The sequence below is a fragment of the Methanobacterium sp. genome, assembly GCA_016222945.1.
Classification (GTDB): Archaea; Methanobacteriota; Methanobacteria; order Methanobacteriales; family Methanobacteriaceae; genus Methanobacterium_D.
Map to the genome: position 1 here is coordinate 57,672 of JACRPY010000004.1, position 115,343 is coordinate 173,014.

General features: G+C 31.5%; 115 protein-coding genes, 2 tRNA genes and 1 pseudogene (1 of these 118 only partly in view). 78 read left to right on the top strand and 40 right to left on the bottom strand.

The annotated features are described in order from the left end of the window. Nucleotides 1-298, bottom strand: partial view of a GAF domain-containing protein gene (locus HZC47_06215; GenBank protein MBI5680466.1) — the 5' end (the start) only. The gene continues 2,351 nt to the left of window position 1, outside the view; only the first 298 of its 2,649 coding nucleotides appear in the window; it begins with the start codon at nt 296-298; its stop codon lies off the left edge, out of view. Nucleotides 299-366: 68 nt separating this feature from the next. Next, nucleotides 367-1,227: a ribose-phosphate diphosphokinase gene (locus HZC47_06220; GenBank protein ID MBI5680467.1), complete on the bottom strand. Its 861-nt coding sequence runs from the start codon at nt 1,225-1,227 to the stop codon at nt 367-369. A 196-nt stretch (nt 1,228-1,423) separates the two neighbouring features. Here HZC47_06220 and hypA point away from each other — a divergent pair, with 196 nt between their 5' ends. From hypA to HZC47_06235, 3 genes are all read left to right on the top strand, one after another. Further along, nucleotides 1,424-1,804, top strand: coding sequence for a hydrogenase maturation nickel metallochaperone HypA (gene hypA / locus HZC47_06225; GenBank protein ID MBI5680468.1), 381 nt, complete (start codon nt 1,424-1,426; stop codon nt 1,802-1,804). After that, nucleotides 1,797-2,450, top strand: a complete 654-nt coding sequence (gene hypB, locus HZC47_06230) for a hydrogenase nickel incorporation protein HypB (protein ID MBI5680469.1) — start codon at nt 1,797-1,799, stop codon at nt 2,448-2,450. The genes hypA and hypB overlap by 8 nt, the downstream gene beginning before the upstream one ends. A 111-nt stretch (nt 2,451-2,561) precedes the next feature. Continuing rightward, on the top strand, nt 2,562-2,912 hold the full coding sequence (locus HZC47_06235) for a VOC family protein (GenBank protein ID MBI5680470.1): 351 nt from the start codon (nt 2,562-2,564) through the stop codon (nt 2,910-2,912). Nucleotides 2,913-3,062: 150 nt separating this feature from the next. On the opposite strand, the gene HZC47_06240 is transcribed toward HZC47_06235, so the two are convergent. Further along, nucleotides 3,063-3,135 (bottom strand) — tRNA-Ala (locus tag HZC47_06240). A 322-nt stretch (nt 3,136-3,457) separates the two neighbouring features. Here HZC47_06240 and HZC47_06245 point away from each other — a divergent pair. From HZC47_06245 to HZC47_06305, 13 genes are all read left to right on the top strand, one after another. Beyond that, complete coding sequence (locus tag HZC47_06245) at nt 3,458-4,534, top strand: hypothetical protein (protein MBI5680471.1); 1,077 nt, start codon at nt 3,458-3,460, stop codon at nt 4,532-4,534. Nucleotides 4,535-4,579: 45 nt separating this feature from the next. After that, nucleotides 4,580-5,044, top strand: a complete 465-nt coding sequence (locus HZC47_06250; GenBank protein MBI5680472.1) for a DUF1890 domain-containing protein — start codon at nt 4,580-4,582, stop codon at nt 5,042-5,044. Nucleotides 5,045-5,243: 199 nt separating this feature from the next. Beyond that, on the top strand, nt 5,244-5,549 hold the full coding sequence (locus HZC47_06255) for a DUF1894 domain-containing protein (GenBank protein ID MBI5680473.1): 306 nt from the start codon (nt 5,244-5,246) through the stop codon (nt 5,547-5,549). Nucleotides 5,550-5,752: 203 nt separating this feature from the next. Further along, complete coding sequence (locus HZC47_06260; protein MBI5680474.1) at nt 5,753-6,100, top strand: hypothetical protein; 348 nt, start codon at nt 5,753-5,755, stop codon at nt 6,098-6,100. A 48-nt stretch (nt 6,101-6,148) separates the two neighbouring features. Beyond that, complete coding sequence (locus tag HZC47_06265) at nt 6,149-6,676, top strand: hypothetical protein (GenBank protein ID MBI5680475.1); 528 nt, start codon at nt 6,149-6,151, stop codon at nt 6,674-6,676. 11 nt (nt 6,677-6,687) lie between these two features. Continuing rightward, the gene (locus tag HZC47_06270) at nt 6,688-7,155 is read left to right on the top strand and encodes a hypothetical protein (protein MBI5680476.1); all 468 of its coding nucleotides are present in this window, start codon (nt 6,688-6,690) and stop codon (nt 7,153-7,155) included. Nucleotides 7,156-7,204: 49 nt separating this feature from the next. After that, complete coding sequence (locus HZC47_06275; protein MBI5680477.1) at nt 7,205-7,687, top strand: hypothetical protein; 483 nt, start codon at nt 7,205-7,207, stop codon at nt 7,685-7,687. A 30-nt stretch (nt 7,688-7,717) separates the two neighbouring features. Continuing rightward, nucleotides 7,718-8,107: a zinc ribbon domain-containing protein gene (locus tag HZC47_06280; protein MBI5680478.1), complete on the top strand. Its 390-nt coding sequence runs from the start codon at nt 7,718-7,720 to the stop codon at nt 8,105-8,107. Between the two features lie 91 nt (nt 8,108-8,198). Then, complete coding sequence (locus tag HZC47_06285) at nt 8,199-8,600, top strand: hypothetical protein (GenBank protein ID MBI5680479.1); 402 nt, start codon at nt 8,199-8,201, stop codon at nt 8,598-8,600. Nucleotides 8,601-8,817: 217 nt separating this feature from the next. After that, nucleotides 8,818-9,843 carry a helix-turn-helix transcriptional regulator gene (locus tag HZC47_06290; protein MBI5680480.1) on the top strand — a complete coding sequence of 342 codons (1,026 nt, stop codon included), beginning with the start codon at nt 8,818-8,820 and terminating at the stop codon, nt 9,841-9,843. 136 nt (nt 9,844-9,979) lie between these two features. Further along, nucleotides 9,980-10,408: a pyridoxamine 5'-phosphate oxidase family protein gene (locus tag HZC47_06295; protein MBI5680481.1), complete on the top strand. Its 429-nt coding sequence runs from the start codon at nt 9,980-9,982 to the stop codon at nt 10,406-10,408. 43 nt (nt 10,409-10,451) lie between these two features. Then, nucleotides 10,452-11,102, top strand: coding sequence for a methyltransferase domain-containing protein (locus HZC47_06300; GenBank protein MBI5680482.1), 651 nt, complete (start codon nt 10,452-10,454; stop codon nt 11,100-11,102). A gap of 131 nt (nt 11,103-11,233) precedes the next feature. Then, on the top strand, nt 11,234-12,076 hold the full coding sequence (locus HZC47_06305; protein ID MBI5680483.1) for an MBL fold metallo-hydrolase: 843 nt from the start codon (nt 11,234-11,236) through the stop codon (nt 12,074-12,076). A 26-nt stretch (nt 12,077-12,102) separates the two neighbouring features. Here HZC47_06305 and HZC47_06310 read toward each other — a convergent pair whose 3' ends face one another. Further along, nucleotides 12,103-12,714, bottom strand: a complete 612-nt coding sequence (locus tag HZC47_06310) for a DUF998 domain-containing protein (protein MBI5680484.1) — start codon at nt 12,712-12,714, stop codon at nt 12,103-12,105. A 171-nt stretch (nt 12,715-12,885) separates the two neighbouring features. Between HZC47_06310 and HZC47_06315 the strand changes: the two genes are divergently transcribed. The 5 genes from HZC47_06315 (at nt 12,886) to HZC47_06335 (ending at nt 16,944) form a co-directional block, all read left to right on the top strand. Beyond that, on the top strand, nt 12,886-13,842 hold the full coding sequence (locus HZC47_06315) for a methionine synthase (protein ID MBI5680485.1): 957 nt from the start codon (nt 12,886-12,888) through the stop codon (nt 13,840-13,842). Between the two features lie 47 nt (nt 13,843-13,889). Beyond that, nucleotides 13,890-14,567 carry a thymidylate synthase gene (locus tag HZC47_06320; GenBank protein MBI5680486.1) on the top strand — a complete coding sequence of 226 codons (678 nt, stop codon included), beginning with the start codon at nt 13,890-13,892 and terminating at the stop codon, nt 14,565-14,567. Nucleotides 14,568-14,817: 250 nt separating this feature from the next. Then, nucleotides 14,818-15,780, top strand: a complete 963-nt coding sequence (gene mch / locus HZC47_06325; protein ID MBI5680487.1) for a methenyltetrahydromethanopterin cyclohydrolase — start codon at nt 14,818-14,820, stop codon at nt 15,778-15,780. Between the two features lie 250 nt (nt 15,781-16,030). Then, nucleotides 16,031-16,390, top strand: coding sequence for a DUF5518 domain-containing protein (locus tag HZC47_06330; GenBank protein MBI5680488.1), 360 nt, complete (start codon nt 16,031-16,033; stop codon nt 16,388-16,390). A gap of 203 nt (nt 16,391-16,593) precedes the next feature. Continuing rightward, nucleotides 16,594-16,944, top strand: coding sequence for a hypothetical protein (locus tag HZC47_06335; protein ID MBI5680489.1), 351 nt, complete (start codon nt 16,594-16,596; stop codon nt 16,942-16,944). A gap of 24 nt (nt 16,945-16,968) precedes the next feature. Here HZC47_06335 and HZC47_06340 read toward each other — a convergent pair whose 3' ends face one another. Together HZC47_06340 and HZC47_06345 are read right to left on the bottom strand one after the other, a co-directional pair. Beyond that, a complete protein-coding gene (locus tag HZC47_06340) occupies nt 16,969-17,355 on the bottom strand; it encodes a 4Fe-4S binding protein (GenBank protein MBI5680490.1) in 387 nt (128 codons plus the stop codon). After that, a complete protein-coding gene (locus HZC47_06345) occupies nt 17,352-18,905 on the bottom strand; it encodes a homocysteine biosynthesis protein (protein ID MBI5680491.1) in 1,554 nt (517 codons plus the stop codon). Before HZC47_06345 ends, HZC47_06340 begins: the two co-directional genes overlap by 4 nt. 381 nt (nt 18,906-19,286) lie before the next feature. Between HZC47_06345 and HZC47_06350 the strand changes: the two genes are divergently transcribed. The 4 genes and pseudogenes from HZC47_06350 (at nt 19,287) to HZC47_06365 (ending at nt 23,035) form a co-directional block, all read left to right on the top strand. Then, nucleotides 19,287-20,660 carry a TldD/PmbA family protein gene (locus HZC47_06350; protein MBI5680492.1) on the top strand — a complete coding sequence of 458 codons (1,374 nt, stop codon included), beginning with the start codon at nt 19,287-19,289 and terminating at the stop codon, nt 20,658-20,660. A 65-nt stretch (nt 20,661-20,725) separates the two neighbouring features. Further along, a complete protein-coding gene (locus HZC47_06355; GenBank protein ID MBI5680493.1) occupies nt 20,726-21,286 on the top strand; it encodes a TIGR00296 family protein in 561 nt (186 codons plus the stop codon). Between the two features lie 313 nt (nt 21,287-21,599). Next, nucleotides 21,600-22,628: an NOG1 family protein gene (locus HZC47_06360; GenBank protein MBI5680494.1), complete on the top strand. Its 1,029-nt coding sequence runs from the start codon at nt 21,600-21,602 to the stop codon at nt 22,626-22,628. Nucleotides 22,629-22,725: 97 nt separating this feature from the next. Further along, nucleotides 22,726-23,035, top strand: a pseudogene (locus HZC47_06365) (Hsp20/alpha crystallin family protein). A gap of 93 nt (nt 23,036-23,128) precedes the next feature. On the opposite strand, the gene HZC47_06370 reads toward HZC47_06365, so the two are convergent. Together HZC47_06370 and HZC47_06375 are read right to left on the bottom strand one after the other, a co-directional pair. Then, nucleotides 23,129-24,154, bottom strand: coding sequence for an SIS domain-containing protein (locus HZC47_06370; protein MBI5680495.1), 1,026 nt, complete (start codon nt 24,152-24,154; stop codon nt 23,129-23,131). Between the two features lie 285 nt (nt 24,155-24,439). Next, nucleotides 24,440-24,988, bottom strand: coding sequence for a thiamine-phosphate synthase (locus HZC47_06375; GenBank protein MBI5680496.1), 549 nt, complete (start codon nt 24,986-24,988; stop codon nt 24,440-24,442). Between the two features lie 559 nt (nt 24,989-25,547). Between HZC47_06375 and HZC47_06380 the strand changes: the two genes are divergently transcribed. Continuing rightward, nucleotides 25,548-26,762: a hypothetical protein gene (locus HZC47_06380; protein MBI5680497.1), complete on the top strand. Its 1,215-nt coding sequence runs from the start codon at nt 25,548-25,550 to the stop codon at nt 26,760-26,762. A gap of 397 nt (nt 26,763-27,159) precedes the next feature. Continuing rightward, nucleotides 27,160-29,349: a hypothetical protein gene (locus tag HZC47_06385; protein MBI5680498.1), complete on the top strand. Its 2,190-nt coding sequence runs from the start codon at nt 27,160-27,162 to the stop codon at nt 29,347-29,349. A 53-nt stretch (nt 29,350-29,402) separates the two neighbouring features. Here the strand turns inward: HZC47_06385 and HZC47_06390 are convergent, their stop codons facing one another. Both HZC47_06390 and HZC47_06395 read right to left on the bottom strand, forming a co-directional pair. Continuing rightward, a complete protein-coding gene (locus HZC47_06390; GenBank protein MBI5680499.1) occupies nt 29,403-31,448 on the bottom strand; it encodes a PAS domain-containing protein in 2,046 nt (681 codons plus the stop codon). 113 nt (nt 31,449-31,561) lie between these two features. Then, on the bottom strand, nt 31,562-32,017 hold the full coding sequence (locus HZC47_06395) for an adenylyltransferase/cytidyltransferase family protein (GenBank protein MBI5680500.1): 456 nt from the start codon (nt 32,015-32,017) through the stop codon (nt 31,562-31,564). Between the two features lie 144 nt (nt 32,018-32,161). On the opposite strand from HZC47_06395, the gene HZC47_06400 reads away from it, so the two are divergent. Next, a complete protein-coding gene (locus tag HZC47_06400; GenBank protein ID MBI5680501.1) occupies nt 32,162-33,397 on the top strand; it encodes a phosphoenolpyruvate synthase in 1,236 nt (411 codons plus the stop codon). A gap of 97 nt (nt 33,398-33,494) precedes the next feature. Here HZC47_06400 and HZC47_06405 read toward each other — a convergent pair whose 3' ends face one another. From HZC47_06405 to HZC47_06415, 3 genes are all read right to left on the bottom strand, one after another. After that, nucleotides 33,495-34,247 (bottom strand): 1-(5-phosphoribosyl)-5-[(5-phosphoribosylamino)methylideneamino]imidazole-4-carboxamide isomerase, encoded by a 753-nt coding sequence (locus tag HZC47_06405; GenBank protein ID MBI5680502.1) that lies wholly within the window; start codon nt 34,245-34,247, stop codon nt 33,495-33,497. Nucleotides 34,248-34,349: 102 nt separating this feature from the next. After that, nucleotides 34,350-35,192 carry a PAS domain S-box protein gene (locus HZC47_06410; protein ID MBI5680503.1) on the bottom strand — a complete coding sequence of 281 codons (843 nt, stop codon included), beginning with the start codon at nt 35,190-35,192 and terminating at the stop codon, nt 34,350-34,352. Nucleotides 35,193-35,448: 256 nt separating this feature from the next. Further along, entirely contained in the window at nt 35,449-35,670 is a 222-nt protein-coding gene (locus HZC47_06415) for a hypothetical protein (GenBank protein MBI5680504.1), read from the bottom strand. Between the two features lie 296 nt (nt 35,671-35,966). On the opposite strand from HZC47_06415, the gene HZC47_06420 reads away from it, so the two are divergent. The 6 genes from HZC47_06420 (at nt 35,967) to HZC47_06445 (ending at nt 45,756) form a co-directional block, all read left to right on the top strand. Beyond that, nucleotides 35,967-36,386 (top strand): hypothetical protein, encoded by a 420-nt coding sequence (locus tag HZC47_06420; protein MBI5680505.1) that lies wholly within the window; start codon nt 35,967-35,969, stop codon nt 36,384-36,386. Between the two features lie 90 nt (nt 36,387-36,476). Continuing rightward, nucleotides 36,477-37,832, top strand: coding sequence for a chitobiase/beta-hexosaminidase C-terminal domain-containing protein (locus tag HZC47_06425; GenBank protein ID MBI5680506.1), 1,356 nt, complete (start codon nt 36,477-36,479; stop codon nt 37,830-37,832). Nucleotides 37,833-38,002: 170 nt separating this feature from the next. Then, entirely contained in the window at nt 38,003-38,806 is an 804-nt protein-coding gene (truA, locus tag HZC47_06430; protein ID MBI5680507.1) for a tRNA pseudouridine(38-40) synthase TruA, read from the top strand. A gap of 232 nt (nt 38,807-39,038) precedes the next feature. Beyond that, a complete protein-coding gene (locus HZC47_06435; protein ID MBI5680508.1) occupies nt 39,039-40,382 on the top strand; it encodes a DUF460 domain-containing protein in 1,344 nt (447 codons plus the stop codon). Between the two features lie 264 nt (nt 40,383-40,646). Next, nucleotides 40,647-43,895, top strand: coding sequence for an Eco57I restriction-modification methylase domain-containing protein (locus HZC47_06440; protein MBI5680509.1), 3,249 nt, complete (start codon nt 40,647-40,649; stop codon nt 43,893-43,895). A gap of 73 nt (nt 43,896-43,968) precedes the next feature. Further along, nucleotides 43,969-45,756, top strand: a complete 1,788-nt coding sequence (locus HZC47_06445; protein ID MBI5680510.1) for a hypothetical protein — start codon at nt 43,969-43,971, stop codon at nt 45,754-45,756. Nucleotides 45,757-46,236: 480 nt separating this feature from the next. On the opposite strand, the gene HZC47_06450 is transcribed toward HZC47_06445, so the two are convergent. From HZC47_06450 to HZC47_06465, 4 genes are all read right to left on the bottom strand, one after another. Continuing rightward, complete coding sequence (locus HZC47_06450) at nt 46,237-46,821, bottom strand: hypothetical protein (protein ID MBI5680511.1); 585 nt, start codon at nt 46,819-46,821, stop codon at nt 46,237-46,239. Between the two features lie 16 nt (nt 46,822-46,837). Further along, complete coding sequence (locus HZC47_06455) at nt 46,838-47,623, bottom strand: TIR domain-containing protein (protein MBI5680512.1); 786 nt, start codon at nt 47,621-47,623, stop codon at nt 46,838-46,840. Nucleotides 47,624-48,020: 397 nt separating this feature from the next. Further along, nucleotides 48,021-49,985, bottom strand: coding sequence for a hypothetical protein (locus HZC47_06460; protein MBI5680513.1), 1,965 nt, complete (start codon nt 49,983-49,985; stop codon nt 48,021-48,023). A 2-nt stretch (nt 49,986-49,987) separates the two neighbouring features. Further along, nucleotides 49,988-51,013: a hypothetical protein gene (locus tag HZC47_06465; GenBank protein ID MBI5680514.1), complete on the bottom strand. Its 1,026-nt coding sequence runs from the start codon at nt 51,011-51,013 to the stop codon at nt 49,988-49,990. 201 nt (nt 51,014-51,214) lie between these two features. Between HZC47_06465 and HZC47_06470 the strand changes: the two genes are divergently transcribed. Beyond that, nucleotides 51,215-51,787 carry a hypothetical protein gene (locus HZC47_06470; protein ID MBI5680515.1) on the top strand — a complete coding sequence of 191 codons (573 nt, stop codon included), beginning with the start codon at nt 51,215-51,217 and terminating at the stop codon, nt 51,785-51,787. 333 nt (nt 51,788-52,120) lie between these two features. After that, nucleotides 52,121-53,422 (top strand): site-specific integrase, encoded by a 1,302-nt coding sequence (locus HZC47_06475; GenBank protein ID MBI5680516.1) that lies wholly within the window; start codon nt 52,121-52,123, stop codon nt 53,420-53,422. 114 nt (nt 53,423-53,536) lie between these two features. Here the strand turns inward: HZC47_06475 and HZC47_06480 are convergent, their stop codons facing one another. Beyond that, on the bottom strand, nt 53,537-54,145 hold the full coding sequence (locus tag HZC47_06480; GenBank protein ID MBI5680517.1) for a zinc ribbon domain-containing protein: 609 nt from the start codon (nt 54,143-54,145) through the stop codon (nt 53,537-53,539). Nucleotides 54,146-54,496: 351 nt separating this feature from the next. On the opposite strand from HZC47_06480, the gene HZC47_06485 reads away from it, so the two are divergent. The 4 genes from HZC47_06485 (at nt 54,497) to HZC47_06500 (ending at nt 58,160) form a co-directional block, all read left to right on the top strand. After that, nucleotides 54,497-55,510, top strand: coding sequence for an ATP-grasp domain-containing protein (locus HZC47_06485; GenBank protein ID MBI5680518.1), 1,014 nt, complete (start codon nt 54,497-54,499; stop codon nt 55,508-55,510). Between the two features lie 51 nt (nt 55,511-55,561). Then, a complete protein-coding gene (locus tag HZC47_06490; GenBank protein MBI5680519.1) occupies nt 55,562-56,593 on the top strand; it encodes a H4MPT-linked C1 transfer pathway protein in 1,032 nt (343 codons plus the stop codon). 119 nt (nt 56,594-56,712) lie between these two features. Next, nucleotides 56,713-57,393 carry a hypothetical protein gene (locus HZC47_06495; GenBank protein MBI5680520.1) on the top strand — a complete coding sequence of 227 codons (681 nt, stop codon included), beginning with the start codon at nt 56,713-56,715 and terminating at the stop codon, nt 57,391-57,393. Between the two features lie 77 nt (nt 57,394-57,470). Then, nucleotides 57,471-58,160, top strand: coding sequence for a hypothetical protein (locus HZC47_06500; protein ID MBI5680521.1), 690 nt, complete (start codon nt 57,471-57,473; stop codon nt 58,158-58,160). 95 nt (nt 58,161-58,255) lie between these two features. Here the strand turns inward: HZC47_06500 and HZC47_06505 are convergent, their stop codons facing one another. Continuing rightward, nucleotides 58,256-58,774 (bottom strand): CDP-2,3-bis-(O-geranylgeranyl)-sn-glycerol synthase, encoded by a 519-nt coding sequence (locus tag HZC47_06505; GenBank protein MBI5680522.1) that lies wholly within the window; start codon nt 58,772-58,774, stop codon nt 58,256-58,258. 76 nt (nt 58,775-58,850) lie between these two features. Here HZC47_06505 and HZC47_06510 point away from each other — a divergent pair, with 76 nt between their 5' ends. The 11 genes from HZC47_06510 (at nt 58,851) to HZC47_06560 (ending at nt 69,078) form a co-directional block, all read left to right on the top strand. Further along, complete coding sequence (locus HZC47_06510) at nt 58,851-60,371, top strand: radical SAM protein (protein MBI5680523.1); 1,521 nt, start codon at nt 58,851-58,853, stop codon at nt 60,369-60,371. A 12-nt stretch (nt 60,372-60,383) separates the two neighbouring features. After that, a complete protein-coding gene (locus HZC47_06515) occupies nt 60,384-61,370 on the top strand; it encodes a hypothetical protein (GenBank protein ID MBI5680524.1) in 987 nt (328 codons plus the stop codon). A gap of 21 nt (nt 61,371-61,391) precedes the next feature. Further along, on the top strand, nt 61,392-61,880 hold the full coding sequence (locus HZC47_06520) for a 3-isopropylmalate dehydratase small subunit (GenBank protein ID MBI5680525.1): 489 nt from the start codon (nt 61,392-61,394) through the stop codon (nt 61,878-61,880). Between the two features lie 117 nt (nt 61,881-61,997). After that, nucleotides 61,998-62,618 carry a hypothetical protein gene (locus HZC47_06525; GenBank protein MBI5680526.1) on the top strand — a complete coding sequence of 207 codons (621 nt, stop codon included), beginning with the start codon at nt 61,998-62,000 and terminating at the stop codon, nt 62,616-62,618. Nucleotides 62,619-62,649: 31 nt separating this feature from the next. After that, nucleotides 62,650-63,306: a protein-L-isoaspartate O-methyltransferase gene (locus HZC47_06530; protein ID MBI5680527.1), complete on the top strand. Its 657-nt coding sequence runs from the start codon at nt 62,650-62,652 to the stop codon at nt 63,304-63,306. A 136-nt stretch (nt 63,307-63,442) separates the two neighbouring features. Further along, nucleotides 63,443-64,717, top strand: a complete 1,275-nt coding sequence (locus tag HZC47_06535; protein ID MBI5680528.1) for a tRNA (N(6)-L-threonylcarbamoyladenosine(37)-C(2))-methylthiotransferase — start codon at nt 63,443-63,445, stop codon at nt 64,715-64,717. A gap of 189 nt (nt 64,718-64,906) precedes the next feature. After that, nucleotides 64,907-65,776, top strand: a complete 870-nt coding sequence (locus tag HZC47_06540) for a hypothetical protein (GenBank protein MBI5680529.1) — start codon at nt 64,907-64,909, stop codon at nt 65,774-65,776. Between the two features lie 90 nt (nt 65,777-65,866). Next, complete coding sequence (locus HZC47_06545; protein MBI5680530.1) at nt 65,867-66,613, top strand: hypothetical protein; 747 nt, start codon at nt 65,867-65,869, stop codon at nt 66,611-66,613. 121 nt (nt 66,614-66,734) lie between these two features. Continuing rightward, nucleotides 66,735-67,478, top strand: coding sequence for a hypothetical protein (locus tag HZC47_06550; GenBank protein MBI5680531.1), 744 nt, complete (start codon nt 66,735-66,737; stop codon nt 67,476-67,478). Nucleotides 67,479-67,508: 30 nt separating this feature from the next. Further along, entirely contained in the window at nt 67,509-68,183 is a 675-nt protein-coding gene (locus tag HZC47_06555; GenBank protein ID MBI5680532.1) for a hypothetical protein, read from the top strand. Nucleotides 68,184-68,190: 7 nt separating this feature from the next. Next, on the top strand, nt 68,191-69,078 hold the full coding sequence (locus HZC47_06560; GenBank protein MBI5680533.1) for a hypothetical protein: 888 nt from the start codon (nt 68,191-68,193) through the stop codon (nt 69,076-69,078). Between the two features lie 142 nt (nt 69,079-69,220). Here HZC47_06560 and HZC47_06565 read toward each other — a convergent pair whose 3' ends face one another. Then, nucleotides 69,221-69,421 carry a hypothetical protein gene (locus HZC47_06565; protein MBI5680534.1) on the bottom strand — a complete coding sequence of 67 codons (201 nt, stop codon included), beginning with the start codon at nt 69,419-69,421 and terminating at the stop codon, nt 69,221-69,223. Between the two features lie 123 nt (nt 69,422-69,544). Then, nucleotides 69,545-69,617 (bottom strand) — tRNA-Phe (locus HZC47_06570). A 360-nt stretch (nt 69,618-69,977) separates the two neighbouring features. Between HZC47_06570 and HZC47_06575 the strand changes: the two genes are divergently transcribed. From HZC47_06575 to HZC47_06590, 4 genes are all read left to right on the top strand, one after another. Continuing rightward, nucleotides 69,978-70,394: a sporulation protein gene (locus tag HZC47_06575; protein ID MBI5680535.1), complete on the top strand. Its 417-nt coding sequence runs from the start codon at nt 69,978-69,980 to the stop codon at nt 70,392-70,394. A 49-nt stretch (nt 70,395-70,443) separates the two neighbouring features. After that, nucleotides 70,444-71,040: a DUF2953 domain-containing protein gene (locus HZC47_06580; protein ID MBI5680536.1), complete on the top strand. Its 597-nt coding sequence runs from the start codon at nt 70,444-70,446 to the stop codon at nt 71,038-71,040. A 3-nt stretch (nt 71,041-71,043) separates the two neighbouring features. Further along, the gene (locus tag HZC47_06585) at nt 71,044-71,295 is read left to right on the top strand and encodes a hypothetical protein (GenBank protein MBI5680537.1); all 252 of its coding nucleotides are present in this window, start codon (nt 71,044-71,046) and stop codon (nt 71,293-71,295) included. A gap of 362 nt (nt 71,296-71,657) precedes the next feature. After that, nucleotides 71,658-75,119 (top strand): PAS domain S-box protein, encoded by a 3,462-nt coding sequence (locus HZC47_06590; protein ID MBI5680538.1) that lies wholly within the window; start codon nt 71,658-71,660, stop codon nt 75,117-75,119. Here the strand turns inward: HZC47_06590 and HZC47_06595 are convergent, their stop codons facing one another. Beyond that, a complete protein-coding gene (locus HZC47_06595) occupies nt 75,120-75,545 on the bottom strand; it encodes a hypothetical protein (protein ID MBI5680539.1) in 426 nt (141 codons plus the stop codon). Between the two features lie 398 nt (nt 75,546-75,943). On the opposite strand from HZC47_06595, the gene HZC47_06600 reads away from it, so the two are divergent. Further along, the gene (locus HZC47_06600; protein ID MBI5680540.1) at nt 75,944-76,141 is read left to right on the top strand and encodes a hypothetical protein; all 198 of its coding nucleotides are present in this window, start codon (nt 75,944-75,946) and stop codon (nt 76,139-76,141) included. A 53-nt stretch (nt 76,142-76,194) separates the two neighbouring features. Here HZC47_06600 and HZC47_06605 read toward each other — a convergent pair whose 3' ends face one another. Then, entirely contained in the window at nt 76,195-76,743 is a 549-nt protein-coding gene (locus HZC47_06605) for an ArsR family transcriptional regulator (GenBank protein ID MBI5680541.1), read from the bottom strand. Nucleotides 76,744-76,906: 163 nt separating this feature from the next. Here HZC47_06605 and HZC47_06610 point away from each other — a divergent pair, with 163 nt between their 5' ends. Both HZC47_06610 and HZC47_06615 read left to right on the top strand, forming a co-directional pair. Next, the gene (locus tag HZC47_06610; GenBank protein MBI5680542.1) at nt 76,907-77,569 is read left to right on the top strand and encodes a tributyrin esterase; all 663 of its coding nucleotides are present in this window, start codon (nt 76,907-76,909) and stop codon (nt 77,567-77,569) included. Between the two features lie 6 nt (nt 77,570-77,575). Further along, complete coding sequence (locus HZC47_06615) at nt 77,576-79,435, top strand: 4Fe-4S binding protein (protein ID MBI5680543.1); 1,860 nt, start codon at nt 77,576-77,578, stop codon at nt 79,433-79,435. Nucleotides 79,436-79,526: 91 nt separating this feature from the next. Here HZC47_06615 and HZC47_06620 read toward each other — a convergent pair whose 3' ends face one another. Next, entirely contained in the window at nt 79,527-80,018 is a 492-nt protein-coding gene (locus HZC47_06620) for a rubrerythrin family protein (GenBank protein ID MBI5680544.1), read from the bottom strand. A 255-nt stretch (nt 80,019-80,273) separates the two neighbouring features. Further along, nucleotides 80,274-80,480, bottom strand: coding sequence for a histone family protein (locus HZC47_06625; GenBank protein ID MBI5680545.1), 207 nt, complete (start codon nt 80,478-80,480; stop codon nt 80,274-80,276). A gap of 283 nt (nt 80,481-80,763) precedes the next feature. Here HZC47_06625 and cofH point away from each other — a divergent pair, with 283 nt between their 5' ends. Together cofH and HZC47_06635 are read left to right on the top strand one after the other, a co-directional pair. Then, the gene (cofH, locus tag HZC47_06630; protein MBI5680546.1) at nt 80,764-81,879 is read left to right on the top strand and encodes a 5-amino-6-(D-ribitylamino)uracil--L-tyrosine 4-hydroxyphenyl transferase CofH; all 1,116 of its coding nucleotides are present in this window, start codon (nt 80,764-80,766) and stop codon (nt 81,877-81,879) included. Between the two features lie 32 nt (nt 81,880-81,911). Next, nucleotides 81,912-82,184: a hypothetical protein gene (locus HZC47_06635; protein MBI5680547.1), complete on the top strand. Its 273-nt coding sequence runs from the start codon at nt 81,912-81,914 to the stop codon at nt 82,182-82,184. Between the two features lie 13 nt (nt 82,185-82,197). Here the strand turns inward: HZC47_06635 and HZC47_06640 are convergent, their stop codons facing one another. Next, the gene (locus tag HZC47_06640) at nt 82,198-82,548 is read right to left on the bottom strand and encodes a hypothetical protein (GenBank protein ID MBI5680548.1); all 351 of its coding nucleotides are present in this window, start codon (nt 82,546-82,548) and stop codon (nt 82,198-82,200) included. Between the two features lie 189 nt (nt 82,549-82,737). On the opposite strand from HZC47_06640, the gene HZC47_06645 reads away from it, so the two are divergent. Next, nucleotides 82,738-83,217, top strand: a complete 480-nt coding sequence (locus HZC47_06645; GenBank protein MBI5680549.1) for a tetratricopeptide repeat protein — start codon at nt 82,738-82,740, stop codon at nt 83,215-83,217. Between the two features lie 55 nt (nt 83,218-83,272). On the opposite strand, the gene deoC is transcribed toward HZC47_06645, so the two are convergent. From deoC to HZC47_06660, 3 genes are all read right to left on the bottom strand, one after another. Then, nucleotides 83,273-83,941 carry a deoxyribose-phosphate aldolase gene (gene deoC, locus HZC47_06650; GenBank protein MBI5680550.1) on the bottom strand — a complete coding sequence of 223 codons (669 nt, stop codon included), beginning with the start codon at nt 83,939-83,941 and terminating at the stop codon, nt 83,273-83,275. A 68-nt stretch (nt 83,942-84,009) separates the two neighbouring features. Further along, nucleotides 84,010-85,659, bottom strand: coding sequence for a tRNA uridine(34) 5-carboxymethylaminomethyl modification radical SAM/GNAT enzyme Elp3 (locus HZC47_06655; GenBank protein MBI5680551.1), 1,650 nt, complete (start codon nt 85,657-85,659; stop codon nt 84,010-84,012). Between the two features lie 179 nt (nt 85,660-85,838). After that, entirely contained in the window at nt 85,839-86,915 is a 1,077-nt protein-coding gene (locus HZC47_06660; GenBank protein MBI5680552.1) for a CBS domain-containing protein, read from the bottom strand. A 264-nt stretch (nt 86,916-87,179) separates the two neighbouring features. Between HZC47_06660 and HZC47_06665 the strand changes: the two genes are divergently transcribed. The 3 genes from HZC47_06665 to HZC47_06675 all read left to right on the top strand — a co-directional run bounded on the left by HZC47_06665 (nt 87,180) and on the right by HZC47_06675 (nt 88,505). Further along, entirely contained in the window at nt 87,180-87,716 is a 537-nt protein-coding gene (locus HZC47_06665) for a hypothetical protein (GenBank protein ID MBI5680553.1), read from the top strand. A 177-nt stretch (nt 87,717-87,893) separates the two neighbouring features. Next, entirely contained in the window at nt 87,894-88,178 is a 285-nt protein-coding gene (locus tag HZC47_06670) for a PRC-barrel domain-containing protein (protein ID MBI5680554.1), read from the top strand. A 30-nt stretch (nt 88,179-88,208) separates the two neighbouring features. Continuing rightward, nucleotides 88,209-88,505, top strand: a complete 297-nt coding sequence (locus HZC47_06675) for a DUF2098 domain-containing protein (GenBank protein MBI5680555.1) — start codon at nt 88,209-88,211, stop codon at nt 88,503-88,505. Nucleotides 88,506-88,594: 89 nt separating this feature from the next. Here the strand turns inward: HZC47_06675 and HZC47_06680 are convergent, their stop codons facing one another. Further along, nucleotides 88,595-89,086, bottom strand: a complete 492-nt coding sequence (locus tag HZC47_06680; protein ID MBI5680556.1) for a hypothetical protein — start codon at nt 89,084-89,086, stop codon at nt 88,595-88,597. A 336-nt stretch (nt 89,087-89,422) separates the two neighbouring features. On the opposite strand from HZC47_06680, the gene HZC47_06685 reads away from it, so the two are divergent. Then, nucleotides 89,423-91,240, top strand: coding sequence for a glycosyltransferase (locus HZC47_06685; protein ID MBI5680557.1), 1,818 nt, complete (start codon nt 89,423-89,425; stop codon nt 91,238-91,240). Between the two features lies 1 nt (nt 91,241). On the opposite strand, the gene HZC47_06690 is transcribed toward HZC47_06685, so the two are convergent. Both HZC47_06690 and HZC47_06695 read right to left on the bottom strand, forming a co-directional pair. Further along, nucleotides 91,242-91,700, bottom strand: a complete 459-nt coding sequence (locus HZC47_06690) for a hypothetical protein (GenBank protein ID MBI5680558.1) — start codon at nt 91,698-91,700, stop codon at nt 91,242-91,244. Nucleotides 91,701-91,763: 63 nt separating this feature from the next. Continuing rightward, entirely contained in the window at nt 91,764-93,377 is a 1,614-nt protein-coding gene (locus HZC47_06695) for a B12-binding domain-containing radical SAM protein (GenBank protein MBI5680559.1), read from the bottom strand. A gap of 181 nt (nt 93,378-93,558) precedes the next feature. On the opposite strand from HZC47_06695, the gene HZC47_06700 reads away from it, so the two are divergent. From HZC47_06700 to HZC47_06715, 4 genes are all read left to right on the top strand, one after another. Then, nucleotides 93,559-94,575 carry a PAS domain-containing protein gene (locus HZC47_06700; GenBank protein MBI5680560.1) on the top strand — a complete coding sequence of 339 codons (1,017 nt, stop codon included), beginning with the start codon at nt 93,559-93,561 and terminating at the stop codon, nt 94,573-94,575. Nucleotides 94,576-94,713: 138 nt separating this feature from the next. Next, nucleotides 94,714-95,307, top strand: a complete 594-nt coding sequence (locus HZC47_06705) for a TetR/AcrR family transcriptional regulator (protein MBI5680561.1) — start codon at nt 94,714-94,716, stop codon at nt 95,305-95,307. 37 nt (nt 95,308-95,344) lie between these two features. Continuing rightward, on the top strand, nt 95,345-96,127 hold the full coding sequence (locus tag HZC47_06710) for a 4Fe-4S binding protein (protein ID MBI5680562.1): 783 nt from the start codon (nt 95,345-95,347) through the stop codon (nt 96,125-96,127). A gap of 22 nt (nt 96,128-96,149) precedes the next feature. Further along, entirely contained in the window at nt 96,150-96,938 is a 789-nt protein-coding gene (locus tag HZC47_06715; GenBank protein MBI5680563.1) for a 4Fe-4S ferredoxin, read from the top strand. 124 nt (nt 96,939-97,062) lie between these two features. Here the strand turns inward: HZC47_06715 and HZC47_06720 are convergent, their stop codons facing one another. After that, nucleotides 97,063-97,893, bottom strand: coding sequence for a peptidoglycan-binding protein (locus tag HZC47_06720; GenBank protein MBI5680564.1), 831 nt, complete (start codon nt 97,891-97,893; stop codon nt 97,063-97,065). A gap of 767 nt (nt 97,894-98,660) precedes the next feature. On the opposite strand from HZC47_06720, the gene HZC47_06725 reads away from it, so the two are divergent. Continuing rightward, a complete protein-coding gene (locus tag HZC47_06725) occupies nt 98,661-99,281 on the top strand; it encodes a hypothetical protein (GenBank protein MBI5680565.1) in 621 nt (206 codons plus the stop codon). A 26-nt stretch (nt 99,282-99,307) separates the two neighbouring features. On the opposite strand, the gene HZC47_06730 is transcribed toward HZC47_06725, so the two are convergent. From HZC47_06730 to HZC47_06740, 3 genes are all read right to left on the bottom strand, one after another. After that, complete coding sequence (locus tag HZC47_06730) at nt 99,308-99,838, bottom strand: DUF2115 domain-containing protein (GenBank protein MBI5680566.1); 531 nt, start codon at nt 99,836-99,838, stop codon at nt 99,308-99,310. A gap of 175 nt (nt 99,839-100,013) precedes the next feature. Beyond that, the gene (locus HZC47_06735) at nt 100,014-100,553 is read right to left on the bottom strand and encodes a DUF2115 domain-containing protein (GenBank protein ID MBI5680567.1); all 540 of its coding nucleotides are present in this window, start codon (nt 100,551-100,553) and stop codon (nt 100,014-100,016) included. A 42-nt stretch (nt 100,554-100,595) separates the two neighbouring features. After that, nucleotides 100,596-102,671 carry a DEAD/DEAH box helicase gene (locus tag HZC47_06740; protein ID MBI5680568.1) on the bottom strand — a complete coding sequence of 692 codons (2,076 nt, stop codon included), beginning with the start codon at nt 102,669-102,671 and terminating at the stop codon, nt 100,596-100,598. A 216-nt stretch (nt 102,672-102,887) separates the two neighbouring features. On the opposite strand from HZC47_06740, the gene HZC47_06745 reads away from it, so the two are divergent. Continuing rightward, nucleotides 102,888-104,402, top strand: a complete 1,515-nt coding sequence (locus tag HZC47_06745; GenBank protein MBI5680569.1) for an MFS transporter — start codon at nt 102,888-102,890, stop codon at nt 104,400-104,402. A gap of 130 nt (nt 104,403-104,532) precedes the next feature. Continuing rightward, nucleotides 104,533-104,889 (top strand): DUF5518 domain-containing protein, encoded by a 357-nt coding sequence (locus HZC47_06750; protein ID MBI5680570.1) that lies wholly within the window; start codon nt 104,533-104,535, stop codon nt 104,887-104,889. 43 nt (nt 104,890-104,932) lie between these two features. Here the strand turns inward: HZC47_06750 and moaC are convergent, their stop codons facing one another. Next, a complete protein-coding gene (gene moaC / locus HZC47_06755) occupies nt 104,933-105,403 on the bottom strand; it encodes a cyclic pyranopterin monophosphate synthase MoaC (protein MBI5680571.1) in 471 nt (156 codons plus the stop codon). A gap of 239 nt (nt 105,404-105,642) precedes the next feature. Between moaC and HZC47_06760 the strand changes: the two genes are divergently transcribed. Beyond that, nucleotides 105,643-106,407: a hypothetical protein gene (locus tag HZC47_06760; GenBank protein ID MBI5680572.1), complete on the top strand. Its 765-nt coding sequence runs from the start codon at nt 105,643-105,645 to the stop codon at nt 106,405-106,407. A gap of 78 nt (nt 106,408-106,485) precedes the next feature. Here the strand turns inward: HZC47_06760 and cbiD are convergent, their stop codons facing one another. The 3 genes from cbiD to sppA all read right to left on the bottom strand — a co-directional run bounded on the left by cbiD (nt 106,486) and on the right by sppA (nt 108,894). Next, the gene (gene cbiD / locus HZC47_06765; GenBank protein ID MBI5680573.1) at nt 106,486-107,541 is read right to left on the bottom strand and encodes a cobalamin biosynthesis protein CbiD; all 1,056 of its coding nucleotides are present in this window, start codon (nt 107,539-107,541) and stop codon (nt 106,486-106,488) included. Nucleotides 107,542-107,614: 73 nt separating this feature from the next. Beyond that, complete coding sequence (locus tag HZC47_06770) at nt 107,615-107,881, bottom strand: MJ0307 family thioredoxin (protein ID MBI5680574.1); 267 nt, start codon at nt 107,879-107,881, stop codon at nt 107,615-107,617. Between the two features lie 110 nt (nt 107,882-107,991). After that, nucleotides 107,992-108,894: a signal peptide peptidase SppA gene (gene sppA, locus HZC47_06775; protein ID MBI5680575.1), complete on the bottom strand. Its 903-nt coding sequence runs from the start codon at nt 108,892-108,894 to the stop codon at nt 107,992-107,994. A 1,044-nt stretch (nt 108,895-109,938) separates the two neighbouring features. On the opposite strand from sppA, the gene mcrB reads away from it, so the two are divergent. From mcrB to HZC47_06800, 5 genes are all read left to right on the top strand, one after another. Further along, the gene (mcrB, locus tag HZC47_06780) at nt 109,939-111,270 is read left to right on the top strand and encodes a coenzyme-B sulfoethylthiotransferase subunit beta (GenBank protein MBI5680576.1); all 1,332 of its coding nucleotides are present in this window, start codon (nt 109,939-109,941) and stop codon (nt 111,268-111,270) included. A gap of 25 nt (nt 111,271-111,295) precedes the next feature. Continuing rightward, nucleotides 111,296-111,784, top strand: a complete 489-nt coding sequence (gene mcrD, locus HZC47_06785; protein ID MBI5680577.1) for a methyl-coenzyme M reductase operon protein D — start codon at nt 111,296-111,298, stop codon at nt 111,782-111,784. A 2-nt stretch (nt 111,785-111,786) separates the two neighbouring features. Beyond that, nucleotides 111,787-112,581: a coenzyme-B sulfoethylthiotransferase subunit gamma gene (gene mcrG, locus HZC47_06790; protein ID MBI5680578.1), complete on the top strand. Its 795-nt coding sequence runs from the start codon at nt 111,787-111,789 to the stop codon at nt 112,579-112,581. 1 nt (nt 112,582) lies between these two features. Next, the gene (mcrA, locus tag HZC47_06795; protein ID MBI5680579.1) at nt 112,583-114,238 is read left to right on the top strand and encodes a coenzyme-B sulfoethylthiotransferase subunit alpha; all 1,656 of its coding nucleotides are present in this window, start codon (nt 112,583-112,585) and stop codon (nt 114,236-114,238) included. A gap of 259 nt (nt 114,239-114,497) precedes the next feature. Further along, nucleotides 114,498-115,196 (top strand): TetR/AcrR family transcriptional regulator, encoded by a 699-nt coding sequence (locus HZC47_06800; GenBank protein MBI5680580.1) that lies wholly within the window; start codon nt 114,498-114,500, stop codon nt 115,194-115,196. Nucleotides 115,197-115,343 lie beyond the last annotated feature (147 nt).

The following is a 115,343-nucleotide window of genomic DNA, read 5'->3' on the forward strand; positions in this document are numbered from 1 at the left end:
CAACTTCCATTATCATCCATAATATGTCACCCGCGGTAAAAGCTAGCTGAGCAAAGGCTAAAAGTGTCCATGCAAGATATGTTCGTTTTCCATATGTTTTAGAACGTTTTGCAGCATAAAAAAGACAAATTACAACTAAAATATTTATAAGTGGAGTAAAAATATCAGAAAAAACGATGCGATTGGGGTTGTTCTGTAAAATAGTTAGTATAACCATGTAAATAATTACAATAAAAGCCCCTACGATGGTTGCTGAACGGAAGGATATTATATTTCTTTTGGATGGAGTATATAACATATTCAATCTTACCTTTTTTGTAAATTAATATAATTTTAATGAACTAATTTACAAATAAAGCTTAAATTTTATTTTAACATGGCAGCAGCAACTAATGGGGCCACTGAAATAACACTTACATCAGATAGAAGTGTATCTGTGGCTATAACGTCATCTACACCTGCTGCAAATATTTTAAGCAGTGCATCTTCAACCAGTACAGGGTGGACGCATGAAACAATAACCTTTGATGCACCATGTTCCTTTAAAATTCTTGCGGCATTTACAATTGTGCCACCTGTGCTTATAATGTCATCAATTATAACTGCTTCTTTCCCTTTAACATTAACTTTTTTTGTTTTTGTTTCCACAACTTCTGGAGAAATTCGTACCTTTTCAAGGTAATCATATTCACAACCTAAAATATCGGCAATTTCTTTTGCAAAACCTAAAGCTCCTTTATCTGGCGCAATTATAACTGGATTATCAAGATTTTGTTGAATATGGCTAGCAATAAGAGTCATTGCAGATAAATTATGTGTTGGTATCTGGAAAAAATCAGTTATACTTTCTTCGTGTAGATTAATGCAGAATATTTCTGTTGCACCCGCAACTTCAATGAGTTCAGATATAATCTCTGCAGATATGGCTTCACCACTTTTAAAACGTCTTTCCTGCCGCCCATAACCAAAGTACGGAATAACAACCTTAATATTTTCAATACCCATACTTTTTAAATTTTTAAGAATTAAAAAAAGCTCCATCAAGTTTTCATCTTGAGGATAACCTGTTGATTGAACAACAATTGCTTCATTATCTAATTCTCCTTTTATTCGGATATACCGCTCGCCATCTGGAAATCTACGGGTTTCTATGGGAATTAATGGACATTTAAGTTCATTTGCAATTTTTGCTGCCAATTTTTGAGAAGCTGAGCCGCCTATTATCAATAAAATCACCTATTTTGCAATCGTTGTAAAAAAATTTTATATTTTTATTTGAAATTTACTTATTTACCATATGAATTAATATATAATAAGTTAACCTATTTAGATTAATTAATTTAATCTTATAAACTATAGCACTAAAAACAAGTATTTTATAATTTAATAACAAATAGACTCTAATTAATGAGGAGTGAATATAATGCACGAACTTTCAATGGCTGATGCCATAGTAAAAACTGCAATTGAGGTTGCAGAGAAAAATGACGCTCAACAAATCACTGAAGTAACTATAGAAATTGGAGAACTAACTTTGCTCAACCCTGAACAGCTTAAATTCATGGTGGGTGTTTTAAGTGAGAATACTCTACTTGAAGAGGCTGAAATAATCATTGAAGCAATTCCAATTCAAATAAACTGTAAATCATGTAATTATGAAGGACCAGTTCCTTCAGATGATTTAGATCATTTTGTACCTATAGTAAATTGCCCAGAATGTGAAGGGCAGGATCTTGAAATAACTAAAGGCAGAGAATGTAATGTTAAAACAATTAAGATAGAAAAGGAGGATGAAGATGCATAAAATTGCTGAAATAGAGATACAGCACGATATCATGGTTGCAAATAAGAAACTTGCCAAGAGGAATCAAAGAATATTGGACAAATCAGATGTATTTGCAGTCGACGTTTTAGGAGCAATAGGCTCTGGAAAAACATCACTTATCGAAACGCTCATAGAAAAAATGGATTATAAAATAGGTGTAATAGCAGGGGATGTAATAAGTAGATTTGATGCTGGAAGATTTGAAAATCATAATGTGCCAGTAGTAGGGCTTAACACTGGAAAGGAATGTCATTTAGATGCTCATCTTGTAGAACATGCATTTGGTGACCTTCCACTTGATGATATGGAGCTACTTTTTATAGAAAATGTCGGAAACCTCATCTGCCCAGTTGATTTTGATTTAGGATCTCATATAAGAATGGTTGTAATCAGTGTAAGTGAAGGAGACGACACTGTAGAAAAACACCCATTAATTTTTAAGGATGCAGACATTGTGGTAATTAACAAGGTTGATATCGCAGAAGCTGTTGGTGCGGATGAGAATAAGATGGTAAACGATGTTTTGATACTTAATCCAGATGTTGTGGTCATTAAAAGCAGCCTTAAAACAGGTGAAGGGATTGATGAGATCATAGGGAACATTGAAAATTTCATGAAAGAATAAAAATAACTCAATTAACCATAAGTAAAAGAATTCTACTTGTTGATAAAAAAGAATTACCAAATGCAACAATTTAATAATTAAGGATAAATAGTAGTCATATGGTGGTAAACTATGAAAATTAAATACAATACTTTTATAGTCAAGGATATGGATGAATCAATTAAATTTTATACAGAAGTTATGGGATTTAAAATAGATAGCGAACACAATCCTCATCCTGGAGCAAAAATCATATTATTGAAAGGGGAAGGAGATACTATGATAGAGCTTATACAAAATACAGAAAATGAACCTGGTCTATTCTGTATAGGGATGGATGTTGAAGACATGAACACCACACTGAAAGAACTTAAATCTAAAGGTGCCAAAATCACCATGGAACCCATAACAATAACGGTTGGGACCCTTGCTTTCTTAGAAGACCCAAATGGGGCCAAGATAGCGTTAATTCAACACCACTAATTTCTTATTTTCAATTCATTTCATTATTCTTTTAGTTTTTGGTTAACTTAGTTAAATTCTTTTATTTTTTTATAAATTAGCTAAAAACAGTTATTTTTAATATTCAAGTAAAAATATAAAAAGGCTAATACTTAATATTAAAAAAATGGATGGACTGACCGGGATTTGAACCCGGGGCCTCCGCCATGCCAAGGCGACACTCTACCAACTGAGCTACCAGCCCTTAAGATTAAATAAATGTCATATGATCAATACAATATTTGAGTAGTTTACAATTTAACATCATTATATTTAAACTAATACTATTAAATAATGATAAACACATGATTGTTATCTTTAATTTAATTAAATGATCCACAAAAACTTTTAAAAGGTTTATTATAATAGTTATTTCAATATATTGTAAAAGCAAGATTATAAAAAAAATTAAAATTATTAATATGTGTTAATGTTTTTCTATATTAAAATGAAATATTTTTATCAAATTACCATATCTGTATTCAGAATAATCTATCTAAGCCGTAGAAGGCTTTGGAGGAATAAAATTGGCTTTAATTGCTGAAAATCATCTTCAATTCATAATAGAAGTGGCTATTACAATGCAAGTAGGACTTATGTTCCTGCTTAATTTAATACCTATGTCGCTTAGTGTCGTGCTTTTCATAGCACTTATTATAAGCATAGGATTCGCTATAATGTTTGGTATAGATGCTGCATTTTTATTTTTACCCATAGCGCATTATGAATTTGCTCATCCTTATGGGCCTATTGCGCTTTTTGCTGTTGTGACTTTATTTGCATCATTACCTATGATGAAAGAGGTAGGGATAAAGATTACACACCTAAGGTTATTTATATTCCTTATAATAGCCATCATAACAATAGCTGGAGGAATAATGCACAGATCTTTTTTGATATTGTGGTTTTTAGGTCTTCTCATTGGATTTTTCATCATCTCCAAATCATTCCGTCAAAAATCAATTTTCACTGTTAAAAAGATTATTGCGGTAGCTGCTGTGGTAATTATAGGTTTTGGATCCCTTGAATTCCTTGCAAGCATTCTAAACATGTCTGTATTAAGTCCATTATTAAGAATCAACAGAATTGAGGAAAATGCACTTCCAAGCATTATCATGGTTATAAAAAATACTACATTATGGGGTCATGTTCAGGGGTCTTGTTATTGGGGAGCCGCCTGTAATATGGGATCTGAAGGTTATATAACTCTCCCAATGTCTTTAATTACATTATTTGCTTTGCCTTTTCCCTTGTTTTATGGAATTTTAGTAAGTAAAAAAGATATAATAGATTACATGCTGCCTGGCGTATTTGGCTATGCATTTGACTTTGGATACATAGCATTGATCTTTCTTTTATTATGGTGCATAGGAGTAACAGTATTAGGATTTAAAATACTTAGTGTATATCGTGAAAAAAGAGAAGAAGGAGATAAAAAATACCTTGGAAGAGAAGTATTATTAATAGGAGCTCTTACAGCATTCATATCTCAAGCAATTGTAGGATTATTCATCATGAACAGATCTATAAACGGAACAGCACTTTTAACCTTCTTGTTTTTGAGTGCAATGGTTGTAAGCCATATATTGCTTATGAAAAAATAAATAATCAATAAAATATTTCTTTAAAAATATATTGGGAGGATAAATATGAAAAAAGCCCTGATATTGTTAGGATGTCCAGAATCACCCGCTCAGACACCTATGGCAATATATGCAACAAATAAACTTAAAAAAATGGGTTATGAGGTTACAACAGCAAGCACACCTTCAGCAATGAAATTATTGGAAGTAGGGGACCCTGAAGGATTATATATTGAAAATAAAACTGATATTGAATCATGCCTTGAAAAACTGGATAAAGGCAGTTTTGATCTTCTTGTAGGGTTTGTGCACAAAGATGCGGCAGTTTCTTACTTTGTAACATTTTACAGTATTTTAAATACAACTTCCATTGCCTTAATATTTGAAAAAGACCCTGATATGCTCCAGGAGTTTGAGAAAGCAGTTTTAGAAAGTACAGATGCAGAAATTGTGTCTGCAAGGGCTTATCATAATCCAACTCCTCTTAGGGTGAAGTTCGATAAAATGTTAAAAAAGCTGGAGGTTGGATAAAAATCCTGAAGGATTTTTCTAAACTCCAAAAAAATGAATTTTTGGAGGAATCTGGTGAAATTTAAGCCTTTAATGGTTAAATTATATTGGGAGGTTGAGAAAAATACGTAGTATTTTTCGAACATTCGAAAATCACTATTTTCGATGTTCCGAACACATAGTGTTCGTAAACCACCAAAATAGAAAATTTTGGAGGAGTATTATGTTCTGCCTTGAAACATATTTACAGGAATCAGACGATTATGAAATATTATTGTCCAGAGCAGGTTTTAAAGACTGTGCTAAGGTTATTGAAGAAAACGCCCCTGAAATAATTTATATTAACCCTGGAGAAAAAGTATTAGGGGCAAGAATTATTGGAATACCTCCGATAGCTATTGGAATTAATGAAGAAAAAGGTACAATCTTGTTTCCTTACACTAAACCTTGTTATGGGACTGCTGCAGTTGAAATACCTGTAGATCAAGAAGAAATAGATAAAGTCAGGGAATTAAATATCAAATGATGTTAATTTTCTTTATTTTTTTTTAAATTACTTATTTCAATGTTTTTTGTTGTTTTTCACTTAATTTTTAATGGAAACTTTTAAATAATATTTATGACTATTAGTCATTAAAGACCATTGGACATTAATGACTTATCAATAATAATGGGATATAAAAGTCATTTATGGAAAATATTGACTTAAAATTTATTAGGGGGTTTTAAATGAGGAATAAAGATAAATTAATGACAGGATTAGTTGTTGCAATATTATTAATTGGAATTGGAGCATATTATGCCTTTCAATATTCTAGTACTCTAGCAATAACATTGACTAATCAAAGTAATATAACAGGTGATGATCAGGTTAAAGGAGATACTGGCCAGTCTGGCAATGTTAAAAAATCAAGTAATCAGACCACTGATAGCAAATATGTAACCACATACTGTAAAAGATGTGGAAAAGCTTTTAAGCAACTGAAAAATGGGCCAGGATATAATTACTGCGAAGAATGTATGAATAGTCCAGAAGTACAGAAAGAATGGGAAAAAGAAACGGAAGGAACTCCTTAATTACCTAAAATGCATTGAATTATTATTAAAATTGAAAAGGTGGTGAAAATGAGGAATAAATTTAAATTGCACATAGGATTATTAGTTGCAGTGGTTATTGTTGGCGTTAGTTTAGGATATGCATCTTTTACAACAGGAAGTTTAATGCAGGAAATACCTATTATAAAAACTTTAACAAAAATGAGTGAAAATAATGAACCATCTAATAGTTCTGGAAGTCAAAATAGTCAGGGAAATCAGGATAATCAATATCAAACTACTTCAAATAATGTTGGTGATGATAATTTTACACAAAATTCAAATCAGATCCAGATAATTGAAAAGAAACCAATTTTTACTGTTATTATGACCTGTAAAAATTGTCAAGGTATTGGTAATGTGCCTTGCACAAATCCAGAATGTGAAAATGGAATTATGAAATGGAGTTGGAGACCCGGAAGTCCAGGTCACGGAATTTCGGTACTATGTGAGGTGTGTAAAGGCTCTGGTAAATTAACGTGTCCCGTATGTAAAGGCACTGGTAAAATGGAACTTAAAGTAAGAAATATAATTGATCAGGATAAGATCAGCCGATAAGGGGGATTAAAATGCAGAATAAACATAAAATATGGATTATTTGTTTAGGTATATTTTTGTTAGCTGTTGCGATTGTGGGATTTGCAAGTACTGAGGTTCCTTCTTTAGTAATAACAGATCCTAATTCAACTTCAAATTCCAGTAATAGTGTAAGTCATAGTGTATCTACAGGTAAAGTTAACGGAACTCAAAATCTACAGCAAACTACACCACCAATTACACAACCAACTCCAATGAAACAATGTACAAAATGTGGAGGCACTGGAGAAATAACATGTACAAAGTGTAATGGAGTTTTCAAATGGAAAGAATGCCCTAATTGCCATGATATTGTTCCATACCCTTCATATTATACTGGTTGCGGGTGTACATTGAATAAATTTGGATATTATACAAATTATGTAGTAAAAACATGTGAATGTGGCGATGGGAAAGTAACTTGTCCGAAGTGTAATGGAGCAACACAAGTACCTGCATAAATAGGAGTAAATGAATTAGATAAATAAAAAAATGTAATGGGGAATCAAATTGAAGAATAAACATAAAATATGGATACTTGTGGGAGTTCTATTTTTGTTAGCTGTAGCGATTGTGGGATTTGCGAGTACTGAGGTTCCTTCTTTGGTAATAACAGACCCTAATTCAACTTCAAATTCCAGTAATGGTATAAGTCATAGTGTATCTACAGGTAAAGTTAACGGAACTCAAAATACTCAAAATCTACAGCAAACTACTCCTCAAACTCAAATGAAACAATGTACAAAATGTGGAGGTAAAGGAACAATACCATGCTCTAATTGTGGAGGTACGGATAAAATCACATGTAAAATTTGTGGTGGGGATGGTACCTATAACTATGGAGGTTGTTTTGTTGGTTGTCAATATTGTGGTGGAAGCGGTCCTGGATCTCCAAATTTCGTTCGAGGTTCTGGAAAAGTTGATTGTCCTAGATGTATTGATGGTCAAATAACTTGTCCGATGTGTAATGGAGCAAAAGAAATCCCAGCTTAAGATTATATCTCAAATAAGGAGAGTGAAATCATGTTCTGTGTTGATTGTGGATATGAATTAGGTGAAGATGCTAATTTCTGCATTAATTGTGGGCAGGATTTAACCAAACATCAGAATGTTCCTGAAGCAGTTAATGTCGGATTTGAATATAATTCAGAAATTAATGAAGCTGAAGAGGCAGAAATGGATGATAATAGTAGTGTAAAATTAGATGATAAACTAAATAATTTAACAGATATCATATCTAAACTGCAGGATGAAAACAATCAATTGAGAGAAGAGCTTGAAAAGTATAAAAATAGACCAAAATCTTCTGTTTCTAAAAGTAAATCTGAAATAATTAGAAAAAAAATGCCAAAACCAGATAGAGAGAAAAAAGTGGATCTGGTGGACCGATTTAAGAAATGGTACAATGAGTAGTAGTTATGAAATTTAATCATTGAAACAAATCTAAAAACTTATCCTCCGTAATAAGGGGCGTTATTTGGTTTTTCAAAGTAGTAGTGATAAAATGAAAAATAAACATAAGTTATTAATAGGTTTAGTTGCATTGATAATTTTAGTTATAGGAGTTGTGGGCGGATTTAGTAGTCTCCAGAATACAGAATTGCAGATACCAACTACAATTAATCAGACAGATAATAACCAAACAGACAATCAGGTTAATAAAAATACTACTAAACTTAATCAAAAATCTAAACAGCCTTCAAATACAGTTTGTACTAAATGTAATGGTAGGGGAATTGTAAAATGTTTAACATGTGGAGGTACAGGTCTTGTCACATGTACTAAATGTCATGGCTCCGGTGTTAGATATGGGAATGGTTGGTGTGAAACTTGTGACTGTCAATCTGGAAAAACAAGATGTCTTGTCTGTAATAACGGATGGATCAGTTGCAGTGCTTGGTGGTAAAGGTAAAGTTTAATTATAAATAATATAACTCCAATTTAATAGAATTAGTAGGAAAAAGAGAATAAAATGGATTTATAATGAGTAATGAACTTAAATTGAGTTCAAATAGTAGATGATACAACTAATTTTATATCCGTTAAAGGAAGTAAAATCAATTTATATTCTTTTTACAGTTTAAATGAAAAATACAAATAGAATCATATCATTAGGTCATATTATGAGCAAAAGAATGGAACGTAAGAAAGAAGAAAAGAAAAAAGTCATATTGGACGCTGCTGAGGAATTAATCGCAAAAAAAAGTATAATTTATATGACTATGGATCAAGTAGCTAAAGAAGCAGATGTAGCTAAAGGAACCCTTTATCTTTATTTTAAAAATAAGGAGAGTTTATGTGCTGCAGTCAATACCAGGCTCAACCGAGAAATAAACTGCTGTATAAAGGAAAAGATGGATTTATATGCTACTGGCTCGGAGAAAACTTTAGCTGTGGGGACTGCAATTATAGAATATTCCATTAAAAATCCACAAAAATGGAAAACAGCAACTGAACTTTATCAGATGAGTATTGACAACCCTGAAGATCCCAATGTGCAGGAATTTATGGGTGAAGTCAACAAAATGGTGCACATGCTTGCTGCAGCTTACCGTCAAGGTATTAGTGAAGGGGACATACGTAAAGATGTAGATCCAGTTCCGACGGCCATATATAACCGAATGGCATTTTCCAATGTCTTAGCTCTCACATCAGAGCAAAGCATGGTATTAAAACTTAATGATATAAGTCAAAAGCGCTATTTATCTGTGGCATGGAATTTGATTAATAGATCCACCCATATAAAACCATCTTTAAGAGAAGAGAGTGATAAATCACTGGAATATCATAGATCAGAAGAGGATATAGGGAAGGAAATTAAAACAATGGCGGATTCCATGGGATTGCAAGCTGAAGACGCAGTGCAAATCAGGGATGCTTGGTTAACATTGACTCGGATCATTATGGGAGGTGTTGAACATGAAACCATAGAAAACACCTCAAATCGTGTTATAGAAAATGTAACTTTGTGTCCGGCCTTCAATTCGCATAAAGAAACAGGTGCCACTCCTGATAAAAATATGATTGAAGGTTGTCCGAGATATTGTACTATTCTAGTCGAAACCTTAAATTCCAAATACGCCCCACGATTCACCAAAAAAATGTGTGCAGGTGATGATTTCTGTGAAGTTATTATTGAGTTAAAATAAGAAAAATACTCACTAATTTCAATCAAACACATAATAATTTTTTTATTTTTTAGCAGATAGTATATTAAATTATATTATGTAAATAGTAAAGTCTTTTAGGGAGGTTTTGAGATAAAAATAAAGGGGGAGATAATTTATGGATTTAAAAGACTGTATAAAATTTGCAAATGAAACACCTGTTTGCTATTTGGCAACAGTTGACGGAGACCAGCCAAGGGTAAGGGCGCTGGGGTTCTGGTTTGCAGATGAAAATGGATTCTATTTCCAGATAGGGTCTATAAAAGAGATGTACGGACAACTGCAAAAAAATCCTAAAGTTGAAGCATGTTTCTGGAAGCCAGACGAAACAACTGGAACAATGATGAGAGTAGCTGGAGAAATAGAGTTTTTAAATGATCCAGAACTAAAAAAGAAGGTTTTAGAAGACAGACCATTTCTTAAAGAATTTGGCATGACCTTTGACCATCCAGGACTTGTAATTTTCCGTATTGCCAATGGTGAAGCTTATTTCTGGACAATGGCAACCAATTTTGAGCCTAAAAAGTTCATAAAATTTGGAGATTAATTTTCTTTTTTTTTATTTGTTTATAACTCCTTTCGGTGATTAAATGTCTGATGAAAATATTAAATTTTGGGCAGAAATGTCAAGTAGATATGATTCAGTTATAGATGATATCTTTGGGGGAAACATAAGGCCCAAAATACTGGAAAAGTTGAATGAAGAAGAAGATATGGGAAAATTAATTGAACTTGGTTGCGGTACAGGATATTTCACAAAAACACTTGCGAATAAATCGGAAAGCATTACTTCAACTGATATTTCAGAGGAAATGCTGGAAATTGCAAAGGAACGATTAAAAGAATGTAATGAAATTAAATTTCATGTTATGGATTTTCAAGATTGCAAATTCGATGATGGAACTTTTGACACGGTATTCATGGGATTGGTTCTTCTTTTTGCTGATGATCCCCTGGAAGCTCTTAAAGAGAGCCGTCGGATTTTAAAATCTGAAGGTGCAATCATTATAGCGGATCCAGATATTTCTTTTTTATCATTTTATGGAATGTTAAAATTCAGATTTAGAGCACTTTTAAAATACCGTAGAGTTCCATCTACAGGTCATCTTTTAAACCAAAAAAAGATAGTAGATATGCTGGATAAAACAGGATTTGAAGTAGTCAAAAAGGAAATTATTCAAGATGAGTCTAACCCTTACAGTATTTCAGCTAATTATATCAAAGCAAAAATCTCCAAGTAGCGTTATTAAACTTTTAATATGTTAAATACTGGTTTAAAAAGTTTTATTTATTCTGCATGCTACATTATAATATTAAAATGATTATTTTGATAATATAAATAATTTTAAGAGATTTAAATGAGTGAATTAAAATGAAAATAACGATATTACTTGAAAATACCAAACTAAAAGACTCTAACTTTAGTGTAGAAAATGGACTTTCAATGTTAATCGAAAAAGACTCATTTAATATCCTTTTTGATACAGGGGGCCCTGAAGAAAGCGTAATTAAAAATGCAGTAGAAATTGGTATTGATCTTTCTAAAGTTGATGCAGTGGTTATATCTCATGGACATGATGACCATACTGGAGGATTACTAAAATTCTTACAAATTAACGATAAAGCTCCAGTTTATCTTAAAAAAGAAGCTTTAAATCCACATTATGCTAAATTTCCTGATGGAGAGAAACAAATCAGTATGGATGACAAAATAACCCAAAACTATGCAAATAGGCTAAAATTTGTTGATAAAATTACAGAAATTGCTCCAGGAATATTTATAATTCCCCAAATCGAGAAAAAATTTCCTATTCCTTCCAGTAATCAAGTTCTATTTGAAAAACAGAATGAAAATCTGGTTCGAGACACTTTTAAACATGAATTATTCATGGTAATTGAAAATGATAACGATTTAATTGTTTTTTCTGGTTGTGGGCATACGGGAATTAAAAATATTGTAAACACAACTAAGAATATGTTTCCAAACAAAAAATTAGATGCTGTAATCGGCGGATTCCACCTTCAAGCTGGTAGTTTAAATTATGCATTTGCAAAAGTTGAAGAAATTGAAGATATGGCGCATTGGCTGAAAGAAGAAGTTGCTGGACAGATTTACACAGGACACTGCACTGGAGAACGAGGAATGAATATAATGGAACCTATTTTAAATGATAAACTTGAAAGAATTTACACTGGAATGAAAATTGAGTTATGATGTTGTTTTCAAAAATAAAAAAGAATTTAAGATTTCTTTATAATCAAATAAGACAACACAAGGACCCAAATCATAAATGCAAAGATGGTAATCCGCTCAAAAAGTCCTCCATAAGCTGAATTACTTCCTACACTAATTGCAGCTACTCCTCCTGATACTAAAATCACAGCAAAGGAAATGAATGAATAAATAGCAAAAGATTTCATCTCTTTAACTTTTCTGAAGTTTATTCCAATTAAAAGAACTGAAATAAGTGTGAATAGTGATGTTATTCCTGCTATTGCAATATGCATGGTGCCTTGGAATGTAAAAGCTGCATTTCGTGGGTCTTGAGGGAAGAAAAGCAGTAATATGCCTAGAAAACCGACAATTGCAAGCATTAAAGTGGCAGCTTTATATTTTTTACTGTTATCAATTTCTTTATCTAAAAATGCCCCAATACCAAATATTAATATTGAAATATTATAAATACCAAATAGGATACTCATTAAAACTATATTGGAAGCATTAGCTACAGTAAGCTCGCTTATTGTATTGTAAAGAAAACTATAATCACTACGGAGCATTCCGCCCATGATTACGGCTGAAATATACACTAATGGTCCGATAATACCAAAGATAGGATAAAATTTTTTCATACAGTAACTAATATAATTTAATTGTATTATAATTTACCAATTGAAAGATATATTATCATTTCTTAAGTTAAATTTAGATAAAATTAATTAACAAAATAATGATAAAGTATTTAGAGGTTGAGAAAACCTATAGGTTTTCGAACGTTTGAAAACTTGTAATTGAGGTCAAAAATGTTAACAACAGTTGTCGGAAGTTATCCAGCATTACCCAAAGAACCATCTTCAATATCAGAAAAGATTTCTAATCTTTTTGGAACTTATGATGAATATAAACCTGCAATAGAGCTTGCAGTTCGAGATCAAATAGAAGCAGGGATTGATATTATATCTGATGGGCAGGTAAGGGAAGGAATGGTTGAAATCTTTGCAAGTGCTATTCCAGGAATGGCTGTTGAAGATAAAACACCCAAAATTGTGGGAAAAATTATGTCGCCTTATGGATCTATTGGTGCAGACGACCTTAAATTTGCAAAAAAAATTGCAGAAGGCATATCCAAAGAATATGGCCGGAATTCGAATAAAAAACTTGAAGATGGTGTTAAAGGAGTTAAAGGTATAATTACTGGTCCATCTACTCTTGTTTTCTCTTCAAGAATGGAAGGATTTTATAAAAATAAAGAAGATGCCATAATTGATTTAGCATGTGCTTTAAAGAATGAAGCAGGATATTTAGAAGAAGCAGGTGCAATATATATTCAAATAGATGAGCCTTTTATTTCAACAGGCGTAGTTGACATGGATACTGCAAAAAATGCAATAGAAATCATAAATAAAGGTTTATCTATTCCTGTTGGTTTACATGTATGTGGAGATGTGACTGCTGTATTTAATGAGCTTTTAAAATTTGATGTTGACGTAATAGATTGTGAATTTGCAGGTATTTTGAAAAATATGCAAGTTCTGGAAGATATAAACCTAAATGGTAAAAAAATAGGTTTTGGATGTTTAGATACAAAAACAGATAAAATTGAAATTAGGGAAGAAGTAGAAGAACTGATTAAAAAAGCAATAGATTTAATTGGCTTTGAAAACTTGATTATTGACCCTGACTGTGGGATGCGGATGAGATCAAGAGATGCAGCATTTGCAAAGCTCAAAGTAATGACAGAAGCTGCAAAGAATTTATGATTATAATTTAAAAACATATTGAAGATAAATTGGTGGGGAATATAAAAATGGCATTTCAAATTGAAGTCGAAGAAATAGCAGACGGCTGGGAAACCCTTGTAAGGAAAATAATGGCAGAAGGCAAAGAAATTAAAGATGAAAGAGGCTCATTAACCAAAGAAATTTTAAACACTCTTGTGACGATAACCAATCCACTGGGCAATAAAATGTCTGAAGGATTCTACTTAAACAAAATTGCCAAGGTACAGGAAATCAGAGTTCCTGAAGGATATTTTTGGAGCGGTGATAAGCTTGAAGTTTACTCTGAACAATTTTTAAGCAAAGATAAGCAAGGATTTGTATATACATATGGTAATCGTCTAAGAAAACATTTCGATGATATTGATCAAATTCAAGTAGCTATTGATAGACTTAAAAACTGCGAAGAATCAAGAAGAGCCATATCTATAACATGGGACCCGACAGTTGACACCAAAACTGAAGAAGTGCCCTGTATGATACTTGTAGACCTTAAAATAAGGGATGGAAAACTCCATACAACTGCATTATGGCGTAGTCATGATGTATATGGGGCATGGTTCCCGAATGCTGTGGGACTAACTCATTTAGCTAAATATGCTGCGGATAAGCTTAATTTGGATGTGGGAACAGTTACAATTCATTCTATAAGTGCGCATATTTATGAAGTTAATTTTGATGATGCAAAACAGATTTTAGGATTGTAATTAGTGTTCATATGGTTTAATAACATTTAATATGTATTTTCAAAAATTCAAAAAATTAAATAGTAAATTTATTAAGTTATAAAATAGCTTAAAATTCATTAACATAACATAATTTGCATTCATTTAATAATCTACATTTTTGAGGCTTAGAAAACATAGAGTTTTCAAACCACAAAAATACAAAATTTTTGAGGCTTAGAAAACATAGAGTTTTCAAACCACAAAAATACAAAATTTTTAAGGTGAAATAATGGTAAGTGTCAATCTTGAAGCAAAAAAAACAGTAGACATAATGATAAAAGACGCAGATGCATTAAACATCAGCGTAGAAAAACTTGAAAACGGTTCAACAGTAATAGATGCAGGTGTAAACGTACCTGGAAGCTTAAAAGCAGGAGAACTTTACACAAAAGTCTGTCTCGGCGGACTTGCAGAAGTGGGAATATCAATCCCTGGCGATCTTTCAGAAACATTCGCTTTACCTTCTGTAAAGATTAAAACCGATTCTCCAGCAATATCCACACTCGGAGCGCAAAAAGCAGGATGGTCTGTAAGCGTAGGTGATTTCTTTGCACTCGGTTCAGGTCCAGCAAGAGCATTAGCCCTAAAACCAGCCCATACTTACGAAGTAATAGGCTACAAAGACGATGCAGATATTGCAATCTTAACACTTGAAGCTGACAAATTACCTGGTGCAGATGTTACAGATTCAATCGCAAAAGATTGTGGTGTTTCACCAGAAAACGTATTTGTCCTTGTAGCTCCAACATCATCCATTGTAGGCTCAATACAAATCGCAGGAAGAGTTGTTGAAAACGGTACCTATAAAATGATGGAAGCTTTAGATTTTGATGTTAATAAAGTTAAATATGCTGCAGGAATTGCACCAATAGCTCCTGTTGACCCTGATGGACTTAAAGCAATGGGTAAAACAAATGATGCAGTTTTATTTGGTGGTAGAACTTATTACTACGTAGAATCTGATGAAAATGATAATTTAGAAGAAATTGCAAACAATTTACCGTCATCAGCATCTGCAGGATATGGAAAACCATTCTATGATGTGTTTAAAGAAGCTGAATACGATTTCTACAAAATAGATAAAGGAATGTTTGCACCTGCTGAAGTTGTTATAAATGATTTAAGAACTGGTGAAATGTTTAGAGCAGGATACGTAAACACAGAGCTTCTTATGAAGTCATTTGGTTTATAATTTATTAAAAGTTTGAAAAAACTTTTATTTTTTTTAATTTTAGAGTTATGGTAATTATTTTTTAAAATCTTGATTTTATAATTCCTTTTTTAATGTAATAAGTAATCATTGGGGTTTTAATTAAATCCAATGAATATGATATTTTGTAAATTTAGAAATTATCATACATATAATCAATAATTGCCAGAGCAGTTATCGTTAACTATTTAAAATGTATTCTTCTTAATATTAATTATTAGGAAGTGAAAATATGAAAGAAACGATTAAATGGAAACCTTTGATAATTGGTATAGGGATTGCTCTAATATACTATTTTATATCTGGAGATGCTCTATCAGTTTTACCATTTCTGCTTGCAGGAATAGCCGTTGGTTACATGGTTGGAATTGATATAAAAATTGGGGCCATCAACGGTGCTTTATTGGGTGCTATAGGTGGATTAATAGTAATTTTAGCATTGACAATTATGGTCTATCTCCAAACTGGTGGTTTACAAATTTTAGGATATTTAGTTAACCAATTTGTGATATATCTTATTATAGATATAGTAATGGCTGTAATTGGTGGAGTTATTGGTTCTTTAGTACGAGCAGAAGTAGAAAAGAGTTAAATGACTATAATCTATAAAAATTAACTTTTTTTATTATTTTTAGTTTCATTTAAACATTTTTTTAATTTATTTTAACAGAATAATTGATGATATAATTGTCAATATCTGATCATTTGATTATTTAATTATAGAAATATGGGAATTATTTCAAAAAACGTAAAATTAATATTAATTGGCAGATATATATGTTAGATGGTGAGAAAATGGAGAATTGTACACTCATAACAACTGCTCATGATGAAAGTATGGTTTTAAAGGCCATTATTGAAAGTGAATGTAGTAAATGTATCTTATTATATCAACACACCTATGAAAAAATCCCTGAAACATCATTTAAGGATATAGAATACATTAAAATAGAGGGAACTCCTGAAAATATTCTAAAAAGCATAACTAATGCAATAAACAGTTTTAAAGGAGTTAATTTTTATCTGGCCAATGTTCATTTAGATATTTATGTCTTATATTACCTTTTAAGTAAAAAAGAAGAATATAATATCTGGATTCTTGATAATAATCAATTTATGAAGATGCCTCAAATAAAAAAAATTTAATAAAATAAAAAAAGTATTTTTTAGCTATTCAGCAACAGCTATAGCTTTCATAGGGCATGAAGAAGTGCAGAATCCACATGCAATACATAACTGGTCATCAATTTCAATGCTCCAGTCATCTTTGATACAAATTGCTTTAACAGGACATAAAGAAACACATGCACCACAATCCACGCATTTTTCATCATCCTTCTTTAAGACTTTTTTTACAGGGTCTACGTTTATCCCATGACTTTCCATGAACTCAATTCCTTCCTCTACTTCGTCCCCTTCAAGTTCAATAAGTGCTTTACCTCCTTTTGGAGTTATATTTGCCCTTAATATGTTGAATGTCATATCATACTTCTTCATTGCATCTGAAATTATTGATTTATTGACTATATCTGGTGAAAACTTTAACCATACTCTCATACAGACACCTCATCATTATTTTTTGCACTTTCACCAATTAACCTTGAAATATCCTCTGCAGTAATCATTCCCTTCACTTTATTATCTTTATCAACAATAGGAATACCTGAAATTTCATATTTATCTATTCTTCTTGCTATAATATCCACAGGTTCATCTTCCCTTGCAATAATCACTTTTTTAGTCATAACTGCATTTAGATCATCTTTACCTTTAGCAACTGCATTTGCTATGTCCCATGATGTTACTATGCCCATAAGATAACCGTTTTTATCCACAACAGGCAGATGATTTATGTTATTTTTAACAAGTTTCCTTGCAACATCACCTATTCCATCTGTAAGATATGTAAGTATCACAGGTTTACTTTCAATATCCTTTACAAGGATAGATGGTTTTTTAATTTCAAGAGGATTAACTGTGTATCCAGAGGAAGGTAAATTATTAACAGGTTCTGTTAGATAGAACTCTCCTTTATTTATCCAGCTTTTAAGTTCATTTGCAACTTCTTCAGCCTTTTTATAAGATGAAAGAGGGGATGTTTTAATTTCAACACCATTAATTTCAATTGAACCAGTTTTAAGCTCTTTATAGTTAGTTTCCTTAATAACTGGTCTGCTTCTTCTTCCAACCCCATAATCAAAAACACGACAAGTTATATCTTCATCACTTATGGCTGTTCGCTTGGCTATTTCTTCATTTAAAATTGGAATAGGAATTCCAGCACCCACATACAATGTTGGGCCGTATTTTTGCATTGTCGCGCCTCTAACAAAGTCGCTGTTCATATTTTTCATATCACCTTTAAGCATCAGCGTTCCAGCAGGACCTACAGGCACTCCATTTCGGCGTTCAACCTCAGTAGAATGTTGTGTTCCTTCCCCAATTATATAACCTTCTCCTCCGCACATGAATATCCTTGTTCCCATGCCTATTGTTTCAAAATACGGATCATTTATAAGTGGACTAAGCTGTCCTGCACTTGAATAACTTACATTGCCGTAGTTAGGAAGAAGAGTCCCCATATATGTGTAAAGAGTTTCATCAGTCGAATTTGTAGCCACAGCATAGTTTTGGTAACAGTTTCTTGGATTTACCATTGTGGCATGATTTAGATTTTCAAGATCAATCAATGTTTCAACTTCTTTTAGTGGATAGCAATCAGTACCATATGCTTCTACAACCAGTTCAACTTCTTTTCCTTTTATAAGGTCTTCAATTAAGTGTGCACCACCATAATCCATACCTATTTGTGGGTTTTTATTTAATTGAGTGGCCCCTATATATGCATCTACAGCAGCAAGCCCTGAATAAGCCTCAACGTTATTCAGGAAAGTTCTGTTCATTTTAATTGGAGGATCGGAATGACCAAAATTCAAAAATGCTCCTGAAGAACACATAGCACCAAAAGTTCCAGTAGTTACAACATCAACTTCCTTTGCTGCAGTATCTGCGCCATTATCTTTGACATATTCAGTCATTTCGGCGGCCGTTAATACAACAGCGTCTCCATTCTTGATTTTTTGGTTAATTTCATTTATGGTCTTCATTTAAACACATCCAATACATTCAAAGTTTTTTTTTTAAATTGAAACAAATAATAAAAATTAAATTAATAATTTAATTAGTATTTATTCTGTATCTAGCATTTCGCCATGTTAATTTCAATCTGGCAGAATTTAGGGCCGAGAGAAATGATATAAATCTGTGGTATCAATTATGCTTTTATACATCCACGTGGGGGTTTTAAAGCAATAAGGTTCAATGCTTTATATAATTAAATTTTCTTTAAGTATATACTTTTACTTTAATTGGTCTATAACGATATATTAAAAGAAGATCATATTAATATAAGAATTCAGGATATAATTTCATTTTTCACTAATTAAAGTTGTTATTAAGTTAATTTAAGAGAAACGAGGGCCGATAAAATGGTAAATCAATTAAATATTGACCTATTTAAAAATATGCTTGATAAAATAGAAAGTAAAGTTGATTATGCAGATATTAGGGTTAGTGATGGTCAAAACACCTCTATTATAATGAAAGATGGTAAAATTCAAGAGATCAGATCAGGATCTGACTTTGGAAGTGCTATTAGAATACTTAAAAACGGAGCATGGGGCTCTGCATTCACAACTGACATTTCAAAAATGGATGAGATGGTAGAAACAGCATTAAAACTTTCAAATGCACTGCAAAGCGATGTTGAACTGGCAGATGTTGATCCACAAGTGGATAATATTAAATTAAAAGCTAAAATAAGACCTTCAGATGTTTCTATTGAAGATAAAAAAGAAATTATGGGCGAAGCCAATCATGCAGCAACTATAGAAAAAATTGTAAGCACAACAGTAAGTTATGTTGATGCGGAAGGCCAAAATTTATTTTTAAGCACTGAAGGAGCATCAATTACGAGTGAAGAATCAAGAGTAGGCCTATTTTTAAATGCTGTAGCTTCAAAGGATAATACAATCCAATTTGGACACACAAGCACAGGTGGAGCTCGTGGATTTGAAGTGCTTCAAAATGAAGACATAGAAAAATTTGGAAGAAATGCAGCAGATAAAGCTGTAAGACTTTTAGATGCAAATTCTCCACCTTCAGGACGATTCCCTGTAGTTATGGACAGTGAACTTTCAGGAGTATTTATCCATGAAGCTTTAGGCCATGCTTCAGAAGCTGACCTTATTTTGCAGAATGATTCAATTCTTAAAGATAAAATGGGAACTCAAATAGGATCATCTCTCGTTACAATAATTGATGACGCCAGTATGGACGCTTTTGGATATTATGCATACGATGCAGAGGGAGTAAAAACATCTAAGAATGTTCTTGTAAAAAATGGAGAACTTGTATCTCTTTTAAGCTCAAGGGAAACAGCTGCAAAACTGGGGATTTCTTCATCAGCAAATGCAAGATCAAGAGTGGGGGATCAGCCAATTGTTAGAATGAGTAACACTTACCTTAAACCTGGAGATTTAGAATTTGAAGAATTAACTGAAGATATAAAAGATGGAATATATCTGAAAGGTTCTAGAGGAGGTCAAGTGGATACAGGAAAAGGTATATTCCAATTCAATGCTGCAGAATCATTTAAAATAGAAAATGGTGAAATAACAACTCCATTAAGAGATGTTTCATTATCAGGAGATATTCTTGAAATTCTTAACAAGGTAAACGGCCTTGGAAGCGACTTTAAAATGAGCATTGGATTTTGTGGAAAAGGAGGTCAAACAGCTCCAGTTGGAGATGGAGGGCCTCATGTAAGAGTAAGTGAAGCAATGGTTGGAGGAGCAAGCTAAAATACTTGATTAAGTTTTCTATTAACATGAAATACTTCAATTTTAAAATTAAGGAGGTAAATTTAATGTTATCTGAAGAAGAAGGAAAATTTCTGCTAAAACTTGCAAGAAAATCTATAGAAACATATATAAAAGATAAAAAGATTTTACCAGTTCCTGAAAATGCTCCAGACTCTTTAAAAGAGGAAATGGGTGCATTTGTAACTTTAAATAAAGATGAACTTCTTAGAGGATGCATAGGATATTCAGAACCAGTAAAACCACTTGTAAATGCAGTAATTGAAGTTGCAATATCTGCAGCAGTAAATGATCCAAGATTTTCGCCAGTAACTGAAAATGAAATAGGTGATCTGGCAGTTGAAGTCAGTGTACTTACAAAACCAGAGCTTATTGAAGTTGAAAAGCCTGAAGAATACATGGATAAAATCAGAATAGGTGAAGATGGTTTAATAATTGAAAGAGGGCCTTACAAAGGTTTGTTGCTCCCACAAGTTGCTGTAGAATGGGGATGGAATGTGGAAGAGTTTTTATACAATACTTGTGTTAAAGCAGGTCTTACTGCAGATTGCTGGCTCTTTAATGATGTAAAAATATATAAATTTGGTTCTCAAATATTCCAGGAGTGATATAATAATAAAAAAGGTTTATTAATTCTTTTTTATCCAATAACTGCATCAACATGTTTTTATGAAATTTATAAGTTATATTCTGATTTGGAAGATAAACTCTTTAAAAATGGTATTCATAGAAATTATTGATACATAAATTTAATAAGGTTAATTTCCAAAAATGGATAAATACTTGTTTTAATAAAACATAATATAATTAATATAGAATCTAAAAGGAATTAGTTTAAGTTTAATTCTCTAAGTAAAATTGATTTTATTGTATTTTTTATAATTACTGAATTAATTATTTTAAAAAGGATAAAGTGATTAAATGTTTATACCAACGGTACCCACACCGGAAGAAATTTTAGATAAAAGCTTTAGCAGGGCAAAAAAAGCTGCAAATAAAGTAAGAACATCAACAATTCCCCGCTACAAAAAATCAAAACAAACAGAAGAAGCAAGAATAAAAACAGCTTGTCAAGTTACAAAAGACACTTTCAACAACTTGCTGGACAAAACACCACAAGTAGAAAACATGCACATGTTCTATCAAGATTATATTGATGTTATGGTAGGTGTAGATGAGCTTAAAAAGTCTCTTGGAGCTTTAAACTGGGCAGTAGGCATAATGAATAAACTTGAAAACGAATATGTATTTAAAGTAAGGAGATCAAGACCAGAAAACGCGGCAAATGTTAGAAAAGCAGCATTTGGAAGAATTTCATCTGTTGTACGCCAGATAAAAGATGAACTTGACTTTTTAGATTTTACTAAGGGTAAGCTTAGAAACATGCCCACAATCGACTTTGAAGCATTTACTCTCGTTATTGCAGGATTTCCAAATGTAGGAAAGTCCACATTGTTAAGACAGATAACTCCAGCAGAGCCTAAAGTTGCAGACTATCCCTTCACAACCCACGGGATCCAAATAGGGCATTTTGAGAAAAGATGGAAAAAATACCAGATAATAGACACTCCTGGACTACTAGACCGGCCTATAATGGATATGAATAATATTGAGCTACGTGCAATGGTAGCCCTTGAACACCTTGCAGATGTTATTTTATACATTTTCGACGCATCTGAAACCTCCGGATATCCACTTGAATCACAGATGAGACTTTATAATGAAATAAGGCATGTTTTTGACACTCAAATAATCTGTGTTTTTAACAAGATGGATTTAGTAGAAAATAATAAATATTTAGATGAATATATCAGTATGTTAGATAACCCTTTAATGATTTCAGCATCAAATGGTTCTGGTGTGGATTTAATAATTAAGGAACTGGAGGAATATAATGGTGGAAAAAAAGGAAATAAAAACGAAAAAAGAGTTGGAAATGGAGAAAGCTGAAGGAAATGATGCTCAAACAGAAGGAAATGTTTTAACTGAAACTGAAGATAAACCGCTGGAAAAAAGATTAGAACAAGGCCGAAATTCTGCACAAAAAATGTTTGAAGATATGATAAGCACATTCCGCGAAAAACAGGGAGATTTTGAAAAAGCAATGTCTGAATACACAGCCTCCACTGGAAAACTTTCAATGGACGTAATAGAAACAGATACGGATATAATTGTTAAAGCAGACATTCCTGGCGTTATTCATTAAAAAAGAGAGGAAATATGGTGAAGTAAAAAGAACCGTTAGCTTGCCACAACTCTTTAAAATAGATGAAGCCCATGCAAAATTTGATAACGGAGTTTTAACAGTAACTATTCCTAAAGAAGAGAAAAAGAAAACTCAATTAAAACTTGATTAAACATTTTAAGCTTTTTTAAAAATTAAAACAGCAATATTAAGCTGTTTAATATACTCCTTTCTTTTTATAAAGCCTTTAATTAAAAAAGGTAAATTAGTATCTTACTTTTCCTATATGCCTTGTAGCTCCAGGATCTTCGCCATTAAAGTGTGCAAGATAATAAATAAACCATTCAAGTGGAACAACAAGTGCAAACGGAGACATTAAATTATGCATGTTTGAATAATCTTTCATGTCATAAATTATTGGTTTAACACCTATTTTTTCACAAAACTCAATTGATTTTAATGTCATTTCATCTCCAGGATAATCAGCATTTAGAAATACTATGGGGACATCCTTTTCAGCTCTTTCAATTAAACCATGTCTAAATTCGCCAGAATACAATGGACAGGCATGCTTTAGGGCGCCTTCCATGAACATGGTCATTGCCAGCTTATAAGCAAGACCGTAGTTTGGCCCGCTTCCCATACAATAAAATATATCATCATCTTTAAATTTTTCTGCAAGGTCTTTGTTTTCATTCTCTGTTTTTTTAATCAGACCTTCAGTGATTGATGGAAGCTTTTCAATGTCACCAAGAACCTCTTTTTTAACAGTTCCAGCATTGCTATCGTCTTCAGGCCCTTTTATACTGAATAAAATTTCATATAAACTCATTAATTGAGTCATATAAGTTTTAGTTCCAAGAATAGCTGATTCTCTTCCTCCGCTTGTAATTACAGTGTCATTAGCCTTTTTAATCATGGTGCATTGTTTTTCATTGGTTATGGCAACTGTATAAATATTATTTTCTTCTGCTCTTTTAAGTGCAGCCACAGTATCTGCTGTTTCTCCGGATTGAGAGGTTAGGAGAGCACCTGCGTTTCCAGTTCCTATTTTTTTGTTGTAAAAAAATTCATAGCCTGTGTAAACTTCTATATGTTTATCTGATAAAAAATCAAGGGCACTTTTAGCCGAATAACATGTTGAAAGTGAACTACCACATCCTAAAAGATATATTTTATCAAACTCTTCGAATTTTTCAGCTATTTCCTTCATATGGGATTTTTCTTCTTTTAATGTATCTTTTAAGGCATTGGGCTGTTCTAAAATTTCATCATACATTGTATACTTCATTATTTTCCCCTCAAAAATATTCTATTTTTGTGGCCCTCAAAATCTATGATTTTGTGGCCCTCGAAAATTTATAAATTTTCGAAAGTTCGAAAACCTTAAGCTATCGGAAATCGAAGATTTCCGTTGCACCAAACATTTCATGTTGGAGTGTTTTTCTCAACCTCAAAATTTCAGTTTCTTGAAATATTTTTATCCTGTTTTTGTAATATCTCCAATTTTCATTAAAGTGTAAGTGTGAATATCATCTGATTTTTTTAATTTATATTTATTAACACAATCTCTAATTTAAACATTATTAAAAAGCTTGGAAATACAAACAGCCATTTTGGCAACTTCCACTGCATTTGTACCAATTAAAGCGATAGATGGCTCTTTTCCCCATGCTCCTTTGTGATATATCACATCTGGAACATCTTCTATCTGTTTAATGGCTGCTTCAACTCCCCATGGAATTGTTCCACCTTCAACACGCTTTACATCTTCTGGTTCATCATTTCTATCATAGAAAGAGACTTTAAGACCTAATTTTTTGCAAATTTCTATTATTTTAGGGTCATATTTGATATTAATAGCGCTACGTTTTGAAGGATTATGTTTCATAATATTTAAAACTAAACGGGCCATATGTGAGGATACATTGAATTCTGGATCGATAAAAGCTATGGGTTTTCCATGTACAGTTGTAATACGTCCTGGAATTCCTGCTACATCTGTAATGTCTTGTGCATTTTCTTTTGCCATTACTATATTGCTTCTTACTTCTGGAATTAATGCCGCAAATTCTTCTGAATTTTGTAGAATTTCAATAGCTTTTTCTAGATTCTCTATTTCCATAGGAATACCTCTATTTCTAATTAAATATAAAATTAACGGATTAGGTCTTTATTAACTATAATCTTTGTACAATATCCCTTACAATTTTATATAAATCCATGGGGCAATGTTTTAATTAATTTCATTAGATTTTAACATGTTATAATGCTAAAAAACCATATTTTTGGTTTTGGTGAATACTTCTTAAATTATTTAAATAACTTCAGAATATATAATTGGTTTAATGCGATTACATTTATTTAATATTCATATATAATGTATTTTAGTATATTAAAGATTAAATATCCTCTTTTTTCTTTATTAAACTGATTAAATTTGTATAACTAAGCACTGAAAAAATATTAGATATTTATGATACTAAGCAGTAACTTTAATGGATGAGATTTAACTACAATTCTATTTATAGCTCCTTTAAATCAAAAAAAGAGTTCTATAGTGGTCATTTTCTAGATTTTAAATAAAAATATTTATATATAATGCATAAATTAAATAATTATGTCTAAATTTCCATCGTGTAATAACAATCTTTGGAATAGGAGGCGGTAATATTAAACGACAAATGGCAATTGCCATATTTCTAGCATTTATGATGATTGCTGGAACTAGCGGGGCATTTGCAGTAGAAGGGGATGGAACTACTCAATCAGATGGTTCTACTGATCCAGGAAGCGCTGGAACATCTGAATCTGGTTCAACTGGTACTTGCTCAACGGATACGGGTTCAACTGGTACTTGCTCAACGGATACTTGTTCCACTGACACGCCTGAGGTATCTACAGCACCTGCAGCTGCAGGGGATGTATCTACCAATGCAATAGTTATACGTGGTATATATATATGGGCTTCGCAACTATCGACCATAAATCCGGCGGATATAGCAAGTAAATATACGGATGTATATTTTTTAACACGATCAACCAGTGGTGCTAACTATGTTCCGGAATTGATAGCTGCTATGAATGCACTCCACCCACTTAATGTTAGAGTACATGCATGGATGGTATGTTTTAAAAATGGAGGTTCTTTTGTGAATCCTTCAGGGTTTTATTCATACACAGTGCCTGTTTATCTCTATTCAACAAAACGATGGGGTAAAAAGCTCGTTGCTTACAAAGTCAAGAAACGAGGTAAATATATCATTAAGTATCGGTACAAAAAAGGGTGGATATACACACCAGTTTACGGATATAACACAGTTACGGGATATGATACATCTTATACTGACACTTTAGTCAATTACATTGGAGATGTTTCGACTGTAAAAGATGGTATGGGTAATTATGTAGATGGAATTCATCTGGATTATGTTAGATACTCAGGAGTTGGAGCTAATGCAGCTTATAACCAGCCAGGAGGAGCCATTGCAGCAAGAGATACAATAACTAATTTTGTTAAAAGAGTACATGATAAGGTAAGACCTACTGCGTGGCTTACAGCAGCAGTAATGCCAGAAACAAGCAATAACGAATTTTATTACGGGCAATGTTACTCAGCAATGGGACAATATCTTAATTATGAGGTCCCTATGATTTACAAAGGAAACTATGGACAAAGTACAGCATGGATTCAAGCAACTACACAATGGATTGCAACCCATTCTGGTGGAACTCCAATTATAGCAGGACTCCAAACATACCGTTCTGATTCACAACCAACACCAATACCATACAGTGAATTATTAAATGATGTTTGGAAATCGCAAGATGGTGGAGCATTAGGATTTGCATTTTTCAGGTATGGATTACTTAACTGGAATGGATATGTTAACCCGTAACTCAAATTCTTTTTTTTAAGAATTTGAGAAAAATCCTTTTTTTTATTTTTTTTTGAAAATTTAAATAATTCATAAAATCGTCAAAAATCAATTAATTTTAGATTACTATCTTCATATCATATGTAAATTCAATATTCTTTTTAAATTAATTTCCAGTCAATTTGAAAATACTAATTGAAAAATCAGTAATTAATAAATGTAATTTTTTAATTTAATCCCTTATTTCATGCCTTTAAATTCAAAAAGGAGTGCTATGAACATGTTTTTAAAAAGCTTAAATCAAAAGATTTATATGTTCAAAAACACCATAGTTCTTTGTCAATAACTCCAAATGGTGTTAATTGACATCTGGAAAAACTGGGAGGCAATATAAATGAAGCGACTTTTGTTGCTTACAATGTTGCTCATATTTGGTGTAGCATTGATAAATGCAACAAATATATATGCCGCCACAGAAAATTCACAGACTCCAGAAATAATCCCAAATCATAGTATAGTTCAAGAAAACTTAACAGACAACCAGAATAACGAGACTATTCAAAGTACGGCAGGATGTGCTGATGAAGGAGCATCAGAACCTGCAAGTGACACAACAGATGAAAATCTACAAACAACATCAAATTCTTCTAATTCAAGTGAAAATAGTGAAAACTCAAATAGCAGTAATATAACATACGTTCAAAATTCTAATGAAGCCGCAGGAGATGAATTTAAAAATGTTCATGGAATATGGCTAAAAGCCGAAGATGTGGGCATTTTAAATATAGATGAAATAAAAGGAGCAGGAATTACAGATATATTCATCAAATCTAACTTACTTACAACACCAACATATCAAAGCGTGTTAACAGCGCTTTTAAACAAGCTTAGTGGTACAAGCATACGAGTTCATGCATGGATAACATGCTTTAAGGACGCCAATGGAAATTGGATTGATCCTCAAGGTAAATACAGTTACACAGTAAAAGTTCCCTATGTAGTAAAAAAATACCAAACAAAGTACAAACAAAAGTACCAGTATTGGTATAAATCTAAAGGTAAATGGAAGTATAAATGGAAGTATAAATGGATTTACAAGTGGAATTACAAATACGCATACAAAGATGAAGTAAGAACAGGCTACGACACATCAAAAATCGATTCGTTAATCACTTCAATTACAGGAATTGCAAGAGATTATAATATAGATGGCATCCATCTTGACTATGTAAGATATCCTGGTACTGCATATAAAAATGCAGGAGGAACTGAAGCAGTTACTTCATTCGTAAAACGCGTTTACGATGCAGTAAAACAGGTAAAACCTAAAGCAGCTATTTCAGCGGCTTTAATGCCTGAAACATCAGTTAACGGATATTACTATGGACAAGATTACGTTAAACTAGCACCGTACCTTGATTTCCTTGTACCAATGATTTACAAAGGAAATTATAATAAGGACACAGCATGGGTTGGTTCAACTACAAAATGGATAGTGGACCATTCTGGTGGAAAGCCAGTTTTAGCAGGCCTTCAAACATACGAATCTGATAATAATCTGGGAGTAATACCAGCAAATGAGCTAAAAGAAGACGTTAATTCAGCAATAAACAACGGAGCATCTGGATATGTATTATTCAGATATGGATTAATGGACAATGATTTCTTCACAAACCCCAATGACAATTCAATTAAATTCACACTAAGCCAGATTCAAAGTGCCGCAACAAGTCTAAAATCTTTCATCGATGCTAATAGTAGACTTCCAAATTACGTGCAAATAGGTACAAAGCAGATTTCAATGCCTGAAATGCTAAGGCTAATGACTGTAAGCACATTACAGTTAAATGGAGGAATAACAACACCCGTAACATTAAAGAGTGTAAATTCCCCTGGAAGCCCAACAGGTGATCAGGTAACTGGATCAATAAATAAAGCAGAGTATTTAGATATTGCACAGAGAATCCGGTCATTTATAGATTCAAATGGTGATGCACCAAATTACATAACAAGTTCTTTGGGCGATATCCGATATGAATCAGCCATTTACATCTACTCAAAGATATTGAACTTTTACAGCGGAAACAGTAGATTACCAAGCTATGTTGAAGTAAATCCTTGGAATTCAAATCCTTCACCGGATATTCCAACTGAACTACAACAGTACCTTCAGCCAACAGCTAACTGCCAGGTAAATGACAACCGTATAAAAGCACTTGCAACATCACTTACGAATGGTATAAGTTCCACCTATGATAAAGGTGTTAAAATCTTTAACTGGGCAAGAGACAACTTAGGCTATTCATTCTATTACAATACAAAATATGGAGCAGTAGGCACATTGAATGCCAAAACAGGAAATTGTGTCGACACTTCTCATCTTGTGATAGCACTTTCAAGAGCAGCGGGAATTCCAGCAAGATACATGCATGGAACATGTACATTTACAAGTGGTAATGTATACGGACATGTCTGGGCACAGCTTTATATAAATGGTAAATGGTACAATGCAGATGCCATAAGCAGTAAAAACACGTTCGGTGTTATAAACAACTGGAACACAGGCACATACACATTAAAAGGAACATATGCCTCTTTGCCATTTTAGGCATGCGCATATATTTCTTTCCTTTTCTTTCTTTTTTTTAAATAGAATTAAAATTAATTATCACCGCTAAATTTAATGATAAATTCAGTTCCATTAGTTCTACTGATTTTAACAGCGCCTTTAAGCTGATTTACCAATGCATTGACTAATTGTAAACCTAAAGTTTTTGTATTATTGAAATCTACATCTGAAGGTAATCCAATTCCATTATCACTGATAATTAATGTGTATTTATCCTTAATTTTGAAGAATTTTATGTAAACATCTCCTTTTTTTCCTTCAATAAATGCGTGTTTAAAAATGTTGGATATAAGTTCATTTATTATCAAACCACATGGAATTGCAGTGTCAATATCTAAAAAAATGTCATTAACGTCAATATTTAATCTTATTAAACCTTTATTGGCGCGATATGAATTAAAAAGCTCATTTACTAAACTATTAATATAATCTGCAAAATTAATTTTTACAATATTATCTGATTGGTATAGTTTTTCATGAACAAGAGCCATAGCTTTAATACGTTCTTGGCTTTCCTTTAAATTGTTTAAAGTCATTTCATCATCAACATAACTCGACTGGAGGCTTAATAAGCTGGATATTATCTGCATATTGTTTTTAACCCGATGATGAATTTCTTGCAAAAGAATATTTTTTTCTTCCAATGATAGTTTAAGCTCTTCTTCAGCACGCTGTTTATCTGTTATATCTGTTATAAATCCTTCTAACGCAATTAATTCGCCATTTGGTGAGAATACTCCTATTCCCTGCTCCCAAACATGTTTTTCAGTTGAATCTGCAGTATTTATTTTATAAACATTTTCAAAGGGTAATTTTAATTTTATAGCGTTTTGTATATTGTCCCATACGTGTTTTCGATAGTCTGGATGGATTATATCTCCGTAAGATATTTTTTTATTCATAATAATGTCTTCGGGATGGTATCCAGTCAATTCAAAGCAACCTTCACTTACAAATTCCATTGTCCAGTTAGAATCATTCATGCATTTATAAGCTACGCCTGGTAAATTACTTATCAAAGTTTCAAGTGTCCGTTGATTCTCTTTTAAGGCCTCTTCAACTCTTTTATGTTTATCAATATCTGTGATTATAAACAGATGCCCATATGAAATGTTTTCCAAGTCATATAATGGAGTTTTTTGTATATTGTACCATTTCTCATTTATAAGTAAATCACGATTATTTTCAGACGATGCTTGAAAAAAAGACATTAATTGTTCCCATTTTCCAAAAATATCACTGAATGTGTTGCCAATTTCATCTGAATTTATTCTAAACATTTTCTCTGCCGTTAAATTAATTTCCAGTAACCTTTCATTGCTATCAACTACAAAAAATCCGTTGGTCATGTTGTTAAACAGTTTGTGGTGGGCAACAGGGAGAATATTCAATAAATGAAATCTGAAAACTCCTAAAGCAGCGCATAAACTTGTTATTGCAAATGCGATCGGGGTAAGATCTACTAAGACTGGTGAAATCCGTGTTAGGTAAAATATATTGATAATTAAGGGGGAAGCTATACCTACTAAAACAGCTGCAACTTGTAATTTGTAAATTTTAGGAGAATTTATAAACATATGAACCATTAATATCATTCCAATTAAAAGTAGAGGGTAGGAATAAATTAGATTGAGCCAAACAGCTGGCCCATGTTTATAAATTAGTAAGGTACCGAAGTTGGTAGAAATAGGAATGATATTTGTCCATATTAAGTGGTGCCATTCATTGCTAAATGCCAAAAAAGTTATAATTAATGGTATTATCATTAAAAGCGCGATATAAAAGTTTTTAAGGTATTTTTCATCTTTTCTGTAGCTTAAAACAAATAAAAATAAAAATGGAGAAACTGTAGTTATTCCAATCCAACAAAACTTTGACCAAAAAATTTTAGTTGAAATTTCAGGGGATATAAATTCCATTAACGAACCAAATGACCAGATGCATATAGAAAACATTACAAGAATAAAGAAGGTATGCAATTTAATGGAACGTTTTTTAAAGGCGTATAAAGCTAAGACAAGTGATATTAAAAATGTTAATGCAAATCCCGCTGCATAAGCTAAATATTCTTCATTCATATAAAAACCGCCAATTTAATTAGTATAATTATATTTGTAATGTGGTCACTAAAAAATTATGGTTTAATAAGTGTAACTGGATTTATCATCATGATATTAATTAAATTTTAAAATCAACAATTCTTAAAGATTTTTTCATCGAATTCCATGTTTTTAATCTTTTTAATTATTTTACAGGAACTGTCAAGGGGCGCGTCCTTATAATTAGTTACCTTAATAACTTCGGCGTGAATTTGTCTCTGTTTAAGATCTTCTCTGAGTTCATCCAAATCAAAATGCTGATCTGGCCCTATAGCAATTATATCTGGTTTAATTTCTTCTACAATTTTAAATATATCTCCTGTATGTCCTAAATAAGCATCATCAACTGGTTTTAACATTTTCACAACTTCTAATCTCTGTTCTTCACAAACTACTGGCACTCTTTTTTTAGCCCTTACAGTAGCATCTCTTGCAATAACTACAATCAGCTTTGCATCATTTCCACCAAGTTTTTTTGCTTCTTCGAGGTAAAATCCGTGTCCTGAATGTATTATGTCAAATGTTCCTGTTGCCATTACTGTTTTCATGTATTCACCTTGTTTATTTTTATCTAAGAGTAGATAAAAATTGTTTAATAATCCTCATTTTTTAAGTTATTTCCTATTCTAATTTGATTTTAATGTAAATAAATGTAAATATATTTCTTTAATAAGGGATATAAAGTAATTATTATGAAATTACTTACAGGGATTGGTACCAGTTCCTATGTGGGTGTAGGAAAAATAAGGAAAATAGAAGATAACGGAGATATTTTAGAAATTAAGGAAGGAGAAATAATAGTAGTTTCTAAAGCTTCCAGAGACATGCTTCTACACCTCCAAAAAGCGGGTGGAGTCATAACTGACTATGGAGGAATAACTAGCCATGTAGCTATTGTATTGAGGGAAATGAAAGTTCCCTGCATAGTTGGAACCCAAAATGGCACCGATATTCTTGAAAATGGAATGATAGTAACTGTTGATGGGAGAACAGGTAACATTTATGGAGGATTTATAGAATTTGAAAGTGAAAAAGAACTATTTGAAATTTATAATCCTGCAACAAAAATTAAAGTAAATTTAAACGTTCCAGAAATAGCTAAAAGCGCTGCACCGTATTCAGATGGAGTAGGTTCCATAAGAATTGAAAACATGGTTGTAAGAACATTAAAACACCCAAGGAAGTTATTAGAAGAAGGAAAATTAACTGAAACCATTAAAGAGGGTGTAAGGGAGATTTTGGATGCGTTTTACCCTAAACCTGTGTGGTTTAGAACATTTGATATTCCTACAGATGAATTGGTTAACTTGAAAGGTGGCGAAGATGAACCATATGAAATAAACCCTCTTTTAGGACTTAGAGGAATATACAGAGATTTAAACGATGTTGAAATACTAAAAGCAGAGTTTATGGCCATAAAATACCTTTTAGATGAAGGATATGATAATTTAGGAATTAAAATCCCATTTGTAAGAGATATAAGTGAGTATATCTTATCCAAGAAGATTCTTAAGGATGTTGGGTTAAAGCCCCATAAAGACATTGATGTTGGAGTTTCAGTGGAAACACCGTCTGTAGTTTTTACATTTGATGAATTTATAAAAGAAGGCATGGATTTTATGACACTGGGCATGAGTGATTTAGCAATGTGTGCCCTGGCAGTTGATAGAAGAGGAGTAAGAGTTGCAAAACATTTTGATCTTATGCACCCTGCAATTTTAAAGATGGTGGAACTTGTAATAAATAAATGTAACCAGAAAGGAATAGAAAGCTGCATCTGTGGCCATGCAGGAGGAGATCAAGAGATAGTAAAAAAACTGGTTGAAATGGGAATAGATTGCGTTTCAACAAATCCTGATCAAATACTTAAAATACGCAAAACGGTTTATAATAGGGAAAATGAGATTATAATGAAAAGTTTGCCCTGATTTTTTTTTAAAAATAAATCAGATTTAATTAAAGCATTCGAAAATCAAAGAGTTTCGAGGGCTTTCATAATCGAAGCTTACAAACATTAGGTTTGTACTACAAAATCGGAGATTTTGAGAGATTATGATGCTCCGAAACGATAGTTTCGAGGGCCTTTTTGAAATCTATTTTTCCTTTATACAGTGCAGAACCCACCACAACTCCATAAACGTCAGTTTCACTTAGCTTCTTAATATCATCAATAGATGTAACTCCACCAGAATAAATGATAGGTATATCCACGGTATTTAATAATTCTAGCAGGGGTGTTGTGTCAAATCCTTTAAGAAGACCTTCAAAATCAACATTTGTAAATAGAATGCTTCCTGCACCCTTTTTTTCGAACATTTTTGCAAATTCAGGGGCACTTTTAGTTGTTTTTTCGCTCCAACCTTTAACTACAACTTTAGAATCTTTACTGTCCAGTGCAACAATGATTCGTTCACTTCCAAATTCCTGGGAAAGCTCTTCAACAATTTCAGGGTTTTCTATTGCTACAGTACCTAAAATAACTTTATCAATACCTATTTCAAGCAATTTTACAGCATCTTCTTTGGTTCTTATGCCGCCACCCATTTGTACTGGAACTTTTATTTCATGGGCTATTTTTTTAATTATCTCCCTATTTTTTTCTTTATCTCCAAAAGCACCGTCTAAATCTATAATATGCAATATACTGGCACCTTTTCTTTCCCAGTCTTTTGCAACTTCCAGGGGATTTTCAATAATTACTTGCTCGCTACCAGGTATTCCTTGAACCAATTGAACGCATTTTTTATCTTTAATATCAACTGCAGGAATTATAAATATTTTATTAGTCATATAATCACCATTTAATAATTAATATAAAAATAGAACTATGTATTTAAATTTTTAGTACTTATTCTGGTTTAAAATGAATATTAGGAAGTATTAGCTTTTAATTTCAGTTAGTACTTCTCCCACTATTTTCAGGAATTTTTCAACAATTTTACGATATTTTTCTTCACTCTTCTTTAAAGCTTCTTCTGCTTTTTTACGTTCAGTTATATCATGAAGAATTCCGTAATAACCCAATACATCTTGTTTTTCGTCTTTTCTAAGGGTAAGGGAGCCAATGCAATCTATTTCTTCTTTTTGTTTATTAATTAGTTTAAATTCATAATTTTTGAGATATCCTTTTTCAGGGATAGTTTCCTGTAATTTTTCCCAATCTTCTGGATCAGCAAATAAATTGGAAAAACTGAGATTATCCATTTCTTCTTTACTATATCCAAAAAGATCAAGCATTACTGGATTAAAATCTTGGAATTTGCAATTGGTAACAGTAATAAAGATTGCATCTTGGGATTCTTCAAATAAATAACGGAACTTTTCTTCGTTTTCTTTTAGTTTGCTTTCCATTTCATGCTTGTAAAGTGCAACTTCAATTGCACTGTGCAATTCCCTATCTTCAAAAGGTTTAATAATATAACCAAAAGGCCCAGTAATTTTAGCTCTTTCAAGGGTATTTTCATCAGAATAAGCTGTTAAATACACAACAGGAATATCAAGAGTATTTTTAATTATTTGTGCTGCGTCAATACCATCCATTTCGCCTTTAAGTACGATGTCCATTAATATTAAGTCAGGTTTGGCTTCTGCAGCTTTTTTTACAGCTTCTTCTCCTGAGGATATTATTCCAGGCACAATATAATTCATACTTTCTAACCTGTTTTTAATATCCATGGCCACTATGCTTTCATCCTCAACAACAAGAATTTTAATGCTGGACATATTGTTCTCCTATGGATCATTTAAAGTCAATTATTTTGAATACTACATATAAATAATATTAAATTGTTTTAAATAAGTTTTTCGCTTTGAAAATTAGAGTACAATGAAAAAATAGTGGCCACATTTCTAAAATAAGAACTATATGGGCGTGATGTGGATTATAAAAGGTTAATCATAGCTAAGTAATGAATTTCATAAGAAAATATCATTTTAGATGGTCAAGGCATGTTTATTTCCTTGAATTAGAAGTTTATATTTATTTTGAACTGTTTTTTAATGCAATTTTGCTTGTGACCATTGTTTTTGCAGATAAAAGAAGCTTATCTTTTTTTCCTTTTTTTTCCAGTTCTGATTCTATTTTTTGAAGTATAGCTTCTAAATCTTCACTTTTACAATTATTAATTTCTGTTATGAGATCAGGATATATATTGGTTTTTTCATCAGCAATTTTGTTTTTAAATAACCCCATTTGTTTCATACCTCTTTATTTTTTTTATATTTTTCATTTGTTCCATTTACTATTTATCTTTTTTGTATATGGTCATTAAATTTAATGTAAAACCATTGATGAAAAATAAATGATGAAATAATCTAAAATAAGTTGACTATGTGATTGTTTTGATTTATCAAAATAATTTAATTAGTTTTTTAAAAAATGTTAAGTAATAAATAGTAAATTTTTTTAATTAGTTATATTCATAATATAATATTAATATCTTAAAAAAAGGGCATTTTACAAATCGGGGATTTTCGAGTGATTTGGAGAGTGGAAAGTTGAAATCTGTAGAAATAAAGGGAAATATGGATTCTAAAAGGAAATTATTAATGAGCTTGTTTTGGACAAATAGAAAGGCCGTGAGAACTGAAGGATGCGCTCAATTTGTAATAGAAAAAATAACTACAAACGATAATCTATACGAATCAGAAGGAGATAAATACCTTAAATTATCTGATGATATATTAAATGATATTTTAGAGAATATAGAAAGCAATAATGTAGTAGAATTTGATATTAAACTGGGGGAAGAGGATATAAAAGCAATTTTTGAAGGTGATGTTTTTTCTGTGTCAACAACCAAAACAAAAGAGCTTGAAGATGAAATAATTGAAAAATTAGAGGAAGAATCTAAAAGAAAATATCCAAACATCTGTTTTTCATTTCCTCCACGTGTTGGAATACATAAATATCCTTAAAAAAAAGCGGTTATGGGTTAATAAACATAGTATATTCCATAGCATTGTTTTTATAAATCAATATCATGTATTTAAATTCAAGGTGATAAAATGAAACCAATAATAAATTTTGCAGTATTTTGGGGCATATTGGCAATATTTATTGTATCCTGTGGCGCTGCAGCAGCTACTGAAACTTCTGAAACGAGTATTGTAACTTCAACTGTAACTACTTGTGAAACTTCGACTCAAGAAGTTCAAAATTTAGCTGCTGATTCTGCTGCACCACCAGCAACACCCACAAGGCTGATTTTTATCCATCATTCAGTTGGTGGAAACTGGCTGGCTGAGGGGAATGGTAATTTAGGAAATGCTTTAAATACCAACAATTACTATGTTAGTGAAACTAATTATGGATGGGATGCTCAACCTGGTGATAATTTAGGGGATCGTACAAACACAGATAATTGGCCAGAGTGGTTTACTGACAGTAAAATGCCTTATGTTTATGGCAGTGATTACCATTCAGCTTATTCTAATAACATTGCAAATCCTGGTGGAGAAAACGAAATCATAATGTTTAAGTCATGTTATCCTCAAAGTGAAGTTGGAACAAGCATTGATGATGAAAAAACTATTTATAACAGTTTATTACCTTATTTTGCGGCCCATCAAGACAAACTATTTGTTTTAATCACTCCTCCTGGCGAAACTGATGTAAGCAGCTATCAATTAACACGTGATCTCTGTAACTGGTTAACTGACACAGATAACGGATGGCTTAAGGGATATACTGGTAAAAACGTTTTTGCATTTGATTTTTATGGTGTTTTGTCTGAAACAGACTCTCATCACAGATGGACTGGTGATCATATAGAACATGTTTATGCGGCCGATTATGATGGAAAATCTCCATATCACAATGGCGATGACCATCCTAATTCTATAGGGGGCCAAAAAGCTACACTTGAATTTTTACCTCTCTTAAATGTTGCATACAACCGATGGAAAGGAAATGAAGCCCTTACAGCAACTGCAACACCAGCAGGAGGATCATACTACAATCCAGTAGATGTGGTTTTAAATTCAAATAAAGTGGCAGATATCTACTACACAATGGATGGAACAGACCCTACAAAATCCAGCAGCAAATACAGCTCTTTTATACACATTGCAACTTCAAAAATTCTAAAATTCATAGCTTTCGATGTTTCAGACAATAATTCAGGCATAAACTCACAATACTATGCTATTTATGCTTTGATGCCCTACAGTTATCAAGTAGCAGTTCAAGATAGGCTAAGTAACAAGAAATACAGGGTAAAATATGCAGTGCGGTACCTTGCTAAAGTAGGAAAAGGTAAAAAGAAAAGATATGTATGGAAAACTAAATGGAAATACAAAAGGGATTACCTGTATGGATATCGGTATGAAACAAGGTATGGGAACAGTTATCAACTTACATAACTAACTATTTATTTCCATTTTCTATTTTTTTTTATGTTTATTCAATGTAATTTCCAATTTCAGGTTCATTAATCTGAATAATATTTAAAAAATTTTTTTATATTAAATATAACAAAGTTATATAAAATGTTCATTAAAATGGAGAATCTTTAAAATAATAGGGTGAATCAATGAGAAAAGTGGCTTTAAAAGTAGCATACATAGGAACAGACTTCCATGGGTTTCAAAGACAACCAGATGTAAACACAGTGGAAAATGAACTTATAAACGCATTAAAATCAGCTGATTTAATAGATAATTTAAAAGATTCAGGATATGCAATAGCTGGTAGAACTGACAGGGGAGTGCATGCCCTTGGAAATGTTATTTCATTTAGAACCCCTGAAGACGTTGTTATAAATCAAATAAATGATCAATTACCTCAAAGTATACGAATATTGGCTAAAGCAGGAGTTCCATTTGGGTTTAAACCCAGATATGCAAAAAGCAGGCATTATAGATATGTGATTGCAGGTAAAGAAGATTTAGATTTAGATAAGATGGAAGAAGCGTCTAAAATACTGGAAGGAACTCATGATTATTCTAATTTCTCAAAAAGAAGCGAAAGAAACCCTATAAGAACCATCGATGAGATTAAAGTTTCAAAGAAGGACAATATATTAATTATAGATGTTATTGGAGAAAGTTTCCTGTGGAACATGGTTAGAAAGATTGCATCTGTGTTATTTTTGGCTGGAAATGATGATATGAGTATTGATGACGTTCGTAAGTTTTTAGGCCCTTCAGGTAACGCTTCTATAACTCCAATGCCTCCAGAAGGGCTTATTTTGATGGATACCGTTTATCAAGATGTAAAATTTAAATACGATGATTATGCGCGGGAGAAGTTTTTAAAGGCTTTAGGTGAAGAATATTTGTATAATGGGACTATTGCAAGTGTAGAAAAGGTTATGATGGATGGATTAGGGGAATAGAGAAATTTATAAGTTGAATTAGAGGGTATTAATTCTTAGTGACATTAAATATTCTAATTTTTAATTGTTTAATAAATAAATATAAATTATATTAATCTCAATTATTATACAGAGAAATATAGTTTTAAACAACTTAATTTCTATTTATCTGTCTTTCTGCTAAAATAATATGCATTTAGGAGGAAATTCACTGTTATACAAAAACATGGGTAAAACAGAAGAAAATAACAAGATGGATTTATTTTTAGGCTCAAAAAATCGGATTGAAAAACAAAAACTAATTATCGTAGGATTCGATCCAGGATTAACTGCAGGAATCGCCATTTTAGACCTTTCAGGTAATTTAATAGCGGTTAAAAGCTGTAAAGAAATTTCTAAAGCTGAAATAATAAAATATATTATAGGTTATGGAAAAACAATTTTAGTTGCAACAGATGTTTACCCCCCGCCAAAAATGGTTAAAAAACTTGCAACAACTCTTAATTCTAAAATATTTTCTCCAGATAAAACATTCACAGTCAGCTCAAAAATAGAGCTTGTGGAAAGCTATTTAAATGAAATATCGGCCACTAAATATCCTGAAAATGCCCATGAAAGAGATGCACTTGCAGCTGCAATTAAAACTTATAAACACTATCAAAATAAGCTCAGGCAAATTGAAAAACGTGCAGAAAAACTTGAATTATCTTTCGGGGAAGTTGATGAAGTTAAAAGAATGGTTATTTTGGGAACTCCCATTAGTAAAGCGATAAATAGCATTTTAAAAGTTCCTGATGAAAAAGATGATTTGGAAACACAAATTGAAGAAGTAGAACAAGAAATTGATTCTGCAGATGAAATGGAAATAAACAAGATTAAAGAATCTTTAAAAAGACTTAAACTGAAAGTGAAATCTCAAGAAAGGCAGATTCAAAGTTTAAAGCTTAAAAATAGAAATTTAAAGGAAGATGCCAGTAAATATAAAGATGAGGTATCCTCTCTTGAAGAAAAAATAGAGAAATTACATTACAACTATTCTAAGGATATTTTACTTAAAAAGAAGATATCTTCAAAGATTGCAATCATAAAGGGACTTCAAGAAAAATATACTAAAGAAAAAAATAACCGAGAACAGCTTGAAGAGAATTTACGTTCCATAAAAAAAGTTAGGGCAATGGAATTATCTAAAAAGGCAGTGCCTGTAAAAATTATTGAATATTTCACTAAAGAAGGAATAAGGGAAGCAGATGAGTATTGGAAGATAAAAAAAGGAGATACAGTTCTTTTATCAACTACTGAAGGTGGAGGATCCCAAACAGCATCATTATTAATTAAATTGGCTGTAAAAGCAGTTATAGCTGCCGATAAAATGTCTCATCTTGCAGAAGAAGAATTTGAGAAAAATATGGTGCCAGTACTCGATGCAGATGAATTAGAAATGGAAATTATCGATGAATTTGCAGTTATTGACAGAGATGTTTTAGAAAAGGAAATAGAAAAGTGGAAAACTAAAACTGAAGAAAAAGAACGTAAGGAAGAGGAAAAAAAGCTCTTTAAAGTGATGGATGAATATAGGGCTCAAAGGAAAAGGCCATAGGAGCTTAAATAATTAATTTTATTTTTTTTTACATAATTGTAATGACTTTATTTGTGAATTTTTTTAGAATTAACTTTATTAATTCTTTAGCTTTTATAAAGATTATATGAATATTCACAATTTAATAACTCTTTTAGGGTAAATTCCATTTATTATGCTTGTTTTCTGCATTAAATCATTAATTAGTTAAAGTAAAAAAATTAAAAATAGAATCATATCAATAGGTTTAAAAAATAGGATGGTAATAATATATTTTAGATTCTCATGATAATCAATAATCTTTTCAATCAAACTTTGATGCGGAAGTATTCAAAGAACTTCAAATTAAATCCTTCAAAGCATGAACTTATTTTAAAGCATATTGAAAAGATAGAAGAGGGTCAGTTTGAAGCAGAAACTAAGAATTATATTTATTTTTATGAAGTATGGTTGAAAGGTATTTTAGGTTATGATCTCGATGAAAACATCCTTATAGATGAGAAAGAAGAGGAAGGGCGAGGTAAAAGCGAGTTTATACTGAAATCTGATGATAAGAAGTTTATGGTGGTTGAGCTCAAGGACCAGAAAACGGACTTGGACAAACCACAAAACCGGGTCAATGATAAGCGAACACCTGTTGACCAGGCTTTTGATTATGCCCAACATACAGGAGATATTGACTGGATACTTGTATCCAATTATAATGAATTCAGATTATACAATTGGCATAAGAAAGGCCATTACATATCATTTAATGCAGCTGAACTTTTAGATAAAACAATCTTCTCCTATTTCATGTTATCATTCTCCAAGAAGAGCTACATCGAAACTGGTTTTATTGATAAATTAATGGATAAAACAATTGTTGTGGAAAGAGAACTGGAAAAAGAATTTTATAAACTATATAATGAAACTCGGTTAATGCTTATAAAAGAATTTGAAGAAATCAATGAGTTATCCCGACTTGACGCCATCCACTATGCTCAGATGATAATGAACAGATACATGTTTATATGTTTCGCAGAAGACATAGAACTTCTACCTCCTCAGATTTCCACAGACACTATCCAAACGCCTATACTTAAAGGAAACCTAAGACATGGAAGCATCTGGCAAAGATTAAACGAATTATTTTTAGATATTAACGAAGGAAACGAATACAAAAAGATATCCCAATACAATGGAGGCATATTCAAAGAAGACTTAGATCATATAAAGATTAGGGATATTGTGGAAGATCAAAAGTTCTTCAATGATGTTTACCAGAATTGGAAATTTGAAGAATATGAAAAAGAAGCAAATATTGACCTTGGACCATACGGCCCGAAAGTAAACCCCATATACCGAAACATGCTCACAATATCCACATTCGACTTCTCAACAGAATTAGATGTAAATATCCTTGGTCACATCTTCGAAAACTCAATTGGAGACATAGAAGAACTCAAAGAAGACAGTAAAGGAAGACGAAAAAAAGAAGGCATATTCTACACACCAGACTACATCACAGACTACATCTGCAGAAACACAATCATACCCTACCTAAGCAAAAATGGAAAATCAGAAACCGTGGCTGAGCTCATCCAAGAATATTCAACAGGACAAGAAATTGAAACACTTGAATCTGAAGTAATGAACATTAAAATAGTTGATCCTGCATGTGGATCGGGAGCTTTCCTTAACAAAGCATCAGATATTCTATTAGAAATTCACAAATCTATCTACGCTTTTAAAAAGGGTAAATACACCACCACGATCAAAACCAAAGGTGGAAAGGGTAAAGATAAAGTAAAAAGCACCGCAAAACATATCAAGCTTGATTCATTTTTTGATGAAATATCAGCAAGAAGAGAAATATTAATCCATAACATCTATGGAGTAGACCTAAACGAAGAATCTGTGGATATAACCAAATTAGCATTATTTTTAAAAGTCTGCCAGGAAGACAGGAAACTTCCAGACCTTGAAAACAACATAAAATGCGGTAACTCACTGATTGATGATCCTGAATTTAATGATAAGCCATTCCGCTGGGAAGATGAATTTAAGGCCATATTTGATGAGGGGGGTTTTGATGTGGTGGTGGGTAATCCTCCCTATGTTAGACAGGAGAAAATAAAAGAGATAAAACCATATTTAAAGGAAAATTATGAAATTTTTGATGGTGTTGCCGATCTTTATGTATATTTCTTTGAAAAAGGTATGAAAATCTTGAAGAATGGTGGTTATTTCTCTTTTATAAGTTCAAATATGTTTATTAGAGCAAAATACGGATTTAAACTTAGAAAATTCATTTTAAATAATAAATTAATGAAATATTTTGATTATACTTCTGGAAGTATCTTTGAAGAGGCAAAAGTAGACCCTTGTATAATTGTTTTGAAAAAAGAAATACCTAATGATAATAGTAAAATATGTGTTAACGAAGAATTTGAGATAAATCAGAATAGGTTTAATTATGAAGATTGGGTTTTTGAAACCCCCGAAATTTTGAGCTTAATTGATAAAATAAATTCTAAAGGCATTAAATTTAAAGAAATTAAAGATTTAAATATATATAGAGGAATATTAACTGGTTTAAATATAGCATTTAATATTGATAAATTAATGAAAGAAAAACTAATTAGTAACGATAAAAGTAGTAATAGATTAATTAAACCTTTGATAAGAGGACAGGATATTAAAAAGTGGAAAACAGACTTTAAAGATTTATATTTAATTTTTACAAAAAGAGGCATTGAAATTAATGAATATCCTGCAATTAAATCGCATTTAAGTCATTATAAAAAACAATTAATACCTAAAAACAGTGGACAAAGAATAGGTAGGAAAGCAGGAAATTATGAATGGTATGAGATACAAGATACAGTTGATTATCACAAAGAATTGGATAAAGAAAAATTGATTTTTCCAGGTATTTCTACAAATCTTTTTGCCACATATGATGATCAAAGAATTTATCCTAACAATTCTGCTTATATAATTACTTCAGATAAAATCGATCTAAAATATTTAAGTGCAATAATATCTTCTAAAACTTTAAATTTTGTTTTTAAACATTCTGGCGTTCCACTTGCTCGAACAACATCTAATCCTTTGGAAAGACCTCGATATCATCTTTATAAAAATTACATTGAAAAACTTCCAATAATCGTAAATTTTGAGAATAAACAAATCACTAAAAAAGCCGATCAAATGCTTAAACTCAACAAAGACTTAATGAATGAAATTAATTCTTTTAAAGACTGGCTAAAACACACATTTAACATTGAAAAATTCTCACAAAAACTTGATAAATACTATAAATTAACCTTTGATGACTTTTTAACGGAATTAAAGAAAAAAAAGGTAGATATCACATCAAGAAAGAACTATAATCTTCTTAAAAAAGAATTTGAAGAAAGTATAAGTAAAATTAATCCATTACTTCAAGAAATTGAAATAACTGATAAAGAAATTGATCAGATGGTTTATGAGTTATATGGGCTTACTGAGGATGAGATTAAGATTATTGAGGAGAGTTTAAGCAAATAATCATTAAATTTGGATTTAAATGACTTTAAAGCTAAAAAATACAAAAAATTAGATAAAAACTTGGAGATACATAATGTTAAGAATATCAAAAAGTAAAGGTAAAGAAAATATCAAAAATAAACCTAAAGATGATTCATCTGCAAAAACCACATCAATACACTCTAAACCTAAGATATTACTTATTGATTTACCTAAAGAAGTATCTGATGGTTTAGAATCTAATGGTTTCAATGTAACCAATGGAACTTTCGGATCTCCATATAATATAAAAGTTAGCAATAACCTTACACCCATTATAGAGCGTCCTAATTTACCAAATATTTCTGAACAAGAAGTGATATTCATAGATTTAACTTCTCCAGCTACCTTAAATGAGTCAGATATTAAGGATTATGTTGAAACTAAAGAAAATCAATGGTGGGCTAATTGTAGATCGGGTGTTATTGATCCAAGGCCCGTATTCATGTATTATCTAAAGAAAAATTTTGACCGTATTTTGGCTCATGGTGGATTTATTGTTATATTTGCCCAACCACGGTTTAAAAAAGAGTATATTTGGGGTAAAAATCAGCCTGGCTACGGTTTGGTAGGGGATACAGAAAAACATGATAATTGGTCATTTCTTTCTATTTTAAATGATAGTGATCTTAAAGTTGATTTTCTTTCTGGTGAAGAGATTAATGTAAAAGGGAATGAAAATGAAATTTTTAACTTTTTAAAAAGAAATATTAAAGGAACATTCTTTAGAGCTATTTTTAATGCTCGCTTTGGTTTAAAAGATAAATGGTTTACTCTTTTAACAAACAAATTTGGAAATCCAGTTAGTGGTTTGATTTTATCTGATGATTTTAATGGTGGTGGGGTTCTTATTTTGCCGCAGATACCTAAGACTCCTGATGTAATTTCTGCTTTATTAACTGAGGTAATTGCAGATTTATCTCCACACCTTTTTCCAGATTTAGAAGGAGCTAAATGGGTTCAAAAAGATGATTATGAGCTGGAAGCTGTTAAGAAGTTTGAAAAGGAGAAAATACAAGTTAAAGCTGAAGCTGAAAAACAATTAGCTTTACTTGACGAAAAAATTGACCAAGAAAGGGAAGAATTTGGATTTTTACATGGAATTCTAACCAAGACTGGGGATGAACTCGTAGAAGATGTTAAAAAATGTCTCGATTTTATAGGTTTTAAACAGGTTGTAGATGTTGATAAGACTATTGAGGAGGGTAAGAAGCGAGAAGAAGATTTACAGATACTTGACGGATCTCCTACTCTTTTAGTAGAAATTAAAGGAAAATCGGGTTTTCCAACGGATGAAGACATTTTACAGGTTCATAAATATATTCCAAGGCGGATAAAAGAATGGAAGAGATTTGATGTTAATGGTATATCCATAATTAATTATCGGAGAAATATTCCTGCATTTGAAAGAGAGCCGTTTTTAGAAGATCAGATTGAAACTGTTAAATCTCATGATATTGGTATTGTATCCACAGTAGATTTATTTGTTTTAATTAGAGGCATGATCAAATGGGGATGGGATCCAAAAGTTATAAGGGATTTATTTTATGAAATTGGTAAAATACCTGATTTTCCGGCGAATTATGAACATATAGGAGAAATATTCACCTATATAAAAAATGATAACATTATAGGGATTAATATTGAATCTGGAAAGTTATATAAAGGTCAAAGAATTGGTTACAAGATTAATAATGAATTTTTGGAAGAAAATATAACTTCTTTACAAATCAATAAGCAGGATGTTGAGGAGGCCCCTACAGGACAATCTGCAGGTATCAAAACTATCTATTCTGAAAAAGAATTAAAAGAAGGTATAAAGGTATATGAAGTTACTAAATAAGATTATTCTTCAAATAATTAATTGGGCGTGTTAAATTCATCTTTCACTTTCTTTTTCATTCCATTGTTTGATGAATATTCCTGTTGGTTCTTTTGGTGTTTTTTGTTATGATATCTCCTTGCTTTTATGAAATATGCTTTGCTTCATATTCTAATTAAATCTTTAAATTTACTTGTATTATATTTACTCTTTGATTCATTATTCAATGATTTTTCCAGTGAACCTATATAATTCCGTTGCGTTTCTAATAGTATTGTAAGTTCGCTAATTTTTTTCATTAATTGTTGTCGTTTGGTCTTGACTTTAACACATTCCCTATTTTTTTAAATGATTTTTATTTTGTTTTTCTGTACGAATTACGGATTTAACAGGTGTGCTGAATACATCATTCGTATAATCTTTAGTTACTTCAAAATATGTCAACTTGAACTCGATCGTAGATTTCATCAATCTTTTGTGACATCAATCTCACATTTCAAACTATAATCCTATTTTCTTACGGAAATGGTCATGTAAAATAATATAAATTACTATTCCAGCAATTAAAACAATTATTAGGCCATATATAAAGTCATATAAAGAAGCTACATTAATTAAAATAAACGCTGCACCAGATACTATGGCAAATATAAGAAAGTACATTGAAGAATTAACGAGTACTGCTCTCTCATGCAAAATTTTCTTATTTATTTTCATATCCTCAACTTTTTCTTTAGATATTATTTTTAAAAGCTCACTTTTAGACTTATTAATATATTCTGGCTCTAAATATTTCTCTGATTTTAGTGTCTGAAATAATGCTTGACGATATGCTAAACCCGACATTATTAACGAAGCAATTGCAAAAATGCTTGATATGACTAAAATAATAATAAATTGAACAACAATTTTTGCGTTTAATATTTGCAATATTGCTAATAATTCTAAATTTAAAATTATGCCAACAAAACCAATAAGTTGACCTGCCCTCTCTCTAATAGTCTTATAAGTTCTAAAAGCACCTTGAAATTGATAAGATACCTCTCCATATATTATTTCAAGAGCTTCTTTATCTTCAGATTCCATAACTTAACCCCTTTAATCAAACATCTTCTACAGCTATTAATTCTTTTAGCTTTTTAAGCTTAGTTTTATCAATTTTATTCTCGTTAATCTCTATAAACTTAGGTAAATATACTCTTTTACATTTACCTGCATCCCAAATTTGATTATTTGCAATAGAAACATCAACTACTCTATTTATTTCATTAACACTTAACTTATCGAAATAAGGCAACAAATTACCCATGAATTGCTCTGCTTTACGATAACCTTTAACTCCATTTAATTCACTAATTAAATTGCCAAAAATATTTATTTCAGGGAAATTATCAATTATTGGATTTATTAAATAATTTAACGGAATATTATGTTGTTTTATGGATTTTCCTTGGCGGTGACTCATAAAACCATAAGGCCTAACGCTATCAAGGCTTAACGGAATAATCAAAACATTCCTAAAACAAGCAATACCTGCTTCTTGAGAGCACCAATCAGAATTCCTAAAATTATCGCTTAAAATAGGAATAAAAATATCAGCTTCATCCAATTCTTTAAGAATACGGTGTTTCCATTCTTCAGATATTCCAATATCCTCATGTGCCATGAAGCTTTCAATCCCCAAATAAGCAAGTAACTCTTTTATTTCAGCCCCAACATGTCTATCTTCAACAGAATAACTTATAAATGCGTTTAATTTCTCTTTTTTATGAATAATTTTTTCTTTTTCTAATGACTTTCCTAAATTAACACTTCTAATCTCATTTATTCTGGGAGTACCTGCATTTTTTATTATTCTTCCAATTGGAGCAATTGGTAATTCAGCCATAATTTCACCTCCTCTCTAAAAGTATTATACATTCCTAATTTTCATTTGGCACATGAAAATAAAAACTTATCATATTAGTTGCTATGGAAAATATGCTATTAATTATCTGAAGCTGAGATTCATTCCATGGGAAATTATTGAAAATATGCCGAAACCCAATTTTCTATATGATTAAATAAATAGTGAAATATTTATTTATATATAATATAGCGAAACCATTTTTCTGAAAATTGATTAAAATCATTATTATCAGATTTATCTCTCTTAAACTCCTTATTTTAAGAAGGTGAAAAATACATTTTATAAGATTTGAAAAATATAGTTAAAAGATAAACAATATAATACCTTATTTACTTAATTGAAGTGTTAATATAGTTTAGTTTTTTGATAAGATTTTCTATAAAAAATCGCCTTCTTCAGCATAATAAATAAAATCTTCTATAAACTCTTTGAATGAATAATTTTTTTGAGTATCAACTTTATTAAAATCTGAAGGATTTCTAAACCCTTTTTTAATTCCTGCATCGATTTTTTTAATATCTTTTTCAAGGGTATTTCTTATAGCTGTGATAAATTTAGTATTAGGATTCTTTGAACCTTTTTTATAAATCTTTAATTCATTAGCGACCTCTAATACTTCAACATATCCTTTTTGATCGTAAAAATCATTTATCATATCGTTAATTGCTACAGGATACATGCCCCATTTAGATGTAAAGTTATCTGTTTCCTCATTGGGCAAATGATAGATCTTAAACTCTATAATGTCCTCTGGAATGTAGCCAGCTATAAATGTACTTACATTATCATTTATTAAAGGTCTAGCTCTGTGAATGCACTGATAAATCTCAGAATCCCTCTTTTCAGCACCATAATCTTGAGGAGTATAATTATTTGTTTCAATTTCCAGTTTCTCTTTTATTATAGGTTCTAAAAACAAGGGCATTTTCCTTTCGAATTCTTCCAAAATAATTTCGTGTTCTATTATTTCTCCTGTTTCTTCATTTTTCATTTTAATTTTCAATATTTTATTGCCATTTGCATCGAATAATATTTGAGATCCGTAGCCTTTTTCAAATTTAGGTCTCCAAAAATCATCAATTAAACTGTAATTTGTCCGGAAAATATTATTATAATCATCCAAAACACCTTCTTCATTAATAGAGGATGTTCCCAATAATAAGAGAGCATCTCTATTTTTAAATGTGTTCAATCCCCTTGTATCATAAAAATGAGCTGTTTCCTTAATGTATTTAAGTCCCTCGAAAATATCCTCATAATCTTTGTATGTTATCAGGCCCATATTGGTGTATTTACGAGAAATTCGACTGACAAATTCTTTTAGTTTAAATATTTCAGATCCAAAATAGCTTTTATAGAATAGATTATTCTCATAAATTTTCCAAATTTCCTTATCTTTTCTTTTGATAGAGCTTTTGTAGCCATAAAAGTTTATATTCTCTTTTTCTATATCATTTTCAGAACAGAACTGTTCAAAAACTTTAGTAAAAAACTTTTCAGGGAACGTAGCATCCGAAATAACAACAGGTATACCTTCTAATGCATATTTAAATGCATAATATAAATAAGGTTCATAATAATCTCTTTTCTCACTATAAATTTTATAATATTTCATCCATTTTTCAAATCCATAAGGATTAAATTGTATTAAAACTTTAATTATATCCTCATTTTCATTATATACGGCTTCTTTTAAGGCATCACGGTAATCATTAATTAAATAATTGATAAATCTTTCATCACCATCCAACAATTGCATTATATCACAAATGGGGATAATTTCCAGAACTTCAGATAGTACATCCTCATTAAATAGTAGTTTATCACTTCTATCAAATGTTTCATCAAAAAAAACCATATCAAAATTATAATCCTCTTTTCTATCAAAAATAAGGTTTAAAAATTCAGGAACAGTTGTCAAATGCTTTTCTTTAGGCTCAAACTGCTTTTTATAATTACATTTCTTTTTTTCAGACTTAGAACAGAGTTTATTACAGATATATTGGGGAGTAATTTTATTTTCTTCATTTTTGCCGCGAAAATTGAAAATGGGATCGCTACTATTCTTTTTTTTACATAGATAATCAAATCCTTTCCAATGTTCAATTAGCCTCTTATTTTTAATAATTTCTTTATATTCAGTTTCAATGAGCTTGTGGGTTGGAACTATAATCAATACTTTCTTATCATATGCGTTTTCTAAATATTCTTTAATTAAAGTTGTTTTTCCAGCTCCAGGCTGTAAAGCTAAAATATTAATTCCTTCTTCAAAATTAATTTCTCTTTTATTTTTCCAGACGGTATCAATGTCACTTCCAAGATCTACCCAGTTTAATTCCATTTTTACACCAATTTATTCCCAGATACTTCAGAAATTAAATTTTCTAAGGATTTATCTGCATCTTTTCTTTCACTAAGCCCATGTACAAACCTTTCAGTTAATGCATCTCTAATTTGATTTTGAGATTTAATGTATGATATAATGTCTTCGAATAACTCATTAATTTCATTTGAAGTTCTTATTCCGGGTTTTGAATAACCTAATTTCATTTTAATGAATTCATCATCTTTAAGTGGTTTATTATATGTAAATAAAGCATCGATTAGTTTCTCATCTTGCCCTTCTAAGCCTTGTTCTTTAATCTGCCAACCTCTAATTTGTTTCTCATCTTCTGAATTATACATTAAATTGTACCTAATGAATCTTTCAGCGCCATATAACTCTTTTATTGGCATTGAATGTTCTTCACCAGCTAAGTATCTGATATTTAAGTATTCATACTTTTCACGTAATTGTGGAAGCTTTTTTTTACTCATTTCCATTTCATATCCTATTGATTCAGAATATTCTTTAATAGATTCAGTAGGATTATTTAGATTGTAGAAGTGTATTATCCAATATGCATCAATCCATGCTAGCTCATCATCATTTAAATCTCTAATTTTCAATATATCTTCTGTTATATTCCATTTTTCCAACTTTTTAGACTCAATATTTTGTATTCTACCAGAAAATAATTTTTTAAGCTCATTTTTAGCTATTTTAGCATTTTCTAAATTGTCACTACTCATTTTATTAAAAATATGCAGTATTTCAAGAGGATCTGTTTTCATTAAGCTAAAAATTAGATAATCTGACTTTAAATTCTGTCTTCTCGTGCCTTTAGGTTTAGGTTCGTAGCCTATAATATGAACTTTATCCTTATCCATAAGTCGCATTATAGATTCATCAAAAGTCTTTTTTTTATCCTCAGGCCTTTTTATATTGGGTAATTTATTTATAGCTTCTTTTTTTAGCTCTTTTCCCGTAAGTGCCCCTTTTTCTAATACTTTTAGAATTGGTTCATCCAACTCAGGTTTTTTTGGCATATAATTTTCTCCAAAATTCATATATGTGCTAATAGCACTTAAAACTACCTAAATTTACATTTGATTGTGCATTTAGAATAGCTTTTGAAGCTACATTAAAAGAAAGTAGCTTTCAAAAAAAGAAAAAGAGGCTGATAAAATGGAAAATGGTTTAGAAAGTTTTAGAAATGAATTAAAAACTATTGAAGGAGGTGAAAAAAGATGTTAATAGATTATTTTAAGGGACCTGCTGAAGAATATGTATTAGGAAAAACTCCTATAAATCTCTTAAACGCAATAATGCGGATAAATAATGAGCTTGAAAGCCAATCACAAATTATAAAATGGACAAAAACTGAAAATAAAATGATTACTGGTGGATTTCCTGTTGAAATTCATAGTAAAGATAGTAAAAATCAATCCAATCTGTATATTAATGAAGAGTATTCAAAATATGTTGCTGAAACACTCTGTTTACAGAAACCAGAATGGGAAGAAGGGAAATATAATAGTGAAATTGTTGAATTAATGCTTCATAATTTTACAATATCTGATATCATTCAAATAGAAAAGTTGATTAAACATCTATTGTATGAAAGATCTAAAATCAATTCTATGGATTATAAAGAGGGTATACCCAGTGTTATGGAACTTCCTCTAAATCCTTGTGATCAAAATGAATTGGAAGATATTGTGAACAATTTCTTTAAGAATAACAATGTAACTGATAGTTTAAAAAATTATTTAGGCCGTTTGTTAATTAAATATTGTTTATACTATGCATTTTATTTCTAAAATAACAAAAATTAAATCTCTTCTTTCATTTTTTTTAACCACTGAAATTAACATCAGGGTTTGGAGGATGAGAGACCATTATTTTACAGAAAATAATTTACAGAATAATTGGAGATAACAAGTATTATTTTGTTAAATGGGTTAATATAAAGTATTTATGTAAAATCAATTACCTAATGAAACTCTAAAATTAAAAAATAATTATCGTAGTTAGTATAATAGTAAATGGGGCCTTAATAAAGACAGTAGATTTATATACAATATGAGGTATATAATAATTAGTAATATGTAATGGTTATGGATTTTAATATTTAATAAACGGCTGTGGAAAGAATGGTAGCCTTAAAAAACGTTGTGAAAGAAATTGAGACTATAAGTGTAGTTAACTCATGGTTAAAGGATTTAAGTCACAACACTAAAAAGAGTTATTTGAATGCCTTAGCTGAATTTTGTATTGCTAATAGTTTAAATCCTGAAGAAATGTTGAAAATCATTTATATGGAAGAAGAGGAAAGATTACCGGCATGGGAGCGTTCAGTAAATAAATGGTTTGAAAATTTTGATGAACATTGTAAAAAACAGAATCGTACCAAAAAAACCAGGGATAATAGAAGAGGCATTGTAAATGCGTTTATTTGTTTCAATGAATTACCAGCTTATGTAGAAAGAGGTAAAAGAAGAAAATCTAATGATTTCAAAGAACCTAATAAAAGAAAAGCCTTAACTAAAGATAATATTAGAAATCTTTTAGATGCTTGTAAAACTTGGAAAATGAAAGCGGTAATTTTAACTCAAGTATCATCAGGACTATCAGCAGCAGATATCTTAAAATTGAAAGTTAAAGATATTAAAACGGGAATTATTGAAGTTCACGACAAAAATGCAGGGAAAAATAGGAGAATATGTAAATTACATTTGTCAAGAAAGAAAACTAATAAAGAGTTTATAACTTTTATTAGTGAAGAAGCTCTTGGAGCTATTGAAAAATATCTTAAACTTGAAAGAATTAATCCAGATTTTGATGGTGCATTATTTCCTTCTTCTAAATCTTCAAATAAACCAATGAAAATAAATACGCTTCAAATGGCCTATATATCTCTTAATAATTATCTTGGATGGGAAAATGAGGAAAAGGGCAGGTTTAGAAAAGCTACAAGTCATATGATGAGGAAGTTTTTCAATACACAATTAGTTTATGCTGGAATGCCTGAAGAGATAAGGGAACATTTTATGGGTCATGTATTGAAAAGTAAAGTTAGGGATGCTTATTTTTTAAATAATGATGAAGAATTACAGAAAGTTTATCTAAAATATATGCATAAAGTTACAATACAACCCAAAGAGTCCCCCGTGAGTATGTTTGAATTTAATGAAGTTATAACAAATCATGAAAAGCTTAAAAAAGAAAATAAACAATTAAAAATAGATTTAAACGAATTTAGGGAATTAATTGCTAATTATAATGTTGCTCTTGATGAGCCAAATAAAGAATTAAAGGAAGAAAATATGCAATTAGGTGAAGCGTTATCTGGTGTAATGTATGATAATCAAATGCAACAGTCTGAGATAATGGAATTGAGTCAAATTGTGCAAGAAATGAAGCAAGAAATAAAGAAGATAAAAAATAATGCTTAGTTTTTATATTTCAGTGCATATTGTTTAATTAAATTTTAAAGCTTTGATATTCCTTTTAATTTATAATGAAATTAATTTTTTTGTCATGTTAACTAACAAAATTATTGTTAAACTCTATATGAGTAATAGGAGATATGTTATGAACCATAATATAAATCCTGCTAATGCAAGTAAACCGGATTGTTCGGCTTTTTTAGGTTTACTATCGTGCCACACAATATAACCAATAATACCAGCCAATGGTGAAAAAAGAAATATTATAATACCCATACCGATACCTAAACCCTTTTTACTTATTATTTCAGTGGATTGGGGCTTATTTTTTAGGTCATGGCCACATTTATAACAAAATTCAGCATCTTTTGGATTTTCAATTTCACATTTTGGACAAATATTAGCTCCTATTTTTGCTCCACATTTAATACAAAATTCAGCTTCTTCAATATTTTTATAACCACAATGCCTACATATATCTAATTCGTTACGTTTTTCCTCAAGTTTTTTCCTAATATCTTCAGCAGACATATGTTTATTAGTTATTTCTTTCGTATCTAATTTGGAATTTTCTTTTGTATCTAATTTGGAATTTTCAAGATCTTCAATTTCATATTCTTTAGCTTCTCTGTAGTCCCCACCGCAGTCACAGCCATAAAAATCACCTAATGATTCACCTTCTTGCAGTTTGTAATAGCCCCCACATTTTTCGCATATTAAATATTTCATTAAAATTTCTCCTTTTGTAATAATTAAAATTAGATTAATTCTTATTAGTATTTATACTTAATATTACAATTTTCAAAAATAAGCAATTATATATAATTTTGGGATATAAAGATGAGTCACATATCCTCGTTTTTAAAATAAGGTTAGGAACGTAGAAATTTCTTTGTAATCTTTAGGAATTTCAAATAATTAACTTTATTAATCTTGAGATATTAAATTCCAACAATAATTATACAAGCTATGATAATTTGATAAATGATTATAAATGACTTATAAATATGATTAAAACTTTTAAAATTGATTGATACAAAATCTGGGCTTAAAGGAGTTTAATTTTTTGGAGCTGATTATTTGAATATCCTTATTATTGAATATGCTACAGCATTAGGAATAGATGATCCGTCAATTAGTGCTGAAGGCCATGCCATGATTAAAGGACTTTTAAAAGACTTTAAAAACAAAAATACTGATTATTTAATATCCAAAAAAATCCAAAATTTTAATAGCAGTTACTGCAACCCTGTTGAACTTGAAGAAGATTTAATGGAATGGATAAATAAAAATATATCAAATTATGACGCCTGCCTGGTTATAGCTCCTGAAGAAGATTTTATTTTATATGAAATAACCTATTTGATTGAAAAAAAAGGTGTTTGCATCATTGGTTCAAGTTCAAATGCAGTAAAGGTTTGTTCTGATAAATATGTTATGTATGAAGCACTAAAAGACCACGTGCCAATTATAAAGACTGAAAAAGTTTATTTCAATGATATAAACAAATACATAGTCTTTAATAATAAAAAAAAAGTTGTAAAACCTGCAGATGGTGTTTCATGTTCTGGAGTACAGATCATAAACAATTCAAAAGAATTAAAAAAAGCAGCTTCTATGCTTGAAAATAATCTCCCCTACTTTATAATTCAAGATTTTGTGGAAGGGACCTCAGCAAGCGTTAGTTTAATAAGCAATGGTAAAGAAGCAATTCCATTAAGCTTAAATCTACAGGATATTGAACTTACAGGGGATGGAATAAATTATAATGGAGGTAAAGTTCCTTTAAACCATGAACTTGCAGATGAAGCCAAAGAAATTGCTAAAAAAGCTGCTGAATCAATTAATGGCCTTAAAGGGTATGTTGGTGTGGACATGATTTTAGGGGATGAAGTTCATTTAGTGGAGATAAATTCCAGAATTACAACTCCTTATGTTGCTTTAAGGGATATTTTAGATTTTAACATTGGTGATGCAATTTTAGATTCTATTTATGGGATATTACCTTCAAAAATTCAATTAAATGGAGAAATATCATTTTTTAAACAAAATAATACATTAAACTTTAAAAAATTAGACATAAATCAAAAATGATAACTTCTTTAAAACTAACTAATAAAATTAAAATAAATAACGAGTGATTTTATGAAAATTGCAGGATTTGACATTGGTGGGGCAAATACAGACTTAGCTGTGGTTGAATTTAACGATCACGGTGATATAATAGATATTAAAACTGATTTTAAATATTTTCCAATGTGGCTTGAAAAAGATAAACTTGGAAATGCTCTTATAGATTTAATTGGCGATGATATAAACGATTTAGATGCAGTGGGAATTTGCATGACAGCTGAGCTTGTGGATGCATATAAAACAAAAAAAGAAGGAGTATTGGATATTTCCAGGAAATCTAATGAATCATTCAATGTTCCTGTTGGCTTTATTGGTCTTAATGGTGTTTTAAAATATAAAGATGTCATTAAAAATCCAGAGGATGTTGCTGCAGCAAACTGGATTGCAACATCCAAAATAGCATCCAAAATGGAACCTAATTCAATAATGATAGATACAGGAAGTACAACAACAGATATAATTCCAATAAAAAACGGATCAGAATGTACTAAAGGGCGATCTGACCTTGAAAGATTAAAAACCGGAGAATTAGTTTACAGTGGAACTTTAAGAACAAATGTGGCCACTATAGTCCGAAAAGTACCCCTTGGTGATGAATTTATCAGAGTGTCCTCAGAACTTTTTGCAATCACTGCAGACATACACATGGTCCTGGGAAACATAAAAAAAGAGGAATATACTTGTAGCACACCTGACGGGGCAGGAAAATCAAAAGAAGAGTGTATGCGAAGAATAGCGAGAGTTATATGTGGAGACATGGACATGTTAACTCCAGATAATATATGTGAAATTGCTGCATTTATCTACCAAAAACAGATTGAGAGAATTGCAGAAGCGCTTATAGAAGTTTCAAAAAGAGAAAAAATAGAAAAAGTTGTAACCACAGGGTTAGGTATGGATATAATTGGTGCAAAAGCTGCTGAAATGGCAGAAATCAATTTTGAAGGAATGGATAAAATTATTACAAAAGAAGAATGTGTTGTTGCACCAGCTATTGGAACTGCATTAATGATGGAACAATTTATGAGAAAGGATGAAATTTAAACTAATCAGTTTGTTTAATAAGTTAGGACTAATTCTAATTCTTTTAAGAGAAAAGTATAAAAATATATAAATCAGAATATTCAAGTTCTAATTAAATTTAAGGGAGTAAAAGTAATTTCATGAATAAAAAAGCAACAACAATGGTTATTTTGCTGTTAATTTTAGCAGCCATAGGATTATATATATTTTATAATTCTGGGGAAAAAACGACTTTAGGATACAATAGTAATGGATATATTACTAAAGAAGTATATAATCATTATGGTGCTTCAAAACAAAAAATAGCAGTTATTACTGGAATGCACCCTCGTGAAGACTTATCAAAATCAGTTGTTCCATCATCTGTAAAATATTATGCACTTACACATAATATTGAAATTGTAAATTACCAGGTATCAGTTACAAATCAGCCTGAGGTCTTTACAGCAAGTAGAAGTAATGGTGAAGGGCTTGTAGCTCAATATATAGTTCCGGATATTCAAAAATCAGATTATAGTCTTGTTATAATCTGTCATGACCATGAAAAAGGATATGGTACTGGTTATTACATTGCAACACCAAGTATGGATTCAAAATCGGTGTCATTAGCTGGAGCAGTGCATAATCTTCTCCCAAATTTCAATTATTATCAACGGGCTACTGATGAAAAACCGAAAAGCTCATCTATTATGAATGTAGACAATCCAATAACATCTACTGGAACCCCTGTATTTGTTTACGAAATTCCAGAATGGTACGGAAGCTTTGATGCATTTTTTAAATCTAACAGTTTGATAGATGCTTCTTTTAAGGTATTATAACATTATAAAATGAAAATTTCAATAGATCTCAAATTGAGCATTAATAACACGAATAATCTTTAAACGAGTGAAAAATAATGATAAAAAGAACAATAGTCATAGCAATCATATCAGCGGTTATCATTATTATGGCCACTGCTGGATCATTGAGTTCTACTAAGTCTGTTGAACATTCAACATTAGGCTCTGATAATCGTGGAACTGTAACAAAAGATGTTTATAACCCGCAATCTGAAACTAAATTTAAAATAGCAATTATTACTGGAATGCATCCTCGAGAAAAGGTTTCGATGAACGTTACTTCAGACGCTATAAAAAATTATGCTCAATCCAACAAAGTTGAAATAGTACATTATAAAATAGCAGTAAATGCAAATCTGGATTATGTAAGGCTTGGAAGGTTGAATGGAGAGGGACTTGTTACAGATTATGTTACTCCAGATATTTCAAAATCTGGCTATGACCTTGTTATAATATGTCATGACCATAAAAAAGGTTATGGAGATGGATATTATGTTGCAACTCCTACAATGGACGCTAAATCATTAGCATTGGCTGAAAAATTCCGTGCAATTAGTCCAGAGTATAAATATTACCAGAGAGACCCTGAAAAGAAAGCTAAAAGCAAATCAATATCAAGGGTCGATGCTCCAATAGCTGCATCAGGAACTCCTTTATTTATTTATGAAATTCCGGAGTGGAGTGGGTACCAAGAAGCTTATGATATAACCTATAAATTAATAGATACAGGTTATAAGCTTGCCTAAGATTTTTAGTTATTAAAGATATAACATTCTTAATTTATTTTTAGTTTTATTAAATTTAAAACTCTTATGGATCGTTTTTGGGAAAATGGATGATTTTAATACCATACTTCTTTCATCCCAAGTAAGTATGATATTATGTTTGCTGAAAGGTGTAAAATAATACTAATTATAAATGTTAAAATTATCATATAAAATGGTAAAATTACAACAATTGAAGCGAATACTAATGCACCAATAACAAAATCAAGTTGATCTAAAAATGGCGTAGGTCTACCTCTTTCAATCTTCAACCTTCTTTTTACAAAGCTTCCACAGGCATCACCTATTAATGCACCGGCACCTAAGCAAAAACCTAATAAAATTCCTTGTAAAATATTTCCAGATATTAATCCTTGAATTAGACCAATTAATGTTCCAATTCCGGCGCCAATAATGGTACCGCGCCATGTTACTCCATCACCAAATATTCTACGTCCATCACTGAATTTTCTACTGAAATCTAATGGTTTGCCGCCGCCAAATGTCAAAGCTGCAGCGTTAGCAATGTATGCTGGTAACATAAAGTATATTACATAGGCTGACATATTCAAAACACTGATAATACTTGTATCCATAGTTAACCTCCTTAATTAAAAACAAGATAATATTCATGTTATATATCAAACTAATAAATAACTATATGGTGAGATGATGGTTATAAAGAAAACCAAAAGTTTATGCCCTGAGTGTCTTGAAGTTATAGACGCTGAGGTTTACGAAAATAAAGATAAAATAATGATAAAAAAATATTGCAAAGAGCACGGTAATTTTGATAGTACTTATTGGGGCAGTGATAAACTTTACAGAGAAGCATCTGAATCCGATTTTAAAGGAGAAGGGATAGAAAATCCTCAAACATCTTCTAAAAATGATTGCCCATTAAATTGTGGTATCTGCCCTGATCATGAGAGTCAAACCATCCTTGGACTTATTGATGTAACAAACAGATGTAATTTAAAATGCCCAATTTGTTTTGCTAATGCCGCAGCTTCTAAAAGTTTATATGAACCTACTTATGAAGAAATAAGGCAAATGCTTATAACTTTACGCTCTAATGAGCCTGTAGCCGCGCCTGCAATTCAATATGCTGGTGGAGAACCTACAGTACGTAAAGATATTGTTGATCTAATCAAATTAGCAAAGGAAGAAGGGTTTTCCCATACTCAAATAGCTACAAATGGTTTAAGACTTGCTAGAAACCCGGAACTTGCCCGTGAATTAAAAGAAGCAGGATTAAACACAATTTATCTTCAATTTGATGGAATTAATGAAGATCCATATATTAAAATAAGAGGAAAAAATCTGCTTCCAACTAAGATTAAAGCCATTGAAAATTGTAGGAAAGTAGACTTAAATATAGTTCTTGTCCCTACAGTTGTTAAAGGGATAAATGATAGCCAAGTTGGAGATATAATAAGATTTGCAGTTGATAACATTGATATAATAAGGGGAGTGAACTTCCAGCCAGTTTCATTTGCAGGAAGAACTCCTTCTGATGAAGTAGAAGGACAACGTATAACTATCCCTGATTTCCAAAAATTAGTTGAAAAACAAATGGAATCTAAGATTAAAGTGGAAGATTTTTATCCAGCATCATCTGTTTTCCCAATTTCTGAGTTTATTGAAGCCATAGAAGGCGAAAAACAAGTTACATTTACTTGTCACCCTCACTGTGGTGCAGCAACATATGTTTTTGTTGATGGTGATGAAATCATTCCAATTACACAGTTTGTTGATGTAGAAAGATTCTTTAACCTCCTTTCTAAAACTGCTGGAGATATAAAAGATGGAGGAATAACAGGGAAAGCAAAAACTGTAGCAAGAGCAACTCTTGAACTTCCAAGGACCATAGATAGGTCAAAAGCACCAGAATCTGTGGACATTAAAAATATATTAACCTCTGTCTTTAAAGAAAGGTCTTACAGCGCCCTTGGAGATTTCCACCACAGTACTTTGCTTATAGCATGTATGCACTTCATGGATCCTTGGAATTTTGACCAGGATAGAGTTAGAAGGTGTGTAATACATTATGCTACTCCAGATGGCAGGATAATACCATTCTGTTCTATGAATGCCCTCTACAGAGAAGAAATCGAGAAGAAATTTGCTGTTCCTCTTAAAAAGGAAAAAATTTCCCAAAAAAATCCAGTTCCATCTTCTAACAAAACATAATGGGTCATTAAATTGCTTATTGAAACTCCATCAAGGCTCCATTTAACTTTAATAGACCTTAATGGATCCATTGGCAGGGTAGATGGCGGAGTTGGGCTCACCATTCAAAAACCACAGTTAATTATTGAAGCTGAGTCTGAAAATGAAGGTTTTAAAATAAAATTTGAAGAATCTAATTTAAGCCAAAAATTAATGGATGATTACAAGGATAAAATTAATAATTCAGCACTTAAAATGTCTGAATTTCTAAATATTGATTCTGGATTTAGATTCAAGGTTAAAAAAACATATCCTGCCCATTCAGGACTTGGATCAGGTACTCAGCTATCTCTTGCTGTAGCAAAACTAATATTAAAACTTCATGATAAGGACATGAATGCTCCACAAATAGCTAAAATTGTGGGAAGAGGTGGAACTTCAGGTATTGGAGTTAGAGCATTTGATTATGGAGGATTCATAATAGATGGCGGCCATAATCTGTCTGAAAAACCAGATTTTTTACCTTCATCAGCTTCAAACGCATCACCTGCACCATTAATAGCAAAATACAACTTTCCTGAGGAGTGGGATATTATCATGGCGATACCTAATGTTCCTGCAGGCGCATCTGGCCAAAAGGAAATAAATATTTTTCAAGAACACTGTCCAATTCCTATAGAAGAAGTACAGAAATTATCCCATGTTTTATTAATGAAAATGATGCCTGCAGTTGTTGAAAAAGATATCCATTCATTTGGTTGGGCAGTTAATAAAATTCAAGACATTGGATTTAAAAAAATAGAATTAGACTTTCAAGATCCCATAATTAATGAAATAATTGAAAATATGAGGTCTGAAGGAGCAGCAGGAGTAGGTATGAGTTCATTTGGACCAACAGTTTATGCAATAACAGATAACAATACAAAAAACATTTCTAAAGCAGCCCAAAATACTATGAAAGACGTTGGTGGCAAAGTAATTATCACTAAAGCCCAAAATAATGGGGTTAAACTTAAATAAATTAATTTAATGATTTATATGATGGAAAAAATACAAGGAAAAGTTTGGAAATTCGGAGACAACATAGATACTGATGTCATAATTCCTGGAAGATATCTAAGAACTTTCAGTTTAGATGACCTTGCAGCACATGTAATGGAAGGAATTGACCCTAATTTTTCTAAAAATGTTAAAAAAGGAGATATAATAGTAGCTGACTGGAATTTTGGATGCGGGTCATCAAGAGAACAAGCTCCAGTAGCTTTAAAACATGCAGGAGTTTCTGCGATTGTTGCAAAATCATTTGCCAGAATATTTTACAGAAATGCAATAAATATAGGATTACCTGTTATTGTTGCAGATATAGAATCCAATAATAATGATATTTTAAATATTGACTTGGAAGAAGGCATAATTAGAAATTTAAACTCAAAAAAAACAGTTAATATTCAACCATTTAAAGAATTCATGCTTGAAATTTTAAAAGATGAAGGATTAGTAAACCATTATCTCAAATCAAAAGATAAATAACTTTTTAGCCTAAATTACGCATTTTATCAAATTAATTTTAATTTAAATAGGTTAAAAGATGAATACATAATAAACTAGAATTTATATTAATTTATTAATTATTTAGGGGAAAATAAAATGAAATGTCCACAATGTAGTTGTGAAAACTACGAAATTTTAAAATCAAAGGGTAAACATTCAAAAGAACTTCTTTTGAAATGTGAAGAATGTGGTAATATCTACAGAGAAGTTATAACCCGAGAAAAACCGATAGAAATCAGAATTGTTATAAGTGAATTTGAATCTTCTAAAAAAGATTTTATAAAGCTCTATCCCGACGAAGAACTCCAGGTTGATGATATACTGGAAATTGAAGGGAAAGAAGTGGTAATTACATCAGTTGAAACAAAAAGAGGATCAAGAATCTATAGAAGTTTAGTATCTGATATAGAGACAATATGGGCCTCCTCACTTGATATTCCGGCAAGAGTCGGGATTTCAGTGGATTTTGGGGGAAGAGTTCTCTCAAAAAAGGTTGATGTAGACAGAGACTTTGAATTTAACATTGGAGATGTAATTAAACTTGGAAATCTTCTTTTAAAAATAAATTCATTAAAAACAATTGAAAGAAAGCTTAGAAGAGGATTTGCAAGGGCATCGGTAACTAAAAGAGTTTATGGAAAACCATTAGAAAGTGGAGTAAGATATAATTATGATTTAAGCTCTAAAATAGTACAAAGCCCTGAGAAGGAAGAGTAAGATATAATTATAATTTAAGTTCTAAAATAATATAATGGAAAAAAGAAAAAAGCTTGTTCAAACACTTTCAGATTATGGTTATATAAAAACAGAGAAAGTAATGAAAGCTATGATATCAGTTCCAAGAGAAGAGTTTTTACCAGCCTCAAACAGGTCTTATGCTTATGTAGATCAGCCGTTACCAATAGGTGAAGGCCAAACAATTTCAGCACCCCATATGGTGGCAATAATTTGCGAACAGCTAAAACTTGAAGAGAAAATGGAAGTTTTAGAAATTGGAACAGGTTATGGATACAATGCAGCAGTGGTTGCAGAGATTTTAGGGCCAAATGGACATGTTTATAGCATAGAACGTATCAGTTCACTTGCAAAAACTGCAAAAGAAAATCTTGAAAGAACAGGCTATGCTGATAGAGTAACAGTAATTTTAGGAGATGGAACTAAAGGATATAAAGAAAAAGCTCCCTTTGATAGGATATATGGGACTGCAAGTGCACCATCGGTACCAGAACCATTAAAAGAGCAACTTAAAATTGGTGGAATACTCTTAATTCCTGTAGGAACACAAGCATACTTTCAAGAACTTGTTTGTATTGTTAGGGAGTCAGAGAATAGATATAAAGAGAAAAATAAGGGCAGTGTTGCATTTGTTCCAATGATTGGTAAACATGGCTGGCCAGAAAAATAGGTTTATAATTTAAATAAATCTTATTTATAAATTAATTTTAGATATAATATTTTTATATAAAACTAATTTTATGATATATAACTCATTTAATTAATTTAACATTAAAATAACATTTTAAATTAAGGATTTAGATAAAATGAAGGTTTACATAGAAACATTTGGCTGCACATTTAACCAGGGAGATTCACAGATAATGGCAGGACTATTACAAGAAAAAAATGCCCAAATAGTGGAGAAACCAGAGAATGCAGATATAATAATAGTAAACACATGCTATGTTAAACATCCCACTGAACAAAAAGTTCTAAACAGGATAAAAAAGGTTCAAGAACAGTTTCCAAACAAAAAACTTATTATTTCAGGATGCATGGTGGAGATTGATCAAGATAAGTTGGAGAAGGCTGCACCAACTGCAGGATGGATTGGACCACGTCAAATTAAATCAACTGTGGATGTTGTAGAATCATGTTTTGAAGGGGAAAGTGCAAGGATCACTGGTCATGGAAATGATATAAAAGCAGGCCTCCCAAAAACACGTTTCGATCAAATGGTACATATATCGCAAATATGTGAAGGGTGCAATGGTAGATGTACCTACTGCTGTACGAGGTTTGCACGGGGAAAATTACAAAGCTACTTTTCAAATACAATAAAAAATGAAATTGAAGAAGCAATAAATGAGGGGTGTGTTGAAATCCAACTTACAGCCCAGGATACCGCTGCTTATGGAAAAGATACAGGGGAAACATTAGCTGAATTAATAAACAAAATTACATCTATTTCAGGTGATTTCAGATTAAGAATAGGGATGATGCACCCAAAAAGCATGATTGGCCATTTAGAAGAATTAATAGATGCTTTTAAACATAAAAACGTTTATAAATTTTTACACATCCCTATTCAAAGTGGTAATGACCAGGTATTAAATGATATGAACCGTGAACACACTGTAAATGAATTCAAAGATATAATTTCTAAATTCAAAAAAGAAATTCCTGAAATTTCCATAGCCACTGATGTTATAGTGGGTTATCCTACAGAAACTGATGAATCATTTGAAGATACATTAAATCTAATAAATGATATTAAACCAAATTTTATCCATATTTCAAAATACAGGCACAGGCCAATGACAATATCATCAACACTACCTGAAATCTCTTATGATGTGATGAAAAAGCGTTCTAAAGCGTTAAATGATTTAAAATCAAAAATATTGTATGAAAATAATTTGAGTGAAATTAGCAAAATTTATGAGATATTAATTACTGGAAAAGGTAGTAAAGGCGGTTATATTGGAAGAACAAACTTTTACAAGCCAGTAATAGTTGAAAATGCTCGAATTGGTAGTTTTGTAAATGTTAAAATAGAAAAAGCCACTTCTACATACTTAAAAGGCTCTATTTTGTAATTTAATTTATAAATATTCTTAATTTACTCTTTTTTTATCAATTATCTCTTGTCTTTAAAAGAGGGGACTTAATGTCAATTAAATGATATAACTTACTACTTTTTCTTAAAGGGTTAATATAAACTTTTTGATTTTTTTCTAATAGTAAAAGTAATAATATATGTAAATACTATCAGAATTAGTGATGTTATGCCGTACATTATCTGTGAAAGTTGTGGTGGATATTATAAACTACAGGAAAACGAATCATTAGATGAATTTGAACAATGTCAATGTGGAGGATCCTTGAGCTATGCAGAATCCGCCCATGAATTGTTAAATAAGAATAAAAGCACAATTAAATGTCCAGGATGTGGTAGGGAATCTGATGAAGGAGTATTTTGCCCATATTGTGGAAATATATTGGATAAAAAAGAAAGCACAAGATACAATGAGAATTTCTTATTCCACAAAATAGAAGCTAAATCACCAAAAACACTTTTTGGAGGCAGGAAAGTAACCAGTACCGATCCAAAAGACTGGTTTATTAGGGACCGACTTAGAGTGAATACTAATGGTAATTATTTTAGGGAAGAAGTACATTCTTCATTTGATCGTCATGAAAATGGAGGTCCAGGTATAATCCATTCATGGAATCCTGTTATTTTAATTCAAGATATAGCAAGCGGCCATGAAAACAGCTTTATAAATTTATTAAAAACTAAAATTAACATCATAGCGGGATATCTATTTTATTTATTTTCAGCAGTGTCAGCATACATCCTTTTTGGAAATGATGGATTCCAATTAACAGTAGCGTCTGCGCTTATTGCAGGTATAATAACATCATTTTTTGCAAATAATAGAGAAATTTCAGATATATTCTTTGACGTGATGGTTTTAGCAGGACTTTGCATTTTAACTCCAATTATAGTAACATTCATAGCATTAAGATATTCAATAACCAATGTTCCTGGCAGTGACTTAACATCGATTAGATTAATCTTAATATTGCTATTTTACGGTGGAACAGCAATTATTGGAGGAATTATAGGGAATTTTATCAGAAAAAATGAATAAAAAACAGCTTAAATTATTTAATTAGTTATATTCTCTTTAATAAAAATCAGAAAATATTATTTACAAAAATTAGGGAGCAGTGCGTAAAATATGTCGATTATTGGATGCGATAGATGCGGCGGACACTATGAACTGGAAGAAGGGGAATCACTGGAAGATTTTGAAAGTTGTCAGTGTGGCGGAAACTTAAATTATGTAGATTTTAAAAGACAGACTTTTAAAGGGAAAAAACAAATCCAATGTCATGTATGTGGATTATCACATGAAAAGAGGGCAGTGATATGTTCTAAATGTGGCACTATCCTAAGAAGAGGATCAAATCATTATTCACGTGGAAGACATGATTATACTCATGTTTTAGAGCAAGGTGGACAAAAAGGTCTTTATGACCGAGTAGAATTTTGGGGAATTGCATCAGGCGTTATATTTTTTATAGTTACCCAAATACTGAGCAATATATTCATTTTTGGAGGACTATTAAGACTGGCAACTCAAAATTCAAATGAATCAGCCATATTTGCATTTTTTAGTGGATCTCTATTAGTATCTGTTAGTATAATGATATTATCTGGATTTATAGCTGTAACTACAATAAAAACTGATGATTACATATCTGGAGTAATAAACGGAGGCCTTGTAGGAGCTTTTATAGGGCTTTTTGCTGGAACGCTGGCTTTAGTCTTCATAACATTCTTTGCAGGAATATTAGGCTATGAAAATGCAGGAATTATAATGGGATTAATAGGATTAGTGGGAGACATAGTAATTTACGGGGCCTTAACGGCTTTTGGAGGAGTAGCTGCTACTTATGTGAGGCGACACACTTCACTAATCTAAATTTTAAAAATAGATCTATTAATGAAGTCTTATTATTGATTTTCATTAAAAATAAATCTTTTTATTTTTTTCTAATAGTAAATAACATTATTATTTTAAAAGAATATTAAATCGTGATTATATGTCTTATGTAGTATGTGAAAAATGCGGTGGTTACTACGAATTAGAGGAAGGGGAATCTCCTCATGATTTTGATCTATGTCAATGTGGTGGTAACTTAGAATATATGGATGGAATACATCAAGAAAGCGAAAAAGAAGATAAACCTAAACTCCTCTGTTCAAATTGTCTTGAAGAAAACTTTGATGGTATATATTGTTCTAAATGTGGTGGAAAATTAATTGCAGTAAAAAATGGTAAAGCAATAAGTAATATTAATTTTGATGAATCGAAAGAGTTAGAAAAATTATCTAGAAATGCTTCTAAGAAAGATAAAAAGGACGTTACTGTTTATAAAGAATCTGCTGATATATTTGAAAGGATAAACTGGTTAGGAGTTCTGGCAGGGGTTGGATTTTTCATTATTAGCGTATTTCTATCTGCGTTCATTTTAGTGTTTTCTTCTTTTAGTAGCAGTTCTTATGGATATCCTGACTATTCTGAATTTATATTTGCATTTATGGCCCTTATTCTACTGGGATTATTTTTAGCAATAATTTCTGGTGGTTTAGCAGCTTACATAAGTAAAAGTAGAGATTATGTTGATGGATTAATAAACGGATTTTTAGTAGGTCTAATTTTTTCAGTCATTTTAGGGATTTTTGGAGGAATTCTATCCATATTTGTAGGAATTGTTGTATATGGGGCATTAACGGCAGTTGGTGGAGCAATAGGGATATTTTTAAGGAATAAATTTGTTGATTAGAACTTTTCAGTTTAATTTAAAAGTGATTTTATGAGTTATATTATCTGTGATAAATGTGGAGGATATTATGAATTAAAGGAAGGGGAGTCTCCTGATGAATTTGATTCATGCCAGTGCGGCGGAAAACTAAGATATGCCAATTATTTATATGGGAAATCTTATGATTCTAACGAATCAGAAAATAAAATAAAAGAAAAGATTTCGGGTTTTTGGAATAAACAAAATAGAAATGGTAAAATTGTACTTATTCTTTTGGGATTATTTTTAGTAGTTTCATCTACATTAGGGGTTTTAGGTAAAATTTACCCAGATACGTCTACTGCACAGGGTTATTTAGATTATCATAATGAAAAAATTAGTGAATCTACAGAAATATTGAAGGATATACTTCAAAACCAAAAAGATTATGCTTCGTATCAAATTTCTGAAGATGAAGTAGTGCAGCGCCTAAATATCGATAAGCAAAAGACAGATGTTTTAGTACATGATTTAGAAACTATTAAAGTTCCTTTACAATATAAAAAGCATCGAAATCTTGTAGTTTCATCCCTAAAAGATGATTCTGCAGCCACAGCAACATTAATTGATGCAATTAAGAATCACGATCCTGTGGCTTATGATACATCAGTTTCATTAAGGAGAAGCGCTCTGGATAAGATGGAACAGGCAGTAGCTGAACTTAAAAGGATAAACAACATAAAATAGTGATAAAATGCCTTATTTAATCTGTGAAAAATGCAGTGGATGTTACGAGCTTCAAAAAGGAGAATCTCCTGATGATCATCAAAACCTATCAAAATCTTCGATTTTGATGCAGCAAAAACAAAGTTTTTGCAAGCTTCGATTTTGGGACCCCGGAAACGGAGTTTCCGAGGGTTTTGAAGTATGTCAATGCGGTGGAAAATTAAAATATTATGAAACTATGTATGATTATGTTAATTTTGATATTTATCACCGAAAAAACCCAGTATCACATAAAGAAGAATTAAATCAGGAATTAAATATGTATGGTGCATGGAAAAAAAGTGAAAGAGAATATAAGCACCAACAATATGAGATAAACAGGCATAACTTCTTTTCTGAAAATTTTGTTACTAACTCAGGTTTCATTACGCTAACGTTTGCTATAGTTCCTCTTTTTTTTGGAACATGTTATTCTAACTGGATTTTCTATTTAATTTCAGGAATTTTCTTTATTATGAGTCTAACCTACTTTTTTCTTAATAATATAGAAGATAAACTTCGAAACAGTTATTTTCAAAAAATATTTATATTTACGGGCATCATTTTTGGTTTAACTGCATTATATTTGTTAACACTCCTATTAAATAAAGAATTTATCTATGATTTATTTGAACCTGCTGTATATAATAGGGGAGGTTTTATAATGGCCTACATTTCTTCTCTTGCATTTTCGTCATATTTAAGCTATTTATTTTTCAAGAATTCTCTAATGGAGGAACGCATCGATTTACTGAATTCAGAGGACAGAGAAACCTTATACCTAGGTTATTATCCTTTGATTTTCATGTTTTTCCTTATTATGATAGTGGGAATGGGACTTACTATTTGGAGTAAATACACTCATCACATTGGCTAATTAAAATTTAAGTCAGTTATTACTGTATTTATTTGTGAAAAATGTTTGAAACGCTACAAAATCAACTTATGAATTTAAAAAAATCTTTTTAAAAAATTGTTCGTAAAGATAATCAAAACGTTGGAATTTGAAAATATTTAACTTATCTTCTCCAAGAAATCTTTTTACTCAATTTATCCATTTTTCGAGCTTCTCTAATGTTTTTTTCAATGTTACCATCTTCTAGAATTATAGAACCTTCATATCCACAGTTCTTACATTTCCATGTACCACTGCCTTCATAAATTTGTTCATATTTTATTCTATTGGATTTACATTGAGGACAGAAATTTTTTTTCGCCATGATTTTTCTCCAAAATAATATTACCATTCATGTAATAAATCTTTTTATCATAGCTTAAAAACAGTTATTTTTGGGGAAAATATAATTAATTGATTTAAAAAAGAGTTATTCTAGAAAAGTAAGTGCCGTGGGCCGGACTTGAACCAGCGACATCCAGATCTTCAGTCTGGCGTTCTCCCAACTGAACTACCACGGCAAATGGGCCGGACGAGATTCGAACTCGTGATCACCTCCGTGTCAGGGAGGTATCATACCCCTAGCTTAATTTTTTTTGAAAAATACTAAAATAACAGAAATGTTTCTGATTTTTAAGTATTGGAGTTTAATTTGTATAAATTGTGCCATGTACTTTAATTTATAAATTTTTAGCACTAAAATGTATATTAATTTAAAATTGATAATTAATAAATTTAAAATAGATATTAGGTAATTTTTGCTCATTTTAGAGATATTTGGAGTATGTTTGGCGATAATTCAACTAAAAATTGTGTCATAAATTTTATATAGTATCAAAATAACTTATTAAGTGGATAGAATGCACTTAGGAGGTTTCAATATGGATACAGAACCGATAAAAACAACAGTAAGTGAGCTTTTGAAGGTCTTAGCTACTGAAAATGTAATAGGTGAGACAATAGAAACTGAGGACAAACTTCTCATTCCTATTACAAAATTTGGAATGGCATTTGGAGCTGGAAGTGGTGAAGGCCAGGGGCCGGCAAATCAAGGCGGAGGTCAAGGAAGTGCTGCTGGAGGGGGTGCAGGTATGGAGCCAATAGCCATGGTAGCAGTATTTAAAGGAGTAAAAGGTCCAGAAGGAGTCAGAATAATGCACTTAACTCCGCCAAATCCGATTGGAAGGGCTGTAGCTGAAGTAATGCCTGCAGTAATTGATCTAATGAAAGAAGGTAAAGAAACAGTTAAAGATCTGAGGGAAGAAAAAGAGCCAGAAGAAACAAAAAAAGTAAAATAGTTAATTGATTAATTACAGGAATATTTGAAAAAATTCAGAGTGGATCTAATTGCTCATAGTGACCACCATAATTCTTATTTTTTTGTTAATTGTACTTTGTATTTTGGTGGCTCCCTTCCATATACATCTAAATCTATATAACAATGGCTTTAAGATTCATGGAACTGTAAAATTAAAATGGCTTAAACTTAAATTGATTCAAAGGAAGATACCTCCTAAAAAAAAGGGCAAAGAAAAGAGAAAATCTAAGAAGAAAACAGAAGAAAAAACTAAGTTTGATATCAAAAGTATTCCTAAACTCTTTTCACTTTTTATAGAAGCATGGCCTCATATAAAACGTGTTTTAAGTGCATTTTTAAAATCAACTTCTTTTGAAAAACTTAATTTAAATTTAATTATGGGAACAGGGGATCCTTTCCATACGGCAATAATAAGTGGTTATTTGTATGCATTCGCTCCAATGGTAAATATTATCCCAAAAGCACACTTTTTTTTAGAAACTGATTTTATAAAACCGCGATTTGATGGACATATTGAAATTGAAATAAAAATAAGACTTTTAAGAATTGTTTTTGAAGTTGTGAGGGCTTATACCAAAAAACCGGTAAGACAACTTATTAAATCTCTTAATGAGATGAGGAGTTAAATAATGGGAGAAAATGGAATTTTTCAAAAGATTGAAAGAAGCAGAGTATTAGGTAAAGCTATCAAAACTCATGACAGAATATTTTATCCTGTAATTCAAATTTCAATTGTAAAAATTAATGAAAATGATATTAAAGGGTTAGAAATAGTTCCTGTTGCTTTTGTTGTTGAAGAAGACTCAAAAAAACGTGTTATTTCTTTAACTGATGATGAAATTGATTTTGAAGATATTGCGGAATTAATAACTGAATATTGATATTTCTTTGAGTTTATTTTGAATGTACTCAATGAATTAAATTTAGTTAAATATTAATATTATTTTTAATATAATCATAATAGTAATGATTTTTAAATTGTATTAGTAGTTATGAGCTAACAAGAAGGCTAATAATGGATTTCAATATTCGATCAGAAAGAAATTTTTATGAAATCATATTAATGATATTTCTTTTAGTAATTTGTTGTTTATTAACATATTATTTTCATTTTATACTTAAAACAAGCATTATTTTTACTCATTTTTTCTATATTCCCATTATTTTAGCTACAGTCTGGTGGAAATATCGAGGTTTGATTATCCCTGCTTTTTTAGCAGTAATTCTGATTTTTAGTCATTTTATGTCAGGGGGAGGGCAAGTTTCCTTAAATGAGGATTACATCAGAGTAGTAATGTTCATGATTATAGGAACTGTAGTTGCTTATTTAAGTGAAAGAATTGCAAAAACAGAAAAAACACTTTCTGATAGTGAAGAAAAATTCCGAGGAGTATTTAATCAAGTTAATGATATTATTACATTAATTGAATTAAAGGAAGACGGTCAGGCGGGCAATTATGTAGAGGTCAATGATGTGGCTTTGAAGACTTTAGGTTACAGTCTTGATGAATTTCTTCAAATGACTCCAGCAGATATTGGTAAGAAAGGCGAATTTACTCGAGATAAAGTAAATACTCTTTTAAATGAGGGTAAGGTAACATTTGAAAGGACTTATATAACTAAAGATGGTCATGAAATTCCTGTTGAAGTAAATTCTCATATTTTCACTTTTAAAGGTAAAAAAATGGCTCTTTCTGTAGCTAGAGATATAAGTGAAAGAAAAAAAGCAGAAGAAGAATTAAAAAGCTCTAAAAAACGTTTTGAAATACTATTTGAATATGCTCCTGATGCATATTATCTCAATGATATTAAAGGCAATTTTGTTGATGGAAATAAAGCTGCAGAAAAACTTACTGGATTTTCTAAGGAAGAATTAATTGGAAAAAATTTACTCGAATTGAAATTATTAGCTGGTGAAGAATTATCCAGAGCAGCTAAAATGCTGGAAAAAAGTGTTCAAGGAATTTCTATGGGTCCTGCTGAATTTATTTTCTACAATAAGTCCGGTAAAGAGATAAATGTGGAAATTATTGTATCTCCTGTGGAAATTGAAGGGCAAAAATTATTTTTAGTTTTGGCCAGGGACATTACTGATCGTAAACATGCAGAAGAATCATTTAAAAAGATTAGCTATCAAAATAAACTTGTTTTAGACTCTGTTGGTGAGGGAATATATGGTGTTGATAAAACGGGTATTATTACATTTTTCAATTCATTTGCAGAAAAAACCACAGGATTCTCTTTGGATGAAGCTATTGGAAAAAATTCGCATGATTTAATGCATCACACAAAATCAGATGGAACTCCATTTCCTTTAGAAGAATGTACAGTACATAATTTAAGCCTTTTAAAAGGCGAGAGTAAAATGGTAACAAATGAACTGTTCTGGAGAAAAGATGGATCCAGTTTCCCTGTAGAGTATATTACCACACCAATTATTGAATCGGGAGAAATTCAAGGCGCAGTAGTGATATTCCATGATATTTCTGATAGAATAGAAATGGAAAGTGCCCTAAAAGATAGTGAGGAAAGGTTCAGGGAAGTATTTAATGAAGTAAATGATATTATTACTTTAATTGAGTTGGAGAAAGATGGTAGGGCTGGTAATTATATTGAGGTCAATGATGTGGCTTTGAAGACTTTAGGTTACAGTCTTGATGAGTTTCTTCAAATGACTCCAGCAGATATTGGTAAAAAAGGAGAAGTTACTCGAGATAAAGTAAATACTCTTTTAAATGAGGGTAAGGTAACATTTGAGAGGACTTATATAACTAAAGATGGTCATGAAGTTCCTGTTGAAATAAATTCTCATATATTCACCTTTAAAGGTAAAAAGGTGGCATTATCTGTAGCTAGAGATATAAGTGAAAGAAAAAAAGCAGAAGACCAAACAAGAATTGAGCATCAAAAGCTTTTAGATATAATTGAGTTTTTACCAGATGCTACATTTGTAATCGATAATGATAAAAAAGTAATTGCATGGAATAAAGCAATTGAAGATATGACTGGTGTTTCTAAGGATAAAATTATGGGTAAAGGTAATTATGAGTATTCATTACCTTTCTATGGTTATAGAAGACCAATTCTGATTGATCTAATTTTTTCAGATGCAACAGAAGTAGAACTCAAATATGATTACATAAAAAGAAAAGAAGATACTTTATATACTGAAATCTTTGTAAATAATCTGTTTGATGGAAAAGGTGCTTATCTATTTGGAAAAGCTTCCCCACTTTATGATGGTAAATGGAACATTATTGGTGCTATTGAAACAATTCGTGATATATCAGAGAATAAAAAAGCTGAAGATGCATTAAAAGAAAGTGAAGAGAAGTTTCGTGAGCTATTTAACAGTGCAAATGATATGATCAGCTTAAATTATATGGAAAAGGATGGTTCACCTGGTAAATTTATTGAAATAAACGATGCAGGATGCGAGAGGTTAGATTATACAAAGGATGAATTTTTAAATATGACTCCAAAGGACATAGTTGCTCCTGAAAAACTTGCAGAAATGCCCCAAAATGCTGAAAAACTTAGAAAAAAAGGATATGCAGAATATGAGATGGTTCATTTAACTAAAGATGGAAGAAAAATCCCGGTAGAAGTTAATAATCACCTTTTTAAATTTAAAGAAAAAACAGTTGCGCTTGCGATCTCCCGTGACATTACTGATAGAAAAGAAGCTGAAAAAGTAATAATTGCCAGTGAAAATAGATATAGGACTTTATTTGAAATATCTCCAGAATATATTGTTTTATTATCTGCAGAAGGTATGGTTTTAGATATAAATAATACTGTACAGGAGTTAACTGGATTTAAAAAAGATGAAATTATTGGAATGCCATTTATGGAATTGGATACAACCTATAAAGACGATGTTTCATTTTACAATCAATTAATAGTTGATTTAATGAGTGGAAAAGAAGTTGATCCATTTGAAACCAAAATGATTGATAAAGAAGGTAAAACACATATTTTAAAAGTCTATGCCAAAAAGTTCAAATTGGAAGATCATGAAGGAATTTTAACTGTGGCAGATGATATAACCACCATAAAAGAGGTGGAAAATGAACTTAAACTATCACTCAAAGAAAAAGAAATGCTTTTAAAGGAAATCCATCATCGAGTAAAAAATAATTTAATGGTTATTTCCAGTCTTTTAAACCTCCAATCTCAATATATAAAAGATAAAGAAGCTCTTGGCATTTTCAAGGAAAGCCAAAGCCGTGCAAAGTCTATGGCTCTTATTCATGAACGTTTATATCGGTCAACGGATTTAAAACGGATAGACTTTGGAGAGTATATTAGAACATTGACAACAGATCTTTTCAGGACATATGTGCCAGATGCTAGTCTTATAAAACTTATTATGGACGTTGAAAATATAATGCTAGATATAAATACGTCAGTTCCTCTTGGTTTAATAGTTAATGAGCTTGTATCAAATTCTATGAAGCATGCATTCCCGGATAAGATGAAAGGAGAGATTGAAGTTGATTTTAAACTTCAAGGAGACAATTTCATGCTTTCTGTAGCTGATAATGGAGTAGGTTTCCCTGAAAATATTGATTTTAAAAACACAGATTCATTAGGTTTACAGTTAGTAAATAGCTTAGTTAGTCAAATAGATGGTGAAATTAATCTTGATAAAGAAAATGGAAGTAAATTCACCGTGTTATTTAAAGAATATAAAAATAAATAATCATTTTGATAATTTCCTATTAAATTCAAGTGTATCAGGCCAGGTGTTAATACAATGGATTTTAACAGGAATATTTTTTATTCTGCTTTTAATCTGAGCTTTTTCCACGCAATTGTGGGGGACTATAATATGGAAATCCAAACCTGGTTTTGAAGATAAAATTTTCCATTTCTGTTCATTTCTAGAAGATAGAATATTAGCACTGTTTTCAAATTCAATAAGAACAATCTTGTTTATTTCCTTAAATGCAAATATATTTGGAGCATAACTTCTATATTTTGTAGGTATTCTGTTTGAACTTCTATTTTGATGAGGTTTAAAGTTTGTTTTTACACAATAACCTTCTTTTTGGAGTTTATTTACAATGGATGTAACTACATTTCTTGGAATAGCTTCTGTTTTATTATTGTTAATATATGCAACCATTTAACATCCCTTGCCCTTTTTATATATTTTTTACTTTGAAGAAATTTATTTTTATCACATAGTTTTATTTTATAAACATTGTATATAAATATTTAGATTTTACTGTTAATAATTTCTTTTTTTTCGATTATTATAGAACAATATATGGAAAATATTTCTTTTTGATAACATAATGATAATTTATAAAAATCTGGTATATTTTTATTAAAAAGTTATATATTATTTGATTATATTTAATATTACTGAACATTGTTCATATATATTTGGGATATTTACAATTAATCAATCATTTTTGGCAATAATATTGAAAATGTTTATATACTTGTATTGACAATTTATTATTATAATTAGATAATGCACAAAAATTATGGACATATTTTAATAAATGGGATGATATGATGGAAAAACTAAAGGATGAAATTGTAAAAATGCGATATATGATCCTTGTAAAAAAGGGTTTGATTGAAAATAAATATGAAAACCGAAGTAACATGTCAAAAATCGTTGAAGAATACGAAAATCAGTTTATTCCTGGAACTGTTCTATTAAGTGATAAAGCTGGATATAAATTAAGGATTGAATATCCTATGGAATAGAATTATTATATCAAAATAGTGTTTTTAATGACTAAGTTGAATTTATCTATCCGTTATATGATAACCAGCCTTCCAGCCCGTGTTATAGCATATTTTTCAAAAAATCGTGATTTTTCTACCAATCCCATATCCATGAGTCCTGCTAAATGTTTATATACCATTGCACGAGATATATCTGCATTTTTTCCAATTTCAGCTGCACTTAAATCTTCATAAGATAAAAATTCCAGAATTTTTTGTCTTGTATTTGATATATCTAATTTTAAAACAGGAATTCTTATGATTTTATCATTATAACAGCTGAAAATAGCATTTACACTTTCTTTATTTGCAACAAAATTAAGTAAAGAACCTAAACTCTCTCCGCCATAAGCAATAAAGATTTCGCCATGTTTTTTAGCACCCTTTATAATTTCTGATATTCTTTTACATATTTCTATCGGATCTTCTGTCTCTATTATAATTTCTCCACCCTTAATGAATTTATCTAGCTCTGTTTTTCTATGATGTTTTCCACTTAGTATAATAACACCTTCAGCTTGGGTTTCCATTGATGCATTGAACAAGCATTGGCCTTTTAGGTTGGTAATTAGGGTTCTCATTCTTTTCACCGTTAAATAATTACTAATTTCATTATTTAGATCATATTTATTATAGTCTCACTTAAGTATTGATCGTTCAACTATGAATGTTGCATAGATAAAAAAGTTTATTTAGGCAAGAAATTTATCTTAAAATAAAAATGAATAATTGGAGGACAAATTAATGGCTGATGCAGTAATATCAAATGAAGAATTGTCTACACGTCAGGTGAATACTGGAATTAAAAATGAAATAACTAACGAAAACCATCATTTAGAGATAGAAGTACCTACAAAACTGAATTCTATAGCGGTTGGACTTAAAGATGGAATAAAAATAACTTTAAAAGGAGATGTCGGTGATTTTGTAGGAGCATTAAATGATGGTGCAACAATAGAAATCGAAGGCAATGCTGGAAGATATGTGGGTAACAATATGACTGCCGGAGAAATCGTTGTTAATGGTTCAGCAGAAGATGGTGTGGGTTTTGGAATTTACGAAGGAACTGTTGTTGTTCATGGAAATGCAGGTAATGGAATAGCACAGTTAAATAAAGGAGGATTAATTGTTATTGATGGAGATATTGGGAATTTAGCGGGTCTTTACATGTTAAGCGGAGATATTATTGTTACAGGTAACACTGGTATTGATACTGGAGATTGGATGATTGGTGGTACCATTTATGTTGGAGGGGCCTATAAAATAGGAACTAACGCTGAAATTCGCGAAATGGGCGCCGAAGATAAGCAAAAACTCAAAAAAATATTTGATATGTATAAAATAGAAGCAGATATTAATGATTTTACTAAAATAGAACCTAACAAATTAAGACCATTCTACGGGTGATGAAAAATGAAACAAATTCTTTTAACAAATCCAGAAGATTGTGATGGATGTAACGAGTGTATAGATGCTTGCAGTAAAGTTAATGGCGATAGCGGATTATTTTTACATAAAATGACCAAGGGATACCAGGCAACTGTCTGTCAGCAGTGCATTAATCCATCATGTATTAAAGGATGCTTCAGAGATGCAATCTACCGTGAAAATGGTGTTGTAAAAATCAATGATGATCTATGTATAGGCTGCAGATTATGTGTCTTAATGTGCCCTATTGGAAGTATAACTTATACTGAGGACATAATGCTAAAATGTGAGCAACAATGTGCTGAATCCAATGGAGGAAAGCTTGCATGTGTTGATGTATGCGAACCTAAATGCTTAAAAGCAGTAGATGTAAAAGATATAGCTACAGGAATCCAGCAGGGATTTGAAATGAACGGATCATCAGCTGAATCATCATTAGCTCCTCGTGCGGCTTCAGACCTTGCAAATGCCACACAGGGGCTTTGTGTATTTTGTGGAACATGTGAAATTGTCTGTCCAACAGATGCAATTGAAATAGTGGATAATCATGCAGAAATAGATAAATCAAGATGTATAATGTGCGGTTCATGTTTTGCTGCATGTCCTGTGTTAATACCTAGTGGTGCAGGAAGTATCTGGGATCCAAGGACCATTGCAGATATAAGATACACATCAAAAGCCGGAAAATATGTGCTTAGAGGTTTTGGAACAGAAAGACGCCTTCCAAGTTTTGATGATATTATAATTTTACCTGCTCAAGCTTCAGTTGCTCCTGTAGATAAATATAGGGAGGCATGTAACACAGGAGTTACTCTTGGAACTCGGTATGCGAAAGAACCACTGGTTTTAGATACTCCTGTTTTAATTGCAGGAATGTCATTTGGTGCATTAAGTAAGGAATGTAAAGTAGCATTTGCTAAAGGTACATCACTTGTGGGATCAGCTGCAAACACAGGTGAAGGTGGAATGCTTCCTGAAGAGAGAGAAGAAGCAGATAAATTGGTTGTACAATATTCATCAGGTAGATTTGGAGTTTCAGCTGATTATTTAAACGCTGGAGATGCTATTGAAGTAAAAATAGGACAGGGAGCGAAACCAGGTATGGGAGGACACCTTCTTGCAGAGAAAGTCAGCCCTGAAGTAGCTCAAATAAGAGGTATACCTATTGGTACTGATGCATTAAGCCCCTGTAGATTCTTAGATGCAACCAAGGAGGGAGACTTAGCCAAGCACATTGAACTAATAAGAGAAGTAACTAACTGGCGTGTTCCAATAATAGTTAAGTTAGGGCCTGGAAGAGTTGATGAAGATGTCAAAATCGCTGCAGAAGTAGGGGCGGACATAATTTCAGTTGACGGAATGGAAGGTGGAACCGGAGCAGCTCCTGAAGTAGTTATAGAACATACAGGAGTCCCAACACTTGCTTCACTTGTTCAGGCGGTAAATGGTCTAGAAGAAATCGGAATGAAGGATAAAGTAGACCTTATAATTACTGGAGGAATAAGAAGCGGTGCAGATGTGGCTAAAGCTATGGCTATGGGTGCTGATGCGGCATACATAGGTACGGGAGCAATGATAGCAGCAGGATGTCGTGCCTGTCGTATGTGCTACACAGGTAAATGTCCAGTAGGTGTTGCTACTCAAGATCCAGTTTTAAGAGAAAGATGTAATGTAGACATAGCTGCTGAAAGGGTTGGAAATTATATCAAGTCCATGACGGAAGAAACTAAGATGCTTGCACAACTTGCTGGACACAATGATATACGTAACTTCTCGCCAGAAGATTTAAGGGCGCTTGACACTAACACCGAAGCAATAACAGGACTTAGGCTTATAGGTAAATAAAATAAATTATTTTTTATTTTTCCCTCTTTTTAAGGGATAATCTGAATCACGGATAAAAATAAAAAAAATAGTTTTAGAATAGTTTATTTACTTATTCTATTTTTTTAAACTCTGTTTTAGGTGCACCGCATATTTCACAAATTTCTGGCGCTTCTTTTGCAACTGTATTTCCACAGAAGTTGCATACATAATAAACAGATTCTACATTGTTCCCAATATTTTCTAAAGCTTCTTTATAAAGTCCTGCGTGAATTTCTTCTACTTTATTTGCAACATCAAAGCTCCATAAAGCTCCTTGTTCTTTTTCTGCTTTGGCTTGTTCTATAAATGCAGGATACATTTCTGTAAATTCTTCAACTTCTCCAGCTATTGCTTCTTTGAGATTTTCTTCTGTACTGTTTATTCCTTTAAGGAATTTAAGATGGTTATGCGCATGGACTGTTTCAGCATAAGCTGCAGCTCTAAATAGTCTTGCAATCTGTAAAAATCCTTCTTCTTCTGCTTTCTTAGCAAATGCTAAATATTTTCTATTTGCCTGTGATTCACCGGCGAAAGCTTCTTTTAAATTATCTGTTGTGCTCATTTAAATGGCCTCCATGATCAGTTAATTATCATATTTATTTAAATACAATTTTTCTATTTATTTTTTACTATTTTAAAAATATAATTTAATTCAGTTTTTATTTGATGTTTAAAAATTCAAAATATGAAATTTACAATTTAAGAAGATAAAATTCGAACAAATAAAATTAATCATTTTTAAATTAAAAACAATAAGATATCTACTTAAATGAGAAAAAAATATATACTAATTTTTATAAACAAAAAAAGGAAAAAATTAGGCTGTTTTAACAGCCATTTCGATGTCTTCAGCTTTGACAGTTTTCCTACCGGCGTGTTTTGCAAGCTCTACAGCTTTCTTTGCAATTTCATCACCTTTTTCTTCTAAGGATTTTGCTAAAGCTTCCTTTGCATCGTCACTTATTCTTTGAGCACCAGCATTTTTTATGATTCTTCCAACTGGAGCAATTGGTAATTCAGCCATAATTTCACCTCCTAATTTAGCTTTGCATCTATAATATTTAAACTTATCGATTTTCATAGTGTGTTGAGCTATGGTCAACTCCTTGCAGTTTCATTAAATGAGCATATGATTTATATGAATATTTCAAGATGACAGAACAATATTGGAATATTGTGATCACTGAACTTTGAAAATATGCTTTGACTTTTATCGGGATATAATATTGAAGACAGCTTGTAGTAGTGAAATCAGTTATGGTCAAATACCAAAACTTTTAAGGTATTGAAATTTTATATGAATTCGCATGTTTGACAAGATGAGCATCGATCCTCAAATAAGAGAAATACTCAAAAAAGCCATGGACGAAGAAATTTCCACTGAAGAAGCAGGAAAATTAATGGAAACACAGGGAAAAGACTTTCAGGCACTAATCCTAACTGCAGATTTGCTAAGAGAAAAATTGGTTGGAAATAAGATTACATACATCCCTAACTGGAACATTAATTTCACAGATATCTGTACTGGAACGTGTGGCTTTTGTGCATTTAAAAAGAACACTAATGATGAAGGTGCATATTTTTTGGATATTGATGAAATAGTAAGAAGGGCAAAAAAAGCTGCTGATGAAGGAGCAGTGGAGGTTTGTATCCAGGGAGGGCTTCATGAAGATATTGATGCTTATTTTTATAGAGACATTCTTCTAAATGTCAAAAAAGAAGTTCCAGACATTCATATTCACGCATTTTCTCCAATGGAAATATTTTATGGAGCTTCAAAGGCAGATCTGGAAATAGAAGAGACGCTTAAAATGTTAAAAGATGCAGGGTTAGGATCCATGCCAGGAACTGCTGCTGAAATTTTAAATGATGATATAAGAAAAATTATATGTCCTGGGAAGCTTTCCACCTCTCAATGGATTGATGTTATTGAAACAGCACATAAAACAGGAGTTCCAACAACATGCACTATGATGTATGGGCATGTGGAAAATATAAGTCATAGGGTGGAACATCTGGAGATTTTAAGGAATATACAGAAAAAAACAGGAGGATTTACAGAATTTGTGCCATTGTCATTCATGCATAAAAATGCTCCAATTTTTAAAGAAGGTATTTCAAATCCCGGAACAACAGGAACAGAAGATTTGAAACTTTACGCAGTTTCAAGATTAATGTTTAGGGATTTAATAAAAAATATACAGGTTTCGTGGGTTAAATTAGGATTTAAATTTGCCCAAATATGTCTTATGGCAGGTACCAATGATTTAGGTGGTACTTTGGGAGAAGAGAATATATCTCGATCTGCTGGAGCATCATACGGTGTTTATACACCTCCTAGTGAGTTAGAAAGAGTGATAAAGGATATTGGAAGAGTACCTGCCTGTAGAAATACTTTGTATACTGAAATTAATTCATTATGATCATTTAAATTATATTCGGGGGAATTATATTAATGGTAGAAGTAAAAGGAAAAAATAAGAAATCAGTTGGAATTTTAACCTTTGATGGTAATGTACTTGAAATTTTTGGTTTTGCACATAAACATGCATCACGTAGAATTCATGTAGATCAAATTGTGGGTTTAATAAAAGAAAATAATGGCTTGACAATTGGATTTGGAGAGGGAATCATATCAATTTTTTATACTGAAGGCTGTGAAAATATAGATGAATTGATTAACGCTATTATATCTGCTTCCAATAATCATGATTTAATTGTTAAATAAGTATATATAATATTTATAATTTTTTTATTATTATTTTATCTCCATCTCGAGCTGCTTTAATAACTTCTAAATTGTCTTTAATCTCGCCAATATGGTTTACATCTGATGCAGGCTGTGAATCACCATAAAAAACACAGAAAGCATTTCCTGGTGGCCAGTAAGAGATATCACCACATTTAGATTCTCCTGATGGATTTTCATAATCTAAATCTATTGGAATGTTAAAATAAATTTCTTCTAAGTAAATATTTACATTTCCTTCAAGGGGTAACTGTTCATAAATTTTTGCAGATGTTTCTGGATTTCTGTTATCTAATTCTCCAGTTGCTTTTCCTTTACCTACTACTTCTATTTCAATTTTCATTTAGTTCACCTCAAAAATATAATTAAATATATTTATACATTGAAAAATAATTATTTCTGTTTATAAATCTGAATAAAAAATATAGAAAGTGTAAATACTCTTTTTTACAAATAAACAGATAATCAATGAATTGAATATTATTGGTAATTAAAAGTATTTTTCATATTATAAATGTTAAGAGGCGATTTAATGACCAACAAAGAAACTGAAATGTTCCATAAACAAGGTATGGTATTTTTAGGGCAAGGTGAAGTCCAAAAATCCGTGGAATTTTTTGATAAGGCATTGAAATTTGACGATGAATATTTTCCAGCGTGGAATAATAAAGGAATAGCATATTTAGAACTTAAAGAGTACCGTAAAGCTTTAGAGTGTTTTGAACAAGTAGCACGCTTAAACCCTGCTGATAAAATGGCATTGTATAATAGAGGGTATGTTTTTTTAATGTTAGAAGAATATGGTGAATCTGTAAAAATATTTGATTATTTCCTTTCTACATGTTCTAGAAAGAATGATTTTTTTAAATTTGGATTATATCTACAAGCTAAGGGATTTTACGGCCTAAAAGAATATGATAAAACTATTTCATTATTAAATGATGCTATTAAAATGGATAAAAAGTTTAAAGAAGCTCAAGAGCTCCGTTCTTTAGTTTTAAAAGAGATATAAAACAAGAAATAAAAAAATAGGACTGATAATGATTATTTTTATTTTTTATATACTTTCACAATCTTTGATTGTGATGCCCTAAATAGTCATATTTGAGGGTTTCTTCCATAATTTTAACACCTGAAGAAGTTCCAATTCTTGTTGCACCAGCATCTATCAGATTTAAAGCAGTTTTTAAATCTTTAATGCCGCCGGAAGCTTTAATTCCCATATCTTGACCTACAGTTTCTTTTATAAGCATAATATCTTCTACTGTAGCGCCAGGAACACTAAAACCCGTCGATGTTTTAATAAAATCTGCTCCTGATTCTTTAGCTACATTACATGCATTTATTTTTTCATCATCATCAAGCAAAGCTGTTTCTATGATTACTTTTACAGTTTTACCTCTTGAAGCAGCAACAACTCCAGATATATCATTTTTTACTTCATCATACAAACCAGATTTAAGAGTGCCAATGTTTATGACCATGTCAATTTCATCTGCACCATTTTCAACAGCATCTTTAGCTTCAAAAAATTTTATTTTAGACGTATTTGCACCAAAAGGGAATCCTATGACTGTACAGACATTCACATTAGTTTCTTTCAATAAATTTTTAGAAAGCAGAACATAAGATGGATTAACACAGACACAACCAAAGCTGTATTTTATTGCTCCATCACAAAGCCTTTTAATGTCTGTTTTTGTTGCATCTGGCTTTAAATTAGTGTGATCTATCATTTCTGCAATTTTTTTAGGGTATTTGATTAAATCCATAAATAAATACTTCCTTTAATTTCATAAATAATTTATATTGATTTGGCCATGTAAGGACCTAATTTTTCATATCCGAATTTTCTGTAGTAATTTTTGGCCCCTATTCCACTTGTAACAACTATTTTTTCCATATCGTAGTCTTCTGAAGCAATTCTTTGAGCTTCACTAATTAATTTTTCTCCATAACCCATATGCTGCCATGAATTTTCATCTTTTTCGCCCAATGGAGTCATTGAACCATAAACATGCAATTCACGAATAAGAGCTGTTTTACTATCTACTTCAGCCCTATGTGCTTTTTTAGATGGTATTCTAAGCCTTAAAAATCCAATTAAAATATCTTTATTAATATCTTCAAAGGATAAAAATAGTTCTTCTCCTTCTCCTGCATTGTATTTCTCTTTTAAAAATTCCACATTATCAATATCTGGTTCAATACCATAAGATGCTTTATGTCCCACTTCTCTGCAGCGGATACACTTGCAGTTAATCTTTTGCGCATGGAGTTTATTGTATACAAGCTCTCCCAGATTTGATTTTTTAACTCCGGCTTCAATTAAAGGAGAAGGAATGTCTCTTTGAATTCTCATAGTCCTAACCCATTTTGGAAGCATTTTTTTAATTTCAACAATTAAATCAACAGCTTCTTTGCTGGTATAAGGTTTATAATCTCCTTTTTCCCACATTTCATGAAGTTTTGAACCTTTGGTAACTAAACAAGGATATATTTTAAGCATATCTGGTTTAAACCTTTCATCACTAAACAATCGTTTAAATATCCGTAAATCTCTTTTTGAATCTGCAAAAAGACCAGGCATCATGTGCATAGCTACTTTAATCCCAGAATCCCTAAGTATCCGCGATGACTCAACAGTGTCTTCTACAGTGTGCCCCCGTTCAATCCTCTTGTAAATATAATTATATATAGTTTGAACCCCTAATTCAACCCTTGTAACACCCATATTCAGCATACGATCCACATCATCAATTTTACAGTAGTCTGGACGGGTTTCAAAGGTCATACCTACACAACGAACATTTGAATTTTCATTAGTATTTTGAACATCTTTTAGGTAAGCAAAACCATTAGGAGATGTTATATCATCTACTGAAATAGATTTTCTGAAATTTTCAGCTGAATTACTCTGATTTAATACTTCTTTTACTCCAAAATCATTCATAGCCTGCAAGCATTTGCTTATAAACCATTCCTGGTAACATAAGAAGTAGGAAGGGAATGTTCCACCCATTATAATTAATTCAACCTTATCTAAATTATGGCCAATACTTTCCAGTTGAAGAAGACGATTGTAAACCTGTAAATAGGGGTCAAATTTAAACATTCTTGCCCGTAATGCTGCTGGTTCTTCTCCAGTATAACTGGGAGGGGCGATTTCACTTTCTGGGCAGTAAAGACATCTTCCATGAGGGCATTTATGTGGTTTGCACATTACAGCAACTATGGCCACACCAGATATTGTTCGGGTAGGCTTCTTTTTAAGTATACTGGCTACTTTTTTCTTCTCTTCAGGAGTTGCATATTTCAGTATTAGGGAGTTACTCATAAATTTTTCAAGTTTGTAATCTCTACAAGCTTTTAATTTTGCATTCTCCAGATCTTTTTTTGTTTTAATGTTTCCATTTATTATTTCATTAATTATGAGTTTACATGCATTTTTCATGCCTATTTTCTCCAAAAATCAATATTTAATTAGTTATAACTTAATTTAAGATTATTTTAATTATCATTATCAAATAAAACTCTTTAGTCTTTATAAAATTATTGATAGTTGGTACAATTAATAGTTTTTGTATAAAAATATTTAAAAAAGAAATATAAAAATAGAGTTTAATTATTTTATTACACTGACTTAGAGTCTAAAACCCTTATTATGTCTGTTTTTGACACAATTCCAATTAATTTCCCATTTCGAGTTACTGGAAGTCTTCCAATATTATTTTTCTGGATTTTTTCTAATGCACTAAGTGCAGGTTCGTCTGGACTAGCTAAAATAAGATTTTTTGTCATTATATTTTTAATAGGAACAGTATGACGTTCTTCAGGAAGTTTAGAGATATCTTCGAATGTTACAATTCCAATAAGGTTTTCATTATCCATTACAGGATATCCCATATGTCTTTGTTTAAACATGGTGCTTAAAGCCTCAAAAACAGGGGTTTCTGGGCTTAAAGTGTCCACATTTTTGGCCATAATGTCTTTAACATAAATTCCTTCAAGCATTGATGAAATCAAAGTGGCTTTGTACTCTTGATCTGCCCCTATGTAAATGAAGATGGCTATTAATATCAAAAAAATGTTGAAGAATATACCTAAAATAGCTATTAATACTGCAAACTGAATTCCCACAGATGCAGCTATTTTGGTGGCCTTAACATAGTCCATTTTTCTTGCAAGGAATGCCCTTAAAACTCGTCCACCATCCATTGGAAAGGCTGGAAGAAGGTTAAAAATTCCTAAAAGCAAATTCACTCCTAAAAAATTAGAAAGAAACAATGTTAAATCTGCTGAAGGAGTATTGGTTATAAATAAAGATGAAAAACTTAGAGAACCTAAACCTCCTATAATCCCAAGGCAAATAAAACAGAATAATGCAATGATTATATTTGCAGATGGTCCTGCAATTGCTATTTTTAATTCTTGATTTGGATCTTTAGGTATTTTTCCCATTGAAGCTATTCCGCCAATAGGTAGAAGTATAATTCTATCAACAGGGATTCCATACCTTTTCGCCATATATGAATGGCTTAATTCATGTATAATAACTGTTGAAAAGAGCAATATGATTAGAAACGCTATATAAAAAGAGATAAACCCGAAAAAAGCCATGCTAAATATTAAAATTATCAATAAAAGAAAGGATATATGTAATTCTACAGGAATTCCAAATATGCTGAATATTTTGATTGAAGATTTCATGAACGTACCAAACTTAATTTTCTGCTTATCTATTCAGTAATTTATTATTTAGTTATTATTATAATATTCTTTTTAAGTTTAAAACTAATTTATGGGTCTCCTATTAACTCAATGGAGAATTAAATGTTTTAAAAAAAATTATTTTTTTATAGAATGAAATAAATGAAAAAACATATATTTTAAGTTATTAGCTTACTAATATTATTTTAGTTTTAAAGAGGGGATAACTTTATGAGAAATATAACTATATCGGGCTTAATTGTTATGTTAATTTTGTCAGTTTTAACCATTTCGGGGTGTAGTTCTTCAGATGATAAATTTTCGAAAGATAGATCATCACCAGATTTTATTGATCAATTAGTACCAATAGCCTTAGAATATAATAAATCGAAAGGTCCAGATAATAGTAATATTCCAATTAAAGGAAAGCTTTACTTTTGGGATATGACTAATAATGGTCCATTTACTCCTAATAACTTTGATAAAATAGAAAATACAGTTACGTATAACATAAACGAAAGCGATCAGATAACTGTTTTTATGATAGTAAATGTCAAGAAAAAGTCTTTAGGGAATTACCAAAGTTATATTAAAGGTGTTCCGGAAACTTCCAAAACAGTTACGGGATATAGATATTACACAGATATAATCGTGATGTATTGGCCTGAAAAAACCGTAGTTGGTTGGCATAGAGTTACTGGGGCAGATCCAACTGGAGAAAACTATATTCAAGGTGATGCAGGGATTGTATATGGATATGATTTAATATATGAATGGATATCTAGTTTGCCAAGAACTTGATTTGATATTATGAAATTCTAATGAACATCTCTTTTTTTTATGGGCTGAAAATATGCCATAATATATTACAAGTGTTTCTTTTTCATAGACTGAAAAAAAGGAAATTTGAGGATATTTTAATTAGAATAAAAGACAAAATTATTTTAGACAAAGACATGAAATGGAGGGAAAAAGGTAATGCAAGTCAGCGAATTTTTAGGTAAAAAAGTTCTTGATAAAAATGCTGTAGAAATAGGTAAAGTATCAGATGTTGATTTAATGCCCAAAGAAGGGGTGATAAACAGTATAATGATATCTACTGGAGAATTACTGAGAAATAAAACATTTGAAATTAAATCTGACGATATAGCTCAAATAGGAGATTATTTGCTTTTAAAACTTGAAGAAGAAGAAATAGAAGAACTGATCCAAGAAGAAAAGGAAGAAAACAATAAAAAAACAAGATTAACACTAACTAAATAATAATTTAAAAATGTTAGTGGAGGCAAATAAATGGAAGCTGTAGATTCAAATGGAAAATCTATAGGTAAAGATTCATATGTAATATATAACGGAACCGGAACTATTGGTAAGATTTTAGAGCTTAAAACTCAAGATAAAAGTGTTTGGGTTAAAACTGATGCCAACGATTTGTGGTATAACTCCATTTACCTTCAGGCAATCGACAAAATTGAAGAAAAAAAGCTAAAGCGTAAATCTGAAGATATAGATGGAAAAATAAAAAAGAGCCATAAAATTGTGGGCGACGATATTGACATGAGTTCAGAGCTTTGTGATGGCGGCGGATAATTCTTTTTAGAATTATATATTATAAAATGCCATTACAGGGCATATTTGTCCTTTTTTGAGCCCTAAAAATATCAATAATATTTTTAAAATTAAACTAACCTTAATTTGTAATTTTTATATACTAATGACTTTAAATACACCATTTTTCTTTCAATATTATGTCTTTCTTCCCTTGCTTTGGTGTATAAATCCACATATTTATCGTGATCTTCATTTACTTTCTTATGATTATTTTTCATTTCAGAATGCAGTTTCATAAGACATTTCTTGATTATTTCATCTTTCTCTTCATTTAACTCATTGATATCATCATTTTTTTGTGATATCTGATTTTCAAGATCATCTAACATGTTTTCAGTATCAGCGATGTTCTTTTTAATAGAAGAATCTTTACCATTGTTAGAATCTTCTTCAAGGTTGATAAGTTCCTTTTCGGCAGCTAAAATATTATTATTGAATATTATTTTTTCTTTCTCTAAATCCATTAATTTATTTTTATTAAATTCTATTTTTTGGTCTATTTTATTAATTTCGTCAGTTTTACCTGCAGACTCTAAAAATTCATTTAAATAATCATTCATAGCGCTTATGCTAACATCTCCATTTCACAATTAAAAATTAAAAATAAAATAAGTCTAAAGTCAACATATAAACTTAATTTATAATAATTATCTACAATGTTATATTGTACTTGATAGATATTATACTTACCTATAGATATTCTAAATTAGAATAAAATCCTATTTTTTATCAGTTAATGCTTTAAAACTGCGTATAAATAAGAATTCCAAATAATTAACTAATATTTTCTAAAAATAAATGAAATTCTATTTATTTAAATATTGGTTTCATACTAAATACAATTTTTTAATTTTGAGGGTAATCTTTAAAAGTATATCCAGATATAACTTAAGCCTGTGAAACTTAGTATAATAATTCCAACATATAATGAGGAAAGTTACCTTCCTGAATTACTTCAAAGCATAAAAGATCAAAAATATTCTGATTATGAGATAATTGTAGCTGACGCAGGATCAACAGATAAAACAAGAGAAATCGCAGAATCATTTGGGTCGATGGTTTTAGATGGCGGACATCCTGCTGTTGGAAGGAACAGCGGAGCTAAAATGGCAAAAGGGGAATATTTACTATTTCTCGATGCTGATGTCATATTAACTGAAGATTATCTTGAAACAGCATTAAATGAATTCGCTGAAAACGATCTGGGTATTGGTATAACTCAACTTATCCCCATAAGTGATAGTAAAAAAGATAAATTACTGCATGATTTTGCAAACCTATTTATGAGGAGTGTTGAATCCATAAAACCTCATGGCGCAGGGTGCTATGGAATATTAACCACTAAAAAACTTCATGAAAAAGTTAATGGATTTGATGAATCATTTGATTTTGGTGAAGACAGTGATTACATCGAAAGAATGGGAAAAATAAGCTCTTTTAAAGTTTTAAGAGAACCAAGACTTCTTATATCCACAAGAAGGCTTGAAAAAGAAGGAATTAAAAGCCTGGCACTTATATATGCAAAAAGTACGTTATATGACTTTTTAGGTAAGAAAATAACTGCTGGAGAACTAAATTATACTTTCGGCCACGATGACGATAAAAAAAATAGAATAATATATTCTGTCTGTGGAGAAGGAATGGGCCACGCAATAAGAAGCGCTGTAATGATTGAACACCTTCTAACGGAAAATGAAGTTATAATTTTTGCAAGCGACAGAGCTTACAGTTACCTATCCCAAAAATTTGACAACGTGTATTATATAGATGGATTTAACACAGTATATGATGAAAACACGGCAAAATACACTCATACGTTCATAAAAGGAATGAAAAATCTTCCAAAAGATTTTAGAAAGAATATTAAGTTAATGTATGCACTTTCTAAGGAATTCCGGCCTAATATAATAATATCTGATTTTGAAATTTATGCCAATATTTTAAGTAAATTAACAAGAACACCTCTTTTAAGCGTAGATAACATACATATCATTACTCAATGTAAAATAGACGTTCCTGACAAGTATTTAAGTGAAAGAATAGCTGCTGAGGGAGTAATCCGTTCATTTATTGTGAGACCTAAAGAATATTTAATAACCACATTTTTCTATCCTGAAATTAAAAATGAAAAAAAAGTGTCATTATACCCTCCAGTGCTCAGGGAAGAAATTTTTAATCTTAAACCTGTAAATAGGGAGCATATACTTGTTTATCAGACAAGTGATTCTAATTTAGAGCTTATTCCCATACTAAAAGAGATTGATGAAAAATTTGTTATTTATGGTTTTAATATGGATAAAGAAGAAGGAAATCTTCTTTTTAGAAAATTCAATGAAAATCAATTCTTTAAAGACTTTGAATCATGTAAAGCAGTGGTATCTAACGGGGGCTTCACATTAATAGGGGAAGCAATTTATTTAAAAAAGCCAGTATTTTGTATTCCTGTTAAAAAGCAATTTGAACAGACCATAAATGCAATATACATTGAAAAATTATTTTATGGTGAATTCCATGAATCACTAACCAGAGAAAACCTTGAAAAATTCTTGTCAAAGTTAGATACATACCGAAACTCATTAAACAAGTTTGAACATAACGGTAATCATGAAATAATTGAATCATTAGATAAAGCAATAGAAAAACATGCTAAAAGTAGTAAAAACACTTCAGATTACAGTGTTACCAACTCTGTGGAATCTAATAGGACTCAATAGTTTATTTATAAATATTTTCAAGACAATGGGCTAATGAATCTTTAACTGCATTTTTATCAACTTTAATCTCATTTAAAAGATTCAAGTTATAACTTTCTGTAGTGTTAGGTCTATGGACTGGATCGCATATAACTGGTTCGCTTAAAAGTCTAAACATTAAATAAATAGAAATAATAGACATAAACCCTAAAACAATTGTAATCAATGTCTTGAGATTTTTATCATCTATGTAATGATCCATAAATGCCCCAATAAAATAGCTTATAACTAAAATAATTATTAATAACCACCATATGTTGTTTAAAACCAAAATAAGGTTATTTAATATGCCTGGTTTGTAATAGAAAAGGTAATCTGGACTTGAAATTGCTACAGCCCAAACAGAAAATAGAATGAATAATAATATAGTTAAAATAATTTTAAATCCATTAGGTTCTAGTAATTCCTTAACATTCACCATACACAATAATTTTTGTTCTTTTTATTATTTAAATAGGCATGATTTTAAGGGGATAAAGACTGGCTAAAAAAATCTTTTAACCATTTTGGGACTGATTCCAATATCTTTAAACTTTCTTTGAAGCATTTGAAACTTACCCATTTTTCGAGATAAATCATTGATCTCTCCTGTAAAATGTGCACATATCTCTTCTATGTTCATATAAAGATTATTTAGCTCCTGATCAGATTCCATTTCTCCTGTTAACCTGTATGTTTCAAGTAAATTCTCCAAAACAAATTCATTGAACTTAATTACAAGTTTATTTACATTTCCTGAAAGTTCTTGAGACTTTTTGCCAGGATAAAATCTTTTTATCATTTCTGCCCTGTAGTAAAGCGCTATCATCTCTTGAGATATATTAGGGTATGGTGAGTTTTTTTTGTAAAAAGTAAGGGCATTTATACGAAACATTTTCTCCACAGAGCTATCTTCAATTTTATAATCATAAGAAGGCCATTCACCTCTTAAAAGCCCTTTTTTTCTAACTAATCTATCAAGGGGAGATCCAGCCACAATTTCGGCCCTTCCAAAACCAAAAGCGTGGTCTGCATGTTCTTTCATAAAATAAATATTTTCATTAATTTCACAGAGACTGGCTTTGGGATGGAAAAACAATAAATTGAATGTTACAGCAATTTCGTGCTTTTTAAGTATTTCCATTGAATTTGTAATATCTTCAATAGTTGAACCTCGAGCTAAAGATTTAAGACCACTTTCACTGGCATTTTCAACACCCATAAAAGCTCCAACAGTTCCTATATCTTTTAAAACAAATGCAACTTCTTCATCTATTGATTCTGGCCGGGTTTTTATTAAAAGAGCTATTTCATCTATATTGATATTTTTATCTAAAGCAGATTTCAATGATTCAATCCGCTCTAGAGAAAGTTTTTTTGAAGGTAAAAGAAAATTATCGTCATGGAACTGAAATAAACGTACTTTATTAGTGTTATGAAGCTCTGCTATCTCCTGTGCAACATTTTCTGGAGATCTCATGGCGTGTTTATTTTCTTTTTTGAGATGGAAGGCACCAATACAACAATAAATGCATTTAGAATGAAAACAGCCTCTGCTTGTAACAAGAGTTGCGAAATTTTCTCCAAGCCTCATCTGTGGAGTTTTGTCTCTTAAAGGGAATGAAAGTGTATCAAGATCAGGAAATTCATGAATACATTGATTTTCTATCAGTTCTCCTGTTGAATTTACTTTATAAACTAAATTAGGGACATCTGAAAGTTTATCACCATTCATCAAGGCATCTACTAACATTGAAATTGGTTTTTCACCTTCAAATCGAATAACAGAATTAATATGCTCATAGACCAATATTTTTTCATATTGAAAGGTTGGAAAATGACCGCCCACAGTGACATGGACTTCAGGCTTAATATCTTTTATTTTACGGATAATTTCAAAGAACATTAATGCAAGGGACTGGAATGCAATAGAAACTCCTAAAATATGTGGATTAAAATCTTTAAATTCTTTTAATACTCTTGGAAAATCTTCATTTCTGGAGCAAGGAATAATTTTAACGTCATGGTTGTTTTCTTTTAATGCTGCGGCAAGATATCTGATTGAAAGATTTTCTTCATCTTCAGCACCAATTAAAATGACTCTTCCTTTTTTATTCATTGAATTCGCCTTTCAATTTATATTGATGAAACGTCTAAATGATTTTTTTTATTATATAGGATATTTATCAAAGAAAATCGTGATTGGAGGGTTCTTCACTTTTTTGATAAAATATTTATATAAAGTTATACCATGTTTATATATATATTAATCTTAATTTAACTAATTGAAGTGATTTTACTTGCCAGAATATGATATTAGTATTTTAAAGTCTCCAGATATATGGAAATATGTTTTTGACGCTTTACCAGATCTTATTGCTATTCTTGACCGTGATCATATGGTTATAAAGATTAATAAAGCTATGGCTGACCGCTTGGGGGTTTCTCCTGATCAAGGAGTAGGATTACATTGTTTTGAGGTCGTTCATCATACAGATGCTCCAATAATCGGGTGTCCTCACCATGAATTGTTGCAAGACGGACTTGAACATACTTCTGAAGTCCATGAGGAGAATATTGGCGGTTATTTCATAGTAACAGCTTCTCCCATAAGGAATTCTAAAGGGGAAGTTTTAGGAAGTGTGCATATTGCGAGGGATATAACTGAACGCAAACTAATGGAAGAAAAACTCAAAAAAACATTGAATGAAAAAGAAATGTTGATAAAAGAAGTTCATCACAGGGTTAAAAACAATCTAATGATGATTTCAAGTCTCTTGAACATCCAATCAAGTTATATTAAAGATAAAGATGTTAAGGAGCTTTTCAAGGAAAGTCAGAATCGAGCTAAATCCATGGCTCTTATTCACCAGAAATTATATCAGACTGGAAATGTTAAAGAGATTGAATTTTCTGAGTTTTTACGGTCTTTATCCACTGAAATTTTGCACAGTTTCAATACAAAAAAACAAATTAATTTAATACTTGATCTTCATGAAGCTACTATTGATGTTGATAGAGCTATTCCTTTGGGCTTGATTGCCACAGAAATTATTATAAATAGTTTTAAGCATGCTTTTCCTGATGGAACTGGCGAAATAAAGGTTGAATTTTCAAAAAATGGAGATTTGTTTCAACTAACAATTTCTGATAATGGTATTGGTTTTCCTGAGGATTTTGATTTTAGAACTCAAGGAGATATGGGTATGACTTTAATTAATGGATTAACCAGCCAAATTGATGGTTCTATTGATATGAAAAGAGAAAATGGGACTAAATTCATTATTAAATTTACTGATGAGAAACCAGATTATTAGATGATTCATTTTAAATTTAGTTTTTTCTTATTTTTCATAAAAAATAGCTGCTTTATCTTTTTTCATTACAAAAAAATTTATATACCAAAAAAGAACACTAATTATAAATACCGACGGTCGGTATTTTGGGGGAGTGTAATGGCTGAGAGAAAATCCAAAGAAGAACGTATTAATGACATAACCAATGCTGCAATGGATGTTTTTTTGGAAAAAGGATATGAGAATACTACAATGGAAGCTATTGCCCAAAAAGCAGGAGTTAGCAAAGGCGGACTTTACCATCATTTCCAAAGTAAAGACATGATTTTACTGGTTGTAAATCAAAAAATCAGCGAAAAAGTGGGAGGATTATTATCTAAAGCAAGTGAATGCTCTTCTATAAAGGAAGGCATACTATTTTACATTGAAAATTATTTAAAATACTGGCTGGATCATCCTAAGGATACTAGCTTCCTTTTCTTGTCTATAGCTAAAATTTTAGATAATCAGGAGCTTTTAAAATATTATCAGCAATTTACTGTTGATTATATGAAATATTTTGAAGAAGCATTTGCTATGGGGGTTGAATTAGGTGAATTTATCCCCCATAATGTTAAAGCAAGTGCAATAACATTAGTGGCGGCCATGGACGGAATTTTAAGTTATATGCTTCTGGATGAGCAGTTAAATCTTGAAGAAGTAGTAAAACATTTTGAAGAAAAATTCATTAAACCTATTGAAAGGAAAAAGTAGATTAATTGAGATTAAAGAGGGTAGGGATGTTATAAATATGGAAATAAAAACAATAGATTTCTATTATTTTTCAGGAACTGGAAATACTCTGTTAGTAGTAAACAAAATGGTGGAAACATTTGAAAAAAGAGGCATTAGTGTTGATCTATGTAAACTTGAAGAATCTAATCCAGAAGATATTAATTTAAATAAAACTATAGGATTAGCTTTCCCTGTGGCGGGACTTTCTACATATCCTTTTGTATGGCAGTTTTTAGACTCTCTTCCTCCTGCAAATGGCACGTCAGTTTTTATGGTTGATACTCTTGGAGAGTATTCTGGAGGTATTGTAGGTCCATTACATAATAAACTGAAAAAGAAGGGTTATAATCCAATTGGTGCTTGTGAAATCATAATGCCTTGGAATATATTTTACATCCAAAATAAAAAAGCTAAAAGAAAAAGGATAGATAAGGGACTTAAAAAAGCCGAAAAATTTGCTTTTGGATTAACTGAAGGAAAATCAAATTGGGGAAATTTCCCTATACTTCCTTTTATCATTTATAAAATTGGTCTTTTTATTATGGGTTTGTGGGAATTAAAATCACAGCAAAAATGGTTTGGATTTAAAGCTAAAAAATCCAAATGCAACCAATGCGGAATATGTGCTGAAATATGTCCCATAAACAACATTGAAATAGATGAATATCCTGTTTATAAATGTAAATGTCAATTTTGCATGCGTTGTGTGTCATTCTGCCCCCAAAAGGCAATTCCATGCAAAATAAATTATAAAGGAAAAACACATCGTGCAGTTAAAGTAAAAGAATTCATTAAATAAAACACAAAAAGGAGAAAATAGGATGGTAAATGATGCAATAGATTTCTATTACTTCTCAGGAACCGGAAATACACTTTTAGTTGTAAAGAAAATGATAGATACCTTTAAAGAGAAGGGAATTGAGGTAAATCTACATAAAATTGAAGAATCAAATCCAGAAGATGTAAATTTAGGGCATACAATTGGAATTGCCTTTCCAGTAGCTGTTCTTTCAACATACCCTTTTGTTTGGGAATTTATACGCTCTTTGCCACATGCGGATGGCACAGAAATCTTTATGGTTGATACATTAGGTGGTTTTTCTGGAGGAATAGTTGGCCCGCTTCGAGAAATAGTTAAAAAGAAAGGATACACTCCTATTGGGGCCAAAGAGATCCAAATGCCTCTAAACATCTTTTATATACAAGATAAAGAAACTAACGAAACTAAAGTTGAAAAAGGAATGGAATCAGCAGAAAAATATGCAACAGATATCATAAATGGAAAAACTGAATGGGGTAGAGTCCCAATTTTATCAGATGCCATGCATTTACTTTCTATAGGATCTTTAAAGCTTACTGGAGTTGATTTACACCAGAAACTATTCCTTTTCGATGCTAAAGAAGAGGAATGCAGAAGATGTGGAATATGCGTTAAACTATGTCCTATTGGAAATATAACAATGGAAGAAGGCGAATACCCAAAACATGGCTTAAACTGTGAATACTGTTTAAGATGTGTTTCTTTCTGCCCACGACAAGCCATGCCTGCTAAATTTAATTATAAAGGAAAGACATACAGGGCAGTTAAGGCTAAAGAATTTTTAAAATAGATAAAAATCAAAGAATGTTTAAATATTTATTAATAAGTCGAATATTTACAAAAAATAAATAAAGAAGAGTAATTTAAAGTTAAAAAACTATAAAAACTCTTCTTTAAATTTCCAGAAGCTAATTTTAGTTTAGTACAGTTATCCCTGGTTTGCTTTTAGTTGCGTAGTACCTTTTAGCGTATCCATTTGCTTTATAGTTGTAATCAACCCATGCACCATTCTGGTAAACCTGAACAGACCGATGTCTTGATGAAAGACTTGTGCCGTACTGTATTATTCTGGCTTTAGTACCAGAACTTGTAAGCTGGCTGTATAGATTTGCGCTGTTAACCCAACAATCTCCTGTTCCTCTCCCACTGCTATAGCTTGTTGATGTGTATTTTTTAGTGCTTTTAGTTTTACTTGTTGTGGAACTGGTTTTTGAAGTAGTAGTCAATGTTTTGATTGAACTACTTTTTTGGGAGCTTGTTTTGGTAGTTTCTTGTTTGGATGTTTTTTCAAAGCTTTGCATTGCCTGTAAAGTTTCTACTCCAACCCAACCATCTTCTTGAATCCCTGCAGTTTTCTGGAACAGGTAAACAGCCTGCTGTGTGTCATTACCAAATTGACCGTCAATTTCGCCTGCATAGAAATTGTGCTCTTTGAGCCATTTCTGTAGAATGATAACATCCTCACCAGATGAACCAATGGTTAAATTGATATCATTAATGCTGGTGTTGAAGTTCTTTTCTTTAAGCCAATTCTTTAAACTGGTAACTTGTTCTTCAGTTAGTCCTGCTAAGATTTTAGTATTAACTGCGCTGTTAATAACTGTATTTTGGCCTGTTGTTTGATCTATTTCACTATTTACAAAATTTGTATTGTCTGCAGCCCCTGCAAATGGCAGAAAGCTGAGTACTACGCAAAGAGCGATAGCTGTCGCTCGGGTAGTACGCTGTATTTTCTTCGTAATTATACCGCCTCCGTGTCCAGTACCCTAATCCACCTACAAATTAGGGCCCTTTAGGACAGATCTACTATAACCATAACTTCCTATATAAAAGTTTCGATATATTTTTGAAAAATAGGTGCAATTAAAGCTTATTTAAGGAAAAAAGGCCTAATTAAAGGGTTTTGTTTCAACTGTTATTGGATTTGCTTTATTTATCCTTATTTTTGCCAAAATCTTTCAAATTAAAAGTTAATTAAAAAAATTAAATCAGATAAGGTCTATTTTAAAAACTAATAAGATGTGCCCTATGAAATTAGGGATAATATCTGCTTTTATCACCTATAAAAACATTAATGCTCCTATTATATTAATTATCGCTATAATATTCCAATTTGAATCATAAATAAATATATTTGTGCTTTTTAAAGTAAATATAGAAAGGATAAAAGGTTTAGTCATGGATTTTAAATATGTAGCATTATCTGCTTTAAACATGGCCAATTTATGTGTTTAGAAGATGTATTTAACGTAATATAACTCCTTAAATTTTAAAACATAGGATTTTAATTTAATTTTAAAATTCAGTTCGTATTAATGGGAATTATTGAAATTTTAATAAATATATGTACTTACTCACCTAACTGCATTTGTTTAAACTTATTTTCATTTTTTTAAATAAATCAAATAGGTTTCAAATGATAATGTTTCACAAATGAACTCATTAAACATAATAAGCACATTAACATTATTATATTTACAATAACTTTTAAAATATCATTTGGAGACTTTCCATGAAATCCAAGTATGAATTAGACCAGAAAGACATAAACATTGAAGAACTGGCCAAAAAAGCATTATCTGATGATAAATTACCCAAAGAGTTAATGGATGGAATTTTATCTAAAGATAACACCACCAGAAAGAACTGCTTTGAAACATTGCAGATTATAAGCAATGAAAAACCAGAAATTCTCTATCCTAAATGGGATCACTTCCATAAAATGTTTAAAAGCAAAAATAATTACCATAAATACATAGCAGTTTATATACTGGCCGATTTAACAAAAATAGACAAAGATAACAAGTTTAATGATATGTTTGAAGATTATTACAGAATACTTGCTGGAGATAAGGTGATGACGGCATCTCATGTTGCATTAAATTCCAGTAAAATCGCCATAAACAAGCCAGAACTGCAAGAAGAGATAATTGAAAGGCTGATAAACATTGAGAATATCCATCAAGGTAAACAAAAGGAATTACTTAAAGCTTATGCCATAGAATCCTTGAGAGAGATATATCCTGAGATTAAGGATAAAGAAAAAGTGATGAAGTTTATTGAAGAGCAGCTTGAAAGTTCTAGCCCTAAAACAAGGGATTTAGCTGCTTGTTTTATTGAAAGATGTGAATAAGAGTTATTTTAATGAGTAAAGTAAAGTCAGACACTTTTATCTTGCTTTGAAACACAAAAACGACATAAAGCACCAGGAGTATCCAATTGTTTATCCTTCACCGGGCATAAATACTCACCATTTTCATATTTAAGTTTGAATCCTCCTGGAAACGAAGTTCCAACAGGATGAATTGAAGCCTCTAAAATAAAAGTGGTGTAAATAGAAACAATTTTTGCTAAACGCAGAAAATAAAGCTCCTGTCTAATTTTTGATTCTTCAATCTGCTTATTTAATACTTTTAAAAATTCTTGAAGATTACTATTATCTATAAAACCTTTATACTCTTTTTTATCTTCCCTTATATCTTTAAAACGAGTTATAAATGCTTTGGTGAACGTTTCAACAAATTCTTCCCTGTAACCGGCTTGCATGTACTTTGCATCTTCTTGAATGTATGATGAAGCCAACATTATATCGTGCATGTGAATTGTGGATGCTTCTTTTTTTAAAACATGTAGAAGTTCCATCTTTGAAATTTTAGATGAAAAATCCAGTTCTTCAATAGTTTCAACCATATAAAACCTCAAAAATTTTCTATTTTTGTGGTTCAGGAAATAATGGAATTTTTCCTTCAACCTCAAAATTTTTTTAAAATTTTAGAAAATGTGCAGCATTTTTCTCAATCTTTGATTTCGAAAGTTCGGAAAATCAAATGATTTCCTCAACCTCGATAAATTTAATAAATATCACTTAAAGCATATCTTCATCCTGCTCTGCAATGCAAAATCCGCATACTGCACCAGGATTATTCTTCTGATTTTCTTTTACAGGGCATAAATATTTTCCGTCTTTATATTTAACTTTAAATCCGCCAGGAAAAGGAGTTCCAGGAGGATGCACAGCCTCTTCAAGAATAAAAGTTGTATAAATAGACATAATTTTGTATATTTTAAAAAAATGAGGGTCAAAACCTTCCCCTGCTTCAATTTGGGATTCCTGCTCATTTAAAAGGTCAACTGCTTCTTTAAGTTCATCGCAATCAACATGGTCCTCATAATTTTCATTATTATCTTTTAAAACCTTTAAGCGAGTTATAAAAGCTTCATTATAAGATTTAAGATACTCTTTCTTGTAACTGGACTGCACATACTTAGCATCTTCTATTAAAAAATTGCACGCGTTCATAATATCCATTATGGAAATATTTGAAGCCTCTTTTTTTAATATAATTAAAAGTTCTGTCTTTTTGATTTTAGTGGAAAAATCAATGTTTTCAATTCCTCTAACCATTAAAACCACAACCCGATAAATTATGGTGCAAATTCTCCATAGCTATTCATCACTAAACTTATTCTTTATTGCTTCTGCAATTTTAGGACCAATACCATCTATCTTGGTCAGTTCATTCTGTGAAACCCATCTTAAGTCAGTTCCAAATGCTTTTACAAGTGCACGTGCACGTTTTCGCCCGAGACGCTTAACACTGATAACAAGAGGGATAATATCTTCACGAACACCATAATAAAGGCGTGCAGATAATTTGTCAAGGTCATCAGAATAGGAATAAATGTTTAGAACGTGACATATCTCTTTAAAGAATTTAACCATGCGTGATGCTTCATATGCTGCCCTTCTTGTTGTTGCAGCATAAACATTGAATGCATTTTCGATTCCATACTCACTTCTTTCATCCATCCATTCCATTAAAGCTGCTGCTGTGGCTTCATCATTACCAATATCCACTGCAAAAACACCATTATCATTAAGCTTATCTCTAACTGGCTCTTTACTCTTCCTGCTTTTAAATGAAATTTTAGGCATATCTGGAGTTCTTGAAATATCATAAATTAATTGATATTTATCAATTTCATCTCTTTTTGCATATTCTTTGAGTCTAACTGCTGTTTCAACAGAATAGTTGCTTCTTGCAATAAGATTTCCAAAATCAGTTGCTTTAAGTCCTTCTGGAGTAAGTTGAATGATTCCATTTTGAATTAAAAACTCAAGAGCATTATTCATCTCATATTCCATTGCATCCACTGAAAGAGCCCCAAAATTATTATTGTTCATCTGGAAACCGTAAAATGTTTCATTAAAAAATTCAGTAAGCTCTTGGGGATTTTTAGAAAGTGAAGATGCAACCTGAGCTATTATCTGCCTAAAAACAGCGTCTTTATTTTCAATGAGTTTGGAACTTGTAACCTCTATTTCTCCATAAACATAATGGTCTTTTAAATTGTAAGCTTCATCCATGGTTTTTGCAATTAAATAGGAATATCCTTCTGTATCATAACCTGGACGTCCTGCACGTCCTGACATTTGTTCATAATCAAATACAGGAATACTTTGAGGACCTCTTGAAGTCCAGCGAGTGTAATCTCTTATAATAACATTTTTTGAGGGAAGATTTACACCATACATGAGGCTAGGAGTGGCAGTTATCATATAAAGATTTCCAGCACGAAATTCATTTTCAATTATCTCCCTTTGCTTGTCAAAAAGACCGGCATGATGAAATCCAATTCCATTTTCAACACATTCAGCTAATTTCAAGCATATTGAAGTTGGTTTAGAACCTCTTTTTCTGGGCACGTCCAGTATTTTCTCTGCCACACTTCTAAATGCCAGTTTTTTATCTCTTGGAATCTTTTTCTTTACTTTTCCTGAGATATAATTTGCCAGTGATTCAGTAAATCTTCTGGTGGACACGAAAACAAGTATTTGGGATGAATCTTCAATTGATTCATTTAAAACCTTTAAAACAATATCATTTTTGTTTTTTAGTTCATATTCTTCTGTTATTAAAACATCTTTATATAATGGAACTGGTCTAAAATCATGCTCCACAACTTCTGCATTTAACCAGCTTGAAAGCTCATGCATATTCTTTAGTGTTGCTGAAAGTGCAATAATTCTTAGTGATGGATTGATTATTTTTGATCGTGTTATTGCACATTCAATTGTAGGGCCTCGTGAGTATTCACCAATCATGTGAAATTCATCAATAATCAAAAGATCTATTTCACGCAGGTTATTCCATGAAAAACGGGTGAGGGCATCAAAGGATTCAAAAACCATAACTGAGAAATCTGAAGATCGAGGATGCTTACCAACACTTATACCAAATTTTTCAAACATTTTAAACTCTGCAATCTTCTCATTCTGTATGGAAATGAGTGGTGCAGCATAAACTACCTTTCCACCTTTTAAAATAGCATTTAATGCAGCTATTACTCCAAGTAATGTTTTACCACTTGCTGTAGGAATTGCTATTATATAATTAGCATTATTTTCAAGTAAACCAGAATTTAAAACCGCAATTTGTGCAGGATTCAGCTCTTTAATCTGGGGATAACAATCAGTTATTATATCTTTGATATTTTTATCTAAATTTTCCATGTTGATCAAATTAGTTATTTGATGTTTTATATTATTTTAAATCATTGTAGTCAAAATTATAAAATCAACTTTAAAAATTTGATGATTCAAATGATTTTCAATTGATATCACCCCGTTTTATGAAGTTTTAAAAGAATTTAAATAATAATGCGTCCTATAATATTTTCAAGGGATTAATGGAGGAATTTTTTGGAAAATAATTCTAATACTTCTAAAATAGGCTGGATGGCCCTTATACTTGTTTCTTTATCTTCATTCATCATTGCACTTGATTCTACTTTTATGAACGTGGCCATATCAAATCTAGTAGTTGATCTGGACACCACTGTAGGGGTTATACAGATAATTATCACTGTTTATGCCCTGACAATGGCTTCATTGATGCTTCTAGGAGGTAAGATGCAAGATGTGGTGGGCAGGAAAAACGCATTCCTTGCCGGTGCTGTTATTTATGGGATCGGGACCGCCATAGCCTCTTTAAGCATTAATGCAACCATGCTCCTAATAGGATGGTCTATCTTAGAAGGTATAGGGGCAGCGCTGATGACACCAGCCACAGCCTCCATCATTACAGGAACCTACAGTGGAAAGAACCGTGCATTTGCGCTGGGAATATGGACAGCAATTGCAAGTGTGGGGGCAGCAGTTGGCCCTCTCATAGGGGGATTTTTAACCACATTCTTCAGCTGGAGATGGGGCTTTGGGCTTGAACTTGTCATTGTAATAGTTGTACTGGCATTTTCACAAAAACTGAAATATTTCCCTCCATCGATGAAACTAAGAGACATAGATAAATTGAGTGTGCTGCTGTCTTCTGTAGGAATTCTTATACTTGTTCTTGGAATTTTAAGTCTTAATTCAGTTAAAAACTTGGAAATATCCATATTGATGATGGGAGCAGGGATAATCTTTCTGATAATATTCTACTTATGGGAGAAAAAATTAATTAACCGAAACATAAGACCTCTTACTGATATCAGGTTGTTTAAAAACAGGAATTTTACTCTGGGAAACATTACCCGGCTGATAATGCAATTGGCACTTGCAGGGGCTGTTTTTGTGTTACCTGTCTTTTTACAGCAGGTAACCGGTGCTGACGCATTTACAACAGGTCTTGTTATTTTACCATTAACCATTGGACTTTTGGTCTTTGCAATAGCATCATCCCGGATATCAACCCGAATTGCACCTCACTACCTAATTTCGATTGGATTTTTATTAGCATTAGCAGGTAGTTATTTCCTTAGTTTCCAGTTCAACTTGAACACCCAGATAATTGATATTATTCCTGGAACATTACTCTTAGGTATAGGATTGGGCCTAGCACTGCCAATAACTGGTGATATAGTATTATCGTCTGCAGGAGCAGATAAGCAGTCAGACGCATCAGGGATTATATCCACAAGTGCAAGTCTAGGATCATCCATGGGAACTGCCATTATAGGGATAATTCTAATTCTTGGAATCATCAATGGAATATATATCGCAGTTGATCAGACATTTCCAAACGAATTTAGCAAAGATGAGATCAGGCAAGGCTTGATACAGTATACACAAAAAATGGGAACTACCAATATAACAAGTTTAAAAGGAAATGAAACTTCCAATGCATATAAAATTGTAAACAAAACCGTTAACAATGCAATGAAAACTACATTTGACTTTGTGTCTGTTATCTTCTTAATTGGCTTCATAATTTCACTCTTTATAAGGCCATTGAACCGGAAGCGAACAGGTTAAAATTTATTTTATTTTTTAATTATCTTACGAATTAATTTGTTTCTCTTTAAAATTAAATAGGAGTTATTTAAAGGAAAATTATATTAAAAAGTAAAATAATATGATTATAGTAGTTATGGAGGTATCAAAAATGGTAAATTGGGCAGCAGTAGTGGTAGGGTTTATTTTATCAGTAATTTTATCTTCGCTTTTTAGCGTAGGTGGCGCATTTGGTGTTTATCTGGGGCTATTTATTGCAGGATTGACTGTTGGTTTGATGGTTGGCGATGGTGCCCTTAATGGGGCGTGGAATGCCGCTGTAGCCGGCGCTTTTGGAGGAATAGTGCTGGGTATATTGGCCGTAATTGTGGGAACCTTATTCGGCGGTGTTGCAGGATTTTTTGCAGGATTAGCAGTAGGATTTGTGCTAATAATAGTTTCAATAATCCAATCGTTAATTTTAATGGGAATTGGCGGAGCTATTGGCGGAGCTATAAAAGGCGACTAAAATCAAAATTAAAATAAAATAATTTCTTTTTTTATATTACAAACTATTTTTTCTCTTTTTTAACAACAACTATATCTGAAATTCGTGTTGATGGATATTGTCCATTGTCATCTTTTTCAACACTTTTTACCATGTCCCATATTGTTAAAAGGGCCACACTCACACCAGTAATTGCTTCCATTTCAACACCTGTTTTTCCAAGGGAAGTAACGCTAACTTCAACTTCAATAGTTTCTTTATTCAAATCAAAGCCCACATCAACTCCTGTAATCTTAAGGGAGTGACATAAAGGAATTAGATGATGTGTAGATTTTACAGCACCGATAGCTGCAATTTGGGCGGTTGTAAGTACATTTCCCTTTTTTATCTCTTCTTTTTCAATTAATTCAATTGTTTCTTTTTTTAAATGGATTTTACCTTGTGCTATAGCTGTTCTTTTTACAACAGGTTTATCTGAAACCTCTACCATGTGAACGCCTTTATCTGAAAGGTGTGTAAATGATTTATTATTCATTAAATTTTCTCCTATAAAACCAGTAAAATGTATGTTATTCTGTTGATGTTTTTAAAATTTATAACTTAAGTATTTTTTATTTAGGATTAATTCTATTTTATTTCACTGATTATTGTTTACGTTCTCATTGCGATGTATCAAATACACTTAGAATCGGGTAAAGGTAATAGATATATATGTCCTTGAGTACCAACATTCATTAGTAATATTATAATGGGTATAAAGGAGGTTTTTCGGATATGAAATTGTTGAAAGTGTTAATTGGATTTTTTTTGATTTTTGGAATTTTTGCCATGTCTGGAACTGTATTTGCAAACAATTCTCCAAATGTGGATAGCTGTGTTTCAGCATATATGGTCCCTGATGCGACATTAACTGCTGCGTCTGTTCCTTTACTTAAAGGAGGAGGGGGCGGAGGTAGAGGTGGCGGTAGTTCAGCTGGCAAGGCAGCTGGCAAGGTAGCCGGTAAATCTGGAGATTTATCCGCGTTTGGTTGGTTTGAATGGCTTTTTATTGCTGTAGCAATTATTATAATTGTTATTGTAGCGATCATATATGGAAAAACAATAGCAAACTGGAGTAGAAGGAATAAGATAATTTTAGGAGTAGTTATACTTTTACTAATTACTGTACCTACATATGTCTATTTCACCGCAGCAGAGGATATCACTGTTACCAGTGTTACTTCTAAAAATTCAAGTTGGGAAATAATAAATTATAAAGCTTACAGAAACACATTTTCAGGCACAGATGTAATATTTGGAGGTTATGTAAAAAATAATGGAGCTACATCTGCAGAATATGTTCAAGTAAATGCAACAGGATATGATGCAGCTGGAAATGTTGTTACAAATGACACTTTCTATGTTGATGATACGATATTGCCTGGTGGTAATTCACCATTTGGTTATCTTGGATCCAAATATGGTGGTTACTTAGAAGACCCTCAAAAGAAGATAGTAAGTATTAAATTGGAGGCATTTAAAACCTCATGGACATTTTGATATAAATATTGGGATTTAAAATAGGGTTTGACGCGGTAATAAACAGTTCATACACCATATAATCATAATACGTATGTATTATGATTTATTTAATATTTTGCCGTCCATTCGAACTATAATAACATCAAAATCAATATTAAATCTTTCATGGCAACGTTCTTCAATTGATTTAGCTATTTCGTTGAATATGTCCAATGTCATTTTTTCTTTATCTAAAATATCAATCATATCTTCAGTGGTTTTGGATTTAAAAATTTCATTAATTAAATCTTTATTTGCACCTAAAAGTCCACAATATGCTGCTATTATTTCATGTCTTCCATCAGCAACACTGTTTTTTGTATTAAAAATCCCTGCAGCAATTTTAATAAGCTTTCCTGCATGTCCTAATAAAATAATTTTTTGAACTCCCTTTTCGTGGGCTTTTTCAAGCATAAAGCCTACAAAATTTCCCATTTGAATGATCTGGTCTTTTTCAACGTCTAAAATTTTAAGAGCGATACCTTCTCCAATATTGCCGGGAACAAAAACCAAGTTTTTATATCCTTCAGCAACTGCAACGTCGATTTGACACGCTAAAGATTCCTTATATGCCTTTGAGGACATGGGTCTTGCAATACCTGTTGTTCCGAGGATAGAAATTCCGCCAATTATTCCCAGGCGCGAATTCATTGTTTTTTGGGCAACTTCTTCCCCATCAGGAGCATATATTGTTATTTCAGCTCCTTTATCTTCAGGGAGTAATTTACGAAGATTAGATTTTATCATCTGCATTGGAACAGGATTTATCGCATGTTTACCCACAGGAACCTGTAAACCGGGCTTTGTAACTATACCAATGCCCTTTCCACCTATAATTTCAATAGTTTTATCATTGGTTATCCTGACATCAGCACATATTTTAATGTTTTTAGTAACATCAGGGTCGTTATAGGGCATTTTTATAATGCATGCCTTTCCAGAATTAGAATTTAATTTTAAAGAAGAATTAACATGAATTTTAAGAATTCCAAAGGGAGATTCAATATTTATATAAGAAGTAGGGTTGTTATTTATGGCCATTAACGCTGCAACAGCAGCTGCAGTTGCTACACTTCCTGTAGTAATCCCATAAGGGGAATTTTTACTATTAATATTTAATTCCCCTGTAGTTTGTTTTTAAGCTCTTTATTAAGAGTTTCACTGTGGATTTCCATTTTGCATAGTATTAGCTTGGTTTTTGCATTTCTTCTTTAATAGCTTTTTCCAGCTCAACTTTTTCTGGAGCGCCTACAAATTTAACTACTCCATTTATAGCAACTGCTGGAACTGCCATTAAGCCATATTCTATTGCTTTTTCACGATCTTGCATTATATCGATTTTTTCAACTTCAATATCGTCTTGCATATCTTTTTTTACTGCATCAACAACTTCTATGGCCATAGGGCAGTATGGACATGAAGGAGATGTAAATACTTCAACTTTGACAGTCATTTTAATATCCTCCATCATAATTACTAATTTTAAATTTAGAATCACTTAATTTTAAACTGTTTAGATTAAATATTTGGATTTGTTATAATTTAAAGTTATTGTCACTCAATTTAATAGAGGGCATTTTTAAGTGTATCTTCTTGTATCAAGCTTCCGATTCCTTTTCCAATGGAATATCCGATTTTAGATGAAATTGTGTTTAAAAAGTCGTTAAACGATTGTGGTGGAGTCATGGTAATTACTTCATAAGATCCACTGATTCCGGCCATTTTTGCTGCCGTATCAAGTGCGTCGTCTTTACTTCCAGTTTCATCAATTAATTTAAGTTCTTTAGCCTGTGCACCTGTAAATACTTGTCCTTCGGCAATACTTTTTACATAATTTTTGTCTAATTTTCTGTTTTCAGCTACTATGGAAATGAAATTATCGTGCTCGTCATCAACCATCTTTTGAAGCATAGCTTTTTCTTCTGCAGTTAAATTACGGTAATCAGCACCCATATCTTTGTATTTACCGCCTTTAATGGCATATTTATCAATACCAAGCTTTTTATATAGATCGGAAAGGTTAGTTATATCTAATATTACTCCTATACTTCCAACCCATGAAGATCGACTGGCAACAATCTTGTCAGCGGCTGACGCTAGAAGATAGGCACCTGATGCACCAGTATCACTTATCCATGCTACGACTGGTTTGTCACATTTTTTGATAGCATTCATGATTTCTTCACTGGCAACTGGCGTTCCACCGGGGCTGTTAATATCAAGAACAATTGCACTTACACTACTGTCTGCGTCCGCTTGTTTAAGCTGTTCTTTTATGACTTCTGGATTTACAACATCTCCACCAAGTATGTTGCTTTGACCATAGGCAATTTCCCCATTAATAGGTATAACTGCTATTGTTCCTCCAAATGAAGATCCAAGTAGAGCTATTGCTCCTATTATAAGAACAACTAAAACTAAGAATCCGCTTATGCCGATTATTAATAATTTGATATTGTTATCCATAAACATCACATTGAATTTTTATACTATAGAATTTATATTATTACAATTAAATTTAATTATGCATTCTATTGCATATAAATTATTAAAGATTACATAAAATTAGAATTTATTTTTCAACTTAAATTTTATTATTTGGATTTATTTCTCTTTTAAAATTGATTTTCTGGTTCGAAGTTTTGTTATAATTAACTTATCAATTATTCTTCAATTATTAATTTCTTAATCAAATATATTTATTTTAATGATAAAAATCATTTTTTGTCTACAAATCGCATAATATTCAATTTCAAAAGTTTTTAAAACATTACAATGTATATCATTGGATTTTTGTGGATTTATTATCTCAGGGTAATATTTTCGATGTTATAGCTAATTTTTTAGTACGAACTCCTATTCATAATCAATGTATACACTTCATAAGATTTTAAGTTTGTTTAATCACCTTCATAACTTGATTAGATAGTAATTCTTTTCTAAAATTTGCTAATATCAGTGCAAACTTTATATACTAAAATGACTAGTAATTATAAAATAACCTATGGTCACTTAGTGACTGTAGGTTAGTGCTGGGTAAAATCTTTATCAGCAGGAATGGAAAAGAAAAATAGCAAATTTAGATGCTATTTTAACTTCTTTTCAAGGCTACAGCAAGTTTAAGGATAATATTAAATCAATCTAATCATATTGAGTCGTTTTTCCCTCCAAGAGAACATAAAACTGAAATGTATTCAGTTTACTCAGTAAATTTTGAAATATTTGTAAAAAGTCGCTTGTAGCTTTTTAAATTTCAAATATCAGTTTCATTATAAAATGAAAAAAATTTAAAGAGTTGAAGAAAATACTATCGAAATCTTCGATTTCGAAACACGAGAAACGAAGTTTTTCGTAAGCTACGTGTTTTCTGAACGCAAAAAATTAAAAAATTTTGAGGTTGAGAAAAATCTTCGATTTTTCGAACCACAATAATAAAAAATTTTGAGGTTGAAGGAAAAATTCCATTTTTCCTGAACCACATAAATAAAAAATTTATGAGGTGTAAAAGTTATGCCAACATATGAAGACAAAATAGACCTATATGGGGTTGACGGAAAGCTTTTAGAAGAAAATGTTCCTTTAGAAGCAGTAAGTCCAATGATAAACCCAACAATCGAAAAAATAGTGCATGAAGTAAAACGTTCAGTTGCTGTTAACCTATCAGGGATAGAAACTGCCCTGGAAAAAGCAGCTTACGGTGGAAAATCAAATTTTGTTCCTGGAAGAGAATTGAAAATACCAATCGTAGAGAATGTCGATGTAATATCTGAAAAAATTACAAAAATGATTCAGGTAGAAGAAGATGACGACTTCAATATAAAACTCATAAACGACGGTAATCAATTACTGGTTCAGATGCCATCTCAGAGAATGAATCTGGCTGCAGACTACACAGTTTCAACATTAGTTGCTGGTGGAGCCGTGGTTCAGGCAATCATAGACACATTTGATGTGGATAAATATGATGCATCTGCAGTTAAAACAGCAGTTTTAGGAAGATATCCTCAAACTGTAGATTTCACTGGTGCTAATGTTTCAGCATTGCTTGGACCTCCAGTAATGCTTGAAGGGCTCGGATATGGTCTTAGAAACATAATGGCTAATCACATTGTTGCAATCACCAAGAAAAACACTCTTAACGCAGTAGCTCTCTCATCAATTTTAGAACATACTTCTGCGTTCGAAACAGGTGATGCTTTAGGCGCTTTCGAAAGATTCCACCTTTTAGGAATGGCTTATCAGGGTTTAAATGCTAACAACCTTGTATTTGATCTTGTTAAAGAAAATGGAAAAGGTACTGTTGGAACAGTAGTTGCATCAGTAGTAGAAAGAGCTCTTGATGATGGTGTCATTAAGGTATCTAAAACCATGCCATCAGGATTCAAAGTATACGAACCTAATGATTGGGCTTTATGGAACGCTTACGCAGCTTCAGGTTTAATTGCAGCTGTAATAGTTAACATCGGTGCGGCAAGAGCTGCTCAGGGAGTTCCTTCCACACTATTATACTACAATGATATACTCGAATACGAAACCAGCCTTCCTGGTGTTGATTACGGACGTGTAGAAGGAACAGGTGTCGGAATGAGTTTCTTCTCTCACTCTATATATGGCGGAGGTAGCCCTGGTACTTTCCACGGAAACCACGTAGTAACCAGACATAGTAAAGGATTCGTTGTGCCTTGTGCAGCAGCTTCAATGTGTTTAGATGCAGGTACTCAAATGTTCTCAGTTGAATCTACATCTGGATTGATGGGTACAGTATATGGGGACATAGAATACTTCAAAGAACCAATTAAGCATGTTGCAGATGGAGCTAGAGAAGTAAAGGATAAATTATAAAAAAAATGATATTTGAGGCTGTAATATGGAAGAAATAAAGGCCGTTGATGTTAAAATATTTCCTTACAGACGTTTAAAACCCGAGACAACTGAGAAAATACTTAATGGTATCATGGAATATGATGGAATTTTGAGGGTTATAGTAAATGGAAATTCCATACCTAAAATTGTAGGATACGGCCCTGCAAAAGGAACTCAAGTCAATCATAAAGATAGAAAGGTTATTAAAGTAAAAAAAGATTCCGTGGAACTTCGTGTTTCTGTTGGTGAATTAATAATAACTGTAAACTATGAAAATCTTGAATTATTCCTTGAAAAATTGCAAAATCTGCTTGAAAATACTTTAAACTTTGAATACGAAGTTTCAACAGGTATTTTTACTAAAACAAATATTACTGTTTCAGATTACTTAAAATTAGGTTACGGATTTGAGAATAGTATTGATCCTCGCATTATAGGTATGGTGGATCCAAACTCAATGTCCAGAGATACTATAAAATTAATAGGTGATTAAGAATGGCTTATGAAGCTCAATACTCCCCTGGAGAAACAAAAATTGCTGAAAACCGTAGAAATCACATGGACCCTGATTATGAACTTAAGAAAATCAGGGAAATTGCTGATGAAGATATAGTTAAAATATTAGGTCACAGAAACCCTGGAGAAGGTTACAAAAGTGTTCATCCTCCTCTAGAAGAAATGGATTTTGAAGAAGATATGATGAAAGAGCTTGTAGAACCTATTCCTGGTGCAAGCAATGGTAACAGAACAAGATATGTTCAGTTTACAGATTCAATGTACAATGCACCTGCACAGCCATATGATAGGGCAAGAACTTACATGTGGAGATTTAGGGGTGTAGATACTGGAACATTATCTGGAAGACAAGTTGTAGAAATGAGAGAATCTGATTTAGAGAAAATTTCCAAAACATTAATTGAAACTGAGTTTTTTGACCCTGCAAAAACAGGTATAAGGGGTGCAACTGTCCACGGCCACTCATTAAGATTAGATGAGAATGGAATGATGTTTGATGCTCTTCAAAGATATGTTTACAATGAAGAAAATGGTGAGATTTCCTATGTAAAGGATCAGGTTGGAAGACATCTTGACGAACCTGTAAACGTTGGTGAAGCTTTAGATGAGGAATATCTAAAAGAAATAACCACAATCTACAGGAGTGACAACATCAGCATGCGTGAAGATAGAGAAGCAATTGAAGTAGTTGAAAAAATCCACGCTGCCAGAACAGATGGTGGATTTGGGTTAGAAGTTTTCAAAAATGATTTAAAGCGCAAATTGGGTGAATAAAATGGAAGACGAAAAGAAGTTGTTTTTAAAAGCTTTAAAAAGTAAATTTAATGGGAATCCAAACGAAACTAGCACAGAATATTACTGTTTTGGAGGTTGGGAACAATCTCCTCGTAAAAAAGAATTCAACGAATACTCTGAAAAGATCGTAGAAGAAAGAGGAGGACTTCCATTTTATAACCCTGATATTGGGGTACCACTAGGTCAGAGACAATTAATGTCCTACAAAGTTTCTGGAACAGATACATATGTTGAAGGAGATGACCTCCACTTCTGTAATAATAGTGCAATTCAACAGCTATCAGATGATATAAAAAGAACAATTATAGTGGGTATGGATACAGCACACGCTGTGCTCGAAAGACGTTTAGGTGTAGAAGTGACTCCTGAAACAATTAACGAGTACATGGAAACAATAAACCACGCACTCCCTGGAGGAGCAGTTGTTCAAGAACACATGGTAGAAGTTCACCCAGGTTTAGTAGGTGACTGTTACGCTAAAATATTCACCGGTGACGACACTCTGGCCGATGAATTAGATTCCAGATTCCTTATAGACATAAACAAGGAATTTCCTGAAGAACAAGCAGAAATGCTTAAAAAATATGTCGGTTCAAAAACCTACCAAATAAGCAGAGTACCAACAAGTGTTGTCAGAACATGTGATGGAGGTACAGTTTCAAGATGGTCTGCTATGCAGATAGGAATGAGTTTCATTTCAGCATACAAATTATGTGCGGGTGAAGCAGCAATATCTGAATTTGCATACGCTGCAAAACACGCAGATGTAATTGAAATGGGTAACTTCTTACCAGCAAGAAGGGCAAGAGGACCAAATGAACCTGGCGGAATTTCATTCGGAATTTTAGCAGATATGATCCAAACATCAAGAGTATCAGATGACCCTGCAGAAATAACTCTCGAAGTTATTGCAGCTGCAGCAGCAATCTACGACCAAATCTGGCTTGGTTCTTACATGTCTGGCGGAGTAGGGTTCACACAATATGCTACCGCAGCATACACTGATGACATACTCGATGATTTCGTATACTACGGAATGGAATACGTACAAGATAAATTCGGCATATGTGGTGCAAAAGCAGATGATTCTGTTGTTAAAGACATATCAACTGAAGTAACTCTCTATGCAATGGAACAATACGAGATTCCAACCCTCTTAGAAGATCATTTTGGTGGATCCCAAAGAGCAGCAGTAGCTGCAGCAGCAGCAGGATGTTCCACTGCATTTGCTACAGGAAACTCCAATGCTGGAATTAACGGATGGTACCTAAGTCAGATATTACACAAAGAAGTTCACAGCAGATTAGGATTCTACGGTTACGACTTACAAGACCAGTGTGGAGCTTCAAATTCACTTTCAATTAGAAGTGATGAAGGTTTAATACACGAATTAAGAGGTCCTAACTACCCTAATTATGCAATGAATGTAGGTCACCAGCCAGAATACGCGGGTATTGCTCAAGCACCACACGCTGCAAGAGGAGACGCTTTCTGTGTCAATCCTTTAATAAAAATAGCATTTGCTGATAAAAACCTTGCTTTCGACTTCGAAAAACCAAGGAAATCCATAGCAAAAGGTGCATTAAGAGAATTTATGCCTTGTGGAGAAAGGGATTTAATTAATCCTGCAGGCTAATAAAACAGAAATAGCTTAATGGTGGATTAATTCCATCATTCTTTTTTATTTTAAACATATACTGGCTTTGAATTTTTAATTTTAAATAATACAAATTTTTAACTGAAAATAAGCTTATTAAGTTTATATTTTTGATAGTATTAGTTAAAGAATTATAAATATGGTTCATGATCATATATTTCAATTGGTTAAAATTATAAAAATATATTATAACTATTGATAACAGAATAAAACAATACATTATTTACATGGTGAATGTATGTCAATCGTAGAACGCAGGGAAAGGGAAAAAAAGCAACGACAGCAGGATATTATCAATGCTGCTGAGAAATTATTCTTTTCTAAAGGCTTTGATAATGTTTCTATGAAAGATATAGCTAGTGAAGTTGAGCTTAGTAAGGCGACTTTATATTTATATTTCCAAAATAAAGAATCGTTGTTTTTTGCAATTGTACTTCGAGGTACTAGAATTTTGAATTCTATGGTTAAAGATGCTGTGGAAAATGAAATTAAGGGTATTGATAAAGTAGCTGCATTCAGGAATGCTTATAATGATTTTACCGAGCAATATCATGATTACATTCAAATTTACAATTACTTTCAGTCAGGAAGGTTTAATCTGACAGATAATTCTTTTAAAAAGAAGGGAAACAAAAGAACTAAATCAGATGTTTCGATGCCTTATGTAAGTGAATGTGCAATGGAGATACTCAAGCTGCGTAATGAGAGATTCTCAATTTTATGCGATTCTGTTCAAAAAGGGATTGATGACATGACAATTCGTGAGAATGTTAATCCTGTTGAAGTTGCAGTTTTATTATCAACTATATCAAAGAGTCTATCAAATATACCTCCAGATCGTGAAAGAATACTGCAAGATCATGGAATTAATCATGAAAAGTATTTCAATGATGTTGGTGATTTAATACAGCACATGATAATGAATAGAAATGATTGAGATTGGTTCTTATATTAAGTGACACTTAGATTTAAATTGAGTTCTAAATTATTCATTCTATTTTAGTAACTATGTTAATTCGAGATAGTTTCTTTTAAAATATTCATCGTATATTTTAGTTTTACTTATAATGATACGGACATGAGC

What these genes read in the sequence shown, in the direction of transcription:
- hypA (MBI5680468.1), top strand. Translation starts at nt 1,424, where the DNA reads ATGCACGAACTTTCAATGGCTGATGCCATAGTAAAAACTGCAATTGAG.
- hypB (MBI5680469.1), top strand. Translation starts at nt 1,797, where the DNA reads ATGCATAAAATTGCTGAAATAGAGATACAGCACGATATCATGGTTGCA.
- HZC47_06235 (MBI5680470.1), top strand. Translation starts at nt 2,562, where the DNA reads ATGAAAATTAAATACAATACTTTTATAGTCAAGGATATGGATGAATCA.
- HZC47_06250 (MBI5680472.1), top strand. Translation starts at nt 4,580, where the DNA reads ATGAAAAAAGCCCTGATATTGTTAGGATGTCCAGAATCACCCGCTCAG.
- HZC47_06260 (MBI5680474.1), top strand. Translation starts at nt 5,753, where the DNA reads ATGAGGAATAAAGATAAATTAATGACAGGATTAGTTGTTGCAATATTA.
- HZC47_06265 (MBI5680475.1), top strand. Translation starts at nt 6,149, where the DNA reads ATGAGGAATAAATTTAAATTGCACATAGGATTATTAGTTGCAGTGGTT.
- HZC47_06270 (MBI5680476.1), top strand. Translation starts at nt 6,688, where the DNA reads ATGCAGAATAAACATAAAATATGGATTATTTGTTTAGGTATATTTTTG.
- HZC47_06280 (MBI5680478.1), top strand. Translation starts at nt 7,718, where the DNA reads ATGTTCTGTGTTGATTGTGGATATGAATTAGGTGAAGATGCTAATTTC.
- HZC47_06285 (MBI5680479.1), top strand. Translation starts at nt 8,199, where the DNA reads ATGAAAAATAAACATAAGTTATTAATAGGTTTAGTTGCATTGATAATT.
- HZC47_06290 (MBI5680480.1), top strand. Translation starts at nt 8,818, where the DNA reads ATGAGCAAAAGAATGGAACGTAAGAAAGAAGAAAAGAAAAAAGTCATA.
- HZC47_06295 (MBI5680481.1), top strand. Translation starts at nt 9,980, where the DNA reads ATGGATTTAAAAGACTGTATAAAATTTGCAAATGAAACACCTGTTTGC.
- HZC47_06300 (MBI5680482.1), top strand. Translation starts at nt 10,452, where the DNA reads ATGTCTGATGAAAATATTAAATTTTGGGCAGAAATGTCAAGTAGATAT.
- HZC47_06305 (MBI5680483.1), top strand. Translation starts at nt 11,234, where the DNA reads ATGAAAATAACGATATTACTTGAAAATACCAAACTAAAAGACTCTAAC.
- HZC47_06310 (MBI5680484.1), bottom strand. Translation starts at nt 12,714, where the DNA reads ATGAAAAAATTTTATCCTATCTTTGGTATTATCGGACCATTAGTGTAT.
- HZC47_06315 (MBI5680485.1), top strand. Translation starts at nt 12,886, where the DNA reads ATGTTAACAACAGTTGTCGGAAGTTATCCAGCATTACCCAAAGAACCA.
- HZC47_06320 (MBI5680486.1), top strand. Translation starts at nt 13,890, where the DNA reads ATGGCATTTCAAATTGAAGTCGAAGAAATAGCAGACGGCTGGGAAACC.
- mch (MBI5680487.1), top strand. Translation starts at nt 14,818, where the DNA reads ATGGTAAGTGTCAATCTTGAAGCAAAAAAAACAGTAGACATAATGATA.
- HZC47_06330 (MBI5680488.1), top strand. Translation starts at nt 16,031, where the DNA reads ATGAAAGAAACGATTAAATGGAAACCTTTGATAATTGGTATAGGGATT.
- HZC47_06335 (MBI5680489.1), top strand. Translation starts at nt 16,594, where the DNA reads ATGGAGAATTGTACACTCATAACAACTGCTCATGATGAAAGTATGGTT.
- HZC47_06340 (MBI5680490.1), bottom strand. Translation starts at nt 17,355, where the DNA reads ATGAGAGTATGGTTAAAGTTTTCACCAGATATAGTCAATAAATCAATA.
- HZC47_06345 (MBI5680491.1), bottom strand. Translation starts at nt 18,905, where the DNA reads ATGAAGACCATAAATGAAATTAACCAAAAAATCAAGAATGGAGACGCT.
- HZC47_06350 (MBI5680492.1), top strand. Translation starts at nt 19,287, where the DNA reads ATGGTAAATCAATTAAATATTGACCTATTTAAAAATATGCTTGATAAA.
- HZC47_06355 (MBI5680493.1), top strand. Translation starts at nt 20,726, where the DNA reads ATGTTATCTGAAGAAGAAGGAAAATTTCTGCTAAAACTTGCAAGAAAA.
- HZC47_06360 (MBI5680494.1), top strand. Translation starts at nt 21,600, where the DNA reads ATGTTTATACCAACGGTACCCACACCGGAAGAAATTTTAGATAAAAGC.
- HZC47_06370 (MBI5680495.1), bottom strand. Translation starts at nt 24,154, where the DNA reads ATGAAGTATACAATGTATGATGAAATTTTAGAACAGCCCAATGCCTTA.
- HZC47_06375 (MBI5680496.1), bottom strand. Translation starts at nt 24,988, where the DNA reads ATGGAAATAGAGAATCTAGAAAAAGCTATTGAAATTCTACAAAATTCA.
- HZC47_06380 (MBI5680497.1), top strand. Translation starts at nt 25,548, where the DNA reads ATGGCAATTGCCATATTTCTAGCATTTATGATGATTGCTGGAACTAGC.
- HZC47_06385 (MBI5680498.1), top strand. Translation starts at nt 27,160, where the DNA reads ATGTTGCTCATATTTGGTGTAGCATTGATAAATGCAACAAATATATAT.
- HZC47_06390 (MBI5680499.1), bottom strand. Translation starts at nt 31,448, where the DNA reads ATGAATGAAGAATATTTAGCTTATGCAGCGGGATTTGCATTAACATTT.
- HZC47_06395 (MBI5680500.1), bottom strand. Translation starts at nt 32,017, where the DNA reads ATGAAAACAGTAATGGCAACAGGAACATTTGACATAATACATTCAGGA.
- HZC47_06400 (MBI5680501.1), top strand. Translation starts at nt 32,162, where the DNA reads ATGAAATTACTTACAGGGATTGGTACCAGTTCCTATGTGGGTGTAGGA.
- HZC47_06410 (MBI5680503.1), bottom strand. Translation starts at nt 35,192, where the DNA reads ATGTCCAGCATTAAAATTCTTGTTGTTGAGGATGAAAGCATAGTGGCC.
- HZC47_06415 (MBI5680504.1), bottom strand. Translation starts at nt 35,670, where the DNA reads ATGAAACAAATGGGGTTATTTAAAAACAAAATTGCTGATGAAAAAACC.
- HZC47_06425 (MBI5680506.1), top strand. Translation starts at nt 36,477, where the DNA reads ATGAAACCAATAATAAATTTTGCAGTATTTTGGGGCATATTGGCAATA.
- truA (MBI5680507.1), top strand. Translation starts at nt 38,003, where the DNA reads ATGAGAAAAGTGGCTTTAAAAGTAGCATACATAGGAACAGACTTCCAT.
- HZC47_06435 (MBI5680508.1), top strand. Translation starts at nt 39,039, where the DNA reads ATGGATTTATTTTTAGGCTCAAAAAATCGGATTGAAAAACAAAAACTA.
- HZC47_06440 (MBI5680509.1), top strand. Translation starts at nt 40,647, where the DNA reads ATGATAATCAATAATCTTTTCAATCAAACTTTGATGCGGAAGTATTCA.
- HZC47_06445 (MBI5680510.1), top strand. Translation starts at nt 43,969, where the DNA reads ATGTTAAGAATATCAAAAAGTAAAGGTAAAGAAAATATCAAAAATAAA.
- HZC47_06450 (MBI5680511.1), bottom strand. Translation starts at nt 46,821, where the DNA reads ATGGAATCTGAAGATAAAGAAGCTCTTGAAATAATATATGGAGAGGTA.
- HZC47_06455 (MBI5680512.1), bottom strand. Translation starts at nt 47,623, where the DNA reads ATGGCTGAATTACCAATTGCTCCAATTGGAAGAATAATAAAAAATGCA.
- HZC47_06460 (MBI5680513.1), bottom strand. Translation starts at nt 49,985, where the DNA reads ATGGAATTAAACTGGGTAGATCTTGGAAGTGACATTGATACCGTCTGG.
- HZC47_06465 (MBI5680514.1), bottom strand. Translation starts at nt 51,013, where the DNA reads ATGCCAAAAAAACCTGAGTTGGATGAACCAATTCTAAAAGTATTAGAA.
- HZC47_06470 (MBI5680515.1), top strand. Translation starts at nt 51,215, where the DNA reads ATGTTAATAGATTATTTTAAGGGACCTGCTGAAGAATATGTATTAGGA.
- HZC47_06475 (MBI5680516.1), top strand. Translation starts at nt 52,121, where the DNA reads ATGGTAGCCTTAAAAAACGTTGTGAAAGAAATTGAGACTATAAGTGTA.
- HZC47_06480 (MBI5680517.1), bottom strand. Translation starts at nt 54,145, where the DNA reads ATGAAATATTTAATATGCGAAAAATGTGGGGGCTATTACAAACTGCAA.
- HZC47_06490 (MBI5680519.1), top strand. Translation starts at nt 55,562, where the DNA reads ATGAAAATTGCAGGATTTGACATTGGTGGGGCAAATACAGACTTAGCT.
- HZC47_06495 (MBI5680520.1), top strand. Translation starts at nt 56,713, where the DNA reads ATGAATAAAAAAGCAACAACAATGGTTATTTTGCTGTTAATTTTAGCA.
- HZC47_06500 (MBI5680521.1), top strand. Translation starts at nt 57,471, where the DNA reads ATGATAAAAAGAACAATAGTCATAGCAATCATATCAGCGGTTATCATT.
- HZC47_06505 (MBI5680522.1), bottom strand. Translation starts at nt 58,774, where the DNA reads ATGGATACAAGTATTATCAGTGTTTTGAATATGTCAGCCTATGTAATA.
- HZC47_06510 (MBI5680523.1), top strand. Translation starts at nt 58,851, where the DNA reads ATGGTTATAAAGAAAACCAAAAGTTTATGCCCTGAGTGTCTTGAAGTT.
- HZC47_06520 (MBI5680525.1), top strand. Translation starts at nt 61,392, where the DNA reads ATGGAAAAAATACAAGGAAAAGTTTGGAAATTCGGAGACAACATAGAT.
- HZC47_06525 (MBI5680526.1), top strand. Translation starts at nt 61,998, where the DNA reads ATGAAATGTCCACAATGTAGTTGTGAAAACTACGAAATTTTAAAATCA.
- HZC47_06535 (MBI5680528.1), top strand. Translation starts at nt 63,443, where the DNA reads ATGAAGGTTTACATAGAAACATTTGGCTGCACATTTAACCAGGGAGAT.
- HZC47_06540 (MBI5680529.1), top strand. Translation starts at nt 64,907, where the DNA reads ATGCCGTACATTATCTGTGAAAGTTGTGGTGGATATTATAAACTACAG.
- HZC47_06545 (MBI5680530.1), top strand. Translation starts at nt 65,867, where the DNA reads ATGTCGATTATTGGATGCGATAGATGCGGCGGACACTATGAACTGGAA.
- HZC47_06550 (MBI5680531.1), top strand. Translation starts at nt 66,735, where the DNA reads ATGTCTTATGTAGTATGTGAAAAATGCGGTGGTTACTACGAATTAGAG.
- HZC47_06555 (MBI5680532.1), top strand. Translation starts at nt 67,509, where the DNA reads ATGAGTTATATTATCTGTGATAAATGTGGAGGATATTATGAATTAAAG.
- HZC47_06560 (MBI5680533.1), top strand. Translation starts at nt 68,191, where the DNA reads ATGCCTTATTTAATCTGTGAAAAATGCAGTGGATGTTACGAGCTTCAA.
- HZC47_06565 (MBI5680534.1), bottom strand. Translation starts at nt 69,421, where the DNA reads ATGGCGAAAAAAAATTTCTGTCCTCAATGTAAATCCAATAGAATAAAA.
- HZC47_06575 (MBI5680535.1), top strand. Translation starts at nt 69,978, where the DNA reads ATGGATACAGAACCGATAAAAACAACAGTAAGTGAGCTTTTGAAGGTC.
- HZC47_06585 (MBI5680537.1), top strand. Translation starts at nt 71,044, where the DNA reads ATGGGAGAAAATGGAATTTTTCAAAAGATTGAAAGAAGCAGAGTATTA.
- HZC47_06590 (MBI5680538.1), top strand. Translation starts at nt 71,658, where the DNA reads ATGTCAGGGGGAGGGCAAGTTTCCTTAAATGAGGATTACATCAGAGTA.
- HZC47_06595 (MBI5680539.1), bottom strand. Translation starts at nt 75,545, where the DNA reads ATGGTTGCATATATTAACAATAATAAAACAGAAGCTATTCCAAGAAAT.
- HZC47_06600 (MBI5680540.1), top strand. Translation starts at nt 75,944, where the DNA reads ATGGAAAAACTAAAGGATGAAATTGTAAAAATGCGATATATGATCCTT.
- HZC47_06605 (MBI5680541.1), bottom strand. Translation starts at nt 76,743, where the DNA reads ATGAGAACCCTAATTACCAACCTAAAAGGCCAATGCTTGTTCAATGCA.
- HZC47_06610 (MBI5680542.1), top strand. Translation starts at nt 76,907, where the DNA reads ATGGCTGATGCAGTAATATCAAATGAAGAATTGTCTACACGTCAGGTG.
- HZC47_06615 (MBI5680543.1), top strand. Translation starts at nt 77,576, where the DNA reads ATGAAACAAATTCTTTTAACAAATCCAGAAGATTGTGATGGATGTAAC.
- HZC47_06620 (MBI5680544.1), bottom strand. Translation starts at nt 80,018, where the DNA reads ATGAGCACAACAGATAATTTAAAAGAAGCTTTCGCCGGTGAATCACAG.
- HZC47_06625 (MBI5680545.1), bottom strand. Translation starts at nt 80,480, where the DNA reads ATGGCTGAATTACCAATTGCTCCAGTTGGAAGAATCATAAAAAATGCT.
- cofH (MBI5680546.1), top strand. Translation starts at nt 80,764, where the DNA reads ATGTTTGACAAGATGAGCATCGATCCTCAAATAAGAGAAATACTCAAA.
- HZC47_06635 (MBI5680547.1), top strand. Translation starts at nt 81,912, where the DNA reads ATGGTAGAAGTAAAAGGAAAAAATAAGAAATCAGTTGGAATTTTAACC.
- HZC47_06640 (MBI5680548.1), bottom strand. Translation starts at nt 82,548, where the DNA reads ATGAAAATTGAAATAGAAGTAGTAGGTAAAGGAAAAGCAACTGGAGAA.
- HZC47_06645 (MBI5680549.1), top strand. Translation starts at nt 82,738, where the DNA reads ATGACCAACAAAGAAACTGAAATGTTCCATAAACAAGGTATGGTATTT.
- deoC (MBI5680550.1), bottom strand. Translation starts at nt 83,941, where the DNA reads ATGATAGATCACACTAATTTAAAGCCAGATGCAACAAAAACAGACATT.
- HZC47_06655 (MBI5680551.1), bottom strand. Translation starts at nt 85,659, where the DNA reads ATGAAAAATGCATGTAAACTCATAATTAATGAAATAATAAATGGAAAC.
- HZC47_06660 (MBI5680552.1), bottom strand. Translation starts at nt 86,915, where the DNA reads ATGAAATCTTCAATCAAAATATTCAGCATATTTGGAATTCCTGTAGAA.
- HZC47_06665 (MBI5680553.1), top strand. Translation starts at nt 87,180, where the DNA reads ATGTTAATTTTGTCAGTTTTAACCATTTCGGGGTGTAGTTCTTCAGAT.
- HZC47_06670 (MBI5680554.1), top strand. Translation starts at nt 87,894, where the DNA reads ATGCAAGTCAGCGAATTTTTAGGTAAAAAAGTTCTTGATAAAAATGCT.
- HZC47_06675 (MBI5680555.1), top strand. Translation starts at nt 88,209, where the DNA reads ATGGAAGCTGTAGATTCAAATGGAAAATCTATAGGTAAAGATTCATAT.
- HZC47_06680 (MBI5680556.1), bottom strand. Translation starts at nt 89,086, where the DNA reads ATGAATGATTATTTAAATGAATTTTTAGAGTCTGCAGGTAAAACTGAC.
- HZC47_06690 (MBI5680558.1), bottom strand. Translation starts at nt 91,700, where the DNA reads ATGGTGAATGTTAAGGAATTACTAGAACCTAATGGATTTAAAATTATT.
- HZC47_06695 (MBI5680559.1), bottom strand. Translation starts at nt 93,377, where the DNA reads ATGAATAAAAAAGGAAGAGTCATTTTAATTGGTGCTGAAGATGAAGAA.
- HZC47_06705 (MBI5680561.1), top strand. Translation starts at nt 94,714, where the DNA reads ATGGCTGAGAGAAAATCCAAAGAAGAACGTATTAATGACATAACCAAT.
- HZC47_06710 (MBI5680562.1), top strand. Translation starts at nt 95,345, where the DNA reads ATGGAAATAAAAACAATAGATTTCTATTATTTTTCAGGAACTGGAAAT.
- HZC47_06715 (MBI5680563.1), top strand. Translation starts at nt 96,150, where the DNA reads ATGGTAAATGATGCAATAGATTTCTATTACTTCTCAGGAACCGGAAAT.
- HZC47_06725 (MBI5680565.1), top strand. Translation starts at nt 98,661, where the DNA reads ATGAAATCCAAGTATGAATTAGACCAGAAAGACATAAACATTGAAGAA.
- HZC47_06730 (MBI5680566.1), bottom strand. Translation starts at nt 99,838, where the DNA reads ATGGTTGAAACTATTGAAGAACTGGATTTTTCATCTAAAATTTCAAAG.
- HZC47_06735 (MBI5680567.1), bottom strand. Translation starts at nt 100,553, where the DNA reads ATGGTTAGAGGAATTGAAAACATTGATTTTTCCACTAAAATCAAAAAG.
- HZC47_06745 (MBI5680569.1), top strand. Translation starts at nt 102,888, where the DNA reads ATGGCCCTTATACTTGTTTCTTTATCTTCATTCATCATTGCACTTGAT.
- HZC47_06750 (MBI5680570.1), top strand. Translation starts at nt 104,533, where the DNA reads ATGGTAAATTGGGCAGCAGTAGTGGTAGGGTTTATTTTATCAGTAATT.
- moaC (MBI5680571.1), bottom strand. Translation starts at nt 105,403, where the DNA reads ATGAATAATAAATCATTTACACACCTTTCAGATAAAGGCGTTCACATG.
- HZC47_06760 (MBI5680572.1), top strand. Translation starts at nt 105,643, where the DNA reads ATGAAATTGTTGAAAGTGTTAATTGGATTTTTTTTGATTTTTGGAATT.
- HZC47_06770 (MBI5680574.1), bottom strand. Translation starts at nt 107,881, where the DNA reads ATGACTGTCAAAGTTGAAGTATTTACATCTCCTTCATGTCCATACTGC.
- sppA (MBI5680575.1), bottom strand. Translation starts at nt 108,894, where the DNA reads ATGGATAACAATATCAAATTATTAATAATCGGCATAAGCGGATTCTTA.
- mcrB (MBI5680576.1), top strand. Translation starts at nt 109,939, where the DNA reads ATGCCAACATATGAAGACAAAATAGACCTATATGGGGTTGACGGAAAG.
- mcrD (MBI5680577.1), top strand. Translation starts at nt 111,296, where the DNA reads ATGGAAGAAATAAAGGCCGTTGATGTTAAAATATTTCCTTACAGACGT.
- mcrG (MBI5680578.1), top strand. Translation starts at nt 111,787, where the DNA reads ATGGCTTATGAAGCTCAATACTCCCCTGGAGAAACAAAAATTGCTGAA.
- mcrA (MBI5680579.1), top strand. Translation starts at nt 112,583, where the DNA reads ATGGAAGACGAAAAGAAGTTGTTTTTAAAAGCTTTAAAAAGTAAATTT.
- HZC47_06800 (MBI5680580.1), top strand. Translation starts at nt 114,498, where the DNA reads ATGTCAATCGTAGAACGCAGGGAAAGGGAAAAAAAGCAACGACAGCAG.